The 115,343-nt window shown below is 49.9% G+C and carries 103 protein-coding genes, 4 tRNA genes and 1 riboswitch (2 of these 108 running past the window's edge); of the genes, 52 read left to right on the top strand and 55 right to left on the bottom strand.

The window, feature by feature from the left end; translation table 11 throughout:
• The 5 genes from BUB30_RS10590 to BUB30_RS10570 form a co-directional block, all read left to right on the top strand.
• A protein-coding gene (locus tag BUB30_RS10590) for a DUF4252 domain-containing protein (protein WP_073133448.1) crosses the window boundary here: on the top strand, window positions 1–50 show its final stretch. Its footprint begins 436 nt before the window's first position; only the last 50 of its 486 coding nucleotides appear in the window; its start codon lies off the left edge, out of view; it ends in the stop codon at window positions 48–50.
• A gap of 11 nt (window positions 51–61) precedes the next feature.
• Window positions 62–577 (top strand): DUF4252 domain-containing protein, encoded by a 516-nt coding sequence (locus BUB30_RS10585; RefSeq protein ID WP_073133446.1) that lies wholly within the window; start codon window positions 62–64, stop codon window positions 575–577.
• Window positions 578–631: 54 nt separating this feature from the next.
• A complete protein-coding gene (locus tag BUB30_RS10580; protein ID WP_073133444.1) occupies window positions 632–1,522 on the top strand; it encodes an ABC transporter ATP-binding protein in 891 nt (296 codons plus the stop codon).
• Window positions 1,523–1,528: 6 nt separating this feature from the next.
• Window positions 1,529–2,335: an ABC transporter permease gene (locus BUB30_RS10575; protein WP_073133442.1), complete on the top strand. Its 807-nt coding sequence runs from the start codon at window positions 1,529–1,531 to the stop codon at window positions 2,333–2,335.
• A gap of 281 nt (window positions 2,336–2,616) precedes the next feature.
• Window positions 2,617–3,102 (top strand): hypothetical protein, encoded by a 486-nt coding sequence (locus BUB30_RS10570; protein ID WP_143164851.1) that lies wholly within the window; start codon window positions 2,617–2,619, stop codon window positions 3,100–3,102.
• A gap of 158 nt (window positions 3,103–3,260) precedes the next feature.
• Here the strand turns inward: BUB30_RS10570 and BUB30_RS10565 are convergent, their stop codons facing one another.
• The 5 genes from BUB30_RS10565 to dinB form a co-directional block, all read right to left on the bottom strand.
• A complete protein-coding gene (locus BUB30_RS10565) occupies window positions 3,261–3,779 on the bottom strand; it encodes a M23 family metallopeptidase (protein WP_073133438.1) in 519 nt (172 codons plus the stop codon).
• A gap of 6 nt (window positions 3,780–3,785) precedes the next feature.
• Window positions 3,786–6,860 (bottom strand): DNA polymerase III subunit alpha, encoded by a 3,075-nt coding sequence (locus BUB30_RS10560; protein WP_073133437.1) that lies wholly within the window; start codon window positions 6,858–6,860, stop codon window positions 3,786–3,788.
• A gap of 24 nt (window positions 6,861–6,884) precedes the next feature.
• On the bottom strand, window positions 6,885–9,041 hold the full coding sequence (recQ, locus tag BUB30_RS10555; protein ID WP_073133436.1) for a DNA helicase RecQ: 2,157 nt from the start codon (window positions 9,039–9,041) through the stop codon (window positions 6,885–6,887).
• Window positions 9,042–9,561: 520 nt separating this feature from the next.
• Complete coding sequence (locus BUB30_RS10550) at window positions 9,562–10,098, bottom strand: 2'-5' RNA ligase family protein (protein WP_073133434.1); 537 nt, start codon at window positions 10,096–10,098, stop codon at window positions 9,562–9,564.
• A 32-nt stretch (window positions 10,099–10,130) separates the two neighbouring features.
• Window positions 10,131–11,324: a DNA polymerase IV gene (dinB, locus tag BUB30_RS10545; RefSeq protein ID WP_073133432.1), complete on the bottom strand. Its 1,194-nt coding sequence runs from the start codon at window positions 11,322–11,324 to the stop codon at window positions 10,131–10,133.
• Between the two features lie 498 nt (window positions 11,325–11,822).
• Here dinB and BUB30_RS10540 point away from each other — a divergent pair, with 498 nt between their 5' ends.
• Complete coding sequence (locus tag BUB30_RS10540; RefSeq protein WP_245804062.1) at window positions 11,823–12,602, top strand: XRE family transcriptional regulator; 780 nt, start codon at window positions 11,823–11,825, stop codon at window positions 12,600–12,602.
• Window positions 12,603–12,693: 91 nt separating this feature from the next.
• Entirely contained in the window at window positions 12,694–13,962 is a 1,269-nt protein-coding gene (locus BUB30_RS10535) for an NADase-type glycan-binding domain-containing protein (RefSeq protein ID WP_084138013.1), read from the top strand.
• 70 nt (window positions 13,963–14,032) lie between these two features.
• On the opposite strand, the gene BUB30_RS10530 is transcribed toward BUB30_RS10535, so the two are convergent.
• From BUB30_RS10530 to BUB30_RS10500, 6 genes are all read right to left on the bottom strand, one after another.
• Window positions 14,033–14,602, bottom strand: coding sequence for a hypothetical protein (locus tag BUB30_RS10530; protein WP_073133427.1), 570 nt, complete (start codon window positions 14,600–14,602; stop codon window positions 14,033–14,035).
• Between the two features lie 313 nt (window positions 14,603–14,915).
• A tRNA-Leu gene (locus BUB30_RS10520) sits at window positions 14,916–14,997 on the bottom strand.
• A gap of 54 nt (window positions 14,998–15,051) precedes the next feature.
• Window positions 15,052–15,138, bottom strand: a tRNA-Leu gene (locus BUB30_RS10515).
• A 71-nt stretch (window positions 15,139–15,209) separates the two neighbouring features.
• Entirely contained in the window at window positions 15,210–15,590 is a 381-nt protein-coding gene (crcB, locus tag BUB30_RS10510) for a fluoride efflux transporter CrcB (RefSeq protein WP_073133423.1), read from the bottom strand.
• Window positions 15,591–15,793: 203 nt separating this feature from the next.
• Window positions 15,794–16,549: a hypothetical protein gene (locus tag BUB30_RS10505; RefSeq protein WP_143164850.1), complete on the bottom strand. Its 756-nt coding sequence runs from the start codon at window positions 16,547–16,549 to the stop codon at window positions 15,794–15,796.
• Window positions 16,550–16,623: 74 nt separating this feature from the next.
• A tRNA-Thr gene (locus BUB30_RS10500) sits at window positions 16,624–16,695 on the bottom strand.
• 89 nt (window positions 16,696–16,784) lie between these two features.
• On the opposite strand from BUB30_RS10500, the gene BUB30_RS10495 reads away from it, so the two are divergent.
• The 5 genes from BUB30_RS10495 (at window position 16,785) to BUB30_RS10480 (ending at window position 20,458) form a co-directional block, all read left to right on the top strand.
• Complete coding sequence (locus BUB30_RS10495) at window positions 16,785–17,231, top strand: RrF2 family transcriptional regulator (protein WP_073133419.1); 447 nt, start codon at window positions 16,785–16,787, stop codon at window positions 17,229–17,231.
• A 133-nt stretch (window positions 17,232–17,364) separates the two neighbouring features.
• Entirely contained in the window at window positions 17,365–18,000 is a 636-nt protein-coding gene (locus BUB30_RS10490) for a peroxiredoxin (RefSeq protein WP_073133417.1), read from the top strand.
• Window positions 18,001–18,469: 469 nt separating this feature from the next.
• A complete protein-coding gene (locus tag BUB30_RS35120; protein ID WP_178377072.1) occupies window positions 18,470–18,619 on the top strand; it encodes a hypothetical protein in 150 nt (49 codons plus the stop codon).
• On the top strand, window positions 18,616–19,776 hold the full coding sequence (locus BUB30_RS10485; protein ID WP_073133415.1) for an FAD-dependent monooxygenase: 1,161 nt from the start codon (window positions 18,616–18,618) through the stop codon (window positions 19,774–19,776). The genes BUB30_RS35120 and BUB30_RS10485 overlap by 4 nt, the downstream gene beginning before the upstream one ends.
• Before the next feature lie 151 nt (window positions 19,777–19,927).
• The gene (locus BUB30_RS10480) at window positions 19,928–20,458 is read left to right on the top strand and encodes a GNAT family N-acetyltransferase (RefSeq protein WP_073133413.1); all 531 of its coding nucleotides are present in this window, start codon (window positions 19,928–19,930) and stop codon (window positions 20,456–20,458) included.
• A gap of 65 nt (window positions 20,459–20,523) precedes the next feature.
• Here BUB30_RS10480 and ilvA read toward each other — a convergent pair whose 3' ends face one another.
• From ilvA to BUB30_RS10430, 10 genes are all read right to left on the bottom strand, one after another.
• Complete coding sequence (gene ilvA, locus BUB30_RS10475) at window positions 20,524–21,777, bottom strand: threonine ammonia-lyase IlvA (RefSeq protein WP_073133411.1); 1,254 nt, start codon at window positions 21,775–21,777, stop codon at window positions 20,524–20,526.
• Between the two features lie 73 nt (window positions 21,778–21,850).
• Window positions 21,851–22,921: a ketol-acid reductoisomerase gene (ilvC, locus tag BUB30_RS10470; protein ID WP_073133409.1), complete on the bottom strand. Its 1,071-nt coding sequence runs from the start codon at window positions 22,919–22,921 to the stop codon at window positions 21,851–21,853.
• 67 nt (window positions 22,922–22,988) lie between these two features.
• On the bottom strand, window positions 22,989–23,282 hold the full coding sequence (locus tag BUB30_RS10465) for an ACT domain-containing protein (RefSeq protein WP_073133408.1): 294 nt from the start codon (window positions 23,280–23,282) through the stop codon (window positions 22,989–22,991).
• 50 nt (window positions 23,283–23,332) lie between these two features.
• Window positions 23,333–25,090 carry a biosynthetic-type acetolactate synthase large subunit gene (gene ilvB / locus BUB30_RS10460; protein ID WP_073133405.1) on the bottom strand — a complete coding sequence of 586 codons (1,758 nt, stop codon included), beginning with the start codon at window positions 25,088–25,090 and terminating at the stop codon, window positions 23,333–23,335.
• Window positions 25,065–26,747 (bottom strand): dihydroxy-acid dehydratase, encoded by a 1,683-nt coding sequence (gene ilvD / locus BUB30_RS10455; protein WP_221408714.1) that lies wholly within the window; start codon window positions 26,745–26,747, stop codon window positions 25,065–25,067. The genes ilvB and ilvD overlap by 26 nt, the downstream gene beginning before the upstream one ends.
• Before the next feature lie 96 nt (window positions 26,748–26,843).
• Window positions 26,844–27,731, bottom strand: a complete 888-nt coding sequence (locus tag BUB30_RS10450) for a branched-chain amino acid transaminase (protein ID WP_073133401.1) — start codon at window positions 27,729–27,731, stop codon at window positions 26,844–26,846.
• Between the two features lie 498 nt (window positions 27,732–28,229).
• Window positions 28,230–28,856: a DNA-3-methyladenine glycosylase family protein gene (locus tag BUB30_RS10445; protein ID WP_073133400.1), complete on the bottom strand. Its 627-nt coding sequence runs from the start codon at window positions 28,854–28,856 to the stop codon at window positions 28,230–28,232.
• Between the two features lie 62 nt (window positions 28,857–28,918).
• On the bottom strand, window positions 28,919–29,404 hold the full coding sequence (locus BUB30_RS10440; RefSeq protein ID WP_245804061.1) for a methylated-DNA--[protein]-cysteine S-methyltransferase: 486 nt from the start codon (window positions 29,402–29,404) through the stop codon (window positions 28,919–28,921).
• Window positions 29,405–29,451: 47 nt separating this feature from the next.
• Window positions 29,452–29,637 carry a hypothetical protein gene (locus BUB30_RS10435; protein ID WP_073133397.1) on the bottom strand — a complete coding sequence of 62 codons (186 nt, stop codon included), beginning with the start codon at window positions 29,635–29,637 and terminating at the stop codon, window positions 29,452–29,454.
• A 29-nt stretch (window positions 29,638–29,666) separates the two neighbouring features.
• A complete protein-coding gene (locus BUB30_RS10430; RefSeq protein ID WP_073133395.1) occupies window positions 29,667–30,530 on the bottom strand; it encodes a pyridoxamine 5'-phosphate oxidase family protein in 864 nt (287 codons plus the stop codon).
• A 405-nt stretch (window positions 30,531–30,935) separates the two neighbouring features.
• Here BUB30_RS10430 and BUB30_RS10425 point away from each other — a divergent pair, with 405 nt between their 5' ends.
• Complete coding sequence (locus tag BUB30_RS10425; RefSeq protein WP_245804060.1) at window positions 30,936–31,724, top strand: TolB-like translocation protein; 789 nt, start codon at window positions 30,936–30,938, stop codon at window positions 31,722–31,724.
• Between the two features lie 101 nt (window positions 31,725–31,825).
• On the opposite strand, the gene BUB30_RS10420 is transcribed toward BUB30_RS10425, so the two are convergent.
• Entirely contained in the window at window positions 31,826–34,456 is a 2,631-nt protein-coding gene (locus BUB30_RS10420) for an ABC transporter permease (protein WP_221408691.1), read from the bottom strand.
• 410 nt (window positions 34,457–34,866) lie between these two features.
• Between BUB30_RS10420 and BUB30_RS10415 the strand changes: the two genes are divergently transcribed.
• Window positions 34,867–36,090 (top strand): phospholipase D-like domain-containing protein, encoded by a 1,224-nt coding sequence (locus BUB30_RS10415; protein ID WP_073133393.1) that lies wholly within the window; start codon window positions 34,867–34,869, stop codon window positions 36,088–36,090.
• A 13-nt stretch (window positions 36,091–36,103) separates the two neighbouring features.
• Here the strand turns inward: BUB30_RS10415 and BUB30_RS10410 are convergent, their stop codons facing one another.
• From BUB30_RS10410 to BUB30_RS10390, 5 genes are all read right to left on the bottom strand, one after another.
• Complete coding sequence (locus tag BUB30_RS10410; RefSeq protein ID WP_073133391.1) at window positions 36,104–36,517, bottom strand: hypothetical protein; 414 nt, start codon at window positions 36,515–36,517, stop codon at window positions 36,104–36,106.
• A gap of 270 nt (window positions 36,518–36,787) precedes the next feature.
• On the bottom strand, window positions 36,788–37,474 hold the full coding sequence (locus BUB30_RS10405; RefSeq protein ID WP_178377071.1) for a hypothetical protein: 687 nt from the start codon (window positions 37,472–37,474) through the stop codon (window positions 36,788–36,790).
• A 166-nt stretch (window positions 37,475–37,640) separates the two neighbouring features.
• Window positions 37,641–38,078, bottom strand: coding sequence for an aminoglycoside 6'-N-acetyltransferase (aac(6'), locus tag BUB30_RS10400; RefSeq protein ID WP_073133387.1), 438 nt, complete (start codon window positions 38,076–38,078; stop codon window positions 37,641–37,643).
• A 209-nt stretch (window positions 38,079–38,287) separates the two neighbouring features.
• Complete coding sequence (locus tag BUB30_RS10395; protein ID WP_073133385.1) at window positions 38,288–39,607, bottom strand: pyridoxal phosphate-dependent aminotransferase; 1,320 nt, start codon at window positions 39,605–39,607, stop codon at window positions 38,288–38,290.
• Between the two features lie 143 nt (window positions 39,608–39,750).
• Complete coding sequence (locus tag BUB30_RS10390; protein WP_073133384.1) at window positions 39,751–40,743, bottom strand: AraC family transcriptional regulator; 993 nt, start codon at window positions 40,741–40,743, stop codon at window positions 39,751–39,753.
• Between the two features lie 87 nt (window positions 40,744–40,830).
• Here BUB30_RS10390 and BUB30_RS34840 point away from each other — a divergent pair, with 87 nt between their 5' ends.
• Window positions 40,831–41,805 carry a c-type cytochrome gene (locus BUB30_RS34840; protein WP_073135048.1) on the top strand — a complete coding sequence of 325 codons (975 nt, stop codon included), beginning with the start codon at window positions 40,831–40,833 and terminating at the stop codon, window positions 41,803–41,805.
• Between the two features lie 630 nt (window positions 41,806–42,435).
• Here BUB30_RS34840 and BUB30_RS10380 read toward each other — a convergent pair.
• On the bottom strand, window positions 42,436–43,128 hold the full coding sequence (locus tag BUB30_RS10380) for an SMI1/KNR4 family protein (protein ID WP_073133383.1): 693 nt from the start codon (window positions 43,126–43,128) through the stop codon (window positions 42,436–42,438).
• A gap of 15 nt (window positions 43,129–43,143) precedes the next feature.
• A complete protein-coding gene (gene rlmD / locus BUB30_RS10375) occupies window positions 43,144–44,580 on the bottom strand; it encodes a 23S rRNA (uracil(1939)-C(5))-methyltransferase RlmD (RefSeq protein WP_073133381.1) in 1,437 nt (478 codons plus the stop codon).
• Between the two features lie 77 nt (window positions 44,581–44,657).
• Here rlmD and BUB30_RS10370 point away from each other — a divergent pair, with 77 nt between their 5' ends.
• Window positions 44,658–47,366 carry a T9SS type B sorting domain-containing protein gene (locus BUB30_RS10370; protein ID WP_073133380.1) on the top strand — a complete coding sequence of 903 codons (2,709 nt, stop codon included), beginning with the start codon at window positions 44,658–44,660 and terminating at the stop codon, window positions 47,364–47,366.
• Window positions 47,367–47,467: 101 nt separating this feature from the next.
• Here the strand turns inward: BUB30_RS10370 and BUB30_RS10365 are convergent, their stop codons facing one another.
• On the bottom strand, window positions 47,468–48,202 hold the full coding sequence (locus BUB30_RS10365; protein WP_084138010.1) for an SH3 domain-containing protein: 735 nt from the start codon (window positions 48,200–48,202) through the stop codon (window positions 47,468–47,470).
• 79 nt (window positions 48,203–48,281) lie between these two features.
• On the opposite strand from BUB30_RS10365, the gene BUB30_RS10360 reads away from it, so the two are divergent.
• From BUB30_RS10360 to BUB30_RS10350, 3 genes are all read left to right on the top strand, one after another.
• A tRNA-Lys gene (locus BUB30_RS10360) sits at window positions 48,282–48,354 on the top strand.
• Between the two features lie 318 nt (window positions 48,355–48,672).
• Entirely contained in the window at window positions 48,673–51,342 is a 2,670-nt protein-coding gene (locus BUB30_RS10355; protein WP_073133377.1) for a DUF6493 family protein, read from the top strand.
• On the top strand, window positions 51,342–52,688 hold the full coding sequence (locus BUB30_RS10350) for an SWIM zinc finger family protein (RefSeq protein WP_221408690.1): 1,347 nt from the start codon (window positions 51,342–51,344) through the stop codon (window positions 52,686–52,688). The genes BUB30_RS10355 and BUB30_RS10350 overlap by 1 nt, the downstream gene beginning before the upstream one ends.
• 54 nt (window positions 52,689–52,742) lie before the next feature.
• On the opposite strand, the gene BUB30_RS10345 is transcribed toward BUB30_RS10350, so the two are convergent.
• Window positions 52,743–53,012, bottom strand: coding sequence for a hypothetical protein (locus BUB30_RS10345; protein WP_221408689.1), 270 nt, complete (start codon window positions 53,010–53,012; stop codon window positions 52,743–52,745).
• 118 nt (window positions 53,013–53,130) lie between these two features.
• Here BUB30_RS10345 and BUB30_RS10340 point away from each other — a divergent pair, with 118 nt between their 5' ends.
• Entirely contained in the window at window positions 53,131–53,481 is a 351-nt protein-coding gene (locus tag BUB30_RS10340) for a tellurite resistance TerB family protein (protein ID WP_143164848.1), read from the top strand.
• A gap of 137 nt (window positions 53,482–53,618) precedes the next feature.
• On the opposite strand, the gene BUB30_RS10335 is transcribed toward BUB30_RS10340, so the two are convergent.
• On the bottom strand, window positions 53,619–54,626 hold the full coding sequence (locus tag BUB30_RS10335) for a glycoside hydrolase family protein (protein ID WP_073133373.1): 1,008 nt from the start codon (window positions 54,624–54,626) through the stop codon (window positions 53,619–53,621).
• A gap of 43 nt (window positions 54,627–54,669) precedes the next feature.
• The gene (locus BUB30_RS10330; RefSeq protein WP_073133372.1) at window positions 54,670–55,758 is read right to left on the bottom strand and encodes a DUF2652 domain-containing protein; all 1,089 of its coding nucleotides are present in this window, start codon (window positions 55,756–55,758) and stop codon (window positions 54,670–54,672) included.
• 308 nt (window positions 55,759–56,066) lie between these two features.
• On the opposite strand from BUB30_RS10330, the gene BUB30_RS10320 reads away from it, so the two are divergent.
• The 4 genes from BUB30_RS10320 to BUB30_RS10305 all read left to right on the top strand — a co-directional run bounded on the left by BUB30_RS10320 (window position 56,067) and on the right by BUB30_RS10305 (window position 62,497).
• Complete coding sequence (locus BUB30_RS10320; RefSeq protein WP_073133367.1) at window positions 56,067–58,463, top strand: ABC transporter permease; 2,397 nt, start codon at window positions 56,067–56,069, stop codon at window positions 58,461–58,463.
• 63 nt (window positions 58,464–58,526) lie between these two features.
• Window positions 58,527–58,754, top strand: a complete 228-nt coding sequence (locus BUB30_RS10315) for a hypothetical protein (RefSeq protein WP_073133365.1) — start codon at window positions 58,527–58,529, stop codon at window positions 58,752–58,754.
• A gap of 38 nt (window positions 58,755–58,792) precedes the next feature.
• Window positions 58,793–60,016: an FG-GAP repeat domain-containing protein gene (locus tag BUB30_RS10310; protein ID WP_084138009.1), complete on the top strand. Its 1,224-nt coding sequence runs from the start codon at window positions 58,793–58,795 to the stop codon at window positions 60,014–60,016.
• Between the two features lie 189 nt (window positions 60,017–60,205).
• Window positions 60,206–62,497: a Nal1-like putative serine protease gene (locus tag BUB30_RS10305; RefSeq protein WP_073133361.1), complete on the top strand. Its 2,292-nt coding sequence runs from the start codon at window positions 60,206–60,208 to the stop codon at window positions 62,495–62,497.
• A 149-nt stretch (window positions 62,498–62,646) separates the two neighbouring features.
• Here the strand turns inward: BUB30_RS10305 and BUB30_RS10300 are convergent, their stop codons facing one another.
• Complete coding sequence (locus BUB30_RS10300) at window positions 62,647–64,092, bottom strand: Gfo/Idh/MocA family protein (protein WP_245804059.1); 1,446 nt, start codon at window positions 64,090–64,092, stop codon at window positions 62,647–62,649.
• 227 nt (window positions 64,093–64,319) lie between these two features.
• On the opposite strand from BUB30_RS10300, the gene BUB30_RS10295 reads away from it, so the two are divergent.
• From BUB30_RS10295 to BUB30_RS10280, 4 genes are all read left to right on the top strand, one after another.
• Window positions 64,320–64,868 carry a DUF2911 domain-containing protein gene (locus tag BUB30_RS10295; RefSeq protein ID WP_073133358.1) on the top strand — a complete coding sequence of 183 codons (549 nt, stop codon included), beginning with the start codon at window positions 64,320–64,322 and terminating at the stop codon, window positions 64,866–64,868.
• Window positions 64,869–65,355: 487 nt separating this feature from the next.
• The gene (locus BUB30_RS10290) at window positions 65,356–66,060 is read left to right on the top strand and encodes a hypothetical protein (RefSeq protein WP_073133356.1); all 705 of its coding nucleotides are present in this window, start codon (window positions 65,356–65,358) and stop codon (window positions 66,058–66,060) included.
• Complete coding sequence (locus BUB30_RS10285) at window positions 66,057–66,779, top strand: DUF3307 domain-containing protein (protein ID WP_084138008.1); 723 nt, start codon at window positions 66,057–66,059, stop codon at window positions 66,777–66,779. The genes BUB30_RS10290 and BUB30_RS10285 overlap by 4 nt, the downstream gene beginning before the upstream one ends.
• 33 nt (window positions 66,780–66,812) lie before the next feature.
• On the top strand, window positions 66,813–69,263 hold the full coding sequence (locus BUB30_RS10280; protein ID WP_178377070.1) for an ABC transporter permease: 2,451 nt from the start codon (window positions 66,813–66,815) through the stop codon (window positions 69,261–69,263).
• A gap of 417 nt (window positions 69,264–69,680) precedes the next feature.
• On the opposite strand, the gene BUB30_RS10275 is transcribed toward BUB30_RS10280, so the two are convergent.
• Complete coding sequence (locus tag BUB30_RS10275) at window positions 69,681–70,613, bottom strand: tail fiber protein (RefSeq protein WP_073133353.1); 933 nt, start codon at window positions 70,611–70,613, stop codon at window positions 69,681–69,683.
• Between the two features lie 466 nt (window positions 70,614–71,079).
• Here BUB30_RS10275 and BUB30_RS10270 point away from each other — a divergent pair, with 466 nt between their 5' ends.
• Window positions 71,080–74,490 (top strand): sensor histidine kinase, encoded by a 3,411-nt coding sequence (locus tag BUB30_RS10270; protein ID WP_178377069.1) that lies wholly within the window; start codon window positions 71,080–71,082, stop codon window positions 74,488–74,490.
• A 226-nt stretch (window positions 74,491–74,716) separates the two neighbouring features.
• On the opposite strand, the gene BUB30_RS10265 is transcribed toward BUB30_RS10270, so the two are convergent.
• Window positions 74,717–74,896, bottom strand: coding sequence for a histone H1 (locus BUB30_RS10265; RefSeq protein ID WP_073133350.1), 180 nt, complete (start codon window positions 74,894–74,896; stop codon window positions 74,717–74,719).
• Window positions 74,897–75,264: 368 nt separating this feature from the next.
• Between BUB30_RS10265 and BUB30_RS10260 the strand changes: the two genes are divergently transcribed.
• On the top strand, window positions 75,265–76,368 hold the full coding sequence (locus BUB30_RS10260) for a Fic family protein (protein WP_073133348.1): 1,104 nt from the start codon (window positions 75,265–75,267) through the stop codon (window positions 76,366–76,368).
• Window positions 76,369–76,424: 56 nt separating this feature from the next.
• On the opposite strand, the gene BUB30_RS10255 is transcribed toward BUB30_RS10260, so the two are convergent.
• The 3 genes from BUB30_RS10255 to BUB30_RS10245 all read right to left on the bottom strand — a co-directional run bounded on the left by BUB30_RS10255 (window position 76,425) and on the right by BUB30_RS10245 (window position 77,797).
• A complete protein-coding gene (locus tag BUB30_RS10255) occupies window positions 76,425–76,754 on the bottom strand; it encodes a hypothetical protein (protein WP_073133346.1) in 330 nt (109 codons plus the stop codon).
• Window positions 76,751–77,149: a DUF4267 domain-containing protein gene (locus tag BUB30_RS10250; RefSeq protein ID WP_073133344.1), complete on the bottom strand. Its 399-nt coding sequence runs from the start codon at window positions 77,147–77,149 to the stop codon at window positions 76,751–76,753. The genes BUB30_RS10255 and BUB30_RS10250 overlap by 4 nt, the downstream gene beginning before the upstream one ends.
• Window positions 77,150–77,221: 72 nt before the next feature.
• Window positions 77,222–77,797, bottom strand: a complete 576-nt coding sequence (locus tag BUB30_RS10245) for a Crp/Fnr family transcriptional regulator (RefSeq protein ID WP_073133342.1) — start codon at window positions 77,795–77,797, stop codon at window positions 77,222–77,224.
• Between the two features lie 158 nt (window positions 77,798–77,955).
• Here BUB30_RS10245 and BUB30_RS10240 point away from each other — a divergent pair, with 158 nt between their 5' ends.
• The 8 genes from BUB30_RS10240 (at window position 77,956) to BUB30_RS10205 (ending at window position 87,438) form a co-directional block, all read left to right on the top strand.
• Window positions 77,956–78,558, top strand: coding sequence for a Crp/Fnr family transcriptional regulator (locus BUB30_RS10240; protein WP_073133340.1), 603 nt, complete (start codon window positions 77,956–77,958; stop codon window positions 78,556–78,558).
• 100 nt (window positions 78,559–78,658) lie between these two features.
• Window positions 78,659–79,354, top strand: coding sequence for an NADPH-dependent F420 reductase (locus BUB30_RS10235; RefSeq protein ID WP_262485790.1), 696 nt, complete (start codon window positions 78,659–78,661; stop codon window positions 79,352–79,354).
• Between the two features lie 93 nt (window positions 79,355–79,447).
• Window positions 79,448–79,816 carry an ester cyclase gene (locus tag BUB30_RS10230; protein WP_143164847.1) on the top strand — a complete coding sequence of 123 codons (369 nt, stop codon included), beginning with the start codon at window positions 79,448–79,450 and terminating at the stop codon, window positions 79,814–79,816.
• Between the two features lie 18 nt (window positions 79,817–79,834).
• On the top strand, window positions 79,835–80,506 hold the full coding sequence (locus BUB30_RS10225) for a hypothetical protein (protein ID WP_073133336.1): 672 nt from the start codon (window positions 79,835–79,837) through the stop codon (window positions 80,504–80,506).
• Window positions 80,507–81,020: 514 nt separating this feature from the next.
• The gene (locus tag BUB30_RS10220; RefSeq protein ID WP_073133334.1) at window positions 81,021–81,446 is read left to right on the top strand and encodes a hypothetical protein; all 426 of its coding nucleotides are present in this window, start codon (window positions 81,021–81,023) and stop codon (window positions 81,444–81,446) included.
• Between the two features lie 170 nt (window positions 81,447–81,616).
• Window positions 81,617–82,705: an efflux RND transporter periplasmic adaptor subunit gene (locus BUB30_RS10215; RefSeq protein ID WP_073133332.1), complete on the top strand. Its 1,089-nt coding sequence runs from the start codon at window positions 81,617–81,619 to the stop codon at window positions 82,703–82,705.
• 25 nt (window positions 82,706–82,730) lie between these two features.
• Window positions 82,731–86,006 carry an efflux RND transporter permease subunit gene (locus tag BUB30_RS10210; protein ID WP_084138006.1) on the top strand — a complete coding sequence of 1,092 codons (3,276 nt, stop codon included), beginning with the start codon at window positions 82,731–82,733 and terminating at the stop codon, window positions 86,004–86,006.
• Window positions 85,996–87,438 carry a TolC family protein gene (locus tag BUB30_RS10205; RefSeq protein WP_073133330.1) on the top strand — a complete coding sequence of 481 codons (1,443 nt, stop codon included), beginning with the start codon at window positions 85,996–85,998 and terminating at the stop codon, window positions 87,436–87,438. The genes BUB30_RS10210 and BUB30_RS10205 overlap by 11 nt, the downstream gene beginning before the upstream one ends.
• A gap of 76 nt (window positions 87,439–87,514) precedes the next feature.
• Here the strand turns inward: BUB30_RS10205 and BUB30_RS10200 are convergent, their stop codons facing one another.
• Window positions 87,515–87,883, bottom strand: a complete 369-nt coding sequence (locus tag BUB30_RS10200) for a nuclear transport factor 2 family protein (RefSeq protein WP_073133328.1) — start codon at window positions 87,881–87,883, stop codon at window positions 87,515–87,517.
• Window positions 87,884–88,003: 120 nt separating this feature from the next.
• On the opposite strand from BUB30_RS10200, the gene BUB30_RS10195 reads away from it, so the two are divergent.
• The 3 genes from BUB30_RS10195 to BUB30_RS10185 all read left to right on the top strand — a co-directional run bounded on the left by BUB30_RS10195 (window position 88,004) and on the right by BUB30_RS10185 (window position 91,272).
• Window positions 88,004–88,984, top strand: coding sequence for a GlxA family transcriptional regulator (locus tag BUB30_RS10195; RefSeq protein ID WP_073133326.1), 981 nt, complete (start codon window positions 88,004–88,006; stop codon window positions 88,982–88,984).
• A gap of 184 nt (window positions 88,985–89,168) precedes the next feature.
• A complete protein-coding gene (locus BUB30_RS10190) occupies window positions 89,169–90,686 on the top strand; it encodes a M81 family metallopeptidase (protein ID WP_245804092.1) in 1,518 nt (505 codons plus the stop codon).
• 127 nt (window positions 90,687–90,813) lie between these two features.
• Complete coding sequence (locus BUB30_RS10185) at window positions 90,814–91,272, top strand: DUF4268 domain-containing protein (RefSeq protein WP_073133322.1); 459 nt, start codon at window positions 90,814–90,816, stop codon at window positions 91,270–91,272.
• Between the two features lie 17 nt (window positions 91,273–91,289).
• Here BUB30_RS10185 and BUB30_RS10180 read toward each other — a convergent pair whose 3' ends face one another.
• Window positions 91,290–93,026: a PQQ-dependent sugar dehydrogenase gene (locus BUB30_RS10180; RefSeq protein WP_073133320.1), complete on the bottom strand. Its 1,737-nt coding sequence runs from the start codon at window positions 93,024–93,026 to the stop codon at window positions 91,290–91,292.
• Between the two features lie 291 nt (window positions 93,027–93,317).
• Here BUB30_RS10180 and BUB30_RS10175 point away from each other — a divergent pair, with 291 nt between their 5' ends.
• Window positions 93,318–93,782 (top strand): RidA family protein, encoded by a 465-nt coding sequence (locus tag BUB30_RS10175; RefSeq protein WP_073133319.1) that lies wholly within the window; start codon window positions 93,318–93,320, stop codon window positions 93,780–93,782.
• 61 nt (window positions 93,783–93,843) lie between these two features.
• Here BUB30_RS10175 and BUB30_RS10170 read toward each other — a convergent pair whose 3' ends face one another.
• From BUB30_RS10170 to BUB30_RS10160, 3 genes are all read right to left on the bottom strand, one after another.
• Window positions 93,844–95,394, bottom strand: a complete 1,551-nt coding sequence (locus BUB30_RS10170; RefSeq protein WP_073133317.1) for an amidase — start codon at window positions 95,392–95,394, stop codon at window positions 93,844–93,846.
• A gap of 67 nt (window positions 95,395–95,461) precedes the next feature.
• On the bottom strand, window positions 95,462–95,926 hold the full coding sequence (locus BUB30_RS10165; protein WP_073133315.1) for an SgcJ/EcaC family oxidoreductase: 465 nt from the start codon (window positions 95,924–95,926) through the stop codon (window positions 95,462–95,464).
• Between the two features lie 182 nt (window positions 95,927–96,108).
• A complete protein-coding gene (locus BUB30_RS10160; protein ID WP_073133313.1) occupies window positions 96,109–96,996 on the bottom strand; it encodes a dienelactone hydrolase family protein in 888 nt (295 codons plus the stop codon).
• A 454-nt stretch (window positions 96,997–97,450) separates the two neighbouring features.
• On the opposite strand from BUB30_RS10160, the gene BUB30_RS10155 reads away from it, so the two are divergent.
• Window positions 97,451–98,047, top strand: coding sequence for a TetR/AcrR family transcriptional regulator (locus BUB30_RS10155; protein WP_073133311.1), 597 nt, complete (start codon window positions 97,451–97,453; stop codon window positions 98,045–98,047).
• Window positions 98,048–98,062: 15 nt separating this feature from the next.
• The gene (locus tag BUB30_RS10150) at window positions 98,063–99,214 is read left to right on the top strand and encodes an FAD-dependent oxidoreductase (protein WP_073135043.1); all 1,152 of its coding nucleotides are present in this window, start codon (window positions 98,063–98,065) and stop codon (window positions 99,212–99,214) included.
• Here BUB30_RS10150 and BUB30_RS10145 read toward each other — a convergent pair.
• The 4 genes from BUB30_RS10145 to BUB30_RS10130 form a co-directional block, all read right to left on the bottom strand.
• Window positions 99,202–99,495 carry a hypothetical protein gene (locus BUB30_RS10145; RefSeq protein ID WP_073133309.1) on the bottom strand — a complete coding sequence of 98 codons (294 nt, stop codon included), beginning with the start codon at window positions 99,493–99,495 and terminating at the stop codon, window positions 99,202–99,204. The two genes, BUB30_RS10150 and BUB30_RS10145, sit on opposite strands and share 13 nt — an antisense overlap.
• Before the next feature lie 210 nt (window positions 99,496–99,705).
• A complete protein-coding gene (locus BUB30_RS10140) occupies window positions 99,706–100,689 on the bottom strand; it encodes a transglutaminase domain-containing protein (RefSeq protein ID WP_178377068.1) in 984 nt (327 codons plus the stop codon).
• Window positions 100,690–100,732: 43 nt separating this feature from the next.
• A complete protein-coding gene (locus BUB30_RS10135) occupies window positions 100,733–101,458 on the bottom strand; it encodes a carboxypeptidase-like regulatory domain-containing protein (RefSeq protein ID WP_073133305.1) in 726 nt (241 codons plus the stop codon).
• Between the two features lie 222 nt (window positions 101,459–101,680).
• A complete protein-coding gene (locus tag BUB30_RS10130) occupies window positions 101,681–102,178 on the bottom strand; it encodes a hypothetical protein (protein ID WP_073135042.1) in 498 nt (165 codons plus the stop codon).
• 428 nt (window positions 102,179–102,606) lie between these two features.
• Window positions 102,607–102,703: riboswitch (TPP riboswitch) on the top strand.
• Window positions 102,704–102,770: 67 nt separating this feature from the next.
• Here BUB30_RS10130 and thiM point away from each other — a divergent pair.
• Genes thiM through tenA form a run of 4 tightly spaced genes read left to right on the top strand, consistent with a single transcriptional unit; the run spans window position 102,771 to window position 105,683 of the window.
• Window positions 102,771–103,568 (top strand): hydroxyethylthiazole kinase, encoded by a 798-nt coding sequence (gene thiM, locus BUB30_RS10125; protein ID WP_073133303.1) that lies wholly within the window; start codon window positions 102,771–102,773, stop codon window positions 103,566–103,568.
• Window positions 103,565–104,206: a thiamine phosphate synthase gene (thiE, locus tag BUB30_RS10120; RefSeq protein ID WP_073133301.1), complete on the top strand. Its 642-nt coding sequence runs from the start codon at window positions 103,565–103,567 to the stop codon at window positions 104,204–104,206. Before thiM ends, thiE begins: the two co-directional genes overlap by 4 nt.
• 6 nt (window positions 104,207–104,212) lie before the next feature.
• Entirely contained in the window at window positions 104,213–105,037 is an 825-nt protein-coding gene (gene thiD / locus BUB30_RS10115) for a bifunctional hydroxymethylpyrimidine kinase/phosphomethylpyrimidine kinase (RefSeq protein ID WP_073135040.1), read from the top strand.
• Window positions 105,024–105,683, top strand: coding sequence for a thiaminase II (tenA, locus tag BUB30_RS10110; RefSeq protein ID WP_073133299.1), 660 nt, complete (start codon window positions 105,024–105,026; stop codon window positions 105,681–105,683). Before thiD ends, tenA begins: the two co-directional genes overlap by 14 nt.
• A gap of 7 nt (window positions 105,684–105,690) precedes the next feature.
• Here tenA and BUB30_RS10105 read toward each other — a convergent pair whose 3' ends face one another.
• Window positions 105,691–105,963, bottom strand: coding sequence for a DUF3303 domain-containing protein (locus BUB30_RS10105; protein ID WP_073133297.1), 273 nt, complete (start codon window positions 105,961–105,963; stop codon window positions 105,691–105,693).
• 175 nt (window positions 105,964–106,138) lie between these two features.
• Here BUB30_RS10105 and BUB30_RS10100 point away from each other — a divergent pair, with 175 nt between their 5' ends.
• The 3 genes from BUB30_RS10100 to BUB30_RS10090 all read left to right on the top strand — a co-directional run bounded on the left by BUB30_RS10100 (window position 106,139) and on the right by BUB30_RS10090 (window position 108,841).
• Window positions 106,139–106,957, top strand: coding sequence for a LytR/AlgR family response regulator transcription factor (locus BUB30_RS10100; RefSeq protein WP_073133295.1), 819 nt, complete (start codon window positions 106,139–106,141; stop codon window positions 106,955–106,957).
• 105 nt (window positions 106,958–107,062) lie between these two features.
• Window positions 107,063–107,659: a hypothetical protein gene (locus tag BUB30_RS10095; protein ID WP_073133293.1), complete on the top strand. Its 597-nt coding sequence runs from the start codon at window positions 107,063–107,065 to the stop codon at window positions 107,657–107,659.
• Window positions 107,660–107,671: 12 nt separating this feature from the next.
• Entirely contained in the window at window positions 107,672–108,841 is a 1,170-nt protein-coding gene (locus tag BUB30_RS10090) for a serine hydrolase domain-containing protein (protein WP_073133291.1), read from the top strand.
• A 50-nt stretch (window positions 108,842–108,891) separates the two neighbouring features.
• Here BUB30_RS10090 and BUB30_RS10085 read toward each other — a convergent pair whose 3' ends face one another.
• On the bottom strand, window positions 108,892–111,084 hold the full coding sequence (locus tag BUB30_RS10085) for a hypothetical protein (RefSeq protein ID WP_073133289.1): 2,193 nt from the start codon (window positions 111,082–111,084) through the stop codon (window positions 108,892–108,894).
• 521 nt (window positions 111,085–111,605) lie between these two features.
• Between BUB30_RS10085 and BUB30_RS10080 the strand changes: the two genes are divergently transcribed.
• Window positions 111,606–112,649: an aldo/keto reductase gene (locus tag BUB30_RS10080; RefSeq protein ID WP_073133287.1), complete on the top strand. Its 1,044-nt coding sequence runs from the start codon at window positions 111,606–111,608 to the stop codon at window positions 112,647–112,649.
• 9 nt (window positions 112,650–112,658) lie between these two features.
• On the opposite strand, the gene BUB30_RS10075 is transcribed toward BUB30_RS10080, so the two are convergent.
• The 5 genes from BUB30_RS10075 to BUB30_RS10055 all read right to left on the bottom strand — a co-directional run.
• Window positions 112,659–113,201: a cysteine hydrolase family protein gene (locus tag BUB30_RS10075; RefSeq protein WP_073133285.1), complete on the bottom strand. Its 543-nt coding sequence runs from the start codon at window positions 113,199–113,201 to the stop codon at window positions 112,659–112,661.
• A gap of 187 nt (window positions 113,202–113,388) precedes the next feature.
• Window positions 113,389–114,024 carry a hypothetical protein gene (locus BUB30_RS10070; RefSeq protein WP_143164846.1) on the bottom strand — a complete coding sequence of 212 codons (636 nt, stop codon included), beginning with the start codon at window positions 114,022–114,024 and terminating at the stop codon, window positions 113,389–113,391.
• 13 nt (window positions 114,025–114,037) lie between these two features.
• Window positions 114,038–114,403: a hypothetical protein gene (locus tag BUB30_RS10065; protein WP_143164845.1), complete on the bottom strand. Its 366-nt coding sequence runs from the start codon at window positions 114,401–114,403 to the stop codon at window positions 114,038–114,040.
• 5 nt (window positions 114,404–114,408) lie between these two features.
• Entirely contained in the window at window positions 114,409–115,074 is a 666-nt protein-coding gene (locus BUB30_RS10060) for a DUF2306 domain-containing protein (RefSeq protein ID WP_073133279.1), read from the bottom strand.
• Window positions 115,075–115,189: 115 nt separating this feature from the next.
• Window positions 115,190–115,343: the end of a hypothetical protein gene (locus BUB30_RS10055; RefSeq protein WP_073133277.1), read on the bottom strand. It continues 497 nt past the right edge of the window; the window shows 154 of its 651 coding nt (coding positions 498–651); its start codon lies off the right edge, out of view — the gene reads right to left on this strand; the stop codon is at window positions 115,190–115,192.

Raw genomic sequence — 115,343 nt, 5'->3', positions numbered from 1 at the left:
CTGATGTGTTGTTAAAAAACGGACCGCTCTCGTTTAATAAACCCCAATAATAATTACACCTATGCGCCAGAAGTTTGTAGCCGGTTTGGTTTTCGCAATGACACTGTCTGTGGCCTCCCTCTATGGTCAAACCAAGACCACCGAAGCACTACACAAGCAAAACCAGGAGGTGTTCTCGGCGTTCTTTTACAATAACACCTTGCGCATGCTCAATCAAAACGACGACAAGGATTTTGATGCCCTCATCAAGGACATCGAGAAGATGAAATTTCTCATGGTCCCGAAGAGCGCCAACTTCGGCGCAGCGCAATACAAAAAACTGGTTGCCAACTACAAGGCCGAGTCGTTCGAAGAGATCATGACCAGCCGGTACCAGGGAAGGAACTTCGATATTTTCCTCAAAGAGCAAAGCGGCAAAACGCAAGGCATGATCGTTACGGTAAACGACTCCACCAATCTCTTTGTGCTCGATATCGTGGGCAGCATCGCCCTCGACAAAGTTACATCGCTGTTCAAGCGGGTGAATGAGAGTGCAGACGTTGGAAAGATGATCATGAACTTCACGAAAAAGGATTAACTTTCTTGTAATCCAACTTTCACCTCGCCGACTTATTCATCAAATCTCGTCATCTTGAAAACAGTTCTCTCCATCAAAGGACTCACCAAAGACTACGGACGCCTCCGTGCCGTGAACCAGCTCAATCTGGAAGTGCAGCAAGGACAAGTCTTCGGTATGCTGGGCCCCAACGGCAGCGGCAAAACCACTACACTGGGCATGCTCATGGGGGTGACAAACCCCACCGCGGGAGAGTTCACCTGGTTTGGTGAACCCCCGACACACACCCTTCGAAAAAAGATCGGCGCCGTGTTGGAACACCCCATCTTTTATCCCTACCTCAGCGGGCAAAAGAATCTGGAGCTGAACGCCATGGTGAAGGAATGCCCCGCCGACAATATTCCCAAAGTGTTGGACTTGGTTGAGCTCTCCGGAAGAAAAGACGATAAGTACAAAACATATTCCCTGGGCATGAAGCAACGCCTCGCCATTGCTTCGGCGCTGTTGAACGAGCCCACCGTGTTGATCCTGGACGAACCCACTAACGGTCTCGATCCGATGGGCATCGCCGAAATTCGCGAGCTCACAAAAAAGATCGCTGCCAGTGGCAAGACCATCATCCTGGCAAGTCACTTGTTGGATGAAGTACAGAAGGTATGCACACATTTTGCCGTACTCAAAAAAGGCAACCTCATTCATTCCGGCCCGGTAGACGATGTGGGGCGGGGCGCAGAGACCGTGGAGGTGCAAGCCGACGTGGCCAACCTCAGTGAACTGCTGATGGATTTTTCGGGGACGGCCTCGATCAACCGCGAGAATGGATATTTCCAGGTAACGCTCCGCGACGAATTTCACGGCAAGGACCTCAACCGCTTTTTGTTCGACAAGGGCGTGGTGGCCAGTCACCTCGTCACGAAGAAGAAGAGCCTGGAGAAAATGTTTTTGGAAATACTTTCAGAACACTAAACGATCATGCTGTTACACCTGCTCAAAATAGATCTCAAGAAGCTCACCAGCTACAGAACCTTCTGGGTTGTGTGCGGCTTGTATTTTATCACGATCGGATTTTCCACAGCCAGTGGCATGGAGTTTTTGAAATGGCTGGCCAGTATCATCGAAGGCTTCGGACAAAAGATCAACATCGATCGAATACCGCTGTATCATTTTCCCGATGTGTGGTTGAACCTGGTATGGTGGAGCGGATTTTTCAAAGTGCTGCTGGGCATCATGACGGTGATCTCGATCACGAATGAATATACGTATCGCACGCTGCGTCAAAACGTGATCGACGGTCTGAGCCGGTGGGAGTTTTTGTTGACGAAAATCTTGACCAACTTTTTGTTGAGCTTGCTCAGCGTCGTGCTCATCTTTCTCATCGCCTTGGTCACGGGTTTTATCTACTCGCCCGAGATCAATTGGAACTATGTGTTTACCGATCTTGAATTTTATCCCGCCTACTTGCTGGAGGTTTTCTCCTACCTTTCCTATGCGTTGATGCTGGGCATATTGGTGCAACGTTCGGGACTTACCATCATCTTGTTGTTGCTTTCTTATTTGCTGGAATTCATCATCAAGACCAATATCGATGACTATATGCCCTGGATTATTCCGTTTTTTCCGATGGAATCCATCAGCGCGCTGATAAAGATGCCGTTATATCGATATGCGTTCCAGGAGATCCAAGACTATGTTGATCCCTTGTCAGTTGCGGTTGCATTTGCCTGGATGGTCGCCTTTAACTATTTCAGCTACCTGAAGTTGAAACGCTCGGATTTGTAAAACCATTCGTCGCCAAATACGGCGTACCGCAACATTTCAAAAACGCCCAACCCCGCAATTACTGGCCATCTAAGCCCTGTCGACAAGCCGAAGACTTTCGCCGGTGAATGATCGGCATCAAAGTTGATTGGGGGTTTCCTTTACAAAATTGGGAAATTTGCACGCGTAGCCGGGTAGTTTCACACGGTTACAATAAGCGAACGCCATGGATACATGGCGAGATGGGCTTCTCTGTTTGATTCAAAATACCTCTCTTTGAACTACATCAAACAGAAACGACTATGAAAACAAGACTATTGCTTTTATTGAGTGTTTCCGTATTACTCTTTGCATGTACTGAAGGAGAAGACAGGGAATCGCCGATGTGGGGTATTGATTTTTCAGATGAAGCGGCGTCAGGTTTTGCCATAGGCTCCGTTGACAAGCAGAACGATGGCGCGAAGATCACCTACATCGCCAAAGCCGCCAACCTGCAACATGTGAAGGATGACGTCTACTTATTGACCTATGCTTTTCAGAGCGGCGATCAACTGCAATTGACCATAACAAAAAAGACGGCGGACTATAACTATCATTTCCCCGGCACCACCACGGAAAACCAAATCATCGTGGCGATGTTCAATGGTGAAACGTTGGATCTTACCGACAGTGATGTTTCCATCCAACCCCGCACCGAAGAAAACAAACTCTACACGGTAACAAACCTGCACACCACCAGCACCGGCGACTTCAACGGCACCATCGGCCGCGTCCCGCTATTAAAATAACCAACCCCCAAGGATTCACAAACAAGTCAGAATCGGGAAGGCTGACGGAAATTAGTCGCGCGAAAGTGTAGACTTGAAGTCTGAAAGACTTTCCGAATAATAGCCCCGGGCGCAAACCCGGGGTTATTAATATAACGTCGCTTCAACCCCGAACGGGGCTAGGGGTTCAAGAACTCTATCGGATTCAAGTAAAACATTTTCTTCCAACCCTGCGGCGCAGAGTCAATTCTCCAAGGATAGGGAATCAATGTAACTATGGAGTAATGCAAATGCGCAGGCTTCCCTTTCGCATTGCCGGTTGTCCCAACGGTTCCTATTTGCTCAGCCTGACGCGCCCATGAAAAAATGTTTGCGTCTATCCGTTGAAGATGTGCATAGTAATGCAACCGCCATTTCGGTCCAAGAACCAAAACGACATTCCCACCCATCTTAAGCTCTCCCGTGTAGATCACCCATCCCCCCGTTGCTGAACCCACAGCCGTGCCCTCCTTTGCAAAAATGTCGACGCCTTTGTGTGTGCCCGACTTTCCCCAGGGATAATACCAAAACGACTTGGGGTGATAACTCTTGCGATCCGCGCCCGACACGGGGTTCATAATTTGCTGGGGTAACAAGAATCCCAGAACGATGATCACCGTGAGGGCAACGCTGAATAATTTCTTTTTCGAATATTTCATAAGATCTTATGAGGTGCGCGAATACGAATTTCCCTCCGTCACGAAACTCTCCCGCATAAACTCTTCCGCCCGTTTGTTCACAATCGGCAGCTTATCCATCCACGCGACTTCCACAGCGTACACGCCAAAATCCTCGGTCACTTTGCCTTTGATCGAATAAAACCCACGCCCCCGGAAGGGAAACTTACGCGCGCTATCCGGAAAATGCACCGTATCAAAAACTTCGCCGCGCTCGTCAAAGAATGTCCCGAAGAACATCGACTGCTGCGTTTTCATCGTGCTGGCATCTTTCGTGGTCACCACGTAGCCGACAATATGGACTTGTTTGTTTTTCTTGTTTTTCAGATCGCGCGCCAACGTATCGCCACGCTCCGGCGAGGCGACAAGCAAAAACGGATTACACAACGGAAACCCCAGCAACTCGATCTCATCAAATGCATCTTCCAACGAATTTCGTTGCAACACGGGCAACGGGTAATCTTTGGGCTCCGTGTCGAACAAGTCTACCGTGGTCTTGTTGCGCTGTTTGACGTTGCCAAAATACAACATCGCTTCCCACAACAACCGCTGTTTGCTTTTGCCAGTAAAACGAAAGGAACCCAAGCGGATCAGGATCCGGATTTGCTCCAGCCCCAGCGCTATGCGTCGCAGGAAATTGTCCAGGCTTTTATATTCACCTCCCCGTAACCTTTCCTCCGGAATTTCCTTTGCGATCTTGGACTCGAGGCTCTTCAAATGGACAAAGCCGATGAAGATGGAGGTGTCATAGATCGTCGTCAGGTATTCGCTCCGGTTCACACAGGGGGCTTCGATCTCGGCGCCATTCATCCGCGCCTCATGAAAATAGAATTCCGTGCGATAGAATCCGCCAAAATTATTGATCACCCCTACCATAAATTCCAACGGGTAGTGTGCTTTTAGATAAAGACTTTGATAGCTCTCCACCGCGTAGCTGGCCGAGTGTCCCTTGGCAAATGAATAGCCCGAGAAACTTTCGATCTCGAACCACACGCGGTCGGTCACATGCTGTGCATAGCCACGCTCGCGGCAGTTCTCAAAAAACCGTTCGCGCACGCGCTGAAACTCTTCCCGCGAACGGTATTTCCCCGACATGCCCCGCCGCAGCACGTCCGCTTCGGTCAACGTGAGGCCCGCAAAATGATGGGCCACTTTGATCACGTCCTCCTGGTAGACCATCACGCCATAGGTCTCAGCCATCAACTCGTCCATCTTTGGATGAATGGATTCGTATGTGCCGCCGTTTTGCGTCAGGTGAAAGCGTTCGATATACGCCCGCATCATTCCTGAACTGGCCACGCCCGGCCGGATGATGGAGCTGGCCGCCACCAGCGTGAGATAGTCCGAACACCGCAGCTTTTCCAATAGCATGCGCATGGCCGGCGACTCCACGTAAAAACAACCCATGGCCTTGCTGTTGCGCAGCAGGTCCTTCACTTTCTCGTCTTCCTTGAACACATGGAAGCGATGAATGTCCACGTCAATCCCGCGATTGCGCTTCACGTGTTTCACGGTCTCTTTCAAGTGCCCCAGCCCGCGCTGGCTCAGGATATCAAATTTGTAGATGCCCAGGTCCTCGGCGTTGTGCATTTCAAAATGCGATACAGGATAGCCTTTGGGCGGAAGTTCCGTGGCCGTATAGGCGTAGATCGGTTTTTCGGTGATGAGCACGCCGCCAGCATGAATGGAGATGTTGGCCGGCAACCCCTTCTTCACGATATAGCTGGCATATTTAAAAATAAGTTCGGTGATCTGGTCGCGACTTTTGAAATGTTGAGGCTCTTCCACCAGGGCATCGATCTCTTCTTTGGGCAAGCCGAACACTTTTCCCAGCTCACGCAAGATGGAGCGATACTTATAGGTGGTGTGTGTGCCCAGCAGGCAAACGTGATCCGTGCCGTAGGTGTCAAAAATGTAGCGATAGATGTCGTCGCGGTTGTCCCAGGCGAAGTCGATGTCAAAGTCGGGAGGGGAGGTGCGCTCTTCGTTGAGGAAGCGCTCGAAATAAAGGTTCAGGTCGATGGGGTCCACGTTCGTAATGCCCAAACAATAGGCGACCACGCTGTTGGCCCCGCTGCCACGCCCGACAAAGTCGTACCCTTTTTGTTTTGCAAAGACGATGAGGCGGTACGTGACGAGATAATACGAGCAAAAGTTTTTATGGCGAATGATCCGCAGCTCCCGGTTCACGCGCTCGGTCAGTTCCTCTAATTCCTCTGGCTTGCTATAGTGGCCATAACGCAAGGCAAACCCTTTCCAGGTTTCCGTTTCCAGGATGCGCCAGTCTTCTTCCGGCGACCCGTAAACATGTTTTTTGTTTTTATCTTCCTTGAGCGTAAAGTCCAAATGGCATCGCGCCAGCAGGCCCTCGGTGTTTTTTACCACTTCGGGATATCGCTTGAAGGCGTAACCCAGCACTTCCTCCGGCATCATGATCTCTTCTTCGTGCGCCAGCAAATGTTTGGGAAACTTGCTCAGTAACGTGTTGTCGTTGATGGCCCGCAGCAAGCGGTGAATATTATAATCCGTCTTGTTTGCAAAAGTGACGGGGTGAAGGACTACAAACTTAGATTCATACCCGGCATAGGCTGCATACACAGCAAACTGGTTCAACTCATGTTTTCGCACGCCGATGTATTCATGACCGCGGAGTTGTTCGGGCGCCACCTTTTGGAAAGGATAGATGATAAAAACGTTGTCAAAGTCCGGGGCCCGTTCGGGAAATGGTTTGGCCTCGCGGTTGTAGCGCGACAAGAAGCGTGTGATCTCTTCAAACCCGGCGTTATTTTTTGCGATGGCGATATACAGCAGATCGTTGCCATTTCTAAATTCAACCCCCACCACGATCTCCAGCGCGTGGGTCCGCTTGCCGGTAGCCGTTTTCGGTCCCCGTCGTGGCGAACGCTCCTGACACAAACGCAACATCTCGATGTAAGACGCGGTATTGTTTATTTCCGTCATCACCAACTTGTGGACGCCACACCGTATGGCCTCCTCAAACAGGTCCTCCACCGGTAGCGTGCCGTATTTGAAACTGAAACCGGTGTGACAATTGAGGTACATGCTTTCTTGATGCGGATTAATAAACTAGGATGTGGCCTTGAATTCCATGTACGCCATCACCGCCTTGATCTCACCATACGTGAAACCGGGGCCCAATTTTTCTTTGATCGGCGCCAGCATTTTCCCACCCACCTGCTCGATGGCGAGCTGAATGGTTGGGATCTTTGCCGGTCGCACAAGCTCTTCCACCGGAAGCTTTCCATATTGAACATAGAAGGCCAGGTGGTTTTCCACGGTGCCCACACTCAAGTTGCGCAACGCTGCGATGTCCGCGGCCAAATGACCGGCCTTGAACAAGTCGAGGGTTTGTTGTTTGGTTTCATTTTCCCGTTGCGGCCGCTCCGGTCTCTCCCTTCGCCCGCTGCTGGTGCGCTTCGGGGATTTCAGATGCATGCGCGTAGCCAAACTGTTCTCCTCGCAGTACCGCACAATGGCATCTTCAAAGGCAGGTCCATAGCGCTCCACTTTCAACTCGCCAAAGCCCGAGATGTTTCGCATCGACGCCCGATCCAGCGGCAGATACGTGGCCAGCTCGCGCAACGACGCATCCGAAAGCACCACGTAGGGCGGCACATTTTCTTCCTGCGCTAGCGTTGTGCGCACTTTCTTCAGGATCATAAACAGCGGTGCCTCGTATTCGGCGGATTCTTCAGCGACCTGCATCATCGGCGCGGGCAATTTCTCTTTCGAGCGCACCAGCATCACGCGCTCGGCACCACGCAATACGGCGGCGCTTTTCGGTGTCAGTTTCAATACCGGGTACGTGCCATCCGATTTGGCGAGGTAGCCCTGTGCCAGCAAGTCGCGGATAATGCTGACCCATTCTTCTTTGCTGGTGTCGGCACCTACGCCAAAGGTTTTCAGCGCCCGGTGGTCGTCCATGATCTTTGCGGAATTCGAGCCGCGCAAAACGTCGATCACATAGTTGGTGCCAAACCGCTCCTGCAAACGCGTCACGGCCGACAGCACCTTCTGCGCCTGCACCGTGCCCTCTTCGCGCTCTACCTGCGTGAGACAGATGTCGCAGTTGCCGCAATAGCTGGGCGCGGGTTCGTCAAAATAGTTTAACAGGTATTGGCGGCGGCACGTCACCAGGTCGCCATAGGCTGCCATCTGGTCGAGCTTTTTCAGGTAGATGCGGGTTTGTTCGGCGTTGCCTTCGATCTCCACAAACTTTTTCATCTTGCTCACATCTGCATAGGTGTAATAGAGCAAGGCCTCACTCTCCAACCCGTCGCGTCCAGCGCGTCCGGTTTCCTGGTAGTAGCTCTCGATATTTTTGGGAAGGTCCATGTGCACCACATAGCGCACGTTCGATTTGTCGATGCCCATGCCAAAGGCGATGGTGGCCACCATGATCTTCACGTCGTCGCGCAAAAACATTTCCTGGTGTCGCGCGCGCTGCTCTTTTTCCATCCCGGCGTGATAGGGGAGTACGTTAAAACCTTCTTTTGCCAGGTCGGCCGCCAGGCTATCCGTTGCCACGCGCGACAGGCAGTAGATAATGCCCGATTCTTCTTTCCGGGTTTCTAAAAAGCCCAGCAGTTTTTCAAAGCTCCGTTTTTTCGGCTCCACCGTATAACGGATGTTGGCCCGGTTAAAGCTCGACACAAACACGGCGGGGTTGCGCAGCGCCAGTTTTTCGATGATGTCTCTTTGCGTCACCTTGTCGGCCGTGGCCGTCAGGGCGATCACGGGCACGTTGGGGAGCGTTTGTTTCAGTTGGTTCAGCAGCAAATATTCCGGGCGGAAATCGTGACCCCAATGCGAGATACAATGTGCCTCGTCAACGGCCACCAGGCTCACGTTGAATGAGCTGAGACGCCGGAAAAACGAGCTTTCGGGCGCCAGGTACAACAGCTTCATTTCTTTTGACAACACTTTGCTGATGATCGCGTCCTGCTCCGCGCCGCTTTGCGTGGAATTGAGATAGGCCGCCTGCACACCGTTCAGCCGCAAGGCATCCACCTGGTCCTTCATCAGCGCAATGAGCGGCGAGATCACAACGGTAAGGCCATCGAGCAACAACGCCGGCACCTGGTAGCACAGCGACTTGCCGCCGCCCGTGGGCATCAACACAAAGGTGTCTTTCCGCTGAAGCACAGACTGAATGATGGCTTCCTGTTCCAAACGAAAGGAAGAATACCCGAACCGGGTCCGAAGAATTTCTAAAGGCGACATGACAACAACGTTATGAATATAAAGATAAGAACACAACGTCTTCCATGCTATATTATCCGGATAAGATCGGCTATTCGCCTCCAAAAAATAAAGCGGCCGAGGCACAAACGAGGATGTGGTATTTTTTCCCACAACGAGGGTGGCAAACAACGTCACAAACAACATCACCGCGCCGCACAACGGCCGCTTATTTTTCTTCCTGTGGACCAACGCCTCACCAGCCTTCCGTCGAGGGATGGCGCCTGGTAGCATGGTCGGGAACAGATTCAAAAGTATGTGGCGGCTCCCTCGTACCTCGGGGTGGGCCCGCCCGTACCGAATGTGCGAATGACTCTCTATTGAGTATTCCCACGATACGTTCGGGCGGGCTATCGGTTCCAAGTCCGGCCATCGCTCGATCCAACCGCCCCCGACAATTGTCGGGATCGGGCTTTCCACTTCTATCCCTGGCCGGGACGATCCCACCGGGCGAGGAGGCTCTTCATAGGACCACATACTCGCACACATAACCGCCAACGGTTTACTCGCCTAACAAAATATCGCGGTAGTGAATCCAGCGGTTCTCAGCGCGGGCCAGCACCGTAATGCGGTCGCAAAGAAAATGCTGGCTATAGGGCAGATCCTTCAGATACGGCCACGCTTTCAGAAAATCTTCTGCCGAAAGTTTTTTCGCCACGGTGATGTGCGGCGTATAGTTCGCATCCTCCTTGATTAATTTTTCAAAAATATCCCGCACGGGATACTTATTGACAATATCCAAAACAATGGTGCGCTCCGATCCGTGGTAAAACACACTCAGGTCCTTGATAAAGATGTTGAACGGCTTGATGTTGGCCACCTTCACTTCCACATGCCGGATAATGTCGTTCACGTGCTCGTCCTGGTATTTGAACAATGAAATATGCGCAGTCGAATACCGGTCAGAGAACTCGTGACCGATGAGGTAATGCACGTCGTCCTTCAGCACAAATACGTCGCTGAGAATGTGTGGTGGCGGCGAAATAATAAAGAACAATTCCTGAACGGGTGATTTTGTGGTTGCGATGGATGTTTTCATAGCCTATAATTTTTTCATTTGTTACACTTGACTCACTTCAGATTCCCTTTGAACATATTCATCTCCATCCGCACGCGGCGGTTCACGCCCAGCGTCGTCGCGCGGATTAGTTTCTCCACACCGTGTTTGTGCTTGATAAAGTCGATGGCCTCATACAGGTTGATGCTTTCGGCCGTGTCGTCAAAAAGACTGATCTGGTGACTGCCGTGCACGAGGCTGCTCAGCCGCACACCCACCAACCGGATCAACATCCGCCGGTTGTAGAGTCGCTTGAACAATTCGGTCACGGTGTTCAGCAGGATGTGGTCCGACGATGTATAGGGAATGTGAATTTGTTTTGTTTCCGTGTCGAAGTTGGAATAGCGGATCTTCACCGTCACACACGACGCCAGTTTCTTTTGCTCGCGCAGTTGGAAGGCCACCTTCTCCACCATGGCGATCAAAATGGATTGCAGGCGTTTCACGTCGATGGTGTCTTCTTCAAACGTGCATTCCGTGGAAATCGACTTTTGTTCAGCATAGGGCACCACGGGCGACTCGTCCACGCCATGGGCCTTGTTCCAGAGGCTGAGACCATTCTTGCCAAAGGCACTCATGAGAAACTTCAGCGGCATTTCACGCAACGTGGCCACGGTGCGCACGCCCATGTCATACAAAAAAGAAGCGGTCTGCTTACCGATCATCGGGATCTTCTCCACGGCCAGCGGTGATAGAAACGCCTGCTCTGTGCCGGCGGCAACATTGTGTTTGGCCTCCGGCTTAAACTCGCCCGTGGCCACTTTCGACACCAGCTTGTTCCGCGACATGGCCAGCGAAATGGGCAGGCCAGATTCTTTATTGATCTTTTTCTGCAACTCCAGCGCCCACTGAAAAGCCCCGAAGTAACGGTCCATGCCGCTGGCATCTATATAGAACTCATCGATCGACGACTTCTCGAACATGGGAGCCGCCTCGGCGATGATCTCCGTCACCTCGTGCGAACATTGGCTGTACGACTCCATGTCGCCCGAGATCACCTTGGCATCGGGGCAGAGCTGCAGGGCCAGGTACATGGGCATGGCCGAATGCACCCCGAATTGCCGCGTTTCATAGCTGCAGGCTGCCACCACGCCCCGGCGGCTGCTACCTCCTATAATAAGAGGCCGGCCCACCAGCGCTTTGTTGTTTCTACGCTCTACCGCCACAAAAAACGCGTCCAGATCCAGGTGAATTATGTTCCGCTCCATGACGCTAAATAACTAAAAATATTAGTAAAATGTTTTGCTTTTAAACTAATTTTTTTAGTTTTGTACTGTTGTTAATGCCATAGCAACTCCCATCCCAACCTCTGCGCCAAATAGGCGAGAGGTGGGACAGGGTCTTTTTACAGTATGATGTATTTTGAATAGGATTAAACATGTTGAGCAGAAGTGCAGACGGTATGAACTATAGGAGCGGAGAAAACGGAATGTGATGAGAGGAGGACTATAGACGAAGAGACTGTACCGGAGATCAGAAAAGATTGCAAAGTTGGCTACTCTGTGCGCCTAAACCTTTCCGCTATACGGCGGAGGGTTTAGTCCAGGGTGACCAAAGGGTGTTGGCAAGCGTGTGCTTGACCGGCGACGCGATGCTAAAACTGTTCTGCGCACCGGGCTTTGGCGATCGTAAGAAAATACCGACGTCCATTGTGCTCAGCCTTTGTTTTTCGTAAACACTTACCTCGTATTTTTACAACTATGGCTATGATCAATAAGAACCTGAAATTTCTGCGCACCCAAACCGGGATGACGCAAAAACAACTGGCCGAAAAACTGGGCCTCAAGCAAGCCGCCATCGGCGCCTACGAAGAAGAGCGATCCACCCCGCCATTGGCCTCCCTGCTCGACATCACCAAGATCTTCAACGTGAACCTCGACGCCCTCGTGCGCCAGGACCTAAGCCGTCTGTCGGAAAAAGAACGCAAGGCTGCCAGCCCCACCAAAGGAAAAGACATCCTGGCCATCACGGTGGACAGCAATAATAAAGAGAACGTCGACCTGGTATCGCAAAAAGCATCGGCTGGCTACCTGGCGGGCTACCAGGATGTGGAGTTTGTAAAAGACCTCCCAAAGATCAGCGTGCCCATGCTTCCGCGCAACAGAACCTATCGCGCCTTCGAGATCCAGGGCGACTCCATGCTGCCCGTGCAACCGGGCAGTGTAATTTTTGGAGAATATATGGAAGATGTTGCGGCCATAAAGAACGGCAAGCTCTACATCCTGGTCACCAAACAAGACGGCATCGTCTTCAAACGCGTTTTTAACTTCACCGCAGAGGAGGGCAAATTGCTGTTGGTATCCGATAATCGCCAATACGAACCCTATTCCGTCGACGCTGCCGAAGTGCTTGAGATCTGGCAAGCCAAAGCGTTCTTTACCAACCAGTTTCCCGACCCGCAAAACGCCAACGCCGTCTCTACCGAACACCTGGCCCACACCGTGCTGCAATTGCAGGCCGAATTGCAGAAATTAAAAAAGAAGTAAGCGCACGCACGCCATGTAAGTTTTGCCTGATTTAACACGTGTAGGGGTACAGTATTCTCGATAGCTTGGCCTGTCTCAAATAAGTTATCCCATGACGCGTCGCATAGCCTGTATCCTGATCGCAGTCGCCTGTTATCCTGCCTTGGCGCAACAACCTGTTAAAATGCTTGAGCCCGTTCGCGTCGACAACCTCGATCTTAGCGCCGAGGGCGAGCAGCAATTCAACGCGAATCAAAAACTCATTCAACAGATCGCCGCCAAATTGGAGCGTGGCGTGAACCTTAAAGACCTTCCGCCTGATCAACAGAAAATCTATTCCGAATGGGATGAGACCACAGAAGACTATTGGGATATTCTCGGTGAAGGATGCAGCTGGTATTGTGGTGCGATTTGCAATAACGTGAGCGCATCGTCGACGTTAAAATCGCAAGGCGACAATGTCTACGACGCCAACAACGCACACGACCTGAACTATAAAACGGCCTGGGTGGAAGGCGCACCAGGCGATGGCATCGGGCAATTCCTGCTCTACAAATTTGCGCCAGAAAACCCGCGAATAAACGAGATCATCGTGGTTAATGGCTACGTGAAAAATCAGACCGCCTGGGCGAACAACGCGAGGGCAAAGAAATTGAAACTGTATGTCAACGACCGGCCCTATGCCATATTGAATCTGAAGGACCTGCGCGCGGCGCAACATTTCCAGGTAGACCCGATCGGGAACGGCGATCGCGATTTTACTACACTCAAATCGCAACCCGAGTGGCATCTCAAATTCGAAATTCTGGAAGTATACAAAGGTCTCAAATACGATGATCTCGCCATCTCCGAAATCTATTTCGACGGACTGGACGTCCATTGTTTTGCAAAAGGCACAAAAGTGACCGCTGCCAACGACCAAACCCGGAACATCGAAGACCTCGCACCCGGCGATGAAGTGCTTTCTTTCGACCTGCACACAAATCAATTACATCCTGCCATCGTAGAGCAAGTGGCGAAAGTTGTGCACCACGGCATAGTAAAATACGCTTTCGACAACGGACGGGAAATTGTGGCGACACAAGACCATCCTTTTTTAGTTGCAGGAAAAGGCTGGGCATCGCTGAAACCAGAGGGCTCCCGTCAATACAAAGGGTTTGAAGACATTGGCAGGATTGCCTTGGGCGATGCCTTTGAAATTTATGACGGTCAGGGAAACAAAAGCACGGCGAAGCTCAAGCAGATTGAATATCTCGATGGTCATTATGAAACGTATACCATCACGCGTTTGAAAGGAGGTAATAACTTCATTGCAAATGGCTGCGTCGTTGGGGTGGAGGATGCGGGAGCTGTGTTGGCGGGAGCGGGTGCGCAGGAGTAGGTGCATGGTGCTTTATTTTTTGTCACCTCACCTTCGCTAACGTTTCTGCGAGCACGCGCAAAGGACAGGGTTAGTTCTTTTGTAGAATCGTCATCATGCCGGTGAAATGTGCTTTTAGTATTTTGCCTTCAACCGTTCCGGCGATGTCGATGGTATAATCTCCTCCTGACCGTGCTACGATCATTTGTCCAGCAGCAAAAGAAAACACTTGAGGGCCCGGCGATGAAGCGGATGGGTCCGTGTTGTCCAACTGCACATGGCCTGCAAGGATCGCAAAGGCTTCGGCGCGGCTTTCTGTTCGTGTGAAGGTGTACGTTCCTATATCCAGGTCTTGTGTTGCACCATAGACCGACAACGCGATGGCATTTCCTTGTCCCGTCATCGTATGCCCGTCGGTGGTGAGGCCTGCGGATAAGAGCATGAATACGTTTTGATAATAAGGTGTGCCACTCCCGGGGCTGACTTCGGGCGAAGGTGAATAGAGCAGGAAAGCCGATCGCAAACCTCTGGTCTGGCCGTCGAAGTTGAAGACGTTGGCTTTGGTGTCATCGTCTTTTTTGCATCCGGCCATGCTCAACACGAAAATGTATGACGCCGTGATAATCACTCGGCAGGCGGTGCGAAGGATGATGAAGGGCATAACGTTTGTGTGTTTATAAAAACCAATACTAAACACAACCCCTGAAATGATTTTGCAGTGGCGATACCGTTGCGAAAAAATGCCCTATTCACCAAAGACTCGCCCGGAATGAGTTCCCAAAAAGAACGACGAAGAAGAGCAGGGAGAAGCCACAGACAAGTAGACGACCGGGAAGAAAGGCCGAAAACGATGAAGACCGTAGAGAAAGGAGGGCCCAGAATAAAGAAGACCGGAAAGAATGAAATGCCGAGAATAAGGAAGACCGAAAAGGGGGGTAAAAAAAATCACTCCTTTTGAGAGTGATTTTTCCATGTGCCGAAGGGGGGACTCGAACCCCCACAGCTTGCGCCACACGCCCCTGAAACGTGCGTGTCTACCAATTTCACCACTTCGGCAAGTGTCTTTCAAAATTCAGGGTTCTCCGGTCCGTCTCGACTAGAGTTTTGTTTTGGTGCCCAGGACTGGACTCGAACCAGCACACCGGTTAAGGCACTACCCCCTCAAAGTAGCGTGTCTACCAATTTCACCACCTGGGCATTTTCTTCGCCGTATGAGGTACGAAGGGCGACAAAAGTAAGAAGCTTTTCAGCATTAAGCAAAAAGGCTTTTAAATAAAACGGGCTATCCAGGCCCCCAGGGCCAGGGCCGAAAAACCGGCCACCAGGCTCACCGATGTGTACAGAAACGCGGTTCCGAGCATTTTTTGCTGGAACAGGCTGAAATTCTCCCAGGCAAAGGCCGAAAACGTGGTGAATCCGCCACAAAATCCAGCGCCCAGGAACAAGCGCCAGTTCTCGGTCATGCCGGTTTTGCGCACGGCAAGGACATAAAAAAGGCCTATTAAAAAAGAGCCCACCAGGTTCACCGTCAGGGTGCCATAAGGAAAAGCGGTGTTCATTTTCTCGTCTAAGCCTTTTACCGTGAGGTAGCGGGCCACGCTGCCGATGGAGCCGCCGATAGCGATTATTAGAATTTTGAAGAGGTTCATTGGGATACAGATATTAACCGGCGTTTCATTTTAAAATGAGCTATGTGGTCCAGAAGCTGCAGACCGCCTTTGTTCATCCTTGTAATTTTAACATTGCGCGTTAAAATTACAAGGATAAAAAACGGGAGGAATCATCTTTGAGCTTCACCATGAGACAGCATGCCATGCCGATGAAGTCGCCGCGTCAGGGTAGGCACTACGATTTATTTCGATGGCTTCAATTTTGCCATGTCAAAATAATCCCAAAATGTGTTTGAATAAACGTAGCCGTCGTTGAATCCAAATTTCAGACGGAATGCTGCTTTAGTGTTGCCTTTGTAGCGAGGTAATTTTGCAATGAGCATGTTTTTTGGATCGAGAATTAAATCTCTCGCTAGCACACCGCATAGGTCAAGCCCCTCCTTATCAAGCATTACCCAGCGGCCGTGGTCATCTTTCACTTCTTGCACCATTCGCCGAATCATGTTGTGCGTCCCTAAATAAAGGAGAGAATCGGAATGATTCGTGACGACAATTGGAAACGCGTTCTGATATTTTATAGAATCCACAATCCAGTTTCCACTTTCTTCATCAAGATGAGAAAAATGATGTGGTTCCAGCATATGGAACAATGTATCGACCTGTATACTGATGTTGTTAGGCGTGATCTTCGCCCAGTTGTGGGCGTTTTCATACTTTCCATATTGCCCTTTGCCAACGCGTGACGAAATCGGTTGACGTGGCAGAACGATCGTGTCGGTGGACTCACCCAAGTAATACACCATGAAGTCGGCGCAAGAATGAAATTCCATCAATTCACCGGCGACGACAATCGAATCGATCAGGGTTAGATTTTGATGGGATTGAATGTTGAGTTGCTCTATTTTTTGACGGCAGGAAACCAAGGTGGCCATCATCAGTAAAGACAGAACTACTCGGAAAGGAAGTGTGTTGAGTTTGGGGACGGCGGATGATGTCATGGTACTGTAATGATGCCGGCCTGAGAAAGACACGAAGAAATGTCTCCGTATGTTGTAACTAACTGATAATCAAGAGCCGAGGATGGGAATTGAACCCACGACCTGCTGATTACGAATCAGCTGCTCTACCCCTGAGCTACCTCGGCTTGTGTTGGGGGCAAAAATAATCGATGAAAGTTTACGGCCGACATCGAAACGCATTTCGTTCTGCGTAAATTACTAAATTGTCGCAATTATGCTCTCCAAGAAATGTAAATACGCCATTCACGCCCTCGTCCACATGGCCAAGGAGCCTGAAAAGAAGTTCCTGATCAAGGATATTTCGGAAGCCTGTAACATCCCCAAGAAGTTCCTGGAGGCGATCCTGCTGGAACTCAAGCGAGCGGGGGTGCTAGGGAGCAAACAGGGTAAGGGTGGCGGCTATTTCCTGCGCCAGGATCCAGCCACCGTGAACCTGGCCGAGGTGCTGCGGATGTTCGACGGGACCATCGCCCTGGTTTCTTGTGCCGCCCATAAATTTTACGAACCCTGCGCCGAGTGCGAGGACGAGGCAACCTGCAGCCTCCACCATGCCTTCCTCGAAATACGCATGGCCACCGTAGAGATGCTGAAGAACGAAACGCTGGAGGGACTGGCCAAGAAAGAGTTGAAAATGAAGGCCAAGAAAAAAGCCAAAGCCTGAACTTTCGTCGCTCGAAAAGCTTTGTTATAGTTTCTTTCCTAAACTCTATAAAATCAATAGATTTAGGCTGCTGAACGCAGTATTAACAAGTGCCTTAATTAACTAATTGTTTCACTAAAATAATTCCTGAACTATGTCAATCAGATTAGGCGACATCGCCCCCGATTTCACGGCCGAGACCACCGAGGGCAGCATTAAATTTCACGACTGGCTGGGCAACAGCTGGGGCGTTTTGTTTTCGCACCCTGCCGACTTCACCCCTGTGTGTACCACCGAATTGGGCGCCGTAGCCAAGCTGCGCTCGGAGTTCGACAAGCGCAATGTGAAAGTGATGGCCATCAGCGCCGACCCCCTGGATTCGCACAATCGCTGGATCGGCGATATCAACGAGACGCAAAAGACGGTGGTGAATTATCCCTTGATCGCCGACCCTGAATTCAAGATCGCGAACCTGTATGACATGGTCCACCCGGCCGTGACGGATAAATTTACCGTGCGTTCCGTATTCGTGATCGGTCCCGATAAAAAAGTAAAACTCACCATCACCTACCCGGCCTCCACCGGGCGGAATTTTGACGAGATCCTCCGGGTCATCGACAGCCTGCAGCTGACCGCCAATTATAGCGTGGCCACCCCCGCAAATTGGAAACAGGGCGAGGACGTGATCATCACCGCCGCTGTGAAAGACGAGGACATTGCCGCTAAATTCCCGAAAGGCCATACCCGTGTGAAGCCCTATTTGAGGACTACACCCCAACCGAATATTTAAGATCTTTCAATTGTGAGCCCTACGAGCCCTCCGGATACTTTCCGGGGGGCTTTGTCTTTTTACGGGGTTTTAGCCATCCCTGCATTAAATGACCAGCCAACAGCTGAATGGGGGCGTTGAACGTCAAAAATGACGATGTTCATAACCTTTCAGTCTTCGGTACGTATTTACACGCACGAAGAAATTTCAGATTCTTCAACATCCCAACGGCCGTAATGATGTTGCATCGATGCTCGTCCGGGGGTATCACAAAGGCCTCTCACTAAACCGATCGCTCCATTCGCGCGATAAAACGTTTGCATAACTCCGATTCACATGAAGGATGGAGTTGCACGTTTAAAATCATAAACACCACGGTGTTACAAAAATTGGAAAAGACCGATATATGCCTCCACCCCGGGGAATAGGAAAAAATAAAAGCATAGGGGTAAACGACAACAGAATTGTCATACATGAAAATTGAACGATTATGGAAAATAGGATCAATCTCACCCCATCCGTCAATGATTATCTGAGACGTTTTTATGTTGCCCAGAACAATCTTCACCAATTAATCAAAGAAGAGCGCCTGCAGAAACGTATCCAAAAAAGTAAGCGGCTGCTCCTGAAAGCTGAATGAACAAATCGAAAAGACTCTCTATCATCGGTGGCGGCATCGGAGGCCTCACCCTGGCCATTGCGCTCCGAAAAAAAGGCTACCCGGTAACGGTTTATGAAAATGCCCCCCAGCTCAAACCGCTTGGCGCAGGACTCGGCTTAGCGGCCAACGCCATCAAAGCGTTTCAGCAAATCGGCATCCGCGATGAGGTATTGAAAGCGGGAAGGGTGCTAAAAAAATTTATCATCAAAGACCAGCAAGGGCAGGTACTATCGACGGCCAATGCAGAGCGGATGAGTGCGAAGTTTGGTGCTCCCAATAATTTCACCATTCACCGCGCCGATCTTCACCAGGTGCTTTTGTCACAGCTTCCCGAAGGCGTGGTACAACAAGGCAAAGGGTGCTCTGATTTTGAGCAGACATCCAATGGTGTGCGGCTTCATTTTACGGATGGCACTTCCGTGGAAACAGATTATGTCGTGGCCTGCGATGGCATCCACTCCGTCTTTCGCAAGAAGTTGTTGCCGGGGAGCGCGCCGCGATATGCGGGCTATACGTGTTGGCGCGCTGTGATCGATAAGATTCCTCCGTCGTTGAATATGGAAGAGACTTCGGAGACGTGGGGACCGGGAAGTCGCTTTGGCATTGTGCCATTGTCGCGTCAGCGGATCTATTGGTTTGCTACGATCAACGCCCCGGCAAACGACCAGGAGAAGAAAGCCTTTGGAGTGGCCGAGCTCTCCAGACATTTTAGCGGATTTCATGCGGACGTTAAAAATGTGCTCGCGCAAACGGAGGATGCCCAACTGATCTGGAACGACATCATCGACCTGAAACCGTTGAAGCAATTTGCTTTTGGAAATATTTTGTTGATGGGCGACGCCGCGCATGCCACCACGCCCAACCTGGGCCAGGGAGCGTGTATGGCGATTGAAGATGCCGTGATCCTGGCAAATTGCCTGGCCGAAAACGCAGAACCCATTGTTGCGTTTCAACGCTTCGAAACCCGCCGTCTCCGTCGCACGCGTCACATCATCCGGGATTCGCGACGCCTGGGGCGGATCGCGCAATTGGAGAATCCATTTCTCATCAAGCTGCGCAACGCAGCGGTACGTCTCACGCCCGAGCGGGTCACGGAAAATCAGTTCAAGTTTATTTCGGAAGTTTCTTTTCAATAGTTCCTGCTCGTGGCAAAGGCCGCGATGCGAGAGACGTAAGGCTGTGCATGGGTATGCGCAGCCCTGAATGCATGAAGCAACCTTCGCCGCTTGCTGTGAAAATTCCGTTGCTTTGGATACTTTCGTTTTTATAACCCATACGTTCACTTCCATGCACTACCGTACCGCCACTGAAGAAGATGCACCCCGATTGTTGAGATTATACAAAGCCGTATCGCGCGTACGCGACGGCATTGCCCGTTTGGAACACGAAGTGACAGAGGAATATATCCACAAGATCCTGCACAACAGCATCACGCGCGGCCTGATGGTGGTAGCCGAACATCCGGACAATCCCGACGAGTTGGTGGCCGACATGCACGGCTACACGATGGGGCTGGAGATCTTCAAACATCTGATCACCGACGTGACGGTATGCGTTCATCCCGACTTTCAAGGGAGAAAGATCGGTCGCACGATCCTCACCATTTTCCTGGACGAAATTGTGCGCAATCGCCCCGAGATCGGGAAGGTGGAATTGATCGCCCGCGAAGGAAACCTCAGGGCGATCCATTTGTATCAATCCGTAGGCTTCCGCATTGAAGGCCGGTTAGAGATGCGCATCCGCATGGCCGATGGCACCTATGAAGCCGACATCCCCATGGGATGGCAAAACCCCTCCTTTGAATTCGACATGCCCTAGCCTGGTCATGGACAATTCATTCCCGGGTGAACCCGGTCGCAAAAAAGAAAAAATAAGATTTTCTGTTAGACGAGGTATTCGAACAGGTTTTCGTTCTGATTCACCAGCGTGTAGTTCAGCTTATGGCCGTCCATGCGGGCAATGAGTGCGTTGAAATCATCTTTTGATTTCACTTCAATGCCGATCAGTGCGGGACCGCTTTCCTTGTTGTTCTTCTGGATGAATTCAAACCGCACGATGTCGTCGTTGGGGCCAAGAATGTCGTTGACGAATTCTTTCAGGGCTCCGGGGCGCTGTGCGAAACGCACGATGAAATAGTACTTGAGGCCTTCGTAGAGCAGCGACCGTTCTTTGATCTCTTGCATCCGGTCGATGTCGTTGTTGCCGCCGCTGAGGACACAGACTACTTTTTTGCCTTTGATTTGAGCTGCGTATTGATCGAGGGCTGCGATGGACAATGCCCCGGCCGGTTCAGCCACGATGGCGTCTTCGTTGTAGAGTTGCAGGATGGTGGTGCTCACTTTGCCTTCGGGCACCAGCAGCAGGTCGGTGATCACGTCTTTGCAAAGCTCGAACGTGATGTCGCCCACTTTCTTCACGGCCGCACCGTCGACAAAGCGCTGGATTGTATCGAGCACGACGGGCTTGCCCGCTTCGAGGGCGGCTTTCATGGAGGGTGCTCCGAGGGGTTCTACACCCACCAGTTTGGTTTGGGGTGAGAAGAGTCTGAAGTATTGACCCACGCCGGCGCAAAGACCGCCGCCGCCAATGGGCACGAAGATGTAGTCGATGCCCGACAGGTCGTCGAGGATCTCTTTGCCTACGGTGCCTTGTCCTTCAATCACTTTCAGGTGATCGAATGGCGGGATGAAAACCATTTCGTTTTCTTCGGTGAAAGCCAGCGCATGGGCCTGGCATTCGTCGAACGTGTCGCCGATGAGGACGATCTCGATGTTGTTGCCGCCAAACATTCTCACTTGATTGATCTTTTGTTTGGGCGTGATGGCGGGCATGTAGATGACGGCCTTGATGTCGAGGTATTTGCAAGCGAAGGCCACACCTTGGGCGTGGTTGCCGGCGCTGGCACAGACGACGCCGCGTTTGCGCTGGTCGTCGCTCAGGCTTTGGATGAGGTTGTAGGCACCCCGCAGTTTATACGAACGCACCACCTGCAAGTCTTCGCGTTTAATGTAAATCTCAGCTTGAAATTTTTCGGAGAGTTTGCGATGGTATTGCAACGGCGTTTTCAGCGCTACGGCTTTGAGCGCGTAGGCGGCGGCGTTGATGTTGAGTTCGTATGCTTGTGAGGTGGGTTTCATAAGGGATAAAAATATTAACCGCGAAGGCATTCAAAAAGATCGCGTCTGTTTGCGCCTTCGCGGTTAAGGAAAATTAGTTGATCATGCTGGCTTCCACCGTGTTCTTCTCAGGTCTGAGTTGACGTACGGCGGCACCGGCTTGCCAGAGTTCGCTTTCGCGGAGTTCTTTCAGCTCTTCTGCCAGTTTCTCGCGGTAGTCGGGCTTGCTGCAGGTTTCGATGGTGCGTTTTGCTTCTGCGCCGGTGGCTACGCTCTTGTACAATTCCTGGAATACGGGAAGGGTAGCGGCCTTGAATTTCTTTTTCCAATCCAAAGCACCGCGTTGTGCCGTGGTGGAGCAGTTGGCATACATCCAGTCCATACCGTTCTCGGCGACGAGGGGCATGAGGCTTTGCGTGAGTTCTTCTACGGTTTCGTTGAAGGCTTCGGAAGGCGAGTGGCCATTGGCGCGCAACACTTCGTATTGTGCTTCGAAGATGCCGGCGATGGCACCCATCAACGTTCCGCGTTCGCCGCTGAGGTCGGAGTATACTTCTTTCTTGAAATCGGTTTCAAACAAATAGCCCGATCCCACGCCGATGCCCAACGCGATGGCTTTTTGTTTGGCTTGGCCGGTTGCATCCTGGAACACTGCGTAGCTGGAGTTGATGCCTTTGCCCTGGAGGAACAAACGGCGTACGGAAGTACCCGATCCTTTAGGAGCAGCCAACACCACGTCGATGTCCGCAGGAGGGATGATGCCGGTTTGTTCTTTGAAGGTGATGCCAAAGCCGTGCGAGAAATACAAAGTCTTGCCTTTGGTGAGGAAAGGTTTGATGGTGGGCCACAGGGCGATCTGTCCGGCATCGGAGAGCAGGAACTCGATAACGGTTCCGCGTTGTGCTGCTTCTTCGATCTCGAACAATGTTTTGCCGGGAACCCATCCGTGTTCAACCGCTTTGTCCCAGGTTTTGGAACCTTTGCGTTGGCCAACGATAACGTTGAAGCCGTTGTCGCGCAGGTTAAGGGCTTGCGCCGGGCCTTGCACACCGTAGCCTATAATGGCAATTGTCTCGTTCTTCAGTATGTCAAGTGCTTTTTCCATCGGGAATTCTTCACGGGTAACAACCTCTTCGATCGTTCCGCCAAAATTGATCTTTGCCATTTTGATTTATTGTTTAAGTTTTAATTTTTTACGTCTTCAGTTTTTTTGATGCGGGATCGCGTCCGCGTTATACAACTTGTTCGTTGTGCTTGGCGCTCAGTTCGCAATAGAGATCGCTGCCAGGATAGTAGATCGCATATTCCACTTCGATGAGCTTCTCCAGCTGATGCTTCACCTTCTCCATCATGTCGGGCGTGGTGAACAGCAGCAGCACGGCCACCCCCATGCGAAAGTCGCCTTCGACTTCATGGGCCACCAGTTTTTTGATTCTGATCCTGCGGCGATTCAGGATATTAACGATCCGGTTCAGAACCGAAAAGTTATTATCGGAATGTATTTCAAGGGTGAATTCCTGTTTCATAGTTATCGTGTTGGTCTCTAAAAGGGTGCGGGTGTGTATAGTCATAAAATTTAGATCTTAGGAGCTTCCAAAAGAACATCGGCCACGCCGGCGCCGGCGGGAACCATGGGGAACACGTTGTCTTCTTTGCCGACAACCACTTCCAGGAAAAAAGGCGTCTCCGCGGCGAGCATTTCTTTCAATGCGCCTTGAAGATCTTCGCGGGCCTCCACTTTGCGTGCGGGGATGCTATAGGCTTCGGCGAGTTTCACGAAGTCGGGGTTCTGCATCTCGGTGAACGAATAGCGCTTGCCGTGGAACAGTTGTTGCCATTGGCGCACCATGCCCAGGAAGTTATTGTTCAGCACAATGATCTTCACGGGGATTTTGTATTGCATGATGGTGCCTAATTCTTGCACCGTCATTTGATAGCCACCGTCGCCGATCACGGCCACAACCTGTTTTTCAGGTATGCCGAGTTTGGCACCCATGGCGGCCGGTAGGGCAAAGCCCATCGTACCGGCGCCGCCGGAGGTGACATTGGTGCGGGGAGCCTTGTATTGATAATAGCGCGAGGTCGTCATCTGGTGCTGGCCTACGTCGGTCACGACCACCGCTTCTCCTTTTGTGAAGTTGGACAGGTGATGGATGACTTCGGCCATGGTGAGCTTTTCACTGGTGGGGAAAAATTCCTTCTGCACCACCTTCTCATATTCTTCATCGTTCAGCTTCTTGAAGCTGGCGATCCAGTCGGCATGACGGTTTGCTTTGCACTTGGGCAGCAAGGCGGTCAGCGCTTCTTTGGCATCGGCGTGAACGGCCACATCGGCCTTGATGATCTTGTTGATCTCGGCCTTGTCGATCTCGATGTGAACGACCTTGGCTTGCTTGGCATATTTGCTCACGTTGCCCGTCACGCGGTCGTCGAACCGCATGCCCACGGCGATGAGCACATCGCATTCGTTCGTGTTCAGGTTGGGACCGTAGTTTCCGTGCATGCCCAGGAACCCGACATAGTTCGGATGATCCGTGGGGAAGGCGCCGAGGCCTAGCAACGTGCTGGCTACGGGAATGCCCGTCTTTTCCGAGAAGGCGATCAGTTCCTTTGTTGCTCCCGACAACAGGATGCCCTGGCCGGCGAGTATGTAGGGGCGTTTCGCGTTGTTGATCAATTCCGCGGCAGCGTCTACCTGCGCCGGTTGGAGCACGGGTGTCGGCTTATAGGTGCGGATGCTCTCGCACTTTTTGTATTCCGCTTCCTCGATCATTTCGTTCTGTGCGTTCTTGGTAATGTCGACCAGAACAGGTCCCGGACGTCCGGTGTTGGCGATATAGAAAGCACGCGCTACAGCGGGGGCGATATCTTTTGCTTCGGTTACCTGGATGTTCCATTTCGTTACCGGGATGGTGGTGTTCACCACGTCGGTTTCCTGGAAAGCATCGGTGCCCAACAGGTGAGCAAACACCTGGCCGGTGATGCAGACGAGGGGTGTGGAGTCGATGAGCGCATCGGCCAGACCGGTCACCAGGTTGGTGGCGCCGGGGCCGGAGGTGGCAAATACCACGCCCGCTTTTCCCGACACGCGGGCAAAGCCCTGGGCGGCGTGGATAGCACCTTGTTCGTGGCGCACGAGTATGTGTGTCAGCCGGTCGGCAAAGTGGTAGAGGGCATCGTATACCGGCATGATCGCTCCGCCGGGATAACCGAAGATGACGTCGGCGCCTTCTTCCACCAGGCTGCGAAGCAACACTTCGGAGCCGGTGATCTTTTGTTTGGGTTGGGTTTCTGCCCCAACGGCAAGTTTAGTCTTCGTCAGTAACGCATCCATCTGCAGCAGTTTTTACGTGTTTGGCATACTTCCATAAAATTCCATTCTTGGCGTTCAGCGGTGGAGTTTTCCAGGCCGCTCTGCGTTTGGACAAGGTCGCATCGTCAACCAGCAGGTTGATCGTGTGACCCTGTACATCTATTTCAATCAGATCATTGTCTTCCACGAGGGCGATCACACCGCCTTCATACGCTTCGGGGGTGATGTGCCCGATGAGGAGGCCGTGCGAGCCGCCGGAAAATCTTCCGTCGGTGATCAGGGCCACGCTCTTGCCCAGACCCACGCCCATGATGGCGGAAGTGGGCTTGAGCATTTCCGGCATGCCGGGTGCGCCTTTGGGGCCCACGTAGCGGATCACCACCACGTCGCCGGGTTTTACCTTACCACTCTGGATGCCATCCACCAAAGCAAACTCGCCGTTGAATACGCGGGCGGGTCCTTTGAAGCGATCGCCTTCTTTGCCGGTGATCTTGGCTACCGATCCTTTGGCTGCCAGGTTTCCGTAAAGGATCTGGAGGTGGCCGGTGGCCTTGATGGCTTTTTCAAAGGGCAAAATGATATCCTGTTTTGTGAAATCCAGGTCGGGTATGCTTTCCAGGTTTTCTTTTACCGTCTTTCCCGTCACGGTGATGCAATCGCCGTGGAGGTATCCGTTCTTCAGCAAATATTTCATCACGGCGGGAACGCCACCGATCTTGTGGAGGTCTTCCATCAAATATTTTCCGCTGGGCTTGAGGTCGGCGATGAGCGGTGTTTTGTCGCTGATGCGCTGAAAGTCTTCCTGCGTGATCGACACCCCGGCACACTTGGCCATGGCGATGAGGTGCAACACGGCGTTGGTGGATCCACCCAAAACCATGACTACGGTGATGGCGTTTTCAAAAGCCTTCTTGGTCATGATGTCGCGCGGCTTCAGGTCGCGCTCCAGCAGCAGGCGGATGGCCTTGGCGGCCTCGATGCACTCTGCCGATTTCTCTTTGCTGAGGGCGGGGTTCGACGCCGAGAACGGCAACGACATTCCCATCGCTTCGATGGCCGATGCCATGGTGTTGGCGGTGTACATGCCGCCACACGCTCCTGCACCGGGGCAAGAGTTTTGGATGATGCCCTTGAAATCTTCCGGGGTTATGGTACCCGCCATCTTCTGGCCCAAGGCTTCGAAAGCGGAGATGATGTTCAGTTGTTGTCCTTTCCAGTGGCCGCCGGCGATGGTGCCCCCATAGACCATGATGGAGGGACGGTTCAAACGGGCCATGGCCATCAATGCGCCCGGCATGTTTTTGTCGCAGCCCGGAACGGCGATGAGGCCGTCGTAGTACTGTGCGCCGCATACCGTTTCGATCGAGTCGGCAATCACTTCGCGGCTCACCAGCGAATAGCGCATACCTTCGGTGCCGTTGCTCATGCCATCGCTCACGCCGATGGTGTGGAAGATGAGGCCCACCAGGTCTCTGCTCCACACGGCGGTCTTCACTTCTTCGGCCAGCTTGTTGAGGTGCATGTTGCAGGTGTTGCCGTCATAGCCCGTGCTCACAATGCCCACCTGGGCCTTCTTCAAATCTTCTTCCGTCAATCCGATCCCATACAGCATGGCTTGCGCCGCGGGCAGTGTGGGATCTTGTGTGAGGGTCTTGCTATACTTATTCAGTTCCAAAATGTATCGGCGTTTAATCGTAAAAATCTTTTTAAAACGGGTCGAGTGAAGTTATCGGTGGGGACAACTTCACCTCCCCGAACATCTATCTGGTTGTAGTTAGATGATGACGTAGCTGAAGGACTTCTCCAACACTTGGCATTTGTAGGCCTCCTGCACGGTGGCGCCGAGGCTTTCATACCATTCTTTGCGGAACGGCTTGGCGTCGATGGATTCGATGCCGGCGATCTCCGCAGCGGTGCCGCAGAGGAAGGCGCTGTCGGCGCTTTCCAGTTCTTCGGGGCTGATATTTCTTTCCTTCACGGGGATGTCCAGTTCGCGGCAGATGTTGAGCACGGTTTGCCGTGTGATGCCGGGCAGGATGTGTCCCACGGGAGGGGTATACAATACGCCGTTCTTTTCCAGGAAGAAGTTTGCGCCGGGCGCTTCGGCCACGTTGCCGTTCATGTCGAGCATGAGGGCTTCGTCGTAGCCGCGTACTTTAGCTTCGCTGGTGGCGAGGATCGAGTTCACGTAGTGGCCGGTCACCTTGGCTTCCATTTTCAGGGAGTTGGGGTTCGGGCGCTGGTAGGAGGAAACACAAAGCTTGAGCAGCTTGTCGCCATGGTATTTATCCCATTCCCAGGCACACATCATCAGGAACACATCCTGGGGCTGGGTGAGGGTCATGTTGGGCCCGCAATACACGAGGGGGCGGATGTAGCTGTCGGAGAGGTTGTTTCTTTCGAGGAGTTGGTAAGCGATTTGAACCAGTTCTTCGGTTTCGTACTGAAAGGGGATGCCCACGAGCGCGCAGCTTTTGCGCAGGCGTTCGAAGTGCTCGAAGGCCTTAAAGATCTTGACGCCGTTCAATGACTGGTAAGCACGGATGCCCTCGAATGCACCGAAGCCGTAATGCAGCGTTTGGCTGTAGAGGTCGGTGTGAGCATCAACCGCTTTTATGAACTTACCATTCAAGAAAAGGATCGTGTCTTTCGTGTAATACATATAACAATTGTTAGTTTGTTTTAGCCTGTATAAAACAAAACCGCCCCGAGGCTATCGGGGCGGTTCGTGAGTTTTTAGTTCGTTATGCTATATCACCATCGCCCCTGCGGGTTTGACCACGATCACGACGATTAGGAGCAACAAAAACAGGGAAGCCATGGACCTGGAAAGGCTCATGCTGCGTTCTGATATTGTTGTTGAATTCGACATATAATTCTGTGCGAGTACAATGGTCACAAATTATCAACTAAGGTTCAAGTGATTTGCCGAAAATATTTGAAATTTCGTCAATAACGAATGTTAGCTACTCCGTACGGGTGTTAGTTAACCGCTGTTTTTTGCCTGTGGAAACCGTTGTTTTTTGAAGTACGGAAGAGGTGATTTTTTGTTGTTTTGAAGTGGCGTTGTGTTTGAAAAAGTTTCACTGAAAAGCGATTCTATGCCTCCCTGTTTTGAGGTGCTTTTGAACCTGTTTTCTATGAAAAAATCTGGCCTTCGCTATTTCTTTGCGCGGCGTGATAAATAAAAATGCCACAACAACATCGTCGCTACAGTTCGATACGGTTGCCAGTTCAGCGCAATCTCCAAAAGGGCCTCGCGGGAGGTATCGGCGGGTAATTTTTTTAATTGTTTTAACGCATTCACGGCGGCCAGATCTCCAATGGGAAATACATCCACGCGTTGCAAGACAAACATCAGGTAAACATCGATGGTCCAGTTGCCCACACCTTTCAGTTGACTTAACGTCGAGCGCACGTCATCGTTCGGGAGGTTTGCTATTGAAGATAAATCGATACTCCCCTTCAAAATTGCGTCGGCAAGATAGCGCACATACGCTGTTTTTTGACGACTGAAATAACACGCCTTTAATTCTTCGTCGCTTAATGTTAAAACTCCTTCGGGCGTTATCGTTTTTATTCGCTCACGCAACTTATTCAACGTCGCCAACGCCGAAGCCAACGAGACTTGTTGTTCCAGGATGATGTGTACCAGGCTTTCGAATGTATTGGGCCGGGTCCACATCGGCGGATAGCCATAGGTGGCAATGACCGATGTCAGGTCTTTGTCGTTTGTGGCCAGTGTGTCGCAGATGGTGTGAAAATTCTCGGAGGAAAACGTCGTCATGTGAGGGTGTCGATGAAGTCAATAAAACAAAAAATACGGGAGGGATGCCAGCCCGACGGGATTCACCAGAGCGTTGGATTTCTTCTGGAGTCCTCCAATTGCAATAAGATCGACTTGTTCTGAAGTCCACCACCAAATCCAACCAACTTGCCGGAGGCGCCGATCACCCGGTGGCAGGGCGCAATGATGGGGATCGGGTTTTTGTTTGCCGCGCCGCCAACCGCCCGTACGGCATCGGGGATGCCGATTTGTTTTGCGATCTGTCCGTATGTTCGGGTCTCGCCAAAGGGAATTGTCAGCATGGCGTGCCAGACCTTTTTTTGGAATTCTGTTCCGATGAAATCCAGTTCGAGGGTGAAGGTGGTCCTCTTTTTTTCGAAGTATTCCGTGAGTTGTTTTTCAGCTTCCAGGAGTATGGGATGATCGTTGCTTTCGATGCTGGTGGCGACCACGGGTGTGTGATCGGACTCACCATAATCCCAAAGTACGGCGGTCAGACCTCTGTCGCTGGCGATGAGTTTTAATTCACCCACGGGAGATCGCATCATTTTGTGAAAGTATACCATACTTTTTTATCCTCCCGGAAGAGGTTGTTTTACGCCTTTGGCGGATCTTGTTCTCGAGGCTTTTCGTGCTTTGCCTCCTCATTCGCCGCTTTTTTCTTTTCGTTCTCCTCGAATTTCTTCAGCGCTTCTTCCCACATATAATCTCCACACTCATCGTTTACGAACGGGAGATCATCCGGTGGTGTTTCATCTTTTTTTGGTTCTTGTGGCCTCATGATACGAAAGGTTAAATTCTAAACCGTCATCAGGGATTAAATGGTGAATAGTTGAGAAATTTCCAGTGAAAGGGGGTGGCGTCTGAAATATCGTTCATCGTGATCAGGTCGAATTCAACATGGTGTTGATCGCCATCGATAACCAGTTTTGCCAGGCCGGTTAATTGGAGAATTCTATTGCCTGTAAAATCAATAAACAATAACCCGCAGTGCGGGTTGACCTGTAGATTTCCGAGCGTGTTATACAAATTGTTGCCCGGGTAATCTGGCCATCGTATTTTTTTGCTGTTGACGATTTCAACAAACCCCGGCATGCCACCACGATGAGAACAGTCGGCACCTTGCCCAGGCGCATAGGTTGAAATGAAAAAGGTGTCGGCGCCGCTGATAATTTCAAGATGTTCGGGATTCAGGGACGAAATTCCCGGCGTGCTGTGGATGGCATGATCTTGCGATCGTATCGGCGTTCGCGATTGAATATACTTTGGGCAATTGAAATAGCTTTGCGCGATGTCGAGTTGAAACCCCGTTGGTGTTTTTTGGATTTTCCCATTTATCCGGAGACGCGCTCTGGCCTGTAGGTTTATGAACAACAAACCTACGTTGTCGTTTTCTTCGATATTGGCAAGGAAGGTTTTCTCTTCGTCTATGGAAAGTAAAATGTTCGTTGGCGTGCGGACTGTTACGAAACCCTTTGGACCCGTAAGGAGCGACGTCCAAACCTGCCCCTGACCATCGATGGACGTGGCTACGACAAATTCAAACGCAGGGAGGAAACGCATGGCGACGGGAGGTAATTTATCCGCGATCATTCCCCGAAGGGATTCTGCCGCCTCCGAGGCCCCAAGGGCGTGTTGGACCTGCAGTTCCCCGCTATGAAATACTTCGGTCATTTTTTTGGTTTTTACGAAAGGTCTATGAAAATCGTCAACAGGAAGACATGAAACAGAGGCTATTCGTTCCATCGCCAAAGCCTAAAAGAGATTCCATGGATAAAATGAACTTGTTAAAGGCGACATTGTCAGGGTCGCGACACGGCAATCGTTCGCGGCAACTTGAATGGACCGAAATAGTCCACTTAATCCCGAATACGAACAGGGCCGTAAACTCTAGATATGCCAAACGGCGCAGTTTAACATTTTTTGATTGGCATAGCGATTGAATTGAAAGCCCTGAAAATAACCCCCAAACCCATGCGACCAATTTTTATTGTTCTTCTGATCTTCCCGGTCCTCCAATCGGTATCTCAATCCACACCAAAAAACACCGCCCAATATTTAAACCAGGTGCCCCCGGACATGACACCCAAAATTTTTGCCCCGGATGTTGTTTCGCTCAAGGCCGACTACGAATTCGGGTCGGTGTTTTCGAATAGCGGGAATGAATTTTACTACGCCGTGAATGTAGGCCCCATTGCAGAGATTCGCTCCATCGTGCGCACAGGCGACACGTGGTCGAAGCCAAAAACAGTGATCACCAGCGACAAATACAGTCACAACGATCCCTTCCTGTCGCCCGATGATAAAAAACTCTATTTCATTTCCGACCGACCCTTGGATGGTCAAGGCGATAAGAAGGATTATGATATCTGGTATATTGAAAAAATGGGGAACGGTTGGTCCGCGCCAAAGAATGCAGGCCCGGCGATCAACTCGGATCAGAATGAATATTACGTTTCGTTGACGAAGTCCGGAACGATGTACTATGCTTCCAATGGCAAGGGTGGCGAAAATAATAACTTTGATATCTTTTCAGCCAAAGCGACCAAAGCGGGCTTTCAGGACGCGGTGAGGCAAAGCGACCGGGTCAATACGTTGGCTTACGAAGCGGATGTCTTCGTCGCGCCCGATGAATCGTATCTGATCTTCTGTGCGGACAGACCCGGTGGATATGGCAGCGGCGATCTGTACGTCAGTTTCAAAAACACAGATGGCAGTTGGACCGAAGCCAAGAATATGGGAGGCGCACTAAACACCGGAGGGAACGAGTTGTGTCCTTTTGTGACCAAGGATAGCAAGTATTTGTTTTATACGCGGAGCAAAGATATTTATTGGGTCGACGCTAAAGTGATAGAGCAACTAAGATAGGATGTTGAAACTAAATCGATTCCTGCAACTAAAAAGGCCCTGGATATCAGGGCCTTTTTAGTTGATGTCAACGGAAACGCTGGTGCTGGGAGGAATTGGATCTATTCGGACCGTAAACTGTTCACCGGATTGGCAAGCGCCGCTTTGATCGACTGGAAACTTACGGTCAACAGCGTGATCAGCAGTGCGCCCACACTGGCGATGGCAAAGACTTGCCACGATATGGTGATCCTGTAGTAGTATTGGGCTAACCAGTTATTCATAAAGTAGAATGACACCGGCGATGCCACAACGCAAGAGATGATGACCAATGCCACAAAATCTTTTGACAGCAACGTCCACAACTCCGACACCGAAGCGCCCAACACTTTGCGGATGCCGATTTCTTTGGTGCGCTGTTCGGCAACGAAGGATGCCAGTCCTAAAAGGCCCAGACAGCTGATGAAGATGGCGAGCGCGGCAAAGACAAAGGCCAACTGACCAATGCGTTTCTCGGCGTCAAATTTTTTCCCAAATTCCTGGTCAGCGAATGTGTATTCAAAGGCATTGGCCGGATCATATTTTTTAAATATAGGTTCGATCTTCGCGATGGCCTCTTTGGCACTGACAAGCGGATTTATTTTGATCGTGACGATATTGTAGTGGATGAAAGAAAGTCGGTTTGATTTCAAAAAGAAAAGCATCGGCCTGACCGGCTCATACGGCGATCGCGTCACCATATTTTTGACCACGCCCAGAATTTTCCATTCGCCATTGTTACTCCACTTGATCACCTGGCCCACCGGATTTTCAAACCCCAGGTAATCCGCAGTGGCTTCGTTCACAATGAACCCGGATGAATCACTGGCAAAGTCTTTTGAAAGATCTCTTCCATTTTTTATTTGCCACCCGATGGTCTTCCCGAAATCGTGCGTAATGCCGACCGTGACAAACTCTTCCGACACGTCCGGGTTCTTTCCTTGCCATTCGAAGCCGCTGTTGGTGGTGTAGGTAGAGGTTACGGAGCTTTCCGATGCGGCTATTTCCTCCACCGCCCCGGTTTGCAACAGCTCGTTGCGCAAGACGTCAAAGCGTTTCATGATCTCATCCGTTTTGATGGGGACAGAAACGCAGCCGTTGATCGAGTACCCGATCGGTCGGTTTTGAGCATATTGGATCTGGCGGAAGATGATGAGCGTGCCAATGACGAGCGTGACCGACACGGTGAACTGCACGACCACCAGGACCTTACGGGGTACCGTTGAAAAACGACCAGCGCTAAAGGTGCCCTTCAAAACCTTGATCGGCTGAAAGGCGGACAGATACAGCGCCGGATAACTTCCTGCAATCAATCCCGTGACCACAGCAAAGGTGCCACACGCCATCCAAAACCAGGGAGCGCCCCAGAGGATGCTGATGCGTTTGCCAGACACCTCATTGAACCAGGGGAGGGCAAGTTGGACCACCAGCAACGAAAGGGCAAAGGCGATCATGGCGACCAATAGCGATTCCGTGAAGAACTGGTTGATCAACTGCGCGCGAACCGAGCCGATGGTTTTCCGGATGCCCACTTCTTTTGCCCGTTTTTCAGATCGCGCCGTACTCAGGTTCATGAAATTGATACAGGCCAGAAACAAAACAAAGCCACCGATGATCCCCATCATCCAAACGGATTGAATAGCGCCGCCAACCGATACGCCATCCTTAAATTCGGAATGCAAACGCCATTGGTTCATGGGGTGAAGAAAAAGTTCGGGTTTATATTTTTTGCTGTCGGTCGCCATCACTCTTTTCATTTTGGCATCCTTGATCTTTGCCGACACATCCTTCATGTCGGCCCCCTCAGCAACTTGTACAAGGCACTGAAACCAACTGTTACCCCATCCCACCTGTTGTTGCTCCAGGTCTCCGGCAATCAATGCCCACGGCAGGATGACGTGCAAATCGGAAAAGGAGGAGTTGTCGGGCAGGTCTTCGTAGACGCCGGCTACTTTTACGTCGTACCGGTTATCGACCTGGAGGGTCTTCTCGATGGGATCGTCGTCACCGAAAAGCGCTTTTGCCGTGGATTGGGAAAGTAAGATCGTATTCAAGTCCTTCGGCCCCGGCGACGTTCCACTCAACATTTTCAGCGTCAGCATTTCGGCCAGGCCGGGTTCCATGAAGCTGCCGGATTTTGTCACGTTCTTTTCGTTGTAGGAGAGCTTATGGCCTCCCGGGAAAGTGCCGACAATCACATGGTCGAAATTGTTGCCGTACGTGGTCCGCAGTTCAGGCCCCAGTTGCATAGCCTCGTTAAACCAGGTCTCCACCCGTCCATCAAAGGTCTGGTTCTGGATCACGCGGGCGATGCGATCGTAGTGGGTAAAATTTGTGTCATACGACAACTCATCAAAGACCCAAAGACCGATGAGGATGGCGACGGCCATCCCCGTGGTGAGGCCGCCAATGTTGATGAGAGAATAACCTTTATTTTTTAAAAGGGTTCTCCAGCCGATCTTGAAATAACTTTTGAACATAGCGTAGTGGTTTGCGGGTTGTGTGTCGTTTGCCGGGCGGATAATGCTTGGTCTGAGCAGCAGGAGCACATCGATGATGAACCGGACATCGGCCGTTCTTTTTCCTCCCGTTTTTATTCGTTCGTCATATAATTCCAGCAGGTCTCCTTCAATGTATTTTTTTAACGCAGGGTGGCAGAACCATCGAAAGAAACGATGAAACAGCTTTGGCGGCGCCGGGGGTTGTGTTTTCATACTGGAAGGCCTGACCCTTGGTTCATGATTTCATGTGACGTGCTGAAAATAAATTCCTATTCGTAGTATTAATAATTATGCCAAATGGAAAAAGTGGCTTATTGGGGGAATTTGAGTGGGGGATGGTTGAGGAGTTGTTCGCATTCGAACAAATTTGCTCGGAGGGGAGCAGGGTTCAGGAGGCAGAATCCAGGAGCCAGGAGTCAGGGGCGATATCCCTGTAGCAAATATCTAATGCGTGGGTCCAGGTTATAGCCTTGGGTTTTTGGGGAGGTGTTTTGGGTTTAAATATTTTTTCCTCGGAAGGATGGGTGGGAGTTGCTTTGTTACATTTGCGGGGAACTCATCGGTTGTTGTGCTGGTGTGTGATTTGAGAATCGTGTGATAAATAATCTCTTTGGAAAAATTCTATGTTGATAAAGAAACTTGCTGCGCCGCTGATTAATGAGAAGATCCTCAGTCAGGCGGAACATGTGTACGTGGCTACGGCGGGGATTTCGGAGCCTGCTTTTGATTTTGTGGTTGGGAGGCTGTCCGTAAAATGCAAGGTAGAGCTGGTGACGGGGTTGGATGTGCTGACGTCGCCGAATGTGCTGCGGCGCATCTGGGCGCAGTTCCCCGATCGGGTGGCGGCGCGGATCTATGGACGGAATTTCTTTCATCCGAACGTGTATATTTTCGATATGCCCTATCGTAAGGCGATTGCCTTTGTGGGCTCGGGGAGTTTCACGTTGGAGGGTCTGAAAGATCATGAGGAGGTGTTTTATAAGATCACCGATCCCAAAGAGATCGAAAATCTGAAATCGTGGTTTATCGGCTACTATGAATTTGCTGAGCCGCTGACGGAAAGGATCATCCAGGAATATGAATGGGCATACCCCGCCATGAAGCAACGCGACATCGTTTCGCGCCAGGAGAAGAAACAATTTATGGAGCTGGCCAGTCACGCGTTTCAGTGGGACAGCATTCGTTTCAAATTGCAATATTTTAAAAAGGAAGACTATCTCGTCTTTGCCAGCGATAAAGCCTCGGTCCAAACCGACGAAATGCAGGCCGAACGCCTTGTTGTTTCCAACAAGCTTCTGCACTTGCACGAACTCATCAAAAATCATGTGGCCGGATTAAAGCTCCAGGTCGAAACGGAGCCAAAACAGATCAGCAGTCTCGATCCTCATCAGCATCCCGAAGGCAGGCTGCGCTCCCAATGGTTTGCCTATGGCGATGGCAACGATCACGAGCTTTTGCAACTGCAGGTCATCCTGCGTCAGAAGGATGTTGGCGTGTGGCTGGTGTCGTCGCCATTGAAGCAAGGTGTTGAGGCTCGGCGACATTTTCGCGATCAAATGAAGGACGCGACTTACCGGGGAAATTTTTTCAAACTACTATCCGCGCTCGGTGCCGGATATTGGATGGAGGTCGCTGGCGATGTAAGACCCCTTGAAACATTCCCCAACGAGGATGCGCTTTGGGAATTTACAAAGGGCGACGACGGGCGATACTTCACATTTAAGATCGGGAAGAATTATTCGCCAGGCGATCCGGACATCAGCACAGAAAATATTGCGCCCACGGTGATGAAGCAATTCGATAAGCTTGTTTTGTTGTACCGGCAGATGGATGATCCACTGGGCTGATGAGTGAAACGTATTATTGAAGGGGCAACACCCTGTACCGAATCTCAAACTGTTTCAAAAAATTTTCGACGTATCGCCACTCCGATTTCCAAATGTTGAACGTGTATTCGTCATCACCTTCATCCGCCCCGTCGAGGTCGGCGGTTTCCTCGCTGGTGTATCTTTGCAGGTGCTCCAGGTTAGCGCGTCGCAGTCCCTTCTTCGGCACCGCCACGGGAGTGTAATAATCACGGTCTTCGCCGGAAATGAACGTGTCTAAATTCGAAGTCAGTCTCACCCATTCCAGCAGAACACCTTGTTCATCACCCGACAAAGCACCATATATCTCGCGCAGGTTTTTTGCTGCGCGGATCAACTTGTGCCCGGCGCCTGGCGTGGTCACGGCGTCGACAAAATTGATTTTTCGAGTTCTTATTTCGTCTGTCATGGGCTAGCAATGTTTGAAGATCTGGCGACGGTGCTCATTTATTTACGCTTAAAAGAGGTTGAGACTCGTCAAGCATAAAGTTGAGGACAAACGGGCGGCGAGGCGTTATAACAGAACAAAAAAAAGTTACATACTTTACAGATTGTCATCGCTTGTAAATTCGCATCGAGCCAGTACTTTTCACAATCGTGCCCCTCGTAAACGAATGCCTTTCAATAGAGATGCCGGCCAGGCGTGGGCACGTCTGCCGAGAAGTGCCTGTATGTTCTCCTACGATATTCCTTGTCCAAGTGTGAGACAAAAAAATAGGTATAAAACACAAACTATAAGACCAAAAAAACGAAGGCGGCTGAAATTGTGATTTTCAGCAAACGAGTTCTCTCTGAATTTTAGAAATAAGATTGGCAAAGACGCTGCCATCTCAAGTAACCCTTCCATAGCAGCCTGTAGTCTGTCCGGTTTAAAGAGTAGGCCTGCTAGTAAAGCAGCCGCAGCAGCGAAGAGAAATGAAACGAAAATATCTTGTTTCGCTAAAGGTTCGCCCTGGTTGTTCTTTAGCGCGGCGTCTAAATAGGTATTCAAATAACGTATGACCAGGATGTAAGACAAAATCCCAGAAATGATCAATAAAAGTTTCCCAAAGGGTTCTGCAATGATCTCATTGATGGCGAATGTCCAATCGCCATTGCTTATTGCTGAATGTAAAATTGTCCCGGAAAACCAAAATAAGTTATACGCCGCCACCTGGAATAAGAGTAACCGGGCAAAGGATGTCTTTCTTAGAACGTAAAAAGTCAGGCATCCGAAAATCAAATTCGCAAAGGGTCCGCCAATATCAACCGCGGCGTTTCCGGGACTGCTTTTAAAGTAGACGGAAGTCAAAAGCTCAACTTTATTTCCAATGATTATGCAAGTGACGCCGTGCCCAACCACTTCGTGCAGGATGTCGGCAATCATATAGGATAAGATCCCCGTGGTTGCTACGTAGAAGAGGTTAATTTTTTTTCCCATCATTTGGACTACACCATCCATGTTAAACTTCCTGCCAGCGAAAAAGTATAGGCGGACAGACGTTTGTGATTTGCTGGCATTTCTTATTGATTTATGGTGCGGGACATTTCGATCAGAGATCTTTTATAAAACAAACGATGCGATTTGCTTCTTCAAATCCAATTTTCTTGTGAAAGTCGATACTTTTTGAATTGCTCAGTTCAGTGTCGGAGGCCAGTTGTCCGCAGCCTTTTTGCCTGCTCCAATTTTCTCCAACTTCCACTAATTTTTTGCCGACGCCCAGGTTTTGGTAATTTGGTTTTACATATAAGGCTTCCAGATAGGCAACGGGTAATTTGGTCGCTCCTTCAACATAGTCGTTTCGCACGGCCACATGGACAAAGCCTATGTAGATTTCTTGTTGCTTGATGAGATAACAAATTTCATTCTTCGCGTCCAACAGGTTTTTATAATTTTCGTACTCTTCGTCAAATGTACAATCCGTCCATAACTCCAGGACAAGTTCAATGAACGGTTTGATGTTGTCCGCTGAAAGGGGTTCTATTTCCATTTTTTGGCAATTTTAATACTTGCCCGACCCTACCAGGGCGTTATACGTCAATGATGTCGTTATTCGTCCGGCACGATTCAAACCTGCGAATGGGGCACGTGAATGGCGCGCATCCAAGTTGTGCGTTTGAAATAAACAACCGCATAGCACCAGGGACAAATGAATATTCCTTTTGCCCCTGGTGTTAGGAGTCACGCTATGGCGTCGCGCTACCTCAAGTACTCCACAATCGCATCCCGGATGCTCGTGAAAGTTTTGACGAGCATATCCTCGTCTTCTTCCAGCAGCGTTACGCGGAACCCCTGCAGTTCGGAACAGAACGATGAAATAGGCACGACGCAAACCCCTTTCGCAGCCAGCAGATAATAGACGAATCGTTTATCCAGCGCGATGTCCTTGCTCGGTGTGCCGTCGGCATTGTTCACCCAGCCTTCCACCAGCGCTTTGATCTGGGGATTGCTGATGGCGAGCGACTGCGTGGGCTTGAGGCTGCCTTCGCGGAAAATGATGGTGTTGTAGAAGGCACCAAACGTTTCGTTGAAGGTGAGCTGTGGCACGGTGCGCAGGATGTCGGAGATGATCTTGCTGCGGCGGCCGATGTTGGCGTTGGTTTGCTCGCGATACCCTTTGAAGCGCGGGTCGCCAAAGATCTTGGGGATGGCCAGCTGCGGGAGCTTGGTCGAACACACCTCGATCATCTTGGCGTTGTCGAGCGCCTGGCAGAAGCGGTTGAAGTCTTCGTCTTTGTCGCGGTTGTAGTATTCCATCCAGCCGCAGCGCGAACCGGGCCAGGGCAACTCCTTCGAGATGCCTTTCATGGAGATCCCGGGCACGTCGCCGATGATCTCGGCCAGGGCGTGGGCGCGGGCGCCGTTGTAGGTGATGTTGATATAGATCTCGTCGGCCAGCAAAAAGAGGTTGAACTCCTTGGCGATGGCCACAATGCGCTGGAGGATCTCCAGCGGATAGACCATGCCCGTGGGGTTGTCGGGGTTGATGATGAGGATACCCACCACGTTGGGGTTGTACTTCACCTTGTTGTAGAGATCGTCGAGATCGGGATACCATTTGTTGTTGGGATCCAGCTTGTAGGTAAGCGGCTCGTGTGCGGCGTGGGCTGCTTCCGCGCTGCTGTGGGTGGAGTATGCCGGTGTGGGGCCGATGACGCGCGAGGTGCGCGAAATGAATTGATACGCTTTGGAGATGGCGTCGCCCAGGCCGTTGAAAAAACAGATGTCTTCGGCGGTGATCTGCACGCCGTTCATGGCGTTGGTTTGACGCGCCAGGAACTCGCGCGTTTCCAGCATGCCTTTGGATGGACAATAGCTGTAGGTATCGTCCTGTTTCATCAGGTCGGAGATGATGTCCTTGATCCACTGCGGGAGCTTGTGATGTTTCTGGATGGGGTCGCCGATGTTCTCCCACGAGATGGTGACGCCCAGCTTCTTCAACACGTCGGCCTTCTTCACGATCTCGCGGATCTCGTAGCTCAGTTCTTTGGCGCCTTCGCTCAATAATTTTTGTCGCATAAAAACAAATCAAAAAATTTTCAAAGTCTAAAAGTAAACCTTTGCACGCCCCGCGTGAAGTGGCATGTAAAAAAAATTACAGCCGACTAACGATAGTAAGCACTGCAAAAGAAGGAAAAAGAAAAGGGGTAGGGGGCCGGGCTTTACGCTCGCGGGCCAGGGGCAAGATCCCACGCTTTGACCTGGCGGCGCAAGGTGCTATCGTCGGTGTAGCCAAGGAGGGAGGCGATCTCCTGTTTCTTCAGGTTGGTGTTCAGCATTTCGGTGGCCAGCTCTTTGCGCAGTTGATGCGAGAGGGCGCGATAGGAAGTGCCTTCGTCGGTGAGTTTGCGCTGCAGGGTGCGCGGTGTCATGGAAAGATGTGAGGCCATGATCTCCAGCGCGGGCACCTGTCCATTGAAGTCGAAGAGGAGGAGGCTGCGGATCTTTTCGGGCAGCGTGTTCTCGTTCGACAACGCATTTTGTTTTTTTACCAGCATGGCGCTGAAGAGCGCGAACAACGACTTGTCGTAGCTGAGGATGGGCGTGACGTATTGTTCGCGGGTGATGGTGACGGCATTGCGCTGGGCATTGAATTTTACAGGTGCATGAAACACCCGTTCGTATTCCTGCGGCGCGCGCTTGGAGTACGTGAACTCCACGTAGACGGGTCGCAAACTTTTGCCGGTGAGCCGGGCCATTTGCATGGCGAATGACGCAGCAGAAACGTCTACGGCCTGGCGCGCGCTCTCCGGATATTTCTTTTCATAGAGCGGCAGCGGCTCAAAGCCGACGTGCACCAGGCCCTCGCTGAACTCGAGTTTGTATTTGAAAACAGAGCTGATGGTCGCGTTGAACTTGATGATGGTGTTGAAGGCATCCTCGAGCGTCCGGCAGCTTTGGGAGAGATAGCCCAACATGCCGAAGGCGGACGCGCCAATGTGCTGGCCGATGTGGAGGCCCAGTTGCTCGTCGCCCGTCATTTCCACGGCGGGTACCCAGAAGTCGGCGGCGGCTTCCCAGTCCATGTGTTTCTCGGCGTCGGTGAGCAGGTGGGCGTCGATGCCCATGCGCTGGCAGAGGGCCTGGAGGCTGGCACCATGGGCGACCGCTCCATAGATGAGGTCGCGCATGATGGATACTTGGACGGAGTACATTGGCGTGAGGGGGTTTTGGATTGTCGCAAATTACACGGATTGGGGTGGCCTATGGTTTCGTGTTCATACCTAAAAAGAAAAAAGAACATGAAACGATTTCTGAAGATCACCGGCAAGATCGTGGGCTTCCTGGTGGCCATCGTCCTGGTATTTGTTGTCTATATCGAGGTTAGCTACAAACGCACCTTCCAGGCGCCACCCACCGGCATCACGGCAAGCCGGGATACGGCCGTGATTGCCCGTGGCCGGTATATTGTGAAAGGCCCGGCCCACTGCTGGACGTGCCACGCCAGCAAGGAGGCCATTGCCCGCCAAGGCAACGACCCCGGCAGCACGCCGATGAGCGGGGGCGTGGAGTTTAAGACGCCGGTGGCAACCTTCTATACCCCCAACATCACACCCGACAAGGAAACGGGCCTCGGGCGGCTCAGCGACGAGCAGGTAGCCCGGGCGATCCGCTATGGCGTGAACCACAACGACCACGCCCTGGCCCCCTTCATGATGTTTCAGTCGATGAACGACGAGGACCTGACGGCGGTGATCTCTTACCTGCGGTCGACCCCCCCCGTGAAAAATGAAGTGCCCGAACGCGACCTGAACCTGTTGGGAAAATTGATCTCGCGGTTCTTGCTCGAACCCAACCTGAAGCCCGATGTGCTGCCTGCGGTGGCACATGATTCGTCGTCGGTCTATGGCGAGTACCTGGTGCAGGCCATGGCAAATTGCCGCGCGTGTCATACGAAGCGCGATGAGACGGGCAATTTTGTAGGGGAGCCGTTTGCCGGTGGCAGTCCAATGGAAACAGAAACGGGTACCTTCATCACCCCCAACCTCACCCCTCATGCCACGACAGGCCGCATCTATACGTGGACGCCGGAGCAGTTCGTGCAGCGGTTTAAGTTGGGAAAGGGACCGGAAGGGAGTCACATGCCGTGGGAGGCGTATGCGAACATGTCGGAGCAGGACCTGAAAGCGATCTATGCTTTTTTGAGAACGCTGAAGCCGGTGGATAATAAGGTGGCAAGCACGTTCATTCCCAGGGCAGTGGAGCAGACAAATTAATCATCGCGATAGCTTCATGATTATTGATAGCCGCGTCGGGCATTCTAGCGGCGAGGTCAGGGCTAAAGCCCTAGTGATGAGTTGTTGTTAACCCTGGCCTAAAGGCCAGGGTTATTCAGATGCATTGAGCCGGGTTGATCAGATTTCATTTGAATTGGATTATTGAAAACCTCCGTCTTACTCGACTAATGAAGGGCCTCGTTCTGAGCGAACAGAAATTTGACTGGTAGACGCATCACTCTTAAGTAAGCAGGGAAATTGAAAAAACGAATCAATAACCCCGGCTTTTAGCCCTTGTCCATGTACATATCCTTCGAAGGGAAATATGAATAACCCCGGACTTTAGTCCGGGGTACACAAGCCATATCTAAATCACGGGCTTTAGCCCTGACTTCGGCCGTGATGCTCATCGGAGATCACGATATTTTCGTCACTACTCTTCATAACGGTATCACTTGCCTAGATACTTTTATGAGCCGTGCATGATATTTTTATCAGGCTCATCAAAAGTGCCCGGCCAGGGATAGAAATGGAAAGCCCGAAGTGTGTAGGACTTGGGCGTGGCCGGACTTGGAATGGATAGCCCGGCCCGAGGTACGAGGGGGCCGCCAATACTTTTTATTTCCGCGACTATTTTGTCTTTGGTAACTTGTTGTCTTCACCTCTCATGGCGTAGCCGAACCAGCTTGGCGACTTCGTGATAAGCTGCCCCGAGATGACTTCGTCCAGCCATCGTTCGTACCAGTCCAGAAAATTAGATTCGAACGTGAAGCGTGGCTTTTGTCTGTCCAGATCGAGATTCACCACTCGGCCTTTATGTATTCCATTGACGACGATGGCGTGAATGTACGTACACCCTTGCGAGCCTATCGGCAGGAGTCCTCCGAAGATCTTTCCGATTTCCGTTTCATACGCTTCATCGGTCATACTCTCGTTCTCCTCAATAGATTGGTTAAGCATTTTCCAGTATTCATCGGACATGTCGGGGAAGATGACCGGTGGCTGATGGATATACTTTTCAGTTTCAGAAAAGATCAACTCGTTCACATTTTTCCCTAAAGGATAGATTCCATAGAATGGTCCTGCTGCAGAATTAGCGTAGGACTCACCGCCATTTCCAATGTTGAGAATGAACGCCTTGTAGCATTCCGGGAGCTGAATGGAGTATTGATTTTCAAATTGCTCCACCGCCTGAAGACTGGCGGTTTTGCCGAGTCTGTATTTATGTCGGTTGGCTCCAAATACTTTGCATTGGAAGTCGACCCGTTTCGCTTCCTCTAATTTTATTTTAATTCTTTCAAGCTGTGCCTGGTGGAGGTACATGACGATGGCGTGCGATTACTTTTTCCTGAGGCTAACAATATTTTCCACATGCACCGTATGCGGAAACATATCTACGGGCTGCACCCTCAGAATTTCATACTGGTCGGCGAGGATGCTCAGGTCGCGGGCTTGCGTGGCGGGGTTGCAGCTCACATAGACGATGCGTTGGGGCGCGGCTTTGAGGATCATGCCGCAGACGGCTTCGTGCATGCCGGCGCGCGGCGGATCGGTGATGATCGTGTCGGGGGTGCCGTGTTGGGAAAGAAAGGATTCGTCGAGCAGATCCTTGATGTCGCCGGCGTAGAAGTCGGTGTTGGTGATGTTGTTGATGCGCGAGTTCACCTTCGCATCTTCGATGGCGGCCGCAACGTATTCCAGCCCTACCACTTTCTGGGCCTGGGCAGCTACGAAGTTGGCGATGGTTCCCGTGCCCGTATACAAATCATAGACGCGCTCGTGGCCTTTGAGCTCGGCCATCTCCCAGGCCAATTTATAAAGTTGATAGGCTTGATCTGAATTGGTCTGATAAAACGACTTGGGACCGACCCGGAATTGAAGCACGCCACTGCCGTCGGGTTTGGGCATCTGTTCGGTGATGTAGGGGTTGCCCTTCCAGCAGATGATGTCGAGGTCGTGGAAGGTGTCGTTCTTTTTGCCGTTGATGATATAGTTGAACGATGTGATCTGGGGGAAATCCTTTTCGAGCCGGCGCAGGATTTTTTCTGTCCATTCCATTTTGTCGTAGGTCACCTGCAGGATGATCATCACCTCGCCGGTGTTGGCCGTGCGGATGGTGATGGTGCGGAGGAAGCCCACTTGTTTGCGGAGGTCGAAAAAGACGATACCGGCTTTGAGCGCCTCGTCCTTCACGGCCAGGCGGATGGCATTGCTGGGATCGGGCTGGAGGTGGCACTCGGTGACATCGAAAACGAGGTCGTATTTGCGTGGGATGTGGTAGCCCAGGGCCGGCTGGGGAGGCATGGCTTCTGCTGGGTTTTCGAGCGCTTTCTTTTTCTCCATTTCCTCGCGCGTGAGCCAGCGTTGAGCGGAAAAAGTGTAGTCCAGCTTGTTGCGATAGAACCGTGTTTTGGCCGAGGGCACGATGGTTTGGAGGGGAGGCAGCTCCAGGCCGCCCAGGCGTTGCAGGTTGTCGGCCACCTGTTTTTGCTTATATACTAATTGAGCATCATAGCCAATGTGCTGCCACGAACAGCCCCCGCAGAGGCCAAAATGGGTGCAAAACGGCTGGCTTCGGCTGGGCGACAGCTGTTTGACGGTGGTGACCCGGCCCTCTAAAAATGAACTTTTGATTTTGGTGAGCTGCACATCGACGGTGTCGCCGGGGGCGCCGCCTTCCATAAACAATACCAATCCATCAATCCGGGAAACACATTTGCCTTCGGCGGCCATGGTTTCGACTACAATATTCTCGAGTACGTCTCCTTTTTTCATCGGGTGGTCAAATTACGCAAATCAGGGGGTTTTCTGCTGTCGGCTTTATCCCTATATTTAATCTCTTTGAGGGGACTATGAAACGGCTATTGATCTTGCTTTTGGGTGCTTTGGCCATGCTGCCAGCAGCGGCCTCGCACATTGTGGGGGGTGAGTTTGAGATCCAATACCTCCATGACAACCTGTACCAGGTGAACCTCATCATCTATTTCGACCAGCGCAACGGCTCGCCCGGGGCCAAAGACATCAACATCGAGGCAGCCATCTACCGGAAGAGCGACAATGCCCTGATGGATAACATCTTTTTTAGCGGCTTTAGTGAAACCCCGGTGCTGTACACACAGCCGTCGTGCTCGACCTCCGACCTGCAGACATCCAAGCTGGTGTATACCACCACCGTGACGCTTTCGCCGGACCGGTACGACAGTCCTTTTGGGTACTATCTCACCTGGGAACGCTGCTGCCGAAATTATGCTATTGTTAATATTTTCAGCGACGACCCCGCCATTAGCTCCAACGCGGCCGGACAGACTTTTTACCTGGAGTTCCCCGCCGTGACCAAGAACGGCCAGAAGTTCATCGACTCGTCACCCCACCTTTTTCCTCCCCTGAGTGACTACGCTTGTCCCTACAGAAAATATTATGTGAACTTTGGCGGCATTGACGACGACGGCGACTCGCTGGTCTATACGCTGGTGACTCCCCTCAGCACGCATTCGATCATCGCCGTGCCACCACTGCAGCCTGCGCCCTATCCGCTGGTGTCATACCGCGATGGGTTTGGGATCAACAACATCATGAAGGGCAACCCGGACATGCGCATCACCCGCTCAGGTTTTCTGACGGTGACGCCCACCGTGCAGGGACTTTTTGTGTTTGCCGTGAGGTGTGAAGAGTTTCGCGACGGCAAAAAGATCGGCGAAGTGCGCCGCGATTTTCAACTGCTGGTGGTCGACCAATGCGCCCACGACGAACCACCCCAGATCCTGGGCAAGAAGCTGGCCGACGCCACCTTCGCCTACGACAACACGATGAACGTGACCTTTAGCAACACCACCGCCGATGCCGACCGTTGCATCATGGTAGAGGTTTCGGATCCGGATGCTTCGAATGTGGTGGACAACTTCACAGAGAAAATCCACATCCAGGCGATCGCGCTGGGCTTCGACAAAGACGTGAGCGGCGTATTGCCGGCTTCGACAGAGGCGACGCTGATAAACGGCAGCACACAACAATTCCGCATCTGTTTCCCGGAATGCCCATACCTGGAAGGACCTTTCCAGATCGGGATCATTGCCTACGACGACGCCTGCAGTTTGCCCATGAGCGACACGCTGAAAGTGACCGTCAATATTCAACCGCCGGCAAACAACGACGCGCATTTTGTCGTCCCTGTCGCCGACGTGACCGAGACCGTGAATGAAGGTGATGTGCGAACGTGGGACCTCGATGGTGTTGACCTGGATGGTGACATGCTCGTGTTCGGCGTGATCGCAGACTTTCGCCTCGAAGATGTGGGCATGAAGGTCGTGCAGGTGAAGAATGTTGCCGGAGAATATCAGGCACAATTGCAATGGGACACGCATTGTGACGTCTATGATTTTACCCATGGCACCGACTTTAAAATAACGTTCACACTGGAGGACCTCGACCACTGCAATTTCAACCACCCCGACAAAAGGGTGTTCAACCTCAAAGTGAAACTGCCCGGCAACCTGGATCCCATCATCGACTCGGACCTGACCGCCAACCCCGCCGAACGACGCGTGCTGGGCCTGACGCGAAAGGTGAATGAGACGCTGTCGTTCAATGTGTTCGGAAAGGATGGCGACAACGACTTCATCGTGCTGAGCGGGAAGGGGGTGGGCTTTGATATGGCCGACTACAACATCGAGTTTCCCGGCAGCAACGGCAGGGGGCAGATCAGCTCGCTCTTCAAATGGAATATCTTCTGCGATAAGATCAACCTCGGTGTGAAAGACACGTTCCTGTTCGAATTCCTGGTGGTGGACAACGCCAACAAATGCCGGTTCTACAAGGCCGACACGCTCGACGTGAGCGTGATCGTGGAGCCTCCCGACAATAACCAGCCCACCTTGCTGGTGAACAACCTGAACCAACAGATCCAGTTTGTGAACAACGCCATGACCGTGGAATTGGGTCAGCAAATCACGCTCGGCCTGGTGGGCACAGACCCCGACAATGCGCCACAACCCGATATGCTGACCATCGACCTGATCAAAGCGGAAGGCAACGTGCCCCCCACCGGCTACATCTTCGCCGAAGGCACGGGACGGGGCTCAGCCGAAACCACCTTTTCCTGGAAACCCGAGTGTGACATCTTTTTGGATGGTGTCTACGAAAATCACTACACCTTTACCTTCAACGTGACTGACGACCGCTGCTTCAACACCAAAGGCGACACGGTGGCAGTGGACATCACCATCAAAGACGTTGAACACGACAGCCGCGATTTCCTGCCCCCCAACTTCATCACCCCCAACGGCGACAACTACAACGACTTCTTCGCCATGGTGCGGCTGGACGAATCAACGGGCCAGCTGGTGAACATCCTGCCCCGCGACAACTGCGTGGGCGTGTTTGAAGGCATCGCCATCTACAACCGCTGGGGCCGCCAGGTATTTGAAAGCACCTCGCGTGACTTCCGATGGTATGCCGACAGTGAGGCGGCGGGGATGTATTATTATTTGCTGAAGTATTCTAATAAAGAATATAAGGGGGTGATCACCCTTTCATTCTATGATCATCAATCGAATAATCGGTGAGGTTTAGTAGTCAGTAGCCAGTAGCCAGGGTGCCTGGCGTTCCAGCGTGTCTTAGATAATTCCAGAAAAAATATAGCGGCATTTGTGTTCGCCGGCGGCCTTTACAGGCTGACGGACAGGAGATTGTTTCCTTTTATGTAGGCCGTGGTGCCATTCCACATCACCTGGACCCAGACGTCGCGGTGGCCGACGATCTCTACGCGGTGGCCTTCGTCGATGACGCTGATAACGGCAGCGCCCGGCGAGGGGCCGTCCATGAGGTAGGTGTTGGCGTTGCCCACGATGCCCGTGCTGGGTTTTTCACCCAGGTTTATGTGGACAACCAGGACGAGCAGCACCAGCATGGACACGATGCCCACGGCGATCGGGCTGCGTCCACGGCGGCGCAGGGCAAAGGTGATGCTGAGGAGCAGCAGGGCCAGGGCCGCCAGGCCGATGGAAAGGGGCAGGTAATAGTCGTGGTAGAAGGTGAGAAAGCGGTCGGCGTCGGTGTGGTCGTAGCCCTTGAGGTTGTATTTGGTGGCCAGTTCCTCCATTTTATCCAGCACCTGTTTGTCGTTGCTGGCCAGGTAATAAAGATTGAGGTAATAGAGGGCTGGGCCGATGCGGTTGAGGCCCTCTTCGATATAGGCCATCTTGAGGAGCATGGCGGGTGAATATTCGTGCTGGCTTAGGATGGACGCGTAGTGGTCCAGCGATTGGGTGTATTTTTTTTTGCCATACAGCGAGTCGGCCTGCTGCAAACGGAAGCGGCCCACCTGCGCGTGGAGGCTGCCAGCCCCGAAAAATAAAGTTAACCCCAGAATGGCGAGAAATTTTAGAACCCGACTTTGCATATTTTTTATATCCTGTTACCTTTGCGTCCTCAATTACGGAAAAGCGCTCTAAACAGGCAAATGGACGTGATTGAATGAGGATTCCGTAGCTCAGTTGGTAGAGCAATACACTTTTAATGTATGGGTCCTGGGTTCGAATCCCAGCGGGATCACAAGTAAGATTAGAACCATGCGCCCCGAGCCTCTCGGGGCGTTTTTTATTTTATCCGGGCGGACCAAGCGCCTCGCGTGAGGCCGACGGGATAAAATAAAAAATGCAAGCGAAGCGCGACACATTGTTTTGTTCTTCCCACACTGAGTTTCCTGGGATCACCGAAGGTAATCCCAGCGGGATCACAAAAGAGGCGCGAGCCTCTTTTTTTGAGTTCATCTCAAACCAAAGCCGTTCAAATCTTATGATTTGAGCGGCTTTTTTGTTTCAGCCTTAGTGTTTTTTGTTTATTCTTAAGTTGCGCTTAACCCATTAGAATGTGTTAAAGAAATACCTTGTCGAACAGATAAAAGATAAAAATTGGAAGACCGTAATCCAATCTTGTCAGTCACTAACGGATAGCGAAAGACTGGAGCTTATAAAACTCCTGAAGGATGAGGATACCACGAAGGACATTTTTGATGAAGTGGATCGTGCGTTGGGTGAAGAAGAACGGGCTGCATTTTATGAGAATCATTCCCGGGTAAGGAGATGCTACTACTTAGCCCTTCTTGCCTGCACACGTAATTATTCTGATCTGAAGCAAACAGAATCCAAAGTGAATGGTTGGGTATTAAACCCACTGCGTGAATTGCTGTGTGCGTCGGATTACGTGGCGCTGGAGGCTTTTTTTAATCTGTTTCCGCCTGACTATCTGGACAAGGTAATCCAAGAAATGGCGAAAGATAAATTCAGGATTGTTGATTTTAGAACCCTGTGGAGAATTTATGAGTTAGGATGGGTAAGTTTTGATGAGGCTTATTTCACCAGGAGCCTGTTTACTATCCAGATGTTTAATAGAAACACAAAAGCAGACACGGATTTCTTAGCGGGGAATGAGAAAGCGTTTCACCAGGTTTTTCTAGTTTTTTATAGAAATGAAGTACCGGTTCTGGACATTTCGAAATGGCAAGCGAGAGAGGGGTTTGTTTGCAAAAAGGTGTATGAATATTGGACGGAAGTAATTATTCTATTAAATGAAAGGGGAGTAGTTTTTGATCGATCGATCATTAAGAATCTGTTGGAGTCGCTGTTGAATAACTGGAAGAAAGGTCATTTAGATTGGCACACCAGGCTGCTTGAATTATTTCATCCAACGGAAGATGAATTACTAGAGCACCAAACTTTACTTTTCGCGCTGTTCGGCACGAATAACCCCAGTCTCATCAATTTTGCCTTAAGGAATATCCAAACCATTCGTAAGGCGAAACGATTTAATGGCCTAGGCTTTACTGAAAACTTTGCCTTGTGTTTCTCCAACGACAAATGCATCAAAGCGATTTTTTCCGGTTTGGATATCGTGGAAAACGTACTTACTAACCCCGATTACAAGGACGTGGATTTTTCCGAACGGTTAGCGGTGTTACTGATGCATGCTGACGCAAACCTTCAGGTGAAGACTGCAACGCTATTGCTTAAGTTTACCAATGCTGAGAATTTGAATATCATTGCTGCTCCGTACACTTCGTATCTGAAGCAAAAAACAAAAGATACACTTTCCATTTCAAGTGAGTCAAAAGCAAGTGTAAATGCGGATATAGCGGAGACCAAACAAGTTGCGGAATTGGCTATTGCTTCCAACTGGGATGAATTGCTATTCCAGGTTGGCAATTGCATTCACACCAAATCGGCAACGGATATAGATCTGTTATTGGAGGGAATCAATCAACTTCAAAATCAGATACCGGTTGATTTGGAGAAGCAATTGAAACCTTACACCAAACAACTTTTTAACAGGTCATGGGAAAATCATGTAATGGCTTATTTTTCATTGTTCATCGAGGGGTGGATAAATGAAAAGGAAATCGATTCAGACGAAGGCAGGTATGATCCTATTCCTTTTCTCAAAAACAAGTGTAATCTATTGATTGAAAAATTGAAGAGGAAGAATCGTTTGCCTTTTCTTTCAACGCCAACGCATCGGCCCTTTTTTATTCATCCCACGACTTTGGTAAAAAGAGTTCTGGCTTATGAAGAAGTTGGCGGTGTGATTTTCTATGAAGACTTGATCGTGGCTTGCAATCGTACGTGGTTTAAAAATGCAGACAATGAATCGAGGACGTTGGCGAAAAAAATGAAGGGAAAGTATGCGAAGGCCTTGTCATATTTTTTAGGTGTCTCTGATAAAATTGAACCTACTGAAGAGACTCTTGCCCTATGGGCGCAGGTAACAAGAATCAGGAACCCCGATGCTGTGTTTACGGAGTTTGAAAATACAAGCGCGAGGGAGTATCCGTCTGTGATTCATCCGTTAATGCTAGACTTTCGTATCCACACGGAGTCGAATCAATACGCCACCTGGCACAAAATGATACTGGGGGGAAATTGGAATAAAGCGTGGTACCTCGATCAGGAGCCCATCAGCTATGATCACATTTTTTACAATGTCAGCACGCTAAAGAAAGCATCCCGTGTTGATATACCCTATCAGTTAAGTCTGAATCCGAATTATGTTGACGGACAGATTAGCCGTTATATACCCAATTGGACTACCGGAAATGAAGTGGACGGATTTGAGTCCTGTTTGTTTCCATTGCAATTCCTGGTTGAAAATAAAATCGAAACGCATCACAGTGGATGGATTTATATAGCGGCTTGCCTGATGTTTGAGAAGAAAATATCAAGGGAATTGGCCAGTGAGTATATTGAAATGGCATTGGTTGAACAACATAAAGACCTGGATCACCTGGCTGATCTGATTGGTAATCTCACCGCACAAAAATTTGGACCGGTGAACCGGCTACTGGAATTTTTTGATAAGCCCAACACGAATCATCCTGTAAATGCTTTTAAATTTAAAGTGTTAGGAAAATGTCTTGAGTATTTCGACATGCAACAACTGCCAGCCAATAGCAAAAAAGTCGTGGAGTATTATGAAGAATGGGTGCATCGCCTGGGCGTGAAAGGAAATGAAGAGCTCTTGGCCAAAGTCAAAACAAAGAAGAAATAATGATTCAGGATTTTGAATATCGGTATGCGTCTGCATCAACTGCCCAGGTGAAAGATGGCAGTACGGCATTGCTGTTTGCGCATTGTTCGGAAATTGTAGAAGAGAACAATGTGCCTTGTTTTTTCTATGGACAAATTAAGGATTCCTTCGTAGCGTCGAAATGCATGAGCGCGCTGGCCCGGACAGTAGGTTCCCATTATGCGCTTACGCCATCTCAAATTTTTTATTTAAAGGACCCGATTGTTTCGATAGGGAACAAAGAAATGCGTTGGGAAGCTTTTTCATCCTGCAATAGTGTTTATGCCCGTATTGATATTTTGGAAAATGGTATTGATGGGGAGTTCTTGCAATCCGGCTGCACTAATATCGACTTTAATTCCGATACTGTCAGGGCATTTAATACGGTTACTCAGAAAGAAAAGCTATCGGTAAGTATAGGTTCGAAGGAAGTGAATATTTCTACAGAGCGGAATAGCACACAGGAGAAGAAAGTTAAATTACCCAATCGGTGGATTAAGGGCTTGGGAAATGTGCAGGTTTATCTTTCATCGATGGAGCTTGCCTTTACCCTTACGAAGATTGAAGCAACTCAACTTTTTAATACGTTACCAAAGACAGCCGTAAAGGGAAACTATTATCTACACAAAAGCGGATTGTCTTATCAATTCTCCCCTTCGTCAAAACCTGACGGCTTGAAAATAGGAGGGGTACACCGACTGAATTTACTGCAAAACTTGCTTTTGCTCACCGAATCCGTCAGCTTCTATAGAAGTGATGATGAACAGTGTGTAGCGGTGTTGTTGCGATTTGGGAATATTCAGATGTCATTCCTTTTTTCAGAAAGTGTATATCGCGGATTTTCAGGTGAAGGAAAGAATTTGGAAGCCTTAACTGAAAAGGTTTCAGAAGAGCTGATTCTTGGAATTAACAATTTTTTTAAAACGAATGAAGTATTTCATCCCACGTTGATTTCAATTGAACATGACATTCCGCTTACGGTAATGGAGACGCTGCAATCATCCTTGTCTAGTATAGGGTTATTGGGGTACGAACTTGGTGATCGCCAGTTTTTCTACAGGAGGCTGCCGTTTAAATTGGAGCGTCTAAAAAGCTTTAATCCGAGAATTCAAAATGCCATTAAACTTGTAAGGGATAATGAGGTGATGATCCTTCAGCAAACCGACCAATACATAAAAGCTGAAGTAAAAGGTTCAGGAGATGTATTGCATACGGTCATTGCGAATAATGATGTGTTTCAATGCACCTGTAACTGGTACACGGCCAATAAAAACAATCGAGGTTTATGTAAGCACATTTTGGCAGTAAAAATGAAATTGAGCAAGTAGGATAGTTTGCGCTTTGAACTCCATCTGTACTTCATCGATTTACGTCGCTTTTCGTTAAGCGAATTTCTTGATTGCCTCGAGGCTTACGGGCGTAAAGGCGTTTTGGATTAACGTCAAAGAATCGCTCGTGTGTGAATGTGGGATGGCAGGGCTCACGGCAATCCTATTGGCTAATAATTCAACTTTCTCTTTTGTTGCATAAAGCAAAATGGATTTTATTTTATTAATTGCTTCAGTATATTCTTTAATAAGAGAACTGTCCCTGTTTCTTAGTACTAATTGTTCAGCCGTGATTAAAGCATTTGCTTCATTTTCGGTAAACATGGCGGGTGATTACTTCCTTGTCTGGAAATTTAATTTGGATGTTGTCGGGATTTTCGTTTGGAGTTTTTGGCGAAGAATAGGTATATTTAACACACTTCCACCCGATATCCATATAGCTATGTTAGATCCCATTAAGTTAGCTCATTTCCGGAATCTCATTTCACTCAGTGCAGCAGACGGTAAGATAGAAGAGTTGGAGCGTGTTGCCCTGTCAAAGATCGCCTATGAGAACGGCATTCCCCTGGACCGTCTTAACCTCATGCTCGACCGGGCGAACGAATACCAATACCTCATTCCACAGGACAATTCAGAAAAAGAGAAACAACTCGACGACATGATCCGGCTCGCGCTAGTAGACGGAGATTTCTCCCCCGCCGAACGGGAACTGATCAATATAGTCAGCGAGAGGCTCGGATTTTCCAAACCAGCACTCGAAAAATTGATCGACGTCGTGTTGGCTGAAAACTAACAGCAAGGCAGGGCATAGCTAGCCTTCTTTAAAACAGGGACTTCATCAACTCAACTTCTTTAGGGTCTAAGTTCATTACAGATTGAATGCTCTTCATGAGTTTCTCCATTGTTGATGTAGTAAATAGAATTAGCGTATCACCAATTTAACGGAAAATCAGATTCGGCATACCCAATCGAGAAGTCTGCACCGCTGCCATTGACGGTTACTCCCATATACCAAATGCGGACTTTATTGTTTTCGATGATTACGGTGGGGGCAATGACATCACTGCCCTCCCAGTCCAATGTAGGTTGAATGATCGGGTCAGCATATACCTCGTACGGTCCTAGTATATTTTGACTTCTGGCAACACCGATGCTGTGATCGCCTGAAATGAATAAGTAGAATAATCCGTCGGGCCCTTTCACCACATCAGGTTCTTTAATGACTTGAGCCCAGGGTAGATTTTTATCAGCTCCTGTCAAGACGGGGTTCGGAAGCTTCGTCCAATGTATTCCGTCAGGAGAAGTCGCCCCGAGAATCCCGATAAATGCCGGAGAACAGTTCTCAATACAATACCCGACATAGAGCATGTAATAGGTATTGCCTTCTTTCAATAATGTTGGAGAGAACAAGGCGTTTGCATCCTTTGAATTGGTGCCCCCAAGGGGCAGTATCGGGTCGGATGAATTTCGTGTAAACTTGATTCTGTCCTCCGAGGTAGCCAGTCCAATTTGTCCTTTCGCTACAAGGGTTCCGGCAACCTCCGCCTCCTTTTCATATCCACAATAAAACATCATTACCTTATCTCCATCCAGCATCACTGCATTGGCTTCAAGGTGATTGTCCCATTTGCCGGGATTTGCGTCAAGCGAGATGCTTTCGCTTCCCGCCTGATTATTGTCTGACGGTATCCAATGCTTGCCGTCAATTGATTTAGCTCCAGCGATAACAAGTTTCTCATGGCTATCAATAACAAGACTTGAGTAGTACATTCTCAGTGTATCGCCGTCCCTGACCACATCTGGATCTGCAGCCGTTAATGCTCCTTCCCAGACGGGGCTGGATAGTTTATTAAACGAAAGCCCTTTTTGCTGATTATCCTCCTTACAGGACAAGGCCAGGAAAGCAAAGAAAAGGCTTGTAATAAAAGTTATTCTCATAAATCAATTCGCGATTTCGAGTGGAGAAACGTTCCCTCTTTATTCATAAAAAATCTTTAGCACTCGGGACATACAAACCCTTCGCGAAAACCTTCAGCGTTTGCAGAGATTTATAAAATGCCTCTTCAATCTTTTTCTTTTTCATCAGGCGGAATACGAGTTCGACCGGCAGGGTTTTGTTCAGGTAAAAATCAATCGTCAGCTTTGTTTTCAGGGGCGCTAATTTCTCCAGCGTGAAATAGGTAACGCTTTTATCCTTCTCGTCCGTTTCACTGAACTCAATTCTCTCCGGCTGGTACTTGTAGTAGCTGCTGACGTAGGTGATCACTTTTCCGTCGGTGTGCGTGGAGCGGCAGCGCATGCCTACGCGCGGCAGGTAATGGCTCAGTTCTTCTACCTTCTCCACACCTTCCTGCCAACGGGCCCGGTAGTTGAAATTTCCGCAGGCATGGAACAGGGTGATCATGTCGTTATCGTATTCTTCGGAAACGGAAACTGCCCGGACTTTCTTTGCTAACTCCGGCGGCTGCGCTTCCACTTGCGTCAGCTCATGTTTGAGGTGGCCTAGCTGAGCATAGTGATAGGAGACATCGCCGGTTTCTGTCTGTTTGGCTCCTATGTTCCATTGCATCCAGTCGGCGAGGTTGAGCGGCTTACTATCCTTCACCAGGCTTTTGGTGATCAGCCAATATTCATGGTCGGCGATATCATTTTTCAGGAGTTGGTGTGCAACGATGATATCTTTCCCGATCAGCTTGCTGAAGTTCCGTACGGTGTACCCGGTGAACTCTCCATAGTGCGTGATGACCTTCAGGGAGAGGTTGATCGCCGAAAGGCACGCCTTACATTGACAATATTTGGTCAATTCATACGCGATCAGGTTCCGGTGGAACGAGCAAAACATATGCTCAACCTGTGTGTACAGGGCTTTCAGATCGGGTGGGTCACCGAATTTGTAAAAGAGTATGGCGTCGCCCTCTATTTCAGAGACCTCCAGGCCGAGCTGATTGGCGTTGATCAGGATCTCCAAAAGCTCCTGGATAATGAGGCGACTGTGCTCGATCTCGGTTTCGCTTACGAACCGGGAGAAGCCGCTGATATCGGGGATGAATACGAGTCCTTTGTTTTCCATTGCCTTGTAAAGGTATAAATTAGCCTTTAGAGGCTGTTACTTTGACCCGGGATAAGTTGTCATTATGCCAATATCCCGTTCCGCTGCTAACGTGCCTGCCCAGGTAAGACTCACGCAGTGGGTACGCAACAAGGGCGAAGCCCTTGTTGCCCATGATCTGAGATTTTGTGACGGATTGAAACCCCGTCCGAAACCGGTACAACTACGGCCGGTCGCGGACGGGCAAAAACAAAACGTATTCATTCGGACCCTGATCGCCGCCCTGGAAAGTTTGGAACGATTCTTAAGCAACACGGTAAACTTCGCTTATGTACAATTTCTGGCACACCAACTTCAGGGCGCTGTGGAAAAATAAACTCCACTCTTCGGTCAACCTGCTCGGTCTGACCCTCGGCATCGTGAGCACGCTCGTCATTGTGTTGACGATTCATTTTGAGCTGAGCTTCGATCGCTACCATGCCGATGCAGACCGCATCTATCGCATCGTCACCGAAAAGCAAGAACATGGACAGGTCGGGTTCACTGCGGGCATCACGTATCCGCTTCCTGAAGCCATCAGAAATGATTTTCCCGAGCTTGCCGGCGTGACCATGGTCGACGCCAACGAGACACCGCCCGTGTTCGGCATTGTCGACAGGAACGGATCGAAGAAACTTTTCAAGGAAACGAAGGTCGCCTATGCAGACCCGGATTATTTTTCAATGTTTACTTATCAATGGATTGAGGGCAATCCTGCCGATGCGTTAACCCGTGAGAAAACCGTGGTGCTCACCCAAAGTGAAGCACGAAAGTTGTTCGGTGATGCGCCGGCGTTGAACCAGGTGATCAGCTGCAACAACAAGTTCGACCTCACGGTGAGCGGCATTGTGCAGGATCCACCACTGAATACGGACCTGCCCTTTACCGTTTTCATTTCAAACCGCCTCGGCGCGGACAAGCACGGATGGGACAACTGGGGGTCTACCTCGGCTTCACTGAATTGCTATGTGAAATTGCCGGAGCATGTCAGCCAGCCCGACCTGGAGCAAAGAATGAAAACATGGCACATGAAATACTTTTCCGGCGATGCAAAGGAAACCGGGGAAAGCCGATTCTATTTTCTTCAGCGCCTGCGTGATGTGCACTTCGATACGCGGTTTCAGAATTTCAACAACCGGACCGTGTCGTCGGCGAAGTTGCTGACCCTGTCCCTGATCGGATTTCTGCTTTTCGCCACCGCCTGTATCAATTTCATCAACCTCAACACCGTGCTGATCATCAGCCGCGCCAAGGAGGCGGGTGTGCGCAAAGTACTGGGGGGTGTGCGCAAGGATATCGTGCTTCAGTTTCTCGGTGAGACTTTTCTGATCACTGTCCTGGCAACGGTCGTTTGCGCCGGCGTCATTGATCTTGTGTTGGCAAGTCTTTCGCCGGTGCTGGGATTCAAACTCCGGTTTGAGCCTTTCACCGATCCGGTAACGGGATTGTTCCTGTTGGGCGTTCCCTTTGTCATCACGCTGGCGGCAGGATTGTATCCGGCGATGGCACTCGCGGCCTACAAACCGGTCGATGCGCTGAAAAGCAAGCTCACGGGAAACGCCGGCCAACGCCTCAGCCTTCGCCGCACGCTCATCGGTGTGCAACTGGTGATCTCGCAGACGCTGGTGATTGCCACGATCATCATCGCCAGACAACTGGATTATTTTGCCAATCAGCCCATGGGACTGGATACGTCTGCCGTCATTGAATTCGAGATCCCCGAAAGGGAAAAGATCAACCTCCGCGACCTGATGGGCCGCCTCGACGCCATACCCGGTGTAGAAAGTTCGACCATGAGCAACACGGGCGCAACCAGTGGCAACAAGTGGAGTGGCGATTTTGACGCGGTCGTAGACGGAAGGAAGGTCACGGCCGAAACAGGGGTGAAGTTCATCGCCCCGGATTTTCTAAAAACTTATCGCTTAAAGTTAGTCGCCGGCAAGGATCTGGCTTCTTCAGATTCCGTCACCGGTTTTATCGTCAACGAGGCCTTTGCACGGGCCATGGGCGTAAGCGCACAGGATGCTGTAGGCATGCCGGTGTCGATGTGGGGCCGGAATGCGATGATCTCCGGTGTGATCGAAGACTATCACAGCGAGTCGCTGCACCAGGTCATCGCGCCGCTGATCATGATGACGGGCATTGATGTTTCATATATCGGGGCCGTGAAGCTCCAGACAGCGGATGTGAAAGCGGCTATGCAGGGCGTTGAAAAAGTCTGGAAGCAGACCTTTCCAAACTACGTATTCGAATACACCTTCCTGGACGACACGATCCGTCAGTTCTATGACGCCGAACGGAAAACGTCCCGCCTGATCTCGATCTTTTCCGTAGTGGCCATCCTGATCGGATCGATCGGGCTGCTCGGCTTGGTATCCTTTATGGCAGCGCGCCGGACGAAGGAAGTCGGCATCCGCAAGACGTTGGGTGCCAGTGTGGGCAGCATCATGGCACTCTTCTCGAAGGAATTCATGTACCTCATCGGGATCGCTTTTCTGATCGCCGCGCCGGTCTCGTATTATTTTATGAAGCAATGGCTGGCCAACTTCGCCTATCGCATTGAGCCGGGAGTGTTCCCCTATCTGGCAGGCGTCTTTGTCATCATGACGGTTGTATTGGTAACGGTAGGCATCGTGGCCTTCCGTGCCGCCTCTGCCAATCCCATCAAGTCCCTGCGCGATGAATGAATAACATGTGGCCCTAGGGGGATCGCTTTCAGAGTCCACGAATAAAAAGCCGGTCAGAATGTAATGATTCTGACCGGCTTTTGTGCGTTTAGCGGTCATCGAATCACAAAGAGATTCAACATTCAAACTGGTTCCAAGGCACTCGAAATGAACCAGTCACCATTAACCACCAAAAACATTGAAACCTATGTTTATGACTTGGATGTGGAAACACATTTCCCTATCATCGCGAAGGCGCTGCGTATCAGCCAGGCAAGGCTTTTCGATGAGATGACGACTGCTGGATATTGACTTGATCTTCCAAACGCTTATCTGGATCTTAAATTAAAATGAGTAGAAATTTTAGAAATCTTTTATCAACGGGGTTGGGTTGTTGTCTGCTCTGTGCAACTTCATTGGCCTTAAAAGCCCAAACAAATGAAACGGCCTGGTTTAAAGATGTCACGGCAACGCATATACCCGTCGACGGCAGAGAGCATGCGCTGGATGTCGCTTTCCTGGATGTGGATGGAGATCGTGACCTGGATGCGATACTGGCGCTGGAATCGGAACCCAACCGTTTATACCTGAATGATGGGAAAGGAAAATTTACGTGGAAGAAAGGCGCTTTTACGGAGGCGAATCACGATTCAGAACATGTGCGTATAGCCGATTTTAATAAGGATGGTATAGCCGACGTTATTTTTGTCGCGGAAGACGACCAGACACACGAGTATTACCTGGGCAAAGGCGACGGTACTTTTATTGATGTAAGTGACCGTCTGCTGGCGAAGAGTGAAGCCAATGGCCTGGACGTGGGTGATGTGAATGGCGATGGGCTCCCCGATATTGTCATCGGCAATTCCGGTTCCAAAGCACAGAATTTTTTATGGATCAACAACCCCAAAAAGCCCGGGTACTTTATGGATCATACAACCGGCGGGCTGCCCGCTATTGACGACCAAACGCAGGCGGTGAAACTGGCTGATCTGAATGGCGACGGCAAACTGGATATGGTCGTAGGTAATGAAGTGCCGCCGAATCGTTTGTTTTTTAACGATGGCACGGGAAAGTTCACAGAACACCCGGAAAAACTTGAACTGTTGGTACCTCTGCATACCCGCGATGTGTTGGTGTTTGATGCTAACCGGGACGGACATGCGGATATTTTATTTGTTAACCTTACCAATAACGGCGGTGAATGGGATAAAGATCCTACAGCCCGTCTGCTGATCAATGACGGCAAGGGAAATTTTAGAGATGAAACAGCCAAAAGAATTCCGGCACAAACATTATCCAGTTATTCGGGTACCGTTGTAGATTTTAACCACGACGGTTACGCGGATATTATTTTAAGCGCTATTAAAACACCGCCCTTCGAAGCCGCTCAGGTGCAGGCTTTGCAAAACGATGGTAAGGGCGTATTCACCAACGTAACCAGCAAAGTAATTCCGGACATAACGGTATGTCGCGGCTGGGGTATCGCCGTGGGGGACGTGAACGGTGACGCTGTGTTGGATTTGATGATTGGTGGCTGGGGATCGCAGGTGCGTTTATTGCTTGGGAAAAAATAGCGTCAGGTCATGGTTGACTCAGCCTCTAAATAAACAGGCGTTTATTCCAATTTTTTTTCTACCTTAGAGTAGAGCCCATCTTGGCTATTGCCCAAAGCAATAGCCAGGTGGGCTTTTTCCATTTAAGGCTTCTTAAGCTTCCGGGTATGAAATTTCGAAAATTATCGTTTCAATAAAACCTCCCCACCCATGTCAACCACAAAACAATTCAATTTTAATCACCTCTCTGTAAAAGACCTCGTTGATGCACGCGACATGTTTCATGTCCATTTAATTAACAAAAGAAATGTCGTGGCTACGGCAATCGGCCGATATCTGATCCGGCATTCGGATATTGATAGCCATGGAAAATTCATTGACCGGGAAAAAGGTCAGGGCAGTAAAATGAACTCAAAACAGAGAGACGAACGGACCTTGTCCAATAGCATGGTTATCGATATCTCCTGGCCCTGTATCCTGGTATTTGTGAAGCATTGGGAGACAGAAGAGGACCTGATCAAGCGGGGAGCATCCGACATTGTTCCCAAGACGATATACATGCCCGATGGGCGGGTCGTTCCGATTTGTACCGTTGTGGCACCAAAGGTTTCCCTGGAGAAAGAAAAAATCGATATTAACAAGATCCGCTTTCCGGAGGGCCTGATGGGGGGAGGGTTTCCGCTACTCATTCAATCGCAGGGAATCACCAAGGTCGCCTCGGCGGGTTGTATTGTTACTGACGGACACACTTATTATGCCTTAACCAACCGGCACGTAGCCGGCGAGGCGGGACAAGAAATCAAGACGCTTTTTGGGAGCAAGGAAACGTGTATCGGGAAGAGTAGTGGAAACTCCATTGGCAAAATTCCATTTAATGATTTATACAAAGGATGGGAATCCAACAATCAATTGGTGAGTTGTGATACCGGCTTGATCGAAATTTCAAACGTCAACGAATGGAAAACTGAAATTCTGGACATTCCCAGGATGGACGAAATGTTTGAAATTAATACCCTGAACCTTTCGCTGGGTATAATTGCTGAACATAGCAAGGCAAACGGCGTGATAACGGATTCCATTTCTGGAAATGTAGTGGCTCGTGGCGCTGTAAGCGGCGTGCTCAAGGGTGAAATACTGGGTTTGTTTTACCGGTATAAGACGGTTGGAGGTGCCGAATATGTGAGCGAATTTCTCATCGCTGGAAGAAATGGAAAGGATCTGGAAGTACACCATGGCGACAGTGGTTCCGTCTGGTTACTGGAATCCAAGGACGAAGACGATCACGACTTACTACAGCCCATTGCCCTGCATTGGGGGCAGCACGCATTCCTACAGAACGCCAGCGATAAGTTGGGTTATGCCTATTCCCTATCCAGCTGTCTTAGCTCCATATGCAGGGAGCTCGATGTTGAGTTAGTGCGAGGTTGGAACATAGACCTGGACTATTCCTGGGGAGAAAGCGGTCACTACACCATTGGCAACCGTGCCGTATTTGCTTTAAATAGAAAAAAATATCCAAAGCTATACAGGCTGATGAAGAACAACGCGGATAATATTTCATATGACGACGCAGCGATAAAGCAGCAAGACTATAACAAGTCGACCGACAATTTCACGCCGTTGGTGGATGTTCCGGATACTGTTTTTAAAGCCAGGGTTTCCGGGATAAGTCGATTCCCCTACGAAAATCCAAATCATTATGCTGATGTGGATCTGACAAGGGAGAGCGACGGCAAAAGTCTTCTCGAGCTCAGTAAAAAGAAAGAGAATCTCACCGTTGAGTTTTGGCAGGCTTTTTATGATGAAACAGACCATACGGAAATGAAAGAGCGCGGTCTGTTGCCTTTCCGCGTCAAACAGATCTTTATGGAAATGGTTAACTACCTGAAGAATAATGATACGGTTGGATTTGTGGCAGCCGCGGGAGTACTGGGGCATTATATTGGAGACGGTTGTCAGCCCCTTCATGGTTCCAAAATAACCAACGGAGATGGAAGGCCGGAAACAGAAGGTGTCCACTCTGCCTACGAAACAAAAATGATAGACAAGAACAGGGTGGAAATTGTCGACAGTTTAAATGACCGGATCACCGCGCAACACGCCTCCAAAAAGAAGTTCAATAAAATCCCTTCCATTGGTAGTCCGGATGAGGCTGCACAAGCTTGTATTAACTTACTCGATGTTACCATGACCCAGATCACGCCACAGCAAATCAACGACACCTATTATGATGCCGTCGTATCCGATTCGAAAGCTGCTGGAGTAAAGGCATTGTGGGAAGCCTATGGTGACAAGACCATCGACACGCTGGCGAGAGGATCGAGGTATCTGGCTAAATATTGGGAGGCTGCCTGGGAACTCGGAAAAGGGGAGACGAAGACGGCCATTAAAACCACAAAAATCGCACAAGGGATCCTTAAGGAACGGTATGAGGACAAGGAAAAATTCCTGAAGTCATATTCGTTAGACACGATACATGAATATTTCGATTCGAATAGTTAGGATTGAAATAGTTGACCGGCAAAGAGACGCGGGGGTCAGCGAAGACCATTGCCGGCTGGTTGGCTGGATCTGTAAAATGAACTGTGCCAGCAGGTATTGCTGGCACAGTTCATTTTTTGGATATCATCGTGTCGTCCGAAACGGTCCGGCTACACTTCCCAGCCTTTGCGATAGGTTCTTCCTACAAACTGATTGGCCTCTTCCAGGTTGGTGATCTTCATGTTTTCTCCGTCCCACAACAACTTCTTGCGGCCGTAGAATTCCATTTGGTCGCCCGTTTGTTTTCTCAACATGTAGCTGCGGATGGCAAGGTTACCCATCAACACCGTTTCCGTCATCGGTCCGGCATAGTCGAACGATGACGTCAGGCCCTTGTGCTCTTTGCTGCCAAAGCCGGCTTTGCAGGCCTCAACCCATTTCCGCTGGTGGCCATATTCCGGCTCGTCCGTAGAACCGGTCTCGGGGCCGAACTCCGTTGTGCCGTCATTCAGGTAGAGTTTCGGCATCATCGGCGAGCTGTCGTTGATGTTTGTCGTGATCAGACCTTTCTCACCGATGATGAGAACGCCATTGGCACTGTTGGCGCCGCCAAAGTCCTTGTCGGCAGGAATGATCTCCGGTCGTGATGGCCTGATGCCACCATCGCTCCAGGTCATTTCAATGGGAGCTTTGCTTTTTTCGGTTGCCGCAAAGTGAAGGGTAATGAAAGATGAAGGAGGGCATCCTTCCGGATGATAATCGGGTGTCCACATTTGCGAATAGATAGAGCTCACGCTGCATTCCGCATCCGTGGGATATTTCAGTCCGAGTGCCCGGAACGGGATATCGATCAGGTGACAGCCTACGTCGCCTAGCGCACCCGTGCCGTAGTCCCACCAGCCGCGCCAGTTAAAGGGATGAAGGTTGGGTGTGTAGGGTTTCATTTCTGCCGGCCCGAGCCAAAGGTCCCAATAGAGATCTTTTGGTTTTTTACTTTCATCCGGCGCAGGCATGGCGAAGCCCTGAGGCCAAACCGGGCGATTTGTCCAAATTTGTACTTTCGAGATCTTCCCAAGCTTTCCGGAATCTATCCAGCGTTGAATCATGCTGTGCAAGGGATTCGACCCGCCCTGGTTCCCCATCTGTGTCACTACCTTTTTATCGCGGGCCATCTTGGTAAGCATGCGCGCCTCGCGGATGTTGTGCGTCATGGGTTTCTGAACATATACGTGCTTCCCGCGCTGCATGGCAAATGAGGCTGCCGGTCCGTGTACGTGATCGGGTGTGGAAATGGTCACGGCATCGATATCCTTTTCCTGTTCGAGCATGACGCGGTAGTCGTTGTACAACTTTGCTTTCGGGAAGTTTTCCACAGAGCGTTTCGCAGAACCTGAAAAGTCGACGTCACATAACGCAGCGATTCTTTCACGTCCGTTTACCGAGGCGTTCTTGATATCGCTGGTGCCTTTTCCTCCGGCGCCAATCGCAGCAAGGACCAGTTGATCACTCGGCGCGGTGAAACCAACACCTCCCAGTACGTGCCGCGGCACAATAAAAATGGAGGACGCTACCAGACTTTGTTTGATGAATTTTCTTCGCGAAGAGTCGCTTTTCATTTTATCGTTTTTATGCATGACGGGGAATATTTGATGAATACGAATAAATTACTTCCGAATATAGAGAATTATAAATGGTTCGACAATTTGTTTCCGCTACTGTGTCTCACGCTAACCAAAGTAAAAATTTCGCGGCCCCGGTCTGAATGAAAACACAAAAACGACGGGGACTGTCAACCTAAAGATGTTATCTTTATTGCTGAAAATCAATTTTAAAATTCATAAACATGAAAAAGAAAATAATCATTGGGGTGGTGGCTTTCGTCGTGTTGCTTGCCATTGGCTTTGCCTATCTCAATTACCGGAACCGTACCTTAAGCCCTTCGGGAAAGACTGAATTGACCGTCAATGGCCTCACCGTTTCCATACCGTATGCCAGGCCTTCCGTTCGTGGGCGGTTAATTTTTGGGACCGAAGGACAAAATGCGCTTCAGCCCTATGGAAAATACTGGCGCCTGGGTGCAAATGAATCAACCGAAATCACGGTGAATAAAGATGTAGATTTTAACGGGCAGGCTGTTAAGGCCGGTACCTATAGAATGTATGCCGTTCCAGGACCCGACTCATTCGACATCGCTTTGAATTCAGAGCTCGGCAAGTGGGGCGCCATGGAGCCCGACTATAGTTTGGACGTTCTACACACGAAAGTCCCGGTAGAGCACCTGACCACTCCGGTTGAGCAGTACACCATCTCCATGGTCGAAGCCGACGGCGGCATTAATGTGGTCCTTGAATTCTCAGATGTTAAATTCATTGTTCCGGTAAGACCACAGTAAATCGCCTCAACGGATGGTCCTGGAATGCTTCTTGCAACTTTGATAGGTTGGCGATCATTGAAGGCACTCCCGGCGGGATTACTTTTTGAGTCCATCGAATCACAAAGCCGGTCAGAATGATTCTGGCCGGCTTTCGTGTTTTGAGCCTTCAACGAATCTGATTTAAACTGCTCAGGAGTTTCTCGGACATAGTGATATAGAGCTATACAGATATAAAACTTAGTGCTGACGCGCAGGGGTTGAAGAAGAATTGTCGAAAGTATATTGATGTATAGATGCAAATTCTGATGATAAGGGAAGTGGAATTGGAAGTTTTGGAGATAGTGTTAGTCAGGATATAATGATTAAGGCTAATAGCTTAATATATACAAATTAAGGTTATAAGCTTAATTATTAGAGATTAAGGTTATAGGCTTAATTATTAGAGATTAAGGTTATAGGCTTAATTAAGATAATTCTGTATCTTGGTATTATAAAATGGCTGGGTATGGCGCTATATGCTGTGATTAATGGGGATATAATAGGTTCTACAAAAATGCCTGAAAAGAAGCGAGACAGCTATCTTAAACACCTCAAAGAAGGCTTTGAACGCTTAAAAAAAGAAAAATCTTTAGGAATTATTCGAAACTTCGAAATGTACCGAGGGGATAGCTTTCAGGGGGCTTTGGGCAAACCTGAAAAGGCATTACGGGTGGTTCTTCTTTTAAGAAGTCTTTCTCGTATGAATCAACCCACGAGAATCAAGGTAAATATCAAAGCAAAAAAAGTCCTTCTTGATTCGGCTTTTGATGTTACTGACCTAAGACTTGCTGTTGGTGTAGGAACGATTACTAAGCTGGCAAACAAACTCATGGAATCAGATGGAGACGCCTTCCATCGGTCAGGTCGACTAATTGACTCTATGAAAAAGCCAGGTTTAAACTTGGCGATCGATACGCCCTCTGAAAAACTCAATAAGGAACTGGGGGCTTCATGGGCACTCATAGATGCTGTTGTCAATAAGTGGACGGCCTCACAAGCCGAGGTTATTTATTATAGTCTTCTGGGGTATAGCCAAATTGAAATAGCCAATACACAGTTAAGAGCAACCCCATCAGCGGTGAACCAAAGACTAAAGGGGGCAAGCTGGTCGGCACTGGAGAAGATGATTGCGTATTTTGAGGAAAATGTTCCTAACAAAATCGAACGATGATGGAGCTATTTGATCAAGACCAAGCTATTATTCTTGTTAAATTATTGACAGCACACATACTGGCAGACTTTGTACTTCAACGTAGTTCATGGGTGGAGGAAAAAAAGGCAAAAGGATTACGTGCGTGGGGATTGTATAAGCACATCGCTATGGTTTGTGCATTGACCTGGATTGCCATTTGGGATTATCCAGTGGTGGCAGTTGTAATTACAATAACGCACCTGATAATTGATTATTTAAAAATAAAACTTGATAAGAAGGGAGATCTGTCATTTTTTATAGCAGATCAACTCTTACATATACTGGTCATTATCATGGGCTGGCTCTATGTTATTTCGGGATGGGTGAGAATGGTTGAAGTGTCGTTGAGTTTTTGGACTTCCTTCAATGTAATGCTTATCGCCCTGGGATACCTTTTTTGTATTGGTCCTTGCAGTTATCTAATTAAATTTTCAACACAAGACCTTATACAGCAAAGCAGCGGTGAAAATGTAAAGCGGGGCGGCAGGTTAATCGGAATATTCGAGAGAATAATCATTTATACACTGGTTCTGTTAAATCAATACGAAGCGATAGGATTCCTAATCACAGGTAAATCGATTTTAAGATTTGCTGATAGCCAAAAGAAGGAGACAGAGTATGTCTTAGTTGGAACAATGCTTAGCTACGCGCTTGCAATTCTTATGGGTGCTCTAGTAAATCTTCTTTTAGGTCGATGAACATATATGCTATTTTGTGAACTTCAGATGTTTTTGATCAATTTAAAATTCGCTTTCCGTTTCTGGATCAGGGAGAAGTTGTATGCCAGCTTGAACGTTGGCGTGCTGGCCATCGGTTTCCTTTTGTTTATTTTGATGTACTCTTTCCTTCACCAGGAGAGGAATTACGACACGTATCACGAGAACGTTGGTCAAAAATTCCGCCTTGAAGAAAAATGGAATAAAAACGGGCTGGTCCAGCACAAAGCACCGGCTACAGGTTTTTTACTTCCGAGCCTGAGAAAAGATTATGGAGAGTTAAGAAACAGTACCTCCTTTGTCAGGCCCGAGGGGATCGATTTTGTTTCTTATCAAAATAGCCGTTTTGCAACGGACCGCTTTATCCGGGCGGACAGTACATTTTTTACATTTTTTAATTTTGAATTTATTTATGGAGATCCAGTAACGGCCTTGACCGGCAAGAACAAAGTTGTTATTACGGAATCTGCTTCGAAGCGAATATTTGGAGAAACGATGCCCCTCGGGAAGATGCTCACCCGGGCGCGCGAAGATTGGGAGGTGAGTGGAGTGATCAAGGACATGCCTGAAAACTCTCATTTTCATTTCGACTACGTTTTTACAAATTCATTCATCTCGGTTGACTTTCAGGCGAACAACATGTTCTATACCTACATCGAACTCAACGAGGATGTGGATGTGGATAGATTCGCAGAAAAAGTGAATCACGATCTGCCGAAGTCATATGGCTATGACGTGAAATTAAAAGACGGCAATGCATGTGCTATCATCTTTAAGCCCTTGACAGAAATCCACCTGAATGGAAACACCGCCGACAGGGAACTCGAAAAGAACAGCAACAAGGTTCTGGAGTATTCCCTTTTCGTGATCCTGGTGTTTGTGCTACTGATGACGACCATAAATTACATAAGCCTCTCTACAGCGCTTTTTGTAAAGCGCGCCAAGTGGATAGGAATAAATAAGATCTCCGGTGCAAGCAGGGCGGTCGTTTTCGCAGGTACGTTGGTCGAATCTTTTGCCGTCGCCTTTATGGCGCTGGTTATTTCAATCCTGTTGACATTGCTGACACTCCCCTGGTTCAATGACTATTTCGATATCGCATTGAAGGCTTCTGATGTTTTTAATCCCGACCTGGATTTGCTCATCCTCCTGGCCTATGTCACCATCAGTTTGCTGGCGGGCTTGTATCCGGCAATATCGCTTTCGAAAGTAGAAGCCCTGAAAAGTCTCAAGACCCGAATGTTGACCAGCACGCACGCGGGCAAGCCCAGGTTGACTTTTCAAAGGAGTTTACTTTTGACACAATACATGGTGACGGCCGTCGCTGTTTTCTGCACGTTATCGGTTTCGAAGCATCTGAGTTTTGTGAGTGAAAAAAATATCGGGCTCACCAAAGAAAACATGCTGATCATTCCGGTTCCCGATCAAATCATCGCAGGCCGGGACAATTACGAAAAAAACGATCCTGAGAACTACAATTTTTTCAAAAGCGAGCTCTTGAAAAAACCTGCCGTGTTGGACGCCGCTACGATGTACTCCATACCCGGACAAAGAGTTCCCCTGCTGAAATTTGCTTTCCCACGCCTCACGTCCATAGGAGCGGTGAATCCGACAGAGCCGGAAGGTGGTATCTATCTCAAGGCCATGGCCGGCGACACCAGCATGCTTCAATTATTTAATATGCAGTTGGTGCAGGGAAGAGGATTCAAGCGGAAGCCAGACGATAACACAGCCGCCGAATTTGTTGTCAACGAAGCGGCTGTGAAATTCCTGGGAACAAATGACCCGATCGGCGAGCGGATGGAACTTCAATCTCCTTACCAGCATCAACGAAGAAGCGGAACGATTGTGGGTGTGGTGAAAGACTTCAACTACGGATCGCTCCAGGAGGCGGTTGAGCCCATGATCATGTTCAATGGCTTTGTAGACAAATACCTGGTGGTCAAACTGAGTGGCAACAACGACAACCCACAGACCGTGTCGGACATAAAGTCGCTTTGGGCAAGTTTGTTTGATGTACCCATCGACCCCTACTTTTTGGACGATGCGTATGACCGCATGTATCGATCCGATGTTTTGATCCAGAAGTTTTCGACGATCTGTATGATCTTTTCGGTTGCGATCGGCGCATTGTGCTTGCTCGTCATAACGCTGTTTATCGTGAGTCAGCGAAAGGCGGAGATCGGGATTAGAAAAGTTCTCGGAGCGAATGGCTTCAACATTTGGACATTGCTCTCCCGGGAGTTCTTTATTTTGGTAGTGATTGGAAACTTGTTAGCAGCTGTTCCAAGCATTCTTTTCATGACAAACTATTTTGAGAACTATGTCTTTCAGGAGGGTATTAATCCTTTCTTATGCTTGACGGTTTTCGCCTTTTCAATGGCGTTGACATTGGTAATTGTCTCTCTTGGAATCATCAAACCCTTGGTAGCTAACCCGGTGGAATCAATCCGTGCGACGGAATAAGTTAGGGCCAGCGCTGGGTTGGAAAGTACTTTGGGTTGAACAAGGTCGATCCTTCAAACCCTTGAGATCACAAGTACTACCATCATCCGGATGGTGCACGATTAGCCGACAATGCTGTGACCGCTTTGCCTGAGGGCTCAGATGGAAAAATCTAAGCCTGCACCCGCAAGGGGTCGGTGTCCTCAGTCATACCACCATAGAAAAGGCCATCGCACAACGCCAAACCCCGGATGGATTGCTTCCGCGTTTGGGGTCGGCATTTGTTCGGAACGGCAAGTCATGGAGGTCTTTACAACAACGACTGTTATGCGAGCATATCAGTCGTTGTTGTAAGCCAGCAGCATGTTTGCCCTAGCCTCCACGGCAATCGGAGTACCTTGTTTTGATCCAAATTTAAAGGCAACCCACTGAGAAATTTTATTTGCTTTTTACGGCATTGAGTTCGGCCTCAAGTTTCTCAATTTTTGCACTTTGCTCGATCAAATGGAGCGTTAACTCTTCGATTTTCTTTAGCAACAAGACATCCATTTCGCCCAGGTTGTGCCCCCCGTTTGCTTTGATGTCGTCTGCTGACGGCACTTCGGGGAGATGCTTGTATGTTTTAACAAACTTATCCACCTCCGTTAATGGCATAAGTTTGTAGTCACTTTCAAAAACATAATCCGACCAGGTCAAGCTTGTATTCTCGACTTGTACTTCCTTTGCGCCAATCTTGCCATTGACGGCCAATTTGTAACCATTCGGATTTGATGTCAGAAGGGTTCCAATGCCGACGTTCCCGTCATCACCAATGGCGAGAACCGATGTAAATACTCCCAAATTGTCTTTCAAGCCTAATCGGATATAGCGAGCTGTAGGCCCACCGATAGCGCTATGCGTTTTGATTTGAATGGCCCCACTAAATGCTGGGCCTGAGATCATTGTTGCCGCGGCTCCGTCTTGGCCGACTTCAACTTTGCCAGTGAAGGCGCCATCATTCGATCTTAAAGCACCGGTCATGGTGAAACTTCCATCCCGAACATTAAAAACACCCCGCGTCTGGTTGTCTAGATTGCAGTAAAATCCAATTCCATACCAACTGCCGATACCGCCGTTATAAGCAGAATAGGTTGCGTTATCCCCTGTACCGGCCATTAATCTTATCCCCAGATTCGGATCGTTGCTTCTGTAGACCGCTAGCCCAGTGGTTGGCACGGAAATCGTACCGACATTAATATCAAATTTATAGAAGGGGGTATTGGTCCCGATCCCTACACTACTGGCAGTATAGATTGGATTCGTCGTGCTCCATTGCGCCAAAACAACTTCCGACAGGACTGTAATCAAGAATAGAGTGATTAGGTAACGCATAAAATTTTCTTTTTTAATAGGTGAATTATAATTGACAAATAATGGCTGGATTAAAAAGTGATTATCGAATTTTTACACCCCTGTTCGTCGAGTATGCCAAGCAATGGCAGAAAAATATGACCTCCAACTTTGTTGACGCTGTCTGAAAGAGTGCGGCTCGAAGATATGCAAAGGCCGTTTATAAATGCAATCTCAATAATGATTTTTTTATTAAGTTCTCAGAAATCCGTTTTTGTACTCACCATTTGTTATGGGTGATCAGTTTTTAACCTCCTGAAGTTGCACATCGAAAATCAAAGGCATCGTAGAGCCAATATACTTCCCTTATTTTTTTTCGTGCGTATTTCATGGTGTGGCTACGGTGACCGTCAGGTTATGTACGGAAATTGGCCCAATTTTTTACTTTAGATCATTGGATTCTGATTGTTTGATGTCATCCATTATTTGCCGATATTAAGATATGTCTTTGGCGCAGATCTTAAACTGGCCGCCCAAATTCTGGACGATTGCAGGGATCCTGATTATTGGAGCATGGTCACCGCATTCCGGATTTGGACAACAACCGTCAACCCAGCCGGCTTTAGTCTATAGCCACGTCTTTACCACCGAAGATGGCTTGTCACAGAACAATGTCTCTTGCATCATCAAAGACAAAGAGGGCTTTGTCTGGGTGGGAACGGGAGACGGCCTTAACCGTTTTGACGGATATTCTTTTATAAAATTCAACCACTCCGACAAAGACTCTGTCAGCATAAGCAATGATGTGATCCGAAGCCTCTTGCTGGATAGCAAAGGCCGGCTTTGGATCGGGACCTACAACGGTCTCAATCTCTACGACGATGAAACCGAAACCTTTGAGAATTTCCTGACGAACGATTCGAAAGAAAATTCTATCAGCCAGAACACTATCCTTTGTCTTCTTGAAGATAGGCGGCATCAGCTCTGGGTGGGAACGTACTATGGGTTGAACAAGATCGATCTTCAGACTCTTGCGATAACAAAGTACTACCATGATCCGGATGGTACAGGATTAGCAGACAATGCGGTGAACGCCTTGCTCGAGGACCGGAATGGAAAGATCTGGGCCTGCACCGCCAAGGGGATCAGTATCCTCGGTCAAGCGGGCATCGAAAAGACCATCGCACAACGCCAAACCCCGGATGGATTGACTTCTGCGTTAACGGTCGGCATTGTGCAAGACTCCACGGGTGCCATATTTATTGGAACCAATGGCGGTGGCGTGCTGCGATTAGAAGATGAGCAGGACGAGACCTTTGACCATTTCACACACAGTCAAAAAAAGTATTCGCTGGGTAACGACATCATCGCCACACTCGGCATCGATCGCCAGGGGACGCTGCTCGTTGGCACCGACGGGGCGGGGCTCTATCGATATATTGGCGACGAAAAATTTAACATCATACTGGCCCGCGAAAACAGGATCCTTGACAATGCGGGTATTCAAAAAATATTTATCGATGAACAAAATAATTATTGGGTCGGGCTCTTTGGCGCCGGCCTTTTATTCATATCCGGCAGTCAACCGCGGTTTGAACACTATCGATTCTTCAATGCCAGTATGGAACGCATTGGAAAGAACTCTGTCCTGGCCATCGCAGAAGATCATGATCGAAAAATATGGATTGGAACCGATGGCGCCGGCTTGTACAAATTTGATCCGGAAACCAAAGCCTTCACAACGTACTTGCACGACCCAGCGAACGGAAAAAGTCTAAGCACCAATGTTGCCAAGTCTTTGCTGGTGGACGACAAAAACAACCTCTACATCGGAACCTATGCCGGTGGCTTGAATTATCTCGACACAAAGACCAACACCTTTACGCATTTTCTCCACAATCCCAAGGACACCACGAGCATCAGCACGAACCATGTATGGTCCTTGTGGCAAGATCATAACAAAAGAATTTTTGTCGGGCAGTTGGGCGGATTGGATGAATTTTTGCCGCAAACTAAAACTTTCAAAGTCCTTACGATCCCGGGCGGAAACCCGATCACCACCAACACCGCATCGGTCTTTTGCATGCGCGAAGATAAGCGCGGCTACGTGTGGATGGGTACCCGATTGGCGGGAATCCATCGCTACGATCCTCAGACCGGAACCTTTCGATCATTCTTAAGCTCCAGGATAGATCCTTCAAGTCTGCCCACGAACGAGATCCTGGAATTTGAACGGGATGCGCAGGGGAAACTCCTGGTCGGAACCGACAACAAAGGAATGATCCGGTTTGATCCGGAAACATTTGCCGCCGTGGATGTGATCCCGGAGTTCCAGGAAAAAAATATACCGTCCATACTGGAGGACGGTTCGGGAAAAATATGGTTCACGTCTTTTGATGGCCTTCATAAATTTGACCCGGCTTCCGGGAAAATTTACAATTTCACGATTGCCGACGGATTGCAAGGGGTTCAATATAACGAGGGCGCGAAACTCAAGAGTTCAACAGGGGAGTACTACTTCGGAGGAACAAATGGATTAAATGTTTTTCGCCCCGAGCGCGTGATCGATGATCAGAGTAAGCCCCGTGTTGTTTTCACCCGCCTCACTTTATTTCATGACGCGGTTGGAATCAACGACCGATCGGGGATCCTGACGAAGAGTATCTCGAAGTCAAGAACAATTACCCTTCAACCCAATCAAAATGTTTTTTCGATCGAGTTTGCATGTCTTGAATATAGGTTCCCCAAAAAAAATGAGTACCGGTATTACCTGGAAGGGTTTGACAATGACTGGAACACGATCCAGGAAAACCGAACAGCAACCTATACCAACCTGCCGCCGGGTGAATACACGTTACTGGTGAGTGCGGCAAACGGCGATGGGTATTGGAATGACCACGCCGCCAGCATTCAAATTATTGTCATCCCCAAGTGGCATCAGCGGGCAGCCGTCCAGATCGGGTTTGCAGGCTTCATCCTGTTATCCATACTGGCGATCATTCACATCAGGACCCGGTTCTTGCTAAAACAAAAGCGGAAACTCGAGCATTTGGTAAAATTACGCACACAATTGATCGAGACTCAAAAAGAAGAAATCAAGGACAAGAACGAAAAGCTGGAGCACGCCTATGAGGAAGTGAATTCAGTAAACGAGGCGCTTCACCAGGTGAATGCGAATCTCGAAATGTTGGTGGAAAATAAGACGGAAGAACTGAGGCAAACCATCGACAGGCTCATCGAAACCGATAAAGGGCTGGACACATTTTTGTATCGGTCCAGTCACGATCTGCGGGGCCCGATCACTTCGCTGTTGGGGTTGGCGCAGATCGCTAAGATGCAAAATCACCAGGATGATTTGAATACTTACTTCGAGAATATGGAGCGTACGGCAAGCAAAATGCTGCGGCTCCTGCATCGGCTGAATGATACCGGTGCACTCTTTCGGTACAAACGCAGAACTGAAATCATTAACATCGAAGAAATTATACAGTCCATAAAATTTCAACTGGACAACAGCAGCAACATCGTAAACATAGAGATCGAAAATAAGATAAACGAACCCATCTCGAGCGACCCCGTGTTACTGAATAACATTGTTCTGAATTTAATGGATAACAGTATTGTGTTCCGGGGTGAACGCAATCCATTTGTTAAATGTGTGTTTTATTTGAAAAATCAATATCTGATCATTAAGACCACAGACAACGGGGTCGGTATTCCCGCGAGTGTGAAGGATCGGATTTTCGAAATGTTTTACAGGGGATCACAGAAATCAACAGGCAATGGATTGGGACTATTCATGGTGAAGAAAGCCCTCGAAATCCTGCACGGTTCTATTGCTATTGAAAGCCAACCCGATGAGCTAACGACAGTGACCGTTACGATCCCCCTCAGCAACACAACTTCTTTTAGCAGCTAACCCGTCTGTAACCGGATCAAGTTCAAACGGACCGTTGCGAGTGGCTATTCCGTGAATTGTAGCGGATGTGTCTGGAATCGTGACAAAGAAAGTAGTCACCACTCCATTCAATATTCTTTTGTACTCCCTCATGGATGAGCATCCGGGAGCGACAGTAAAATGAAATGGCTAAACCAATGAAGCATTAGTGAAGCCATTCAAAATCACAGAGTTTAAAGGGGACGTACTACGACTCCTTGTTCTTTGCTTCCTGAACTTCTGTTCTGATTTCTTGCGCCAGTGATTTCAAATCCTGCATGGCTTTTCTTACACGCGTTCCGGCGGCACCATTTTGCTTGTTGTAGAACTTATCCATATCATCTTCCAAAGATGCAATCAGGGTCTTCAATTCTTCGAACTTCTTCATGTCTGTAGGTTGTTTTTAAGCGTACAAATCTGCGAAAATTGGTGCGGGATGCAAGGGTTAAGAACGAATAAACTGACAGAAGTTTGTCGTCGCGTCCCGGCCCTCAGTAGAAAAAGTGAGGGACAAAAACCACTAAAAGATTCGCGGCAGCCCGCGCTTCACGGGAACCCTAGGGGTAACGCAAAGAAAAGGAGGGGTTTAGGGAGGTTATGCGTCAGCGGTTTCTGCTTGGCCGAACGGTTTAACGACAATTTCAAGAGAAATCCTCAAAATGCGGAGATTACGCCCCTTATTCTCCGCAAAAGGCGCGGAGAATAGATTGGAAATGCGGCGAATAATGGCGTTATTTACCGCATAATTTGCGGAGAATGAGTAAATATATCCATCTGTCAAAAGAGTGGCCGGCTTTCGAATGGGAAGATGAGAAGATCATTTTGCCGCTTTCGGCCATGCGGCATAAACAGGGGCGGCTGCTCGGGAAATTGGAGGGGCTGGGTTTTCGGTTGCGCGAGGAGGCGACGCTGGAAACATTGACGCAGGATGTTATCAAATCGAGCGAGATCGAGGGTGAGAAATTGCCGGCCGACCAGGTGCGCTCTTCGATTGCCAGGCGGTTGGGGATTGAGATTGCCGGGGAGGTGGTGGTGAGCCGGAATGTGGAAGGCATTGTGGAGATGATGCTCGATGCCACCCAAAAATATAAAGAGGCGCTCACCGACGACCGGCTTTTTGGATGGCATGCCACGCTGTTTCCCACGGGCCGAAGTGGGATGCATAAAATTCGGGTAGGGGCCTGGAGAGACGACGCCAACGGGCCCATGCAAGTAGTGTCGGGCGCCATGGGGAAAGAACGTGTTCATTATGAAGCGCCCGAGGCGGCAAGACTCGATGTTGAGGTGGATGCCTTTCTCCGATGGTTCAATGCGACGACTCCGTTGGACCCGGTGCTGAAGGCGGCCATAGCGCACTTGTGGTTTGTTACGATTCACCCTTTTGAGGACGGCAACGGCCGCATCGCCCGGGCCATCGCCGATATGCAATTGGCAAGGGCGGATGGAAGCCGGCAGCGCTTTTACAGCATGTCGGCTCAAATTCAGCGGGAGCGGAATATCTATTATGAAGTGCTGGAGAAAACACAGAAGGGGAACCTCGATATCACCCGGTGGTTGTTGTGGTTTTTCGATTGTCTGGATCGGGCCATCGCGCTATCGGAAGAGAACTTGTCGGGTGTGATTCACAAGGCAAAATTCTGGGAGTCACATCAGTCCGTTGCCCTCAGCGAACGGCAGCGAAAAATGCTCAATCTGTTTATGGACGGATTTGAGGGCAAGCTCACCTCTTCGAAATGGGCAAAGATCACCAAATGTTCCCCGGATACGGCGTTGAGAGATATCCAAGATCTCATGGAAAAAGGGATCCTGGAAAAAGACGACGGGGGAGGAAGGAGCACGAGTTATAAATTAAGATCATAACTCGTGCGCATAGCTGGGGTTGCGTTATCACCGGCTCCATAACGTCCATAACTTCGCTATACTCTGAACACAGCAATCAAACTCGCCACTACGGTCAGGGTGATCAGGGTCCAGTAAATTTTCTTTGGCAAGGGCTTGCCGCTGTAGACCCCGCAAAAGGTTGAGATGATCAGGAAGAGAACGGATTTTGGAATGACCTTGTAAAGATTCACATGAGGATATTTTAGCGCGACGAGGATGAGGCCGGTAATTAAAATGGTGACTCCTAAAAATATCGTCTGTTTGTGGAGTTGCTTGTCTTGCAGGGGAAACAACACCGCCAGTTGTCCAAGAAAAAACAGGAAGGCGACGAAGTGCACGATCAGCACGATGTTGAAAAGTGTCATGGGTTCGCTTTTTTAGAGTGGGTGATATAGTAAGCTCCGCAGGCCACGCAGATGATCACGGCCGTGAGGTGTGGATACAAATGGCTGGCGGTAAAACCGGGTTGCGACAGAACAATGCAAAAGTCGGCCGCGGGGACAATGGCTCCGGGCAGCAGGACAAGGCCTAGAGCACGCCATTCTTTTTGCCACAACAGGACGACAATAATGAGTCCGAAGAAAGAATCCCGTGCTCCTTTGATGTACTGAAAAGAGTAGTCGCCGTTGGTCAGGGTATTGATGCCAAAGTCTGTTTCGGCGACAAGGGGATCCAGGAAGAATCTCAGGCCGATGAATAACAGGCCGAGGCCCGAGAGGAGGGTAATCCAGAAAGTTGTTTGTTTTGCGATGTTTTTCATGGGTGATGAATTTTTTTGTTGATACAAAATTCATCGCCACGCCACGGAATCTGATGCACCCAGGTTAATAAATCAGGACACGGATAATCTTTTTCGGATCCGGCTGAGGGATTGTGGTTTTACGCCCACGTAGGAGGCTATATAATATTGAGAGAGTCGTTGCTGCAAATCGGGATGTTGTTGGATAAATTTTTCGTAGCGGAACTCCGGGGAGTCGGTGTAAAAGGAGTTTCGCTCTTTTAGGGTTTGTATGAAAACCTGTTCGATGACCAGCCGTCCAAAACGCTCGCCCTCCTTGATATGGGTGTAGAACTGCTGCAAGTCGTTTCGCGAAATGACCAACAGGACGCTATCTTCCAGCGCCTGGATGATCTGCTGGGAGGGAGTTTGGGGTACGAAACTTTCGTAGTTGGAAACAAAATCATTCTCCTTGGAAAAGCCATAAGTCTTTTCTTCGCCTTCGTCGTTGATGTAATAGCGCACGATGCCCTTTGTTATAAAGCCAACGTGTTTGCAGGTGTCGCCTTCCGCTAAAAAGAAGTCTCCCTTCTTGTATATTTTTTCTTTGAACAGGTCCTGTACTAACTTCTTTTCAGCCGGAGTAAGGCTGATCAATTGTTCGATGACTTGGATCAGGTCTGCCGTCATGGGAGAAAATTTTACGGGTTTTTAATGTTCGCGGGCAAGGCTTGACAAATTAGCATTTTGATTTAACCTAAAGATGGACAAATTGAATTTAACTTTTCATACTTTAGAGGAGTAACCGGGCGATTTTCGGTTTCCTATTTCAATCTTCACTCCGTCAGATGAACGCAAAAACAGACCATGCTGCCATTCAACCGTTGCTCGATTATTTCGACGGCATCTTGCCGATCACGCCGGAGGAGAAGCAACTCGTCCTGTCAAAATTTCATCCGCACCTTTATTTGAAAAAACAATATGCGTTGCAGCACGGTGACGTTTGCCAGTATTTCAACTTTATTGTCCGCGGATGTATGCGGCTCTACCAGGTGGACAACGAAGGCGCTATCCACATTCTTCAATTTGCGACCGAGAACCACTGGATCCAGGACCTGGCGAGTTTTCACAAGGGGACGCCGTCAAAGCTTGACATCGATGCGCTGGAGGAAACGGTGGTACTTCGCATTACCCGCAACGATTTGGTCGACCTCTATTTAAATGGGCAGCATTTCAATCGCATCTTCCGGGTGTTGCTGGAAAATAGTTTTATGGTCCAGCAAGAGCGGTTGTCTCAACTTTTCAGCTCGACGGCGGAGGAGCGATACCAGTCCTTTCAGGAAACCTACCCGCACCTGCTCACGCGCCTTTCGCAGGTGCAAATCGCGTCCTACCTGGGCGTTACGCCCGAATTCTTAAGTCGTATCCGCAGCAAAATGGCGAAGGGGTGAGCGAAGCGGGGTTAATCTAGATCAATACTTTTTCTTAAACCAGGTCAACGCGCTTTCTTAACCTTGATCATTGGGCGACCGTGCAGGGTGTTGTTGCTTTGTGTCATCAATCACAAACAGCAACATTAAAAAATTTAAAATTATGTCAACCAACACATCAAAAATTGCCGTCATCGGCCTGGGACACATTGGCAAAGTAGTGGCTACCAATTTGATCAAGGGAAACCGGCCCGTGATCGTCGCCAGCCGGAAAATTCAGGATGCAAGATCATTTGCCCAGCAAGCCGGAAAATTAGCAACGGCCCTGGAAGTTTCCGACGCGATAAAAGAAGCCGACATTGTTGTTTTGGCCGTGGCGTTTGGGACCATCAAGGAGTTGTTGAGCAGCCGGGGTTCGGAGTTTAAGGGCAAGATCATTGTCGATCCTTCCAATCCCATTGCTCCCGACGGTAATGGAGGATTCAAGAAGATCGTTGGCGAAAAGGAATCTGCAGGAGAGATCATCGCGGGGTTGTTGCCGGCCGGTGCAAAACTGGTGAAGGCTTTGGGCACCTTAAGCGCAGGCTCGCTGTCGGCTGCCGCCTGGAAAAAGCCCGATGCCGCCGTCTTGTTCTATGCGTCGGATGACGCGGGTGTTAGTGGCAAGATCGAGGAATTGATTACCGACAGCGGCTTTGATCCCGTGCATGTTGGGGGCATTGATCAGTCCATCCGCATTGAGGTTTTTGGAGACCTTCATGAATTCGGCGCGCTCGGTAAAGTCGTCACGTTAGCCGAAGTAGGGGCAAAAGTTTAGAATGCTTGGGTCTGATTTAAAGAACAAACTACAGGGTAAAAAAATGATGTCAACAGAAAAAAATAAACTCGTCATGAACCGTTTCGTTGAGTCATCAATACGGCCGACGAAAATTTGGCGGAGGAACTCATTAGCGTGAATGCAAAATTCCATGTTCCCGGGCGACCCGAGCCCATGCAGGGCCCGGCAGGATATCTGGCGATCATTGGCATGATGAGAAGCGGTTTCCCGGATATTCAATGGACATTGGAAGAGACCATTGTTGAGGGTGATAAAGTTGCGGCTCGTTTCGTGATGCGCGGCACGCACCGGGGATCTTTTTTTGGTGTTCCCCCCACCGGGAAATCAATTGCTGTGCAGGCCATGAACTTCTATCGTCTTTCGAATGGACAGTTTATTGAAGAGCATGGCATGCCCGATATGATGGGATTGATGCAACAAATCGGCGGCTTACCTGCGTAAAACTTCTTCTGCTATGAAATGAAGGCCTTTTCTCTGATTACATTGGTTTGTTGCGCGCTCTGCTCCATGAGGCTGAGCGCGCAAACCTTCCCCTTCACGAAAGACAAACTGGTTGGCGTCAACGTGTCGATGTCTGTCGAGACGTTGAAGAACCGAAGGGTTGTGAGGGTGACAAAAGATTCGGTTGTCAAAGAAGTTGATGAACCTACCTTTGTCAGGCTGAACGGGGTGGCGTTCAAGGACGGCGTGATCGAGGTGATGGTGCTCAGCAAACTCCAGGCAAATGCACCTGAACTTGCGCGTGGCTTTATTGGAGTGGCTTTTCGGATCAATGAGGATCATTCAAAATTTGAGTGCATCTATATCCGCCCTGCGAATGGAAGAGACAGCAATCAAGTGAGGAGGAATCATTCGATACAATACTTCTCTTATCCCGACTACAAATTTAGCCGGCTCCGCAAGGAGGCCCCGGAACAGTATGAGTCCTATGCCGATATGGGGCTAAATGAATGGATCAAATTGAAGATCGTTGTAAAAGGTCAGCAGGCAAGGTTATTTATAAATGGCAGCAAAGAACCCGCTCTCATAGTGAACGACCTAAAGCATGGCGCCGGGCACTCGGGAGCCATTGGCTTATGGGTCGATGTGGGGACGGAGGGCTTTTTTTCAGACCTCAAAATTTTAAGGTAGCGGGTATACCTCTGCCGAAGCCACCCAGGCTCGAGACACTCTCTGCCTCTAAACCTTAAGAATTCCTTAAGGTCGTTGTGGTTATGTCCGGCAACGTTGTCACAACAATAGTCGACTTCCTCTCTTCATCGTCGGACTGATCTCCTGCCCTTGGGACTTGGGTGTTCGATAGCTGCCGGCCCCGAACTTCCCGGTGATCAATTGTTTTTTGTGACCAAAGGGGTCTCAGATCATCTAAACAGCGCTTGGTTCAGGGCGGCATTCCGAGTGCTCCTTCACGAACGATAGCTTTTGGGGCATCCCGGGCATTTCAAACGATTACATATCGTCGCCCTCATGGTTGTGCTATCGGCTGGTCGCGTTGGGGGAGAGATGACGGCAGGCCTGAGGCCAAAATCAAAAGACAAAAAGTGATTACAATGCGCTCGTTTGCGTGTACCACACAAATAAGTATTTGCCCCGAGTGGAATAAGTATTTGCCCGGATAGGCAACTTTATATAAGTTTGCGGTTTGATGAAAAGGATCATCGTTAAGTTTCTTCTTTGCTTGTGTCTCCTCTTGGCGGGGGGATATGGTCAGTTGCACGCTTTTGCGTCCAATGACTGTGTTTGCTTCTCGCCGTTAAAGGTGACCAAGAAGTCGGAAGCGGCTAACTTTTGTCCTGTTCAAAATCGTCCCGCCACGTTTTTCATCCAGTCGGCTTCCACCGGCAAGGAAAATCCGGTCTATCGAATGGAGGTCGCGGAAAAGGAAGCCGAGGAATATGAGTCGGCCTCTTCCAAGAAACACCACGAGATCAGCAACTACTTCACCACGCGCTTTGATGCCCAGGCCGTCGAAAATCTCTTCGGCGACTTAAAATGCTTGCCCTTTGGCAAACATTCCTCGTTCATGTCCTCCTACAGGTGCCATTTGGTGCTGCAGGTATTCCGGATCTGATCCAGAACCGGCGTAGGGCAATTTTCAGATTGCCCAACCTTCAACCGGCTGTTTTTATTGCTCTTCATTCTCTGACATTACGCTAAACAGGATGGGCAAGAGTATTGTTACACACACACCGTCTAAGAAATAACCGTCAACAAAATCATATTGTTTAAAAGCAGATTATTATGCTGAGAATTTTCATGTTCACGTTTCTAGGCTTGGCCGCCTTATTGTGCCAAACCGGCTGTCATTCTAAAAAAGAAGAAGCACACGAAGAAACCAAGTTTTTAATTACCAATCCGTTGCGAAAAGACACCTTAGTGATCCGGCAGTATGTGTGCCAGATCCGTGCAATCCAGCATATCGAAATGCGGGCGTTGGAAAGAGGGTATCTGCAGAAAATTTTCGTAGACGAAGGACAGCATGTGAAAGCCGGACAGCAGATGTTCCAGATCATGCCGTTGCTCTATCAGGCCGAACTGCAGAAATCAGAGGCCGAGGCAAACTTCGCCCAGATCGAATATCAGAACACCAAGCAACTTGCCGACAGCAATGTGGTGTCGCCAAATGAATTGGCCATGTCCAAAGCGAAGCTCGACAAGGCAAAAGCAGAGCTGTCGCTGTCGCAAACTCACTTGCAATTCACACACATCAATGCTCCCTTCAGTGGCATCATGGATCACTTCCAGGTGCGGCTCGGAAGTCTTGTGGATGAGGGCGATTTGCTCACCACGCTGTCGGACAACAGCAAAATGTGGGTTTATTTCAATGTGCCCGAAGCCGAATACCTGGACTATAAAATGAAGGCGAAGAAAGACAGCGTGATGCGCGTTGAGCTGATCATGGCCAATCAGCAGCTGTTCGATCATTCCGGCCTGGTCCAGACCATTGAAGCGGACTTTAACAATGAAACCGGGAACATCGCTTTCCGGGCAACCTTCCCCAATCCGGATGGACTGCTCAGACACGGCGAAACGGGTAACGTACAAATCAAACGACCACTTAAAAATGCGTTGCTGATCCCTCAGAAGGCCACCTTCGAAGTGTTGGAAAAGAAATATGTCTATGTGGTCGATAAAGACGGCGTGGTGAAATCAAGAGAAATTACCATCGCAGCCGAATTGCCACACATTTTTGTAGTTCAGAGTGGTCTGAACGAAAATGACAGGATCCTGCTGGAAGGATTGCGCCAGGTGCGTGAGAATGAGAAAATAAGCGCCACTTTCGTGAAGCCTGACTCTGTCATTTCGCATTTAGAGTTGTATGCTGAATAATCCATTATCCTAAAAAGCAAAAGACATGTTTAGTAAGTTCATACGCCGACCGGTATTTGCTATTGTGATATCGGTCATAATCGTCTTTGTGGGGATACTGGCTATCAAGAAGCTGCCGATCTCTCAGTTCCCGGACATCGCTCCGACTACGGTAAACATATTTATCGCTTACCCAGGGTCGAGTGCCGACGTGTTGGTGAAGTCAACACTCATCACATTGGAGCAGGCCATCAACGGTGTACAAGACATGCGCTACATCGCTACCGATGCCACCAGCGCGGGGGAGGCTACGCTGCGCATCATCTTTGAGCCCGGCACCGATCCAAACGACGCCGTGATCCGGGTGAAGACCCGGGTTGACCAGGTGATGCCGCTCTTGCCCGAATTGGTGCAACGCGAAGGGGTAATCATCACCCCCATCCAGCCGAGTATGTTGATGTACGTCAACCTCTACTCCAAGGAAAAGAGCATGGACGAAAAATTCCTGTTCAACTACGCCACGGTGAAGATGATCCCCGAGATCCAGCGGACACGGGGTGTTGCCCGGGCGCAGATCCTCGGTAGCCGGCGTTATGCCATGCGCGTTTGGTTGAATCCCGAACGCATGCGGGCGTATAAGATCTCGGTGGAAGATGTGATGCACGCCATCGGCGAGCAAAGTATCATCGGGCGCCCTGGCCGGATCGGTCAAAGTTCCGGTATCGCGGCCCAGTCGCTGGAGTATGTGCTCACCTACAAAGGACGATATAACAAGCCGGAAGAATACGAAGGTATTATCATCCGCGCCAATCCCGAAGGCGAAAGCATTCACCTCCGCGACATCGCGACAGTGGAGTTGGGTAGTGAATTCTTTGACATCTACTCCAACCTCGACGGCAAGGCCTCGGCCGCCATCGTGTTGAAGCAAAACTATGGTAGTAATGCCAGCGATGTAATTGAAGAAGTAAAGAAGAAACTTGAGGTCATGAAGGAGTCCTTTCCTCCCGGAATGGATTATAAGATCAGCTACGACGTTTCCCAGTTCCTCGATGCCTCCATCGAACAGGTAATTGAAACGTTGCGCGACGCTTTTATCCTGGTGGCCATCGTGGTGTTTATATTCCTCGGTGACTGGCGCTCTACGCTGATCCCCATCCTCGCCGTTCCGGTGTCGTTGATCGGGGCGTTTTTCGTCATCCAGTTTTTTGGACTCTCCATCAACCTGGTAACGCTCTTTGCGCTCGTGTTGGCGATCGGTATTGTGGTGGACGACGCGATTGTGGTGGTGGAAGCGGTGCACGCCAAGTTTGAGGAGGAGCCGCACATCAGTCCATACAATGCCGTTAAAAAAGTATTGAGCGAAATCAGCGGCGCCATCATCGCGATCACCATGGTCATGGTGTCGGTGTTTGTGCCGATCTCCTTTATGTCGGGTCCGGTGGGTACCTTCTACCGCCAGTTCTCGATCACCATGGCGAGCTCGATCGTGATCTCGGCGTTGATCGCCTTGACGCTGACCCCGGTGTTGTGCGCGATGATGTTGAAAAATCACCACGGACATCCGAAGAAGAAAAACATCCTCACCAAAGGACTCGATGTTTTCAACAGTGCTTTCGAGAAACTGACCGGACGCTACGTGGGTATCCTGCGATTGATCGTGAACCGAAGACTGGTGACGTTTGTCATCTTGTTGGGCTTTTGCGCGGGGATCTACTACGAGAACAAAGTTGTTCCTTCCGGGTTTATTCCGAACGAGGATCAGGGTACCATTTATGCCATCATCCAGACACCTCCCGGATCGACGCTTGAAAAAACGAACCAGGTCTCTCAAAAACTTCAGAAAATTTGCGAAGAGATCGATGGAGTGGAATCGGTATCTTCTTTGGCCGGTTATGAGATCATGACAGAAGGACGGGGATCGAATGCCGGTACCTGTTTGATCAACCTCAAGAATTGGTCGGATCGTCACCACACGGTGAAAGAGATCATGGAAGAGCTGGAAGAGAAGACGCGAGGCCTGGGTGCCATCGTGGAATTCTTTGAACCGCCGGCTATCCCGGGCTTTGGTACATCGGGTGGTTTCTCGATGCGTTTGTTGGATAAGACGACGGATACCGACTACCATGAGTTCGATAAGATCAACAAAGATTTCATGGATAAGCTGGGCAAGCGCAAAGAGCTCACCGGTTTGTTCACCTTCTTCGCGGCCAACTATCCGCAATACGAACTCGAAATTGATAATAACCTGGCCATGCAAAAGGGCGTGTCGATCGGAAAAGCGATGGACAACCTCAACATCTTGATTGGTAGTACGTATGAGCAAGGCTTCATCAAGTTCAACCAGTTCTTCAAGGTGTATGTGCAGTCCGATCCGAAATTCAGAAGACTGCCGTCCGACCTGCTGAACCTTTTTGTGAAGAACGACCAGGGAGAAATGGTGCCCTATTCCGCCTTCATGAAACTCAAAAAAGGTCAGGGTCCCAACGAGATCACCCGTTTCAATTTGTATAATTCAGCGGCCATCCAAGGTCTGCCCGCGAAGGGCTACACCACGGCCGAGGCCATCCAGGCGATCCGGGAAGTATCGAAGAGCTTGCCCAAAGGATACGACATCGCCTTTGAAGGTTTGTCGTATGACGAATCGATCCGTGGAAATGAAGCCCTGTATGTGTTCCTGATCGTACTCTTGTTTGTGTACTTCGTGTTGGCGGCACAATATGAAAGCTTTATCATCCCCTTGGCGGTGGTGCTTTCGCTGCCCGTCGGGGTGTTTGGTTCGTTTTTGATGCTCAAGTTAATGGGGTTGGAAAACAACATTTATGCGCAGATCGGTTTGATCATGTTGGTGGGTCTGTTAGGTAAGAACGCCGTGCTGATCGTGGAATTTGCTGTCCAAAAACGGCAGCAGGGAGAGACCATTCTGAACGCGGCGATTGAAGGCGCGAGAGTGCGTTTCCGTCCTATCCTCATGACATCGTTCGCCTTTGTGGCAGGTTTGATACCTTTGATCATTGCCACGGGTGCCGGCGCCATTGGTAACCGCACCATTGGTTCATCGGCCCTGGGAGGTATGTTATTCGGAACGATCTTCGGTGTGATCGTCATCCCGGGATTGTACTTCATCTTTGGCAGCCTGGCCGATGGTCGTCACCTCATCAAACATGAAGACGATGATTCGTTGACCGAAAACCTGGTTCACCAACTGGATAGTTTTCCGAAGGCCGATGACAGAGACAACGATCCGCTAACCGAAAATCTGGTTCACCAACTCGATAGTTTCCCGAAACCCGATGAAAAAGACAACCATGACAATGGCCACTAAAAGAATATTGAATTACGTAACCACGGGTTGTATTGTCATCCTGGTTACCGCTTGCAGTTTACCGTCTTCTTTGGTTGAGAAGAATGAAAATAAAAAAACGCCAGAGGGTTATAAGAACAGTAACCCGCAGGATACGGTGAACACCGCAAAAGTAAACTGGAAAGAATTTTTCACCGATCCGAATCTGGTTGGACTCATTGATACGGCGCTGCACAACAATCAGGAGTACAACATCGTGTTGCAGGAAATCAACATCGCCCGAAACGAAGTGAGGGCCCGAAAAGGAGAGTATCTGCCGTTTGTGGGCATCGGCGCAAGTGCCGGTGTTGAAAAACCTGGTCAGTACACCACGCAAGGTGCAGTGGAGGAGAACCTGAACATTAAGGAAGACACGCGTTTTCCGGAACCGCTGCCGAATTATGCATTGGGATTGAATGCCTCCTGGGAAGTGGACATCTGGAGAAAACTGAGGAATGCAAAGAAGGCCGCCGTGTATCGCTACCTGTCTACGACAGAAGGCAGGAACTTCCTGGTCACCAACCTGATTGCCGAGATCGCGAATTCCTATTACGAGCTGATGGCGTTGGATAACCGGTTGGAAATTCTGAAAAGAAACATCGAGATCCAGACGAACGCCCTCGAGATCGTGCGGATGGAGAAGCAAGCCGCGAAAGTGACCGAATTGGCGGTGCGCAGGTTTGAGGCCGAAGTGCTCAAAAATAGAAGCCACCTGTTTGACATCCAGCAGTCGATCACCGAAACGGAGAACAGAATTAATTTTCTGGTGGGGAGATTCCCGCAGCACATCGCCAGGAACTCTCAGACCTTCACCGATCTGCCTTTGGATTCTATTCACGCCGGCATTCCATCGCAGCTGTTGCAAAACCGCACCGATATCCGCCAGGCTGAATTCGATCTGGCAGCGGCCAAGATCAACATAAAAGTTGCCAAGGCTAATTTTTATCCATCGCTGCACATCAGCGCGGGTGTGGGATACGAGGCTTTTAATACCAAGTACCTGATCACCACGCCGCAGTCACTGCTCTACACCGTGGCGGGCGACCTGATGCAGCCCCTGATCAACCGGAATGCGATCAAAGCTTACTACTACACGGCTACCTCGAAGCAGATTCAGGCCGTGTACAACTACGAACGCACGGTGCTGAACGCCTACATTGAAGTGGCCAATCAGCTGTCGAATATTCGTAACCTGTCAAGAAGTTATGATCTCCAATCCCAGCAGGTGGCGGCACTGACACAGTCGATCGACATATCCGTGCGTCTGTTCAGATCGGCCCGTGCTGACTATATGGAAGTATTGCTAACCCAACGCGATGCCCTGGACTCAAAATTTGAACTGATTGAAACCAAAAAGCAGCAGTTGAATGCCAAGGTTGATGTCTACCGGGCATTGGGCGGCGGATGGAATTGATGTGAAGTTTTAAAAAGGGAGCCTTCAAAGTTCATGGACTTTGAAGGCTTTTTTATTTATGACCGTATGATTCGATTTATACTTTCAAAAATTTCTGAAAGCCTTCGGTATCAAAGAAAATGGTGAGCGCATCCAGTTTCCCATTTTTTACGCGCCATAGTTCAGCAACGTTCGCGTTGAGACTTTTGCCGTTGGGAAACACATAGTCATAGTTGGCCAGCACGAACGCACCGTCTCCCGACGTGAAGATCTCTTTCGGACGCATGTCGGTGAAAAGCGCGCCGAACCGTTTAATGATTTCGATGTAGGCGGGCTTGCCCACGATCGGTTCGGTCTTCGTCATATCGCCCCCGATAAATTTAAAATCATCGGCAATGGTCGTCTCCCAACCCTGTTTTTTTGCAAGGCCTTTGTAGTAGGTGTCGAGCAGTTCTTTGGTGTTCATGGCGTTTACTTTTTTACAAAATTACAGTCGTGTTTTAAAGGATCAGGGGTGCTGGATGGACATTGTGATGGGTTGATTTGGACAAGCCCCTTTTTTATCTTTAAGTACAACATCAATCCTATGAAACAGCTCACCATTCTCGTCCCGAATGGATACCACAACCTCAGCAGCGTTGTGGGCTCCTATGAAGTGTTCCTGAAGGCGAATGCGTTTTATCAAAGCCTGGGGCGAAAACCCGTATTCAAAATAACGCTGGCCAGCACGTCGAAAACGGTGAAATTGCACGACAACCTGTTTGCCATAAGACCACACCTGCAGATTGCCGCGATCACCCGCACGGACCTGATCATTATCCCCGCCGTGCGTCCCGACTTCGCGAAGAGCATCCGGCAAATCCATACACTGAACCACTGGCTGATCGAAATGCATGAAAAGGGGGCTGAGATTGCCAGCATTTGCACGGGCGCTTTTCTCCTGGCCTCCACCGGCTTGCTGGAGAGCAAGAGTTGCTCTACGCATTGGATGGCCGCCGATGAATTCAGACACATGTTTCCCGGCGTAAATCTGGGTACCGACAAACTGATCACCGATGAAGATGGCATCTACACCAACGGCGGCGCCTTTTCATTTTTGAACCTGCTGCTTTACCTGGTCGAAAAATATTACGACCGGCAGACAGCGATCTATTGCTCAAAGATCTTTCAGGTCGACATCGACCGGCAGAGTCAATCGCCATTCACCATTTTCTCCACGCAGAAGAAGCACGGCGATGAGGTGGTGAAAAAAGCACAAGTACATATTGAAAGTAAACTAGGGGAGAAGATCTCCATGGAAGACCTGTCCTCGAAGCTCAACGTGAGCCGGCGGAATTTTGACAGGCGCTTTATAAAAGCAACCGGCAACACGCCGGTGGAATATTTGCAACGGGCCAAGATCGAGGCGGCCAAGAAGGCGTTGGAGACAAGCCGCAAAAATGTGAACGAGGTCATGTACGATGTGGGCTATTCAGATGTCAAGGCATTTCGGGAAGTATTTAGAAAGATCACGGGAATGTCACCCCTGGACTACAGGAACAAGTATAACAAGGAGGCGGCGATTTGAGAATCAGCGTAGGAAGGAGGGGCATGGACTTCAAAAGCTTTTGGTATTTTTTAAGGGAACGATGTAAAAATAGAGCGGATCAAATAATAGGCATTGGCGGAAAGCAAATTGATCTATATATTGACTGGAAAGGTATACCCCCATGAAAAAAATATTCTTATGTCTGTTCGCGGCCCTGGTCGGCATGACCATGATCCATTGCAGCAACCCACCCAAGAAACTTCCCCGGATTGCCATTGCAGGCCTGGCCATTGAGTCCAGCACATTTTCGCCGGCGCAGACGCTCGAAGCGGCCTTTCATGCCAAGGTGGGGGATACTATTTTATCATCGTATTCATTTTTGGCGGCCGATTCGCTCGATCGCAAGAGAGCGCAATGGTTTCCAACCTTGATCGGACGCGCGTTGCCGGGAGGCGTAGTGACACGGGAGGCCTATGAGTCTTTAGTAAAGCAAACCTTGGAGTTGTTGAAAAAAGACCTTCCCTATGATGGCTTGTTCTTCGACATTCATGGCGCCATGAGCGTAGTGGGTCTTGACGATCCGGAAGGCGACATGATTGTGCGCATCCGGGAAGTGGTTGGAAACGAAACGGTCATTTCGACGTCCATGGATTTACATGGAAATGTTTCCTGGCGGCTTGCCCAAAATAGCGACCTGATCACGTGCTACCGGATGGCGCCACACGAAGATGCCGTGCAATCCGACAAGCGGGCGGTCGATAACTTATTATCGAGAATCGAAAGCGGCAAAGGGAAGCCAGCCTACAAAGCCTATATCGCTGTACCCATTTTGTTGCCCGGGGAAAAGACGAGCACCCGCGTTGATCCCGGAAAGAGCTTATATGCACAGGTGGCACCCGCCGCTTCACAGCCGGGCGTAACCGACGCGGCGATCTGGATCGGCTATGCCTGGGCAGATGAACCCCGCAACCACGCGGTCGTGATGGTGATGGGCGACGACAAAGCGAACGTGACCAAAGCCGCCGAGGGTCTTGCGAAAAGTTTTTGGAACGTCAGAAAAGAATTTGCATTCATAGCGCCTACCGCTTCCCTAAAAGAAGCCTTGGACAAAGCCGTGGTCAGGGATAAACATCCCTTTATGATCAGCGACATGGGCGACAACCCCACGGCCGGCGGAGCAGGCGATGTTAGCTGGACGTTGAATGAGATCCTGAAACGCCCCGAGTTCAAAACCGAAAAAGGTCCTTCGCTGATCTATGCCTCTCTGCCCGGACCGGAGCTTGTAGAGAAAGCGATTCAAGCTGGGGTGGGAGGAAAAGTGGACGGCTATGCGGGCGCGGCGATTGATTCACGGTTCTCACCTCCTGTGCGATTAACAGGCATTGTAAAATCCATCGAACAGGGCGACGAGCATGCCGAAACCGAAGTGGTCGTGAAAGTGGGGAGCGTAAATGTGATCGTCACCAAAAAACGCAAGCCCTATCACCGGGAAGTAGATTTTACAAGACTGGGCCTGGACCCACGGAAGACCGATATCGTGGTGGTGAAACTCGGCTACCTCGTGCCGGAACTCTACGACATGCGCGCCGACTGGATCATGGCGTTGACACCCGGTGGTGTTGACCAGGATCTTGAACGATTGCCCTTCAAAAGAATCGAACGCCCCATGTTTCCGTTCGACAAAGATATGGCTGACCCCGATCTCAGTGCTAAACTGGTTCCGTTGTCTGGCGCGCAGTAATACGATAACTTGCATTAGAAAAGAAAGCACCCGGAAAGGTGCTTTTTTTGTTTTCCCATTTGTTTTGTTTGTATTTGCAAAGACGCTTCACCTTTTGATTTGATAGTGATGAACCAATCTTGGAAATATGTTTGCGCGGGAAGAAGTATCGCGCACTAAGCACGAGTTCTGGACGGCTTTTGGAAGATACATGAACCCGGTGCTTTCTGCCGAAGGCATGAAAGTGAATTGGGTGAACTATCACACAAAAATAAAAGGCGTGCATTTCCGCATGGATGCCGGATTAAAGTCGGCTTCCATTTTTATTTCGCTGGAGCATGGCGATGTAGATATCCAGGAATTATACTTCGAGCAGTTCCTGCAATTGAAAGACCTCCTGCACGCCACCCTCGAAGAAGAGTGGGATTGGCAGTTGCACGTTCCCGCCGACGGCAGAGTAGTGAGCAGGATATATAAAGAATTGCCTCGTGTATCGGTGATGAACAAAGATCACTGGCCCGACCTCATCTCCTTCTTCAAGCCACGGATCATTGCGCTCGACGCGTTCTGGGAGAATGCAAAGTATAGTTTTGAAGGACTGAAATAAATCGATCTTTCCTGCTGCTACTTCACTTTTTCGACACGCACCATTTTATAGATCCGGCCATCATACTTGGTTGTTACATACAATTCGCCCTGCGCATCCTGGCCAAGACGCATGTCTACGCGACCTAATCCGGCGATGGCCAGCAGCGTGGTCTCTTTGCCGCCGATGCGTAAATGGAGCCGCTGGATGTCGGCGTGTTTGCCTTCGCGGATCTTGGCCACGTCGGCGATGAAGATCTTTCCTTTTGCGATATCGCCCAGGATGAATTTTCCGGCGAAGGCCGGTATGGCTTTGCCTTTGTATTCATATCCTCCCGCCATGGCAAGACCTTCGTCGTGATCGTAGGCTATCACGGGGTATACCAGGCCATTGCTGGAATCGTTCGGGGGCAACGGATAAACCCGGTTGATGTCGCCTTCGGCATCGATCACAAATTCTCCTTCGCGTATGGGCCAGCCGTGATTTTTGCCCTCGATCACTTTATAGAGCGATTCCACATTATGTTGCCCAATATTACCCGCCAATATTTCGCCCGTTCTCAGCCACGTGATGCGATGGGGATTCCGGAACCCATAAGCATAAATTTCTTTGACGGTAGCAGAGGAGGTGTCCTTTGCAAAAGGGTTGATAACGGGAATGCCATAACGGCCATTTTTGCTGTTGGTGCCCAGGGGATCTATTCGGAAGATCGTGCCCAGGTAGTTGTGCTCGGTTCCAGCCAAAAGATAACCGTATTCCACCGACCCCGCGTCGCCAATGCCGATGTAAAGAAGTCCGTAGTCTTTATCCTTCGGCTTTGCATAGGGATTGAACATGATTTCCTGCACACCGTGCATCTGCGTGACCATGTCCCAGCGAAGAATTTCACGGCCCTTGCCGGCGAACGGGACCTGGCCGGGCTTGTCTGTTTTCCATTCGGTCAGCACCCACTGTAACGTGGAGGGAATGGAATCGGCATAGGTGAAGTCGGCCGGTTTGCTTTTGGGCGGCTCGGCGTGCGTGGTGTAGAACAGGCCGTTGGATTTGAATTCGGGATGAAATGCAAAACTGCCAAAGCCCGTGGCCATGCCGGGTTCGTCGATAAATGCTGGCTCCTCTTTTTTCATATCGAAATAGGGAACTGCTTTATTTTTATCCACCAGGTAGAGCGTGCCACGGAGATCGAGCATATAAAAACCTCCATTTGGCGCGGACTGAAATTTCGTTATTCGCGTAAGCAAATTTTTGTCGCTCGAAGCGGGCATCTGTGTAACGGGTTCCAGGTCAACCCGGAGATCCGACATCGGTATGGAATCCGGGAAGGGATCCTTGATGGCCGTTAGCGTATCATAGTTGTTCTTGATCAAACGCCGCTCCTTCGTGTGGAGAAAGGCCAGCAGGCTTTCCATCTCGCTTTCGCTGAACTGACCAAACGCGGGCATCACCCCTTTGAAGTCGGCCTTTAAACCGAGCGCCCGGCGATCTTTTTGATCGAGATAGCTTTGGGGATTGGTGATGAAACCTTTGATCCACGATTTTGAAGTGTCTTGTGTCACACCGGCCAGGTTTGGCCCGATGCCATTGATACGAAAATTGTGACACGCGCTACAGTTCTTGGAAAATAGCGCCTCCCCGGCGTGGATCGATTCGACATCCGATGAATAGAGCGCCTGCTCGTTTACTTTGGTGCAGGAGGTGAGTCCGGATACGGCAAAAAGAAAGAGCAGTGCCGAGTAATGGCTCAGGTGTTTTCGAAGGGGACGGACAGAAATCATGATGAAAGGTCTTTTTGTTGGATTGCTTAAAGGCCGCAAGCCCTAACGGAAGGGTTATAGGAATGCTTGTGTGTCTCTGGCACACCAAACACATGATGCACACGGAAACACTAATCAAGTAAAGAAAAAATTTTAAGGAATGCGCTGCGGCCGCCCATGTTTTTTCGCTGGGTGAGCAACATAAAGTGGTGTAATGAAGATGAGATTTTCGAGGCGAGTATCTCTTGTGTGGATGTGCTTTAAAAACTTTAGTTTAATTTGGACGAAGTAAAACCGTCATCAATAATTTTCATGCAAAGCAGTATTATACTTGATAAACTGAAATCCCTTGGGATATCCTTTGGTGCAGTGCCGCAACCCGGCGGGTCCTATGTCGCTGTCAACATCCGGGGGAATGTTGCTTATGTGGCGATCCAATTGCCCATCAAAGACGAGCAGTTCTATTTTCTTGGACGCCTCGGTAAAGACGTCACCACCGAACAAGGCTATGAGGCCGCGAAAATGGCGGCGACCAATGTTCTCTTGCAGATCGATAAATTCGTCGGCGACGAGAGGATCGTAGGATTGAACCATGTCGATATCTACTACCAGGTTCACGACACCTGGGACGAAGGACCGCAGGTAGCCAATGGAGCATCGGATTTGTTTCTTAAAGTTCTAGGCGATCGCGGACTGCACACACGCGCCATTATTGGCGTTGAGAAACTGCCAAGAAATCATAGCGTGGCACTGGTCGCTTCTTTTACGATCAAGTAATTTTTTCTTTGCGTGCTTTGCTCGCCGAAGCTTTAGCGAAGGCGAGGCGGTTCCATCTGCACTAGACAGCGATCGCTGGACGGCGCTTGCCGATCTTGGTGGCTTGTTCGAATGCAAATCCCATTTGCAATACACTGAGGTCTGCGTTGTATCTTCCTACAATTTGTATCCCAATCGGAAGCCCACTCTTCGAAAAAGCACAAGGCACGGACAAGGCCGGGTTGCCGGCAACAGAAATGTAATAGGCCGAACGCATCCAGTCGAGATAGGTCAGCATTTTCACGTCGCCGATCTGATCGGGATAAGGCGTATGGACGTCGAAGGGCAACACCTGGCTCACGGGCATGATGAGGAATTCATACTGGGTCAGGAATTGTTGTACGCGCCGGAACAATGCCGAGCGTTTCATCTCGAGGCGTGAGAGGTAGGGGCCCGTCAGCTTGCGGCCTTCGGTGATGTGCCATTTGGTGTAGGCATTCATTTTGTCGCTGTTGCTTTCCAGCAGGTCGCCGTATTGTGCCTCGTATTGCCAATGCCGGAAATTGACAAAGCATTCGTTGGCGTCGGTCATGTCCGGTTCATTGTCTTCCACGATGCAGCCGAGGTCCTCGAATACTTTGCGTTGCGCATGAGCGGCGTCGATGACTTCTTTTTCCCAGGGCAAGCCGAGGTCTTTGATAAAAGCCACCTTCACACCTTTGAAATCACGACCCAGGGGTTTAGCAAACTGTTTGGGATCGTCCGCAAGGGATAAGGGTGAACGGACGTCGGGGCCTGCCTGAACGCTGAGGAGCAAAGCACAATCTGAAACGGTACGCGCCATCGGACCTTGAACGCTTAACGTTTGATTGGCCATTTTCACCGCCGTCAACGGCACCCTTCCCGGCGACGTGCGAAGACCCACCACATTACAAAAGCTGCCCGGGTTGCGCAAGGATCCACCCATGTCGCTGCCATCGGCAAGCGGCGTCATACCACAGGCCAGCGCGGTGGCGCCACCACCGGTGCTGCCGCCGCAGGTCTTGGATGGATCGTAGGGGTTGAATGTCGGACCGAAGATGGGATTAAACGTTTGTGATCCCATTCCCAACTCGGGCACATTCGTTTTTCCGATCACGATCGCACCCGCATTTTTCTGACGCTCAACGATCAGTGCGTCCTGTGTCGGGATCAGATCTTTCCATAAGAGCGATCCATAGGTCGTTCGCAAGCCTTTGGTTTCCACGAGATCTTTCACAGCGATCGGCAGTCCGTGTAATGCCCCCGTCGTATTTCCTTTGGCGATCAATTCGTCGGCGGCAAGCGCTTGTGCCATCAGTTGGTCCTCGGGCACGAACGTCACGATGGCGTTCACTTTTGAATTTACTTTTGCGATCTGTTTGAGATGGGCCGTCATGACTTCGCGCGCGGAGATCTTTTTTGTTCTTAATAATGCGGCCAGGTCCACCGCGGTCATAAAACAGATCTCGTCGGGCGGCGGCAGGTTATTGCTGCTTTCGCTGGCGGGCGCGGTATGATCTTTGGCTACGGCGATCGATGTGAGTCCCATGGAGGCGAGCGTTGCCGCTGAACTCTTCAGGATCATTTGCCGGCGCGTAATTTTGTTTTTCATAAGGAAAGAGGTAGCGGAGGCGAGGGGGCCATTATAAGATGAGCGAATGTTGAGGTGGAAAGGCCGACTACTTCGAGCCCTCCGGGCTCAAAACGTCCAGCACATTTTTCCACGCACCATCGGCTTGTTTCTTCCACACGCTAACGGAGTTGTATTGATGCTTCACAGGATTTCCGGTGGAGTCATTGATCGTGATCGTGGTTTTCTCTAGCAGGTATCCTAACTCGCCACTCCCGGCGACGTCGGCTTGCTGAGGTTCCCAACTGATCTGGAAACTGGGGTCTTTATAACTTCCTTCCACCATTTGGCGTATGGCCGCTTTGCCTTTCATTGTGGCGTCTCCGGCAGAGATCACGGTGGCATCATCAGCCCAATAGCTTAAGGTTTTTTCTACATCGCGCTTGCTGGCATATTGCGACCATTCCCGGCTTAGCTGCATGAGCTTTTCGCCTTCGGCCTTCGTGTCGATCGTGGTGCGGCTGCAGCCCGTCAGGGCAAGCGCGATGGAAATCCCGGCGAGTACTTTTTTCATAGGTTGAGAGTTAGATTGTAGGTTGCTGAATTTACGGATTATTCTGGCGCGAAATCCAGACGGAGCAGCATTTATCGGCCCCATGAAATCTGTGTTTGCACAGCCATTCAGTTTTTAATCTATCCTCTCGGTTCGGGCAGCAAGCTGTTGAAGGTATTTCAACAGCCTGCTGTGACGCGCGGTTACTTCAATTTCTGGGTGAAGAACTCAACCGTCCTCTTCCACGCCAGTTCAGCGGCCGCCTTGTCATAGCGCGGCGTGGTGTCGTTGTGAAAGCCGTGATTGGCGGCGGGGTACATGTACTCGGTGTATTCTTTGTTGTTCGCTTTGAGCGCTGCTTCATAGGCAGGCCATCCTTCGTTGACACGCGTGTCGAGCTCACCATAGTGTATGAGCAGCGGCGCCTTGATCTTGGCGACGTCTTCGGCAGCCGGTTGCCCGCCATAGAAGGGAACCGCTGCAGCCAGGTCGGGGATTCTCACGGCCATCATGTTGGCGATCCAGCCGCCAAAGCAAAAGCCCACCACGCCAACTTTTCCGTTGCAGTCCTTATTGGCTTTCAGGTAGTCATAGGCCGCAATAAAATCTTCCAGCATCTCGTCGCGGTTGCGCTTGCTTTGGAGTTCGCGTCCCTGATCGTCGGTTCCGGGATAGCCGCCGAGGGGCGTGAGCATGTCGGGTGCGATGGCAATGAAGCCGGCCAGGGCTGCGCGCCGGGCCACGTCTTCAATGTGCGGGTTCAATCCCCTGTTCTCGTGCACGACCACGATGCCGCCGAGTTTCTTTTTTGCGTCAACGGGTTTTGTCAGCAAAGCCTTGATAGTTCCAGCACCTTTGGGCGACGGATAGTTAACATATTCTGATTTTAGCCTGGGATCGTTTGGCTGAATTTGAATGCCACCCTGGTAGTCCGGCATGAGAAAACTCATCAACGCTCCCACCGTAACACCCCCTACGGCATAGTTGGTCAGCTTTTCTCCAAATTGTCGTCTGTCGATGCGGTTGTGGGCGTAGTCGTCGTAGAGGTCAAACACTTCTTGTTTGATGTCTTCTTTTTTGAGGGTATGCATAGGATGGATAAGGTTTTTTGCTGGTTGAATTTAAGAAATCGAGGCAATAGATCGGCGTAAAAATGGATGAGCGTGCTGTATTATTTTTTAGTTTTCACCGCCCCCGTGCAGAAACTCCTTCGATCGCTGGAATTTGCCGATCATAACACCTTTTGTGTTTCTGGATTGATGTCGTCCGGAAGACTTCTCATTCACAAGCCCTGCGTCGGACAAGTCGCCACCCCCTTAAATCGCCGGTAAAAGTGGCAGCCATCATGAATATTATCCGCAGAAAGCCATTTCGCGATGAAAGGGGGCCATAAAAAAATAATTTTTTTAAGTATATAAACGTTTACTTACTAATTATTACCTTTGTATCACAAACAGAATTATGCGGCAAATCGATCAGAAAGACCATAAAACCGGGCGGCTCTGTCTTGCCGATAAAAACATGGATTTATAAACAGCAATTCCTATGAGACCCAAGAACCTGGAGATGGAAAATGCCATCCGCACCGTGGCATTACAAATCATTGCCGAGGAAGGCCTGGAGAACCTGAGCATGCAAAAATTGGCGAAGGCCGTCAACATATCGCCGAGAACGATCTATATCAAATACGAAAATAAAGAGGACCTGCTGATCAAACTGTTCATTGACGAAGTGCTGGGTGCCTATGAGAAAGCTACGTTGGAAGACTTCGATCCCAACGCGGAATTTGCGGAAGGCGTCGAGAAGCTGTGGTCGAATGTTTTTAATTATCTGAAAAATAATAAGCATGCCTTCGCCTTGATCCAGTATGGTAAATCATCGCCGTTGCTCAACAAGGCCTACAAGGATCAGGGCATCCGGCAAGGCGATCACTTTAAGCCGGTTCACCAGTTTCTGAAACGTCATGTACAAAAAGGAACCATCAACGACTTTCCCATCGACGTCTACAGAGCCCTGCTGTTTTCACCGCTGCTGGACCTGGTGACTGAATATTTTGATCACCAGGAACGATCGAAACAAATTATCACCAAGGCTGTGTTGGCTGCGTGCTGTCAGGCCGTCATTAAAGGAATGTTAAAATAGAAAATGTATAAACTGATGAATGCGATAGAAGGGAAGAAGATTGCCATCGTCGGCGCAGGTCCCGGAGGACTTACCCTGGCACGACTTTTACAAAATAAGGGTGCCGATGTCAGCGTGTATGAAAGAGATCTTCACGAGCACGCAAGACCCAAGGGAGCAACGCTGGATCTGCACGAGGAGTCGGGGCTCCGCGCTTTGAAAGAAGCCGGCCTGATCGAGGCCTTCTGGGCCAACCATCGTGCAGGCGCCGACAAGCTGCGTCTCGTGGATAAAAATGGCAACGTAATATTTGACGACCATGATTATGCCGACCGCGAGGTTTCACGCCCGGAAATTGATCGCGGCCCGCTTCAAAAGATCTTGCTGGACGCCTTGAAACCTGGTACCGTGCGGTGGGATCGACACATGCTTTCCATGGAAAGGGCCGGCATGGGATGGAAGCTGATCTTTCGCAACGGCGAAACTGCAACCGCCGACATCGTCGTTGCTGCCGACGGTGCCAATTCCAAAATCCGATCTTACCTGACGCCCATAAAACCTTTTTATTCCGGGGTCACGGTTGTGGAAGGCGCCGTGAAAGACTCCGCAAAGGACAGTCCCGACATCCACCGGTTGTTAAATGGAGGAAAGATCTTTGCCTTGGGCGACGACGGGAAAAGTCTCATCGTCAGTTCCAAAGGCGACGGCAGTCTCGTGTTTTATACAGGCTGCAAAACGGAAGAGTCCTGGAGCAGGGATTGCGGCATCGACTTTTCAAACCGGGAGCAAGTGCAAAACTGGTTTGCGAAAACTTTTGAAGGATGGGACATCGCCTGGCAAGAACTTTTTGAGCATGCGCACGGCAATTTTGTTCCGCGTCCACAATACTGCATGCCCTTCGATCAACACTGGGAGTCGCAGTCCAACCTAACCCTGCTCGGCGATGCCGCTCACCTGATGCCGCCCTATGCCGGTGAAGGGGTGAACATGGCGATGCTGGATGCGCTCGAACTCAGCGACTGTCTGACCAGCGAAGCCTTCAAAGACTCCCGGACAGCCATCGCTGCCTATGAGAAGCAAATGCTCTCGCGAGCTTCCGAGGTGGCGGCAATAACGATGGACTCCACCAACGCGCTGCACTCGGAGGAGGCCATGGCTTTTTTTCTGAATATTATTCAGCCTGAATAGTACTTCAACCACTGGATCAACAGGATGAGCACCAGGGCGGCAGAAGCGTGAACGATTAATTCTCCTTTGGCTAAGGCAGATTTTTTCAGGATTACACGGTATGCGGTGATGAGCAATCGGATCGCGCCAATAACAATCGTGACAAAAATGGGAATGGCGCTAGGCGGTGGTCCATGAGGATATTTCCATCCGTAGATCCAATGGACAATAACGGTAAGCACTGTGCCGACCCCGTAGATGGCTAAGCCGATCAGAATTCCTTTTTTTTGTTCGCTCTGCATTAGTTTTGATGGTAGTTACTCGTGCTCAGTTTAACGGCAGATTTACTTGCTCGCGAAGATCGTTGTGGGATCAAATCGCGCCTGGGCAAAGCGCCTGGCGAAAAAAATGTAAGAATTAAGAAGGTATGGAATTTCATGATGGCTTCTTAAAAGTAGCTTTTTTTCGAAACGTAAAAAAGGCCTCATGCTTAACATCGCCGCAAACAGACGCTAGCGAACGGTCACCACATAGGTGAAAATGTAGCGTTCGTTCAAAAGAAAATGGACGGTTTGCGTTCCTTTTGTATGGAAGGTATGATCAACGGAATAGCCACCGCTGGAATCATTTCGATAACGCGTATCGAAAGTCTGCTTCGTGTTCGGGCCTTCAATGGTTAACTGCAAGCTTTTAACAATCTCATCGCCATTCTTGGCAAACTGAAAGGATATGGTTTCTCCTTTGGCGGCTACCAGGTTGAGCGTTCTGGGAGACATCGCGTGGACTTCGTGTAGCAATGCGCCACTATAGACCAGGGGGCCATTTAAGAATTGGTCCAGCGTGGGCTTGTATGCCAAGAGCATCCAGGATGAATCCAATGGATAGTGATTGTTAACGAACGACAAGGGGTCGGCTAAAAAATAGGAAACATCGAACTTCTTCACATATTTGGATTGCTCCGTATCATAGGCTCCACTCGACCACGTGGCGTCGCACAAGTACCATTTGTTGTGAAGCCGCACCGCATTCCAGGAGTGGTTGGCGATGCCGGGCCCTCCTATGTTGGAATGAGCATTTCGTCCATAACCGTCGATGATCACGCAGGTTAGGCCAGCGTAGGTGGCCAGTTCCCGGACCAGGTAGGCGTAGCCCGAGCAGACGGTCTTTTGTTTTTCAAGCAAATTTTTGAACACGCGCAAACTGAATCCTTTGTTCCATGCGGCCAGGTCCTCTGGTTTTTTTAAGCTTTCTCGTTTCTGTTTATTCTTTAAATAAAGCGCGTAGTCGTATTCAATATTGTTGGCTACCCAGACGTAGATGGCCCTGAATTTTTCTTCTTCCGATGGCAATGACCGGGTCAACTTATCGGCAAGACTTTTCAAATCGTTCAGAGGATGCTTGGAGTATCGGGCAGCAACGTTGTCGGCATTTCTAAAGTCAGTGCATGCAAAATCTGTTCGCTGTGCGTAGAGATGCACCGAAAAAATCACAGCCATGCAAAACGTCCAAGCGGTCTTCATCGGATGAGGAACAAGAAGATCAGAATATGGCTTTAATGGCCAGCCAAAGCTTGCGAAGGCCTGATGGCTCTTTAACATAGGTCTCGTCAACGGCAATTGCGCCCATCAACTCCAGGTAGGCGGGCGTCATGGACACTTCGAGCGACTCGGTAGCATTTCCCGGGATAACATGTTCTTGTGTCTCGAGCCCGATAAAATTAAACACCTGGACATCACCCGCATTGAGCTCACGGGGAAATTCGAACCGGCCGTCTACATCAGTGATAGTATGCTCAGTGGATCCTTTCAAATAAACGTTCACGCCCGGAAGTGGCGAATGATCTTCATCGGATTTGACAACGCCCCGGATGATCTGCTTGACCGCCTTGCGCGCCATGGCGGGCACATCCGGACAGGGAGCCACTGCTTCGGTTTTGGTTTTGATACCAGGGACTTGTGCTGAAGCTTGTTTGCTCATCATGAGCAGGAGCAAGCTCACGAAGCCTGCTTTGAATAACGTGAGGCCTGGATTGATTTTCGCCACCGCTGTGTGGGGATATACTTTCAATTGATTCGGACGAAAGCGTCCGCAGGTATGGGTTGGTTTGGCGCGAAAAAAATCAACGATTTCGGCGTCGCCCATTTTGGTAAAGTCGACAACAACTTTTTTGCAGGAACCACAAAATCTGCCGCCTGATGCGGCTGTAAAATCATTCCATTTTTCCGAACAAGGCGAGGAAATGGACAGCGCGATATTTTCTTTCATAACCGATGTTTCTTACAGGATGCCGGAAGGTGGGGGATTCCATAAGAGTGGGTTCGGATATTTTTAATATCCTGCGGCTATGCCGTTTTTCGCCTTTCTAGTCGTAAAAACCACAATCTTAGCCTGTTTTTAGGGCTATAGTACCACAACGGCATCTTTGTAGCGTCTTTTGCTTTTGTCGTAAATGTGAATAAGGATGTGCGACTTAAGAAACGAATTCCCCTACAAGAGAATTAAGATCAAAGTAAGCACCAGACCTCCGACTGCGAAAAATACGCCTTTCCGAAAGATGTCTGTGTTGGGCAGGAACATCCAGAATGCGGAGAGAACAAAAAACAGCAGGCCTGCACCGAAGAAGATGTTCAGAAAAAATAACGGCTGGTTGGTGTTCGCTTTGTGAAGCTTGGTCATCTTGTCCAGCACGTAGGGTAATTGCTTTGCTTTGAACTTGGCCTGACCGGTGGACTGGTTATACGTGCCTTCCCGGAAATAGACCAGGTCTCCTTCCGTCTTTTCGATCTTAAATTCTTTCAGACGGAGTGACCGACCGATTTCTTCCCCGGGGAGATTTGCCGGGAGTTGCCGCTCCACTTCGGTCTCGCGTTTTAGAAAGTCCGTGTCCCGGAAAATTAAAACGATACCGCTGAGGGCGTACATCGCCATGATGCCCGAAAGAAAAAAACCAAGGTAGCGATGGTAGACTCTCATTGTGTTGTTCATGATCCCGAATTGATGTTGGACGACGATGGGGGTATTTATGATCGGGTAATTTATTAAATTTCTATCCAGATTGATTCGAAGGAATGGTAAAAAGTTCGAGCGGTGAAAAACCCTGATCACAGCGTACAGTAGCCAACCTAATCCATAGATGAACAACAAGATCTGCCCAACCTGCGGAGGCCCACTGATCCAGAAAAACCGATGGCAGTTATTTCTGTCGGGTACGATCTTCGTGATCATAGCTATCGGAGTGATCCTCTGGAATCTAAACTTCTGGCCACTGTCATTTTTTCTTTTGACAATTTCCATCTACCTCATCGCCTGGGCCACCCGGGGAAAAGGACTGTGGTGCAGGCAATGCAAAGCCGCGCCCGGCTTAATTAAAAAGTAACCGATTAGCATTTCTAGAATAGTTTTTTATAGCTTTGACACGGCTTTAGGGGTGTTCCGAAAATAGGAACTGAGATAATACCCTTTGAACCTGATCCAGGTCATACTGGCGAAGGGAAAAGTAATGCTGCAATCTCTGTGCATATCCCATTCGGGAAAATTCCTATTGCCCTTTTATAATCTACGATCTAAAGTTTAGTTTATGCAGGAGCAACTGTGGAAGAGTATTGTATTGGTGCGGGACAAATCTCCTCTCGTACAAAGTATTACCAACTATGTCGTGATGAACAACACCGCCAATGCGCTCTTGGCGGTCGGCGCTTCGCCCATCATGGCCCATGCCCACGAAGAGATGAAGGACATGGTATCGATTGTGGGCGCGTTGGTCATTAATATCGGCACGCTCGACGACTATTGGGTGAAGAGCATGCACCTCGCCATCGCGCAGGCCAATGCGTTGCATGTGCCCTGGGTGCTCGACCCGGTCGGTGCCGGGGCCACGCCCTATCGCAATGAAGTGCTGGAGGGTTTATTGCAACTTCGCCCCACCATCATTCGCGGCAATGCCTCCGAGATCCTGGCCCTGGCAAGCAAACATACCACTCCAACGAAAGGCGTCGACAGCACTCACCGAAGCACAGAAGCCGTGGATGCGGCGTTGACACTCAACCAACATTTTGGTAGCGTGGTCTGCATCTCCGGCGCCACAGATATTATTGTGCATAAAGACAAGACGGTCAAACTGTCGAACGGCCACCCGATGATGGCGCGCGTGACTGGCATGGGATGTACCGCTACAGCATTGACGGGAGCCTTTGTTGCTGTTCATCCCGAGGACCCCATGAATGCCACCGTGGCGGCCATGGCGTTGATGGGCGTGGCAGGTGAACTGGCCGCGCAACGTTCGAAAGGGCCGGGAAGTCTGCAAGTGAATTTTCTTGATAGCTTGTACACGCTTCGGGAAAGCGATTTTGCAGAGCGATTGAAAGTAGGCGCGTGAGGCAGCAGGAATTTCCATATCGCTTGTACCTGGTGACCGACGAGAAAGCTTGTTTGGGCAGAGACCTTATCAAGATCACCGAAGCCGCCGTGAAGGGAGGCGTCGACCTGGTTCAACTGCGTGAGAAAGACCTGGATGAAAAAGGTTTTATAGAGAAAGCCCTGCGGCTAAAGCAAATGCTGGACCGCTACCATGTCCCCCTGATCATTAATGATAATTTGAATGTAGCCAAAGCTTGTCACGCCGCGGGCATCCATGTTGGCAACTCGGATAGGTCGCCCGTGGAAATTCGGAGGGAATGGCCGGAGCATCACGTGATCGGTTACTCCATAGAGGAAGAATCACAAGCGACGAGTGCTGCCGCCCACCACGCCGACTATTTAGGCATCAGTCCTGTGTACGCCACCCCAACCAAAACCGACACAATTACCGAATGGGGATTGGACGGTGTCCGCAAGATCAGATCGCTTTGCTCAAAACCCCTGGTGGCGATTGGAGGAATAAAAAGCGACAATGCTTTTGCGATAATGTCTGCCGGCGCCGATTGCCTGGCGGTAGTGTCTGCGATCTGTTCCGCTCCCGATCCGGCGCGGGCAGCAGAAACCATTCGAATGGAAATAGAAAGAGCCCTAAAGTAAATGACCATGTTGCGTTATTATAGTGTATTGACCATCGCCGGCTCCGACAGTGGCGGCGGTGCGGGCATACAAGCCGACCTAAAAACTTTTTCAGCGTTGGGATGCTTTGGCACCTCCGCGATCACCGCCATCACGGTTCAAAACACGCGGGGTGTATTTGGCATACACAGCATACCGCCGGCCATCGTTCACGATCAGATAAAAGTAGTGATGGACGACATCCGGCCCGCGGCAATAAAAATAGGCATGGTGCACACGGCAGAGCTGGCGGTGGCCATAGCCTCGGCCATCAAAGCATATGCTGTGCCCGTGATCCTGGATCCGGTGATGGTGGCCACCAGTGGTGACAAACTTATCGAGGACAACACGATCGATACCCTACAGAAAAAGCTTTTCCCGCTGTCCGACCTGGTGACACCCAATGTGCACGAGGCGCAGCTCCTCGCGGGCATCTCGATAAAAAATAAAGACGACATGCGGTTGGCCGCGCGCGCGATCATCAAGACAGGTTGCCGCGCTGTGTTGATCAAAGGCGCCCACCTCAAGGGTGATCACCTGTTTGACGTATACCTGGATGCCAACGGAAGAGAGGAGATTTTCGAATCGGGTTTCATCGACACCGACAACACGCACGGAACAGGATGCACACTTTCTTCTGCCATTGCCGCTTACCGGGCGCGGGGCATTGAAATGGTGGAAGCCATCGCAAAGGCCACGCAGTATGTGCACCAGGCCATAGAAGCAGGCAGAAATGTACAGACGGGTGAGGGACATGGTCCGCTCAATCACTTTTTCAATCCTCAAAAACTGATCACACATGACCTGGAGTAAATCGGCCTGGGAAAAGGCACAACCCATTTATGACCAAATTGTCGTCATGCCCTTTATCAAAGGAATGATCGAAGGCACGTTGGACCGGCAGAAGTTCAATTTCTACATCGCGCAAGATGCCCGTTATCTTGAGAACTTTGGGAGGGCGCTGGCCATGATTGCGGCGCGCGCGCATCGCAAAGATCATGTGCTCGATTTTATCCGGTTTGCAGAAGGCGCCATCGTCGTGGAGAGTGCTTTGCATGCCGGGTATTTGAGCGGACAAGACGGCGCAAAGAAAATCGAAGTGTCACCGGCATGTCATCACTACAATAGTTACCTGATCAGCACGGCGGCTATCGCACCCGTTGAAATTGCCATGGCGGCGGTGTTGCCTTGTTTCTGGGTTTATAAGGAAGTCGGTGATTATATATTTCAGCATCAAAATAAAGAGGGCAATCCCTATCAGGAATGGATCAACACCTATTCGGGCAATGACTTCGGGATCGTCGTCGGCAAAGCGATCCGGATTTGCGATGAGGTCGCCGCCACCTGCACTCCCGATCAAAGGGCGTTCATGACGGAAGCGTTTCTCACCGGCTGCCAGTTGGAGTGGATGTTTTGGGACAGTGCCTGGAGGTTGGAGCAATGGCCGGTGGCAGGCTAGGGAAAGCTCACTTTCCGCCCAATACTTTTTCTTTTGCCTGTGCCGAGGTGATCAGGGGGATGATCTCAAAATCGGCCAGGTCGTTCCAGCGACCAACCCATTCCTGGAGTTGTTCGATGGATTCGCTTTCCATCACCTGGTAACAAACGGTGACATTTTCGTCGATCCAACTGTTGATATACCGTACGCCCTCGGGGAGCATGCGCCCCTTTTCATCAAATCGTTGGTATAACGTGCGCAGTTGATGCGGGTGAAATCGCTCGATGATCATGTACAGCATGGGGATCCGGATTGGGGTTCGCTCGTGAAGGACGTAAATTCCAGCGACAATGTGAAGGGAAAGCGCTGGCCACCTCAACAAGCCTTTAAGATAAATTTCTTCCAGCAAGCGACTCCTCTTCATGGACTGAATTGCTGAAGGGACTTTTCGTTATTTTTGTGGCTCTGAGTATCCCATGAAGGAAGACCGTTCTGCCCGAAATCCGTATCGTCCCGATGTGACGCTGTTCCTGGTGCTGATACCGTTTATCAGCGCCTTCAACTACTATCTCACCTATTCCAACATTCGCCTGCGCTGGTTCCTGCTCATCACCTTCACACTCGACACGGTGCAGGGCTATATCGCCTGGTGGGCCGTCCGTAAACTTATTTTCTACCTCGACCGGAAGCTGCCGTTCCACCAAGGCCTGGTCAAGCGCATCGTGGTTCAACTGGCCACCACCATCGTGCTGGGGTTGGCCATCCTCATCGCACTAACCGAGCTCTCCAGTTGGATTGCCCGGGGCAAACCCGCCGCACTGAACTTCTACACCACCGACATCTTCATCATCAGCATCTGGTTTTTTGTGATCAATGGCATTTATATCGGTTTCTATTTTTATAATCAATGGAAAACCCTGGAAGCCGAGCGGCACGAAGAAAAACGCGAGCGCACCGATGGCCTGGTGGTGAAGCAAGGCAAACAAGATCTAAAGTTAACCTTCGAAACGGTTGCGGGTTTTTCGGTGGAGGGGGAGTATGTGATGGTGTTCCAGCTGACAGGCAAAAAGTTTGTGGTGGACCAGTCGCTCGACAAACTGGAGAAGAACCTGCCCTCGGTTTTCTTCCGCCTTAACCGTCAATACATTTTGCACCGCCAGGTGATCCAGGGATTCCGGCGTGCCGAAAACGGCAAGCTGGAGGTGCTCATCGCCGCGACCGAACAATTCCCTGCCGAAATCACGGTGAGCCGCACCAAAGCCAGCGCATTTAAGAGCTGGTTTCAGCCGGAGTGACGGCAATTGGCGGATAAAGTTGCCACACTTCGCCGGAAAACCCCCGGAAAGTCCAACCCAGGCCAAACCGGCCGCCGTAATATTGTCTTGTAAATCATTCCATCCATGAAACACCTTGCACAAGGCCTGGCCCTATGTTTTTGTTTTGCTCTATCGGCCAGGGGCCAATCGGATTCACCCCGGACCTACCAGGATTTCCCCATCATTGTCACCCTCCAGTTCCATGCTTTCGCGGTGCCCTTCCACGATCTCAAATCCAATTTCAAGAATGTGGGGATAGGCCTCGGCACCGAGGTGAGCTACACGGGGAATCAAAAATTTGTGCAGCAATTGTCGGTAGTGTGGTATCGCAACAGGACCATTGGAAACGGACTGCTTTTCTATACCCAGCCGGTTTGGCGTCCGGGCATTGGCGATAATTTTTATGGAGAACTCAAGGCTGGTATTGGCTACTTGCTGGCAAGCCGTCCGTCGCCCGCGTTAAAACAAACCCATGGCGAGTGGAAAACCGCGGGTCACAGGGGCAAGGGGATGCTGACGTTGCCGATTGGAATATCGGCGGGATATAACGTGCAGGGATCGGGCCAGGCGTTGGTGTCGCCGTTTGTCAGCTATCAGCTTTTGGTGGTCAGCGGCTATAACAAGAGCGTGCCCGTGGTGCCCGAAACATTGGTGCAGGTGGGTTCGAGAGTTCATTTTTAATCAAAGAAATTCATGAAACACATTATAGTTTATCTTTTCATCGTCGCAGGGCTCACCGCAGGTTGCTCACCCTATGTCGGCGATCTGGCGACAAAAGCCTGCAACGAAGCAACCCCTGCGAGCGCTTCTTCCACTCGCGACAGTGCGCGACAAATTTTGGACGACCTGGTGAACCAGGGTGTGCCCGGCGCGGTGTTGAGCATACAAACGCCGAACGAGGCGTGGAGTGTGGCGCAAGGGTTGGCCAAAGTGGAAGACAAAACACCGATGGCTTTGTGCCACCTGCAATACCTGCAAAGTATCTCGAAGACCTACCTGGCCGTATGCCTCCTGAAGTTGTACGAAGAAAATAAAATCGATCTCGACGCGCCGATGACCCGGTATCTTCCTGAAAAGTACAGTCGCTACATCGACAAGCCTTCGACCATCACCATTCGCATGTTGATGAATCATACTTCGGGGATCCCTGAATACAATTCCATCCCCACATACATCACGACCTTATTACAGCATCCCGAACACGACTTCACACCGGAAGACTATCTCAAATACATCGGCGGTAAGTCGCTGGATTTTGCGCCCGCGAGCAAGTATTCCTATCGCAACACAAACTATGTGGTGCTGGCACTCATTGTCGATGCCATCACCGGCGATCACGCCCGGTACATGCAGGAAGTGATCTTCACCCCGCTGGGCCTGACCAACACATTTTATCGGAACGACCCGCACTACCTCGACTACCCCGGGTTGGTCAATGCCTACTGGGATCGTTATAGCGACGGCCTACTGGAAAACGTTTCCCTTTTGCAACGCAACAACGTGCGCGCCTTGATTGGCGACGATGGCATAGTGACCACGCCGGCAGAAGCACTCGCTTTTTTAAAAGGACTGATGCAGGGCAAACTTCTCAAACCGTCCACGCTCGATCTGATGAAATCGTGGGCCAACGACAGCAAAGGCAATCCCACCTACGGGCTTGGGCTGGACTATGGCAAATTTCAGGGGCACACTGGCTACGGTCATAGCGGTGGCGGGCTCGGCGCCGGCTGCCAGTTGTATTACTTTCCTGAAAAGGATACGTACATGTTTGTGGCGATAAACCTGGGCACGGTAACCGAAAGCCCCCTGCACAAACAAACTACGGTGGCGCTCGAGAAATTGTATAAGCTGATGTTGGATTGATGAGATAAAAAAAACTCTTGCAGGCGAGTGTGCCTGCAAGAGTTTCAAAATCAGGTATTGCTAAGGGCAAATGCGTTGGTATCCCACGCATCATATTCATAGAGGCGCCGTGAACCGTCGGTTGCCAGCGAATACACGCCCAGGTTTTCGGCGAACGCGGCCTGCGGGCAGGTGCCCAGGAGTTGTGACACGAGCACGTCCCTGAAAAATATTCCGCCGGACAGTGCATACAATCCCACACTGGAAAGGACATAACCACTCTGGTTGATGCCGGGGTTCTCCGTGTTGTTGCCCTTTGTCACAGTAAAACCAAACGTGGCAAAATTTCTCGGGTGCGCGGCGATAAAGCTGATGTGCACCGGCTGGTTCAACGCGGTATAATGCAGGAAGCCGCATCGTCCCGAATATTCCACCACGCTGTTGACGGTGATGTTTGCATCCTGAATGTCGGACTGACAATGGGCATTGTCGATCCGGACTTTAACTTTCAGATTGGAGGCAAGCGTTGGCGTCATCAGGTTTATGTTCAGGTAATCGGTGGGTGCATCAACAGAGTTTCCGGAATTGTTGTAGTCCGATACCTGGAATACCTGCTTCGGAACGGGCACCCTTTGGAAAGTGCCACTGCCGTCGAGTTCGAGCAGCTCCAGGTCGAAGCGCCACAAACCTTCTACGAGGGCATTGCTGTCCAACGAGGCTGACCAAAAGTCGGGGCTGGTCCACTGGATGGTGAGCAATTTATCGGCCGCAGGCACGCCGGGATCCTGGTAGATGTCCCAATGCGGAATGCGATAACCGATATTTTCTCCGCTTCCTTCAGCGCCAAGCGTGACGGCCTTTGTCTCGAAATGCATGTGTCCGCCGCTGTCGGTGGTGATGACGAAATAGGTTTTCTGCACCAGGCCATTCACCACGCTGGTGCTGGGGAATAAAATATTTCCCAAGGCCGCATTCTTGATCCGCGTTTTTCTCCAACGATAGTGCGTGATGCCGGTCTTTGGCAATCCATCGCCGAACAACAGTTTAAAGGCAAGTCCTCCCCCAAACGGGCTGATGCGATTTGCATCAATAACGTCGGTGCAACCCACATTAGGGAAGTTGACACCTTGAAGTGATACTGTGTGTGCGTCGCCTTGCTCGATGTGAAGCGCGGTGGCATACTCGCCGATGGAACGGAACCACACCAGCTCACCTTGTAAATGTTGCCCACAGGTGCAGGGCAGTACGCGCGGATCGGTGATGGTAATGTTGATGTCGGAACCGCAAGCATAATTCCATCGCGTGTGACAAGGTATCGCAGGCTTGTAGACGGTGACCCACGTGCCGTTGATGCAAACTTCTACCCAAACATAAATGTCCTTGTCGTTGGTGAGATTCAGGTATTCGTAGTTGAAGCGCCCGTTGCAATCCGTATACACGGTAACGATCTCGTCGCAGAAATAAAAATAGGGCCAATACCAGGGCCACAAGCACAAGTAAGGGTGCAGCAGGTGGAAATTGTTTTGGATCGTTTCGCGCACAACGGTTTCGGAAACCGAGAACAAACCGTTTTGTACATGCGCCGGCAGGGTCGAATTAATGGAGGCCATTTTTTTCAGATCGCCCTGGATCGACGCGGGAGCTTTGGCGCTGGCCGATCGCAGTTGGAATTGATTCGCGGCCATCCAAGGTTCGGGATCCGGGCCCGGGTCGGGGCCAGGAGGAGGGATGACGATGTGTGGATTGACGAGGATCTCGCGAAGATTTTTTGCCAGGTCGTCGATGATGTGGATCGGAATACGCCACCACCACCAGGCGATACGATCGACTTCGCAGATGTGCACGCGGGCGTCACAAACGGGTAGCGTTTTGTTCTGGCCGTCGATGGTAAAATTCTTTGATAAATTCCCGGTGATGAGACACCAATCAAAAATCGGAAACTTAAATTTTGGGACGCCTTGGACAAGGATCTCATTGGCGGCGTTGAGGTGCACGGAGGGTTGATAGCCTCCCATTTTTTTCATCAGTAGGGGAGTGATCTTTCGTCCGGCATAGTCGTCCGGCAATTCCGGGCCAATGATCAACTGTGTTTTTCCTTCAAAGTCGTGTGCAGCCGTTTTGAGTTGGGCCTCACCGTTTTTGATCGCCGCTGATTCCAGCAGATCTCCTTCTGTGCTGAACAAATAGAGATGGGCGCCCTTGAGCGCATCTTCATTACCGCTTTTGATTTTTACGGTAACGGGTCTTTTTTCATTTTTCTTCATAACGTGTTACGGGTTTTTTTTTTGTAAAAAAAATTTATGAGAACGGACGGATTACAAGAGAGTCCTGCGAACAAAGCGGAATCGCAACAGCACCATAAGAATAGATCAGAAAAACCATGTGCCGGGAGAGATCACCGCGTCATCAGGTAACAATGATGACTGCTTTAAAAAAAACTAAATCCCATCATGCCATCGCCTGAGCGCGGGGCAGAATAATGGGTCGATGCATCGAAAGTAGAGAAGCGCCAGACCTTCTGCAATCGTTTCCATACAAAAGTTTTCAGGGATATAATTTTTGTGAGATGAAAACACGGACGATGGATCGCAGATCACAGGTATGTCGCCTTGAATTCGGGAGCTTAAATTTTCTTCGACGTTGTTGCGGAAGATTTATCTGACCGCGAGTTTGTAATTTAATTTGAACGGTATGTTTTTGTGCTCACACGTTCTTAACTTTTGGACTGGTAGCGCTGGTCAGTTGGCTGACTGGCCATGAACTTGCTAACATTCAATTTATACAAATGGAATACAGACAATTAGGAAATTCGGGATTAAGAGTACCTGTTTTAAGCTTTGGAACCGGCACCTTCGGAGGCGGCAATGATTTTTTTAAAGCCTGGGGCAGCACGCAAGTGGACGAAGCCCGGCAAATGGTCAACCTCTGCCTCGATGCAGGCGTCAATCTTTTTGATACGGCAAATGTCTATTCGGGGGGAGCTGCCGAAGAAATTTTAGGCAAGGCGATCGCCGGGCTGAGAGACAAAGTGCTGATCTCCACCAAGGCCACCTTCCCGATGTCGGATGCTGTCAATGATTTTGGGTCGTCACGCGCACACCTGGTGAAGGCCTGCGAAGACAGTCTGAAGCGGCTGGGCACCGATCACATCGACATCTATCACATGCACGGTTTCGACGGCAACACGCCGATGGAAGAAACCATAAACGCGTTGGACAATCTTGTGCGGAGCGGAAAAGTCCGCTACATCGCTTGCTCCAATTTTTCGGGATGGCACCTGATGAAGTCGCTTTCCATTTCAGAACGATACGGTTGGTCAAAATACGTGGCACACCAGGCCTACTATTCTTTGCTCAATCGCGATTTTGAATGGGAACTCATGCCCTTGGGGATTGATCAGAACGTGGGAACGATCGTCTGGAGCCCGCTGGCCAGTGGCAAGCTGAGTGGCAAGTACCGCCGGAATCAACCCGCCCCTGCCGATGCGCGTGTTGCCCAGGGCGGCAACCCGGTGCTGGCTGCCGACAACGATGATGATCGGTTGTACAACATCGTTGATGTCCTGGATGAACTGGCAAAGGAGACCGGAAAAACAATCGCACAGATCTCACTGAACTGGTTGCTGCAACGCCCTACCGTTTCTAACATCATCTTCGGAGCCAGAAACGAAGCACAGCTGAAACAAAACCTGGATGCCGTGGGATGGAATTTAACCTTGGAACAAGTCCAGCGGCTGGACAAAGTCAGCGCCATTTTGCCGGCCTATCCCTATTGGCACCAGCGCCAGTTCCCGATGTTGAACACGGAGCCAAAGTTGTATCGGAAATAAAGCGACGGCTCACAGCTCAATTTCTTCCGCGCGCTTCATGACGATCCGGCCTTTGGTGGGATTTAAATTTCTCCACACCCAATTGTAGTGTTCCACTATTTTTTGGGCGCTCAGGTGCGATCGCTCCCCGGTGGTATGGCCGTCTCTCACAACGTTCACGATGTAGTTTTTGGTCAAGGCCGACTGGATGCTGGAGTCGATACAGAAGTCGGTGGCGCTGCCGGTGATAAACAACTCGTTCACCTGCCGTTGATCCAGGATGGTCTGCAATTCGGTTTCATAGAAGGTATCATTTGCTGTCTTTCCGATGCGGATGTCGCCGGGGGAAACCGTCAGTTCCGGTATAAGTTCCCAACCGGGTGTGCCCGGCACGTATTCGCCTTGAGCCGCTCCATCGTGTTGAACTAAAATAACGGGGAGCCCCGCCGCGCGAAACTTTGCACTTAACGCATTGATTCGGCTCACAACGCCTTCCATGTCGTAGCACGGCGCACCCGGCGGAAACGACTCGTTTTGCATATCGATGATCAACAAGGCCTTTCGATTTTCCATTTTAATTACCCGTTTGTGAAGTTCTCGAATCCAGGGTACTAAAATAACAACTCTCTGTTTTAGCGTGAAGGATCCTTTAAAAGAAATTAGAGGTGTCAGTCCCGGGCCAACAAACGCCTGTCCATCATCCGGCAGATCATGGACGGGCGTTTGAAAAGATCACACGCTTTTGGTGAAAATGACAGCCTCACGGTTTCCTGTATTCAATCTTATTGCCCAAACGGAGATCCGACAAGTTTACCTTTACCATGTAATGATCGTTATCGTTTGGCTGAAACTCCCGGTCATTGTTTTTGTCGCGTTGAATATTCAGAAGGACAAAGCCGAGCTTTTCATAGAGCGTGAAGGAAACAACGTTTTCAGACTCCAGGGTGAGGGGCTTTAGATTTTCACCGTGAGTATCCGAAACATATAGAATAAAGGGATCGCGCTCGTCAATTTTTCCATTGCCGCTATAGTCTTTGTTTTTGACCAGGAAGAAGATCCACGGCTTTGAAAGACTTTTTTGGCGTGACTCACCCCGGCGGCTGCTGTAGGAATAGAAATCCGGCGCCTGAATATAGGTGTCGCTTGGGAAGAGGGTTTTGTAGGAGTCGGAGGTAAAGTCATACACAATGTAGTTTGCATAGTAATTGCCCCAGGTCTTCATCTTGTCGGAAGAGAAAAGATTGGCGTCATACCGATAGGGTATCAACATCGTGGAGGCCGAATCGGTGACCCAGGGCTCATCGAAAGACCTGGAGGAAGAAGTCTTTTCCTGGCAAGATGCCAGGTGACAACCGGTGACAAACGCGAACGCCAGAAACAGACAAATAGATCGCATGCTTTTCTTTCGATTAAGGATTGATAATCAGGGTGTCTTTCCCGGTTAAGACAACTTCTTCGAGTTCTTTCTTCACAACCATCGAATCTTCGAACTGAATAGCCCGGCTAAACATTTCTGCTTTTAAGTTTGATAATTTGTCCTTCGAACTGATCTGCTCTTTTTTGTAGACTTTCTTTCCCTGCTCGGATTTTTGTGCGTCGGATTTCTGATACTTCCGGCGATGGTTGTTGACGGCCAGTGTGTCGCCACCTGCTTTCCGGTCCGTGTCTTCATACCGGCGGACGTATGTCGTGTCCTTTGCCGCGTTTATTCCGGGGTTCAGCCAAAAGACAATGATCGATGTAACAATGACGCAAAGCGCCAGAATTCTTCTCATGGGTTTCATATGGATTGGGATTTTAGTGAATGTGACTTTTTGATTTCAATAAAAAAGATAATGAGCTCGGCCATCAGGAAATTGCCAAATAAACCGAGCCATTGCGAGATGGCATAGTTGTCCTGGTAAGGGACATTCAGCAGGAAAAACAAAATGTGAAGGATCCGGAACGACAGCACCACGGAAGCGATCGCATAGGAGCGGATCATATAATGAAAATGCCCGACCTTATCTCCGCCTGCGATCGCCTGATAACCCCGGTACGTAAACACCGCCAAAAGAATCCCCTGCAACATAAAACCAACCTGGGTAATGAAGCCTCCTTTGGCATAACAAGCGAGATACATGCCGGTGGGGCAGACTAAAGTCAACGTCACCCATACGTATATTTTCCCCATCACCTGGTGAAGGTCAAGCGCTTTTTTGAAAAACCTGCGGGTGAAAAGAACGATGGGGCTGAGCAAACAAATAACTCCGGTGGGGAGATGAATATAGAAGGCAACGTTCCAGAAGATATCCTGTTGCGCGACTCTTTTTTCAGGCAGGATGCCGTATTCGCCACCGTGCGTAAAATACAACATGGCGTTGTGCGACAACAAAAGCGAAAAGAAGATCAGCGGCACCCAAAGAAGGGCAGCCGGGAGGAGCGATAGGATCTTGCGATGAATCATATCCGAATGTATCCACCCCACCGCATGGCCGGAAGCGTCATTTAGGGAACCCGGGAGGGCACTTAGCGAGGACGTGGTTTCGCTGAGCGGAATATTGATGCTTGGGGCACTATACCTACGGATTGAGAGATTCGGTGACTATTTTTCCGTTTGAATGAATGACAAAACGCCTTTTCACGGTGTCGACACTTGCGACATCACCGTTGTCGGCATAGGTGATCATTGACTCTGTTTGGAGATAAGTGGAGTCGTTTAAAAAAATGCCGGAT

It is taken from the genome of Chryseolinea serpens, assembly GCF_900129725.1.
Taxonomy (GTDB): Bacteria; Bacteroidota; Bacteroidia; order Cytophagales; family Cyclobacteriaceae; genus Chryseolinea; species Chryseolinea serpens.
Note: the sequence above shows the minus strand (reverse complement) of the source record. Positions and strands in the feature narration are given on the sequence as shown.

Bases quoted from the DNA above. Each gene is read 5' to 3' on its own strand.
- BUB30_RS10585 (WP_073133446.1), top strand. From the start codon at position 62: ATGCGCCAGAAGTTTGTAGCCGGTTTGGTTTTCGCAATGACACTGTCT.
- BUB30_RS10575 (WP_073133442.1), top strand. From the start codon at position 1,529: ATGCTGTTACACCTGCTCAAAATAGATCTCAAGAAGCTCACCAGCTAC.
- BUB30_RS10570 (WP_143164851.1), top strand. From the start codon at position 2,617: ATGAAAACAAGACTATTGCTTTTATTGAGTGTTTCCGTATTACTCTTT.
- BUB30_RS10565 (WP_073133438.1), bottom strand. From the start codon at position 3,779: ATGAAATATTCGAAAAAGAAATTATTCAGCGTTGCCCTCACGGTGATC.
- BUB30_RS10560 (WP_073133437.1), bottom strand. From the start codon at position 6,860: ATGTACCTCAATTGTCACACCGGTTTCAGTTTCAAATACGGCACGCTA.
- recQ (WP_073133436.1), bottom strand. From the start codon at position 9,041: ATGTCGCCTTTAGAAATTCTTCGGACCCGGTTCGGGTATTCTTCCTTT.
- BUB30_RS10550 (WP_073133434.1), bottom strand. From the start codon at position 10,098: ATGAAAACATCCATCGCAACCACAAAATCACCCGTTCAGGAATTGTTC.
- dinB (WP_073133432.1), bottom strand. From the start codon at position 11,324: ATGGAGCGGAACATAATTCACCTGGATCTGGACGCGTTTTTTGTGGCG.
- BUB30_RS10540 (WP_245804062.1), top strand. From the start codon at position 11,823: ATGATCAATAAGAACCTGAAATTTCTGCGCACCCAAACCGGGATGACG.
- BUB30_RS10535 (WP_084138013.1), top strand. From the start codon at position 12,694: ATGACGCGTCGCATAGCCTGTATCCTGATCGCAGTCGCCTGTTATCCT.
- BUB30_RS10530 (WP_073133427.1), bottom strand. From the start codon at position 14,602: ATGCCCTTCATCATCCTTCGCACCGCCTGCCGAGTGATTATCACGGCG.
- crcB (WP_073133423.1), bottom strand. From the start codon at position 15,590: ATGAACCTCTTCAAAATTCTAATAATCGCTATCGGCGGCTCCATCGGC.
- BUB30_RS10505 (WP_143164850.1), bottom strand. From the start codon at position 16,549: ATGACATCATCCGCCGTCCCCAAACTCAACACACTTCCTTTCCGAGTA.
- BUB30_RS10495 (WP_073133419.1), top strand. From the start codon at position 16,785: ATGCTCTCCAAGAAATGTAAATACGCCATTCACGCCCTCGTCCACATG.
- BUB30_RS10490 (WP_073133417.1), top strand. From the start codon at position 17,365: ATGTCAATCAGATTAGGCGACATCGCCCCCGATTTCACGGCCGAGACC.
- BUB30_RS35120 (WP_178377072.1), top strand. From the start codon at position 18,470: ATGGAAAATAGGATCAATCTCACCCCATCCGTCAATGATTATCTGAGA.
- BUB30_RS10485 (WP_073133415.1), top strand. From the start codon at position 18,616: ATGAACAAATCGAAAAGACTCTCTATCATCGGTGGCGGCATCGGAGGC.
- BUB30_RS10480 (WP_073133413.1), top strand. From the start codon at position 19,928: ATGCACTACCGTACCGCCACTGAAGAAGATGCACCCCGATTGTTGAGA.
- ilvA (WP_073133411.1), bottom strand. From the start codon at position 21,777: ATGAAACCCACCTCACAAGCATACGAACTCAACATCAACGCCGCCGCC.
- ilvC (WP_073133409.1), bottom strand. From the start codon at position 22,921: ATGGCAAAGATCAATTTTGGCGGAACGATCGAAGAGGTTGTTACCCGT.
- BUB30_RS10465 (WP_073133408.1), bottom strand. From the start codon at position 23,282: ATGAAACAGGAATTCACCCTTGAAATACATTCCGATAATAACTTTTCG.
- ilvB (WP_073133405.1), bottom strand. From the start codon at position 25,090: ATGGATGCGTTACTGACGAAGACTAAACTTGCCGTTGGGGCAGAAACC.
- BUB30_RS10450 (WP_073133401.1), bottom strand. From the start codon at position 27,731: ATGTATTACACGAAAGACACGATCCTTTTCTTGAATGGTAAGTTCATA.
- BUB30_RS10445 (WP_073133400.1), bottom strand. From the start codon at position 28,856: ATGACGACGTTTTCCTCCGAGAATTTTCACACCATCTGCGACACACTG.
- BUB30_RS10440 (WP_245804061.1), bottom strand. From the start codon at position 29,404: ATGATGCGATCTCCCGTGGGTGAATTAAAACTCATCGCCAGCGACAGA.
- BUB30_RS10435 (WP_073133397.1), bottom strand. From the start codon at position 29,637: ATGAGGCCACAAGAACCAAAAAAAGATGAAACACCACCGGATGATCTC.
- BUB30_RS10430 (WP_073133395.1), bottom strand. From the start codon at position 30,530: ATGACCGAAGTATTTCATAGCGGGGAACTGCAGGTCCAACACGCCCTT.
- BUB30_RS10425 (WP_245804060.1), top strand. From the start codon at position 30,936: ATGACACCCAAAATTTTTGCCCCGGATGTTGTTTCGCTCAAGGCCGAC.
- BUB30_RS10420 (WP_221408691.1), bottom strand. From the start codon at position 34,456: ATGAAAACACAACCCCCGGCGCCGCCAAAGCTGTTTCATCGTTTCTTT.
- BUB30_RS10415 (WP_073133393.1), top strand. From the start codon at position 34,867: ATGTTGATAAAGAAACTTGCTGCGCCGCTGATTAATGAGAAGATCCTC.
- BUB30_RS10410 (WP_073133391.1), bottom strand. From the start codon at position 36,517: ATGACAGACGAAATAAGAACTCGAAAAATCAATTTTGTCGACGCCGTG.
- BUB30_RS10405 (WP_178377071.1), bottom strand. From the start codon at position 37,474: ATGATTGCCGACATCCTGCACGAAGTGGTTGGGCACGGCGTCACTTGC.
- BUB30_RS10395 (WP_073133385.1), bottom strand. From the start codon at position 39,607: ATGCGACAAAAATTATTGAGCGAAGGCGCCAAAGAACTGAGCTACGAG.
- BUB30_RS10390 (WP_073133384.1), bottom strand. From the start codon at position 40,743: ATGTACTCCGTCCAAGTATCCATCATGCGCGACCTCATCTATGGAGCG.
- BUB30_RS34840 (WP_073135048.1), top strand. From the start codon at position 40,831: ATGAAACGATTTCTGAAGATCACCGGCAAGATCGTGGGCTTCCTGGTG.
- BUB30_RS10380 (WP_073133383.1), bottom strand. From the start codon at position 43,128: ATGTACCTCCACCAGGCACAGCTTGAAAGAATTAAAATAAAATTAGAG.
- rlmD (WP_073133381.1), bottom strand. From the start codon at position 44,580: ATGAAAAAAGGAGACGTACTCGAGAATATTGTAGTCGAAACCATGGCC.
- BUB30_RS10370 (WP_073133380.1), top strand. From the start codon at position 44,658: ATGAAACGGCTATTGATCTTGCTTTTGGGTGCTTTGGCCATGCTGCCA.
- BUB30_RS10365 (WP_084138010.1), bottom strand. From the start codon at position 48,202: ATGCAAAGTCGGGTTCTAAAATTTCTCGCCATTCTGGGGTTAACTTTA.
- BUB30_RS10350 (WP_221408690.1), top strand. From the start codon at position 51,342: ATGATTCAGGATTTTGAATATCGGTATGCGTCTGCATCAACTGCCCAG.
- BUB30_RS10345 (WP_221408689.1), bottom strand. From the start codon at position 53,012: ATGTTTACCGAAAATGAAGCAAATGCTTTAATCACGGCTGAACAATTA.
- BUB30_RS10340 (WP_143164848.1), top strand. From the start codon at position 53,131: ATGTTAGATCCCATTAAGTTAGCTCATTTCCGGAATCTCATTTCACTC.
- BUB30_RS10335 (WP_073133373.1), bottom strand. From the start codon at position 54,626: ATGAGAATAACTTTTATTACAAGCCTTTTCTTTGCTTTCCTGGCCTTG.
- BUB30_RS10330 (WP_073133372.1), bottom strand. From the start codon at position 55,758: ATGGAAAACAAAGGACTCGTATTCATCCCCGATATCAGCGGCTTCTCC.
- BUB30_RS10320 (WP_073133367.1), top strand. From the start codon at position 56,067: ATGTACAATTTCTGGCACACCAACTTCAGGGCGCTGTGGAAAAATAAA.
- BUB30_RS10315 (WP_073133365.1), top strand. From the start codon at position 58,527: ATGATTCTGACCGGCTTTTGTGCGTTTAGCGGTCATCGAATCACAAAG.
- BUB30_RS10310 (WP_084138009.1), top strand. From the start codon at position 58,793: ATGAGTAGAAATTTTAGAAATCTTTTATCAACGGGGTTGGGTTGTTGT.
- BUB30_RS10305 (WP_073133361.1), top strand. From the start codon at position 60,206: ATGTCAACCACAAAACAATTCAATTTTAATCACCTCTCTGTAAAAGAC.
- BUB30_RS10300 (WP_245804059.1), bottom strand. From the start codon at position 64,092: ATGAAAAGCGACTCTTCGCGAAGAAAATTCATCAAACAAAGTCTGGTA.
- BUB30_RS10295 (WP_073133358.1), top strand. From the start codon at position 64,320: ATGAAAAAGAAAATAATCATTGGGGTGGTGGCTTTCGTCGTGTTGCTT.
- BUB30_RS10290 (WP_073133356.1), top strand. From the start codon at position 65,356: ATGGCGCTATATGCTGTGATTAATGGGGATATAATAGGTTCTACAAAA.
- BUB30_RS10285 (WP_084138008.1), top strand. From the start codon at position 66,057: ATGATGGAGCTATTTGATCAAGACCAAGCTATTATTCTTGTTAAATTA.
- BUB30_RS10275 (WP_073133353.1), bottom strand. From the start codon at position 70,613: ATGCGTTACCTAATCACTCTATTCTTGATTACAGTCCTGTCGGAAGTT.
- BUB30_RS10265 (WP_073133350.1), bottom strand. From the start codon at position 74,896: ATGAAGAAGTTCGAAGAATTGAAGACCCTGATTGCATCTTTGGAAGAT.
- BUB30_RS10260 (WP_073133348.1), top strand. From the start codon at position 75,265: ATGAGTAAATATATCCATCTGTCAAAAGAGTGGCCGGCTTTCGAATGG.
- BUB30_RS10255 (WP_073133346.1), bottom strand. From the start codon at position 76,754: ATGACACTTTTCAACATCGTGCTGATCGTGCACTTCGTCGCCTTCCTG.
- BUB30_RS10250 (WP_073133344.1), bottom strand. From the start codon at position 77,149: ATGAAAAACATCGCAAAACAAACAACTTTCTGGATTACCCTCCTCTCG.
- BUB30_RS10245 (WP_073133342.1), bottom strand. From the start codon at position 77,797: ATGACGGCAGACCTGATCCAAGTCATCGAACAATTGATCAGCCTTACT.
- BUB30_RS10240 (WP_073133340.1), top strand. From the start codon at position 77,956: ATGAACGCAAAAACAGACCATGCTGCCATTCAACCGTTGCTCGATTAT.
- BUB30_RS10225 (WP_073133336.1), top strand. From the start codon at position 79,835: ATGAAGGCCTTTTCTCTGATTACATTGGTTTGTTGCGCGCTCTGCTCC.
- BUB30_RS10220 (WP_073133334.1), top strand. From the start codon at position 81,021: ATGAAAAGGATCATCGTTAAGTTTCTTCTTTGCTTGTGTCTCCTCTTG.
- BUB30_RS10215 (WP_073133332.1), top strand. From the start codon at position 81,617: ATGCTGAGAATTTTCATGTTCACGTTTCTAGGCTTGGCCGCCTTATTG.
- BUB30_RS10210 (WP_084138006.1), top strand. From the start codon at position 82,731: ATGTTTAGTAAGTTCATACGCCGACCGGTATTTGCTATTGTGATATCG.
- BUB30_RS10205 (WP_073133330.1), top strand. From the start codon at position 85,996: ATGGCCACTAAAAGAATATTGAATTACGTAACCACGGGTTGTATTGTC.
- BUB30_RS10200 (WP_073133328.1), bottom strand. From the start codon at position 87,883: ATGAACACCAAAGAACTGCTCGACACCTACTACAAAGGCCTTGCAAAA.
- BUB30_RS10195 (WP_073133326.1), top strand. From the start codon at position 88,004: ATGAAACAGCTCACCATTCTCGTCCCGAATGGATACCACAACCTCAGC.
- BUB30_RS10190 (WP_245804092.1), top strand. From the start codon at position 89,169: ATGACCATGATCCATTGCAGCAACCCACCCAAGAAACTTCCCCGGATT.
- BUB30_RS10185 (WP_073133322.1), top strand. From the start codon at position 90,814: ATGTTTGCGCGGGAAGAAGTATCGCGCACTAAGCACGAGTTCTGGACG.
- BUB30_RS10180 (WP_073133320.1), bottom strand. From the start codon at position 93,026: ATGATTTCTGTCCGTCCCCTTCGAAAACACCTGAGCCATTACTCGGCA.
- BUB30_RS10175 (WP_073133319.1), top strand. From the start codon at position 93,318: ATGCAAAGCAGTATTATACTTGATAAACTGAAATCCCTTGGGATATCC.
- BUB30_RS10170 (WP_073133317.1), bottom strand. From the start codon at position 95,394: ATGAAAAACAAAATTACGCGCCGGCAAATGATCCTGAAGAGTTCAGCG.
- BUB30_RS10165 (WP_073133315.1), bottom strand. From the start codon at position 95,926: ATGAAAAAAGTACTCGCCGGGATTTCCATCGCGCTTGCCCTGACGGGC.
- BUB30_RS10160 (WP_073133313.1), bottom strand. From the start codon at position 96,996: ATGCATACCCTCAAAAAAGAAGACATCAAACAAGAAGTGTTTGACCTC.
- BUB30_RS10155 (WP_073133311.1), top strand. From the start codon at position 97,451: ATGAGACCCAAGAACCTGGAGATGGAAAATGCCATCCGCACCGTGGCA.
- BUB30_RS10150 (WP_073135043.1), top strand. From the start codon at position 98,063: ATGAATGCGATAGAAGGGAAGAAGATTGCCATCGTCGGCGCAGGTCCC.
- BUB30_RS10145 (WP_073133309.1), bottom strand. From the start codon at position 99,495: ATGCAGAGCGAACAAAAAAAAGGAATTCTGATCGGCTTAGCCATCTAC.
- BUB30_RS10140 (WP_178377068.1), bottom strand. From the start codon at position 100,689: ATGGCTGTGATTTTTTCGGTGCATCTCTACGCACAGCGAACAGATTTT.
- BUB30_RS10135 (WP_073133305.1), bottom strand. From the start codon at position 101,458: ATGAAAGAAAATATCGCGCTGTCCATTTCCTCGCCTTGTTCGGAAAAA.
- BUB30_RS10130 (WP_073135042.1), bottom strand. From the start codon at position 102,178: ATGAACAACACAATGAGAGTCTACCATCGCTACCTTGGTTTTTTTCTT.
- thiM (WP_073133303.1), top strand. From the start codon at position 102,771: ATGCAGGAGCAACTGTGGAAGAGTATTGTATTGGTGCGGGACAAATCT.
- thiD (WP_073135040.1), top strand. From the start codon at position 104,213: ATGTTGCGTTATTATAGTGTATTGACCATCGCCGGCTCCGACAGTGGC.
- tenA (WP_073133299.1), top strand. From the start codon at position 105,024: ATGACCTGGAGTAAATCGGCCTGGGAAAAGGCACAACCCATTTATGAC.
- BUB30_RS10105 (WP_073133297.1), bottom strand. From the start codon at position 105,963: ATGCTGTACATGATCATCGAGCGATTTCACCCGCATCAACTGCGCACG.
- BUB30_RS10100 (WP_073133295.1), top strand. From the start codon at position 106,139: ATGAAGGAAGACCGTTCTGCCCGAAATCCGTATCGTCCCGATGTGACG.
- BUB30_RS10095 (WP_073133293.1), top strand. From the start codon at position 107,063: ATGAAACACCTTGCACAAGGCCTGGCCCTATGTTTTTGTTTTGCTCTA.
- BUB30_RS10090 (WP_073133291.1), top strand. From the start codon at position 107,672: ATGAAACACATTATAGTTTATCTTTTCATCGTCGCAGGGCTCACCGCA.
- BUB30_RS10085 (WP_073133289.1), bottom strand. From the start codon at position 111,084: ATGAAGAAAAATGAAAAAAGACCCGTTACCGTAAAAATCAAAAGCGGT.
- BUB30_RS10080 (WP_073133287.1), top strand. From the start codon at position 111,606: ATGGAATACAGACAATTAGGAAATTCGGGATTAAGAGTACCTGTTTTA.
- BUB30_RS10075 (WP_073133285.1), bottom strand. From the start codon at position 113,201: ATGGAAAATCGAAAGGCCTTGTTGATCATCGATATGCAAAACGAGTCG.
- BUB30_RS10070 (WP_143164846.1), bottom strand. From the start codon at position 114,024: ATGCGATCTATTTGTCTGTTTCTGGCGTTCGCGTTTGTCACCGGTTGT.
- BUB30_RS10065 (WP_143164845.1), bottom strand. From the start codon at position 114,403: ATGAGAAGAATTCTGGCGCTTTGCGTCATTGTTACATCGATCATTGTC.
- BUB30_RS10060 (WP_073133279.1), bottom strand. From the start codon at position 115,074: ATGATTCATCGCAAGATCCTATCGCTCCTCCCGGCTGCCCTTCTTTGG.